Source organism: Streptomyces sp. NPDC056987 (assembly GCF_042673865.1).
Lineage (GTDB): Bacteria > Actinomycetota > Actinomycetes > Streptomycetales > Streptomycetaceae > Streptomyces.
Map to the genome: position 1 here is coordinate 59,597 of NZ_JBHURV010000013.1, position 113,180 is coordinate 172,776.

At 70.9% G+C, this 113,180-nt stretch carries 104 protein-coding genes and 2 pseudogenes (1 of these 106 cut by a window edge); 61 read left to right on the plus strand and 45 right to left on the minus strand.

Annotated features, from left to right (window positions below; genetic code table 11):
- Nucleotides 1-155: 155 nt before the first annotated feature.
- The 3 genes from ACFTZC_RS17315 (at nt 156) to ACFTZC_RS17325 (ending at nt 3,713) form a co-directional block, all read left to right on the plus strand.
- Nucleotides 156-1,661, plus strand: coding sequence for an ABC transporter permease (locus ACFTZC_RS17315; RefSeq protein ID WP_382890454.1), 1,506 nt, complete (start codon nt 156-158; stop codon nt 1,659-1,661).
- Nucleotides 1,662-1,757: 96 nt separating this feature from the next.
- The gene (locus ACFTZC_RS17320; protein ID WP_382890456.1) at nt 1,758-2,441 is read left to right on the plus strand and encodes an ABC transporter ATP-binding protein; all 684 of its coding nucleotides are present in this window, start codon (nt 1,758-1,760) and stop codon (nt 2,439-2,441) included.
- Nucleotides 2,442-2,720: 279 nt separating this feature from the next.
- Nucleotides 2,721-3,713, plus strand: a complete 993-nt coding sequence (locus tag ACFTZC_RS17325) for a GNAT family N-acetyltransferase (RefSeq protein WP_382890458.1) — start codon at nt 2,721-2,723, stop codon at nt 3,711-3,713.
- Between the two features lie 12 nt (nt 3,714-3,725).
- Here the strand turns inward: ACFTZC_RS17325 and ACFTZC_RS17330 are convergent, their stop codons facing one another.
- From ACFTZC_RS17330 to ACFTZC_RS17340, 3 genes are all read right to left on the minus strand, one after another.
- The gene (locus ACFTZC_RS17330) at nt 3,726-5,495 is read right to left on the minus strand and encodes a hypothetical protein (protein ID WP_382890459.1); all 1,770 of its coding nucleotides are present in this window, start codon (nt 5,493-5,495) and stop codon (nt 3,726-3,728) included.
- A 15-nt stretch (nt 5,496-5,510) separates the two neighbouring features.
- Nucleotides 5,511-6,827, minus strand: a complete 1,317-nt coding sequence (locus ACFTZC_RS17335) for a sensor histidine kinase (protein ID WP_382890698.1) — start codon at nt 6,825-6,827, stop codon at nt 5,511-5,513.
- A 71-nt stretch (nt 6,828-6,898) separates the two neighbouring features.
- A complete protein-coding gene (locus tag ACFTZC_RS17340) occupies nt 6,899-7,558 on the minus strand; it encodes a response regulator transcription factor (RefSeq protein ID WP_382890461.1) in 660 nt (219 codons plus the stop codon).
- An 89-nt stretch (nt 7,559-7,647) separates the two neighbouring features.
- Here ACFTZC_RS17340 and ACFTZC_RS17345 point away from each other — a divergent pair, with 89 nt between their 5' ends.
- Genes ACFTZC_RS17345 through ACFTZC_RS17360 form a run of 4 tightly spaced genes read left to right on the plus strand, consistent with a single transcriptional unit; the run spans nt 7,648 to nt 11,219 of the window.
- The gene (locus ACFTZC_RS17345; protein ID WP_382890463.1) at nt 7,648-8,160 is read left to right on the plus strand and encodes a hypothetical protein; all 513 of its coding nucleotides are present in this window, start codon (nt 7,648-7,650) and stop codon (nt 8,158-8,160) included.
- An 8-nt stretch (nt 8,161-8,168) separates the two neighbouring features.
- Nucleotides 8,169-9,218, plus strand: a complete 1,050-nt coding sequence (locus ACFTZC_RS17350) for an efflux RND transporter periplasmic adaptor subunit (RefSeq protein WP_382890700.1) — start codon at nt 8,169-8,171, stop codon at nt 9,216-9,218.
- Nucleotides 9,215-10,000, plus strand: coding sequence for an ABC transporter ATP-binding protein (locus ACFTZC_RS17355; RefSeq protein ID WP_382890465.1), 786 nt, complete (start codon nt 9,215-9,217; stop codon nt 9,998-10,000). Before ACFTZC_RS17350 ends, ACFTZC_RS17355 begins: the two co-directional genes overlap by 4 nt.
- Nucleotides 9,990-11,219, plus strand: a complete 1,230-nt coding sequence (locus ACFTZC_RS17360; RefSeq protein WP_382890468.1) for an ABC transporter permease — start codon at nt 9,990-9,992, stop codon at nt 11,217-11,219. Before ACFTZC_RS17355 ends, ACFTZC_RS17360 begins: the two co-directional genes overlap by 11 nt.
- A gap of 385 nt (nt 11,220-11,604) precedes the next feature.
- Here ACFTZC_RS17360 and abc-f read toward each other — a convergent pair.
- The 4 genes and pseudogenes from abc-f to ACFTZC_RS17380 form a co-directional block, all read right to left on the minus strand.
- Nucleotides 11,605-13,248, minus strand: a pseudogene (gene abc-f, locus ACFTZC_RS17365) (ribosomal protection-like ABC-F family protein); the annotation flags it as partial.
- A gap of 178 nt (nt 13,249-13,426) precedes the next feature.
- Entirely contained in the window at nt 13,427-14,650 is a 1,224-nt protein-coding gene (locus ACFTZC_RS17370) for a ParB/Srx family N-terminal domain-containing protein (RefSeq protein WP_382890469.1), read from the minus strand.
- A gap of 143 nt (nt 14,651-14,793) precedes the next feature.
- Nucleotides 14,794-16,326, minus strand: coding sequence for a hypothetical protein (locus ACFTZC_RS17375; protein ID WP_382890471.1), 1,533 nt, complete (start codon nt 16,324-16,326; stop codon nt 14,794-14,796).
- Nucleotides 16,320-17,132: an ABC transporter ATP-binding protein gene (locus ACFTZC_RS17380; RefSeq protein ID WP_382890473.1), complete on the minus strand. Its 813-nt coding sequence runs from the start codon at nt 17,130-17,132 to the stop codon at nt 16,320-16,322. Before ACFTZC_RS17380 ends, ACFTZC_RS17375 begins: the two co-directional genes overlap by 7 nt.
- A gap of 226 nt (nt 17,133-17,358) precedes the next feature.
- On the opposite strand from ACFTZC_RS17380, the gene ACFTZC_RS17385 reads away from it, so the two are divergent.
- The 4 genes from ACFTZC_RS17385 to ACFTZC_RS17400 all read left to right on the plus strand — a co-directional run bounded on the left by ACFTZC_RS17385 (nt 17,359) and on the right by ACFTZC_RS17400 (nt 23,059).
- Entirely contained in the window at nt 17,359-17,670 is a 312-nt protein-coding gene (locus ACFTZC_RS17385) for a trypco2 family protein (RefSeq protein ID WP_382890475.1), read from the plus strand.
- A 7-nt stretch (nt 17,671-17,677) separates the two neighbouring features.
- Complete coding sequence (locus ACFTZC_RS17390) at nt 17,678-21,949, plus strand: trypsin-like peptidase domain-containing protein (protein WP_382890477.1); 4,272 nt, start codon at nt 17,678-17,680, stop codon at nt 21,947-21,949.
- Nucleotides 21,946-22,440, plus strand: coding sequence for a helix-turn-helix domain-containing protein (locus ACFTZC_RS17395; protein ID WP_382890479.1), 495 nt, complete (start codon nt 21,946-21,948; stop codon nt 22,438-22,440). Before ACFTZC_RS17390 ends, ACFTZC_RS17395 begins: the two co-directional genes overlap by 4 nt.
- Before the next feature lie 76 nt (nt 22,441-22,516).
- Nucleotides 22,517-23,059, plus strand: coding sequence for a helix-turn-helix domain-containing protein (locus tag ACFTZC_RS17400; protein WP_382890480.1), 543 nt, complete (start codon nt 22,517-22,519; stop codon nt 23,057-23,059).
- 18 nt (nt 23,060-23,077) lie between these two features.
- On the opposite strand, the gene ACFTZC_RS17405 is transcribed toward ACFTZC_RS17400, so the two are convergent.
- The 4 genes from ACFTZC_RS17405 to ACFTZC_RS17420 form a co-directional block, all read right to left on the minus strand.
- Nucleotides 23,078-23,683, minus strand: a complete 606-nt coding sequence (locus ACFTZC_RS17405) for a ClpP family protease (protein WP_382890482.1) — start codon at nt 23,681-23,683, stop codon at nt 23,078-23,080.
- Nucleotide 23,684: 1 nt separating this feature from the next.
- Nucleotides 23,685-24,347, minus strand: coding sequence for a ClpP family protease (locus ACFTZC_RS17410; RefSeq protein ID WP_382890483.1), 663 nt, complete (start codon nt 24,345-24,347; stop codon nt 23,685-23,687).
- A 135-nt stretch (nt 24,348-24,482) separates the two neighbouring features.
- On the minus strand, nt 24,483-25,391 hold the full coding sequence (locus ACFTZC_RS17415; protein WP_382890485.1) for a phosphorothioated DNA-binding restriction endonuclease: 909 nt from the start codon (nt 25,389-25,391) through the stop codon (nt 24,483-24,485).
- A gap of 56 nt (nt 25,392-25,447) precedes the next feature.
- Complete coding sequence (locus ACFTZC_RS17420) at nt 25,448-25,780, minus strand: hypothetical protein (protein ID WP_382890487.1); 333 nt, start codon at nt 25,778-25,780, stop codon at nt 25,448-25,450.
- Between the two features lie 147 nt (nt 25,781-25,927).
- On the opposite strand from ACFTZC_RS17420, the gene ACFTZC_RS17425 reads away from it, so the two are divergent.
- Together ACFTZC_RS17425 and ACFTZC_RS17430 are read left to right on the plus strand one after the other, a co-directional pair.
- A complete protein-coding gene (locus ACFTZC_RS17425) occupies nt 25,928-26,812 on the plus strand; it encodes a helix-turn-helix domain-containing protein (RefSeq protein ID WP_382890489.1) in 885 nt (294 codons plus the stop codon).
- Nucleotides 26,813-26,828: 16 nt separating this feature from the next.
- Complete coding sequence (locus tag ACFTZC_RS17430; protein WP_382890491.1) at nt 26,829-27,059, plus strand: DUF397 domain-containing protein; 231 nt, start codon at nt 26,829-26,831, stop codon at nt 27,057-27,059.
- Nucleotides 27,060-27,149: 90 nt separating this feature from the next.
- Here ACFTZC_RS17430 and ACFTZC_RS17435 read toward each other — a convergent pair whose 3' ends face one another.
- From ACFTZC_RS17435 to ACFTZC_RS17460, 6 genes are all read right to left on the minus strand, one after another.
- Complete coding sequence (locus tag ACFTZC_RS17435) at nt 27,150-27,785, minus strand: hypothetical protein (protein ID WP_382890493.1); 636 nt, start codon at nt 27,783-27,785, stop codon at nt 27,150-27,152.
- A gap of 37 nt (nt 27,786-27,822) precedes the next feature.
- Complete coding sequence (locus ACFTZC_RS17440; protein WP_382890495.1) at nt 27,823-29,904, minus strand: hypothetical protein; 2,082 nt, start codon at nt 29,902-29,904, stop codon at nt 27,823-27,825.
- A 90-nt stretch (nt 29,905-29,994) separates the two neighbouring features.
- Nucleotides 29,995-30,429: a hypothetical protein gene (locus tag ACFTZC_RS17445; protein WP_382890497.1), complete on the minus strand. Its 435-nt coding sequence runs from the start codon at nt 30,427-30,429 to the stop codon at nt 29,995-29,997.
- A gap of 287 nt (nt 30,430-30,716) precedes the next feature.
- Nucleotides 30,717-31,028 carry a helix-turn-helix domain-containing protein gene (locus ACFTZC_RS17450; RefSeq protein WP_382890499.1) on the minus strand — a complete coding sequence of 104 codons (312 nt, stop codon included), beginning with the start codon at nt 31,026-31,028 and terminating at the stop codon, nt 30,717-30,719.
- Nucleotides 31,029-31,128: 100 nt separating this feature from the next.
- Nucleotides 31,129-31,794, minus strand: coding sequence for a peptide-methionine (S)-S-oxide reductase MsrA (msrA, locus tag ACFTZC_RS17455; RefSeq protein ID WP_382890501.1), 666 nt, complete (start codon nt 31,792-31,794; stop codon nt 31,129-31,131).
- A gap of 200 nt (nt 31,795-31,994) precedes the next feature.
- On the minus strand, nt 31,995-33,098 hold the full coding sequence (locus ACFTZC_RS17460; protein ID WP_382890503.1) for a hypothetical protein: 1,104 nt from the start codon (nt 33,096-33,098) through the stop codon (nt 31,995-31,997).
- Nucleotides 33,099-33,220: 122 nt separating this feature from the next.
- On the opposite strand from ACFTZC_RS17460, the gene ACFTZC_RS17465 reads away from it, so the two are divergent.
- Nucleotides 33,221-34,381: a cystathionine gamma-synthase gene (locus ACFTZC_RS17465; RefSeq protein WP_382890505.1), complete on the plus strand. Its 1,161-nt coding sequence runs from the start codon at nt 33,221-33,223 to the stop codon at nt 34,379-34,381.
- Between the two features lie 43 nt (nt 34,382-34,424).
- Here ACFTZC_RS17465 and ACFTZC_RS17470 read toward each other — a convergent pair whose 3' ends face one another.
- The 3 genes from ACFTZC_RS17470 to ACFTZC_RS17480 form a co-directional block, all read right to left on the minus strand.
- Nucleotides 34,425-34,676 carry a hypothetical protein gene (locus ACFTZC_RS17470; RefSeq protein WP_365807823.1) on the minus strand — a complete coding sequence of 84 codons (252 nt, stop codon included), beginning with the start codon at nt 34,674-34,676 and terminating at the stop codon, nt 34,425-34,427.
- Nucleotides 34,673-35,185: a sigma factor-like helix-turn-helix DNA-binding protein gene (locus ACFTZC_RS17475; RefSeq protein WP_382890507.1), complete on the minus strand. Its 513-nt coding sequence runs from the start codon at nt 35,183-35,185 to the stop codon at nt 34,673-34,675. The genes ACFTZC_RS17470 and ACFTZC_RS17475 overlap by 4 nt, the downstream gene beginning before the upstream one ends.
- Nucleotides 35,186-35,256: 71 nt before the next feature.
- Nucleotides 35,257-35,889: a MarR family winged helix-turn-helix transcriptional regulator gene (locus ACFTZC_RS17480; RefSeq protein WP_382890509.1), complete on the minus strand. Its 633-nt coding sequence runs from the start codon at nt 35,887-35,889 to the stop codon at nt 35,257-35,259.
- A gap of 188 nt (nt 35,890-36,077) precedes the next feature.
- On the opposite strand from ACFTZC_RS17480, the gene ilvA reads away from it, so the two are divergent.
- Nucleotides 36,078-37,310, plus strand: a complete 1,233-nt coding sequence (ilvA, locus tag ACFTZC_RS17485) for a threonine ammonia-lyase (protein WP_382890511.1) — start codon at nt 36,078-36,080, stop codon at nt 37,308-37,310.
- A 160-nt stretch (nt 37,311-37,470) separates the two neighbouring features.
- On the opposite strand, the gene greA is transcribed toward ilvA, so the two are convergent.
- Both greA and ACFTZC_RS17495 read right to left on the minus strand, forming a co-directional pair.
- Entirely contained in the window at nt 37,471-37,968 is a 498-nt protein-coding gene (gene greA, locus ACFTZC_RS17490) for a transcription elongation factor GreA (protein WP_365807829.1), read from the minus strand.
- Nucleotides 37,969-38,181: 213 nt separating this feature from the next.
- Nucleotides 38,182-38,583, minus strand: a complete 402-nt coding sequence (locus ACFTZC_RS17495; RefSeq protein ID WP_365807831.1) for a DUF4307 domain-containing protein — start codon at nt 38,581-38,583, stop codon at nt 38,182-38,184.
- A gap of 97 nt (nt 38,584-38,680) precedes the next feature.
- Here ACFTZC_RS17495 and mca point away from each other — a divergent pair, with 97 nt between their 5' ends.
- Nucleotides 38,681-39,562 carry a mycothiol conjugate amidase Mca gene (mca, locus tag ACFTZC_RS17500; protein WP_382890513.1) on the plus strand — a complete coding sequence of 294 codons (882 nt, stop codon included), beginning with the start codon at nt 38,681-38,683 and terminating at the stop codon, nt 39,560-39,562.
- 1 nt (nt 39,563) lies between these two features.
- Nucleotides 39,564-39,797, plus strand: coding sequence for a hypothetical protein (locus ACFTZC_RS17505; protein ID WP_382890515.1), 234 nt, complete (start codon nt 39,564-39,566; stop codon nt 39,795-39,797).
- A gap of 281 nt (nt 39,798-40,078) precedes the next feature.
- Here the strand turns inward: ACFTZC_RS17505 and ACFTZC_RS17510 are convergent, their stop codons facing one another.
- Nucleotides 40,079-43,324, minus strand: a complete 3,246-nt coding sequence (locus tag ACFTZC_RS17510) for a tetratricopeptide repeat protein (RefSeq protein ID WP_382890517.1) — start codon at nt 43,322-43,324, stop codon at nt 40,079-40,081.
- 180 nt (nt 43,325-43,504) lie between these two features.
- Here ACFTZC_RS17510 and ACFTZC_RS17515 point away from each other — a divergent pair, with 180 nt between their 5' ends.
- Nucleotides 43,505-43,984: a nitroreductase family deazaflavin-dependent oxidoreductase gene (locus ACFTZC_RS17515; RefSeq protein ID WP_382890519.1), complete on the plus strand. Its 480-nt coding sequence runs from the start codon at nt 43,505-43,507 to the stop codon at nt 43,982-43,984.
- 115 nt (nt 43,985-44,099) lie between these two features.
- Here the strand turns inward: ACFTZC_RS17515 and ACFTZC_RS17520 are convergent, their stop codons facing one another.
- Both ACFTZC_RS17520 and ACFTZC_RS17525 read right to left on the minus strand, forming a co-directional pair.
- On the minus strand, nt 44,100-45,590 hold the full coding sequence (locus tag ACFTZC_RS17520) for an ATP-binding protein (RefSeq protein WP_382890521.1): 1,491 nt from the start codon (nt 45,588-45,590) through the stop codon (nt 44,100-44,102).
- 32 nt (nt 45,591-45,622) lie between these two features.
- The gene (locus ACFTZC_RS17525; protein WP_382890523.1) at nt 45,623-46,570 is read right to left on the minus strand and encodes an NAD(P)-dependent alcohol dehydrogenase; all 948 of its coding nucleotides are present in this window, start codon (nt 46,568-46,570) and stop codon (nt 45,623-45,625) included.
- 193 nt (nt 46,571-46,763) lie between these two features.
- Here ACFTZC_RS17525 and ACFTZC_RS17530 point away from each other — a divergent pair, with 193 nt between their 5' ends.
- Nucleotides 46,764-47,159, plus strand: a complete 396-nt coding sequence (locus ACFTZC_RS17530) for a hypothetical protein (protein ID WP_382890525.1) — start codon at nt 46,764-46,766, stop codon at nt 47,157-47,159.
- 103 nt (nt 47,160-47,262) lie between these two features.
- On the opposite strand, the gene ACFTZC_RS17535 is transcribed toward ACFTZC_RS17530, so the two are convergent.
- Nucleotides 47,263-47,982 (minus strand): hypothetical protein, encoded by a 720-nt coding sequence (locus tag ACFTZC_RS17535; RefSeq protein ID WP_382890527.1) that lies wholly within the window; start codon nt 47,980-47,982, stop codon nt 47,263-47,265.
- Nucleotides 47,983-48,187: 205 nt separating this feature from the next.
- On the opposite strand from ACFTZC_RS17535, the gene ACFTZC_RS17540 reads away from it, so the two are divergent.
- A complete protein-coding gene (locus ACFTZC_RS17540; RefSeq protein ID WP_382890529.1) occupies nt 48,188-48,826 on the plus strand; it encodes a LysE family translocator in 639 nt (212 codons plus the stop codon).
- A gap of 113 nt (nt 48,827-48,939) precedes the next feature.
- Here the strand turns inward: ACFTZC_RS17540 and ACFTZC_RS17545 are convergent, their stop codons facing one another.
- From ACFTZC_RS17545 to ACFTZC_RS17575, 7 genes are all read right to left on the minus strand, one after another.
- Nucleotides 48,940-50,058, minus strand: coding sequence for a hypothetical protein (locus ACFTZC_RS17545; protein ID WP_382890531.1), 1,119 nt, complete (start codon nt 50,056-50,058; stop codon nt 48,940-48,942).
- Between the two features lie 59 nt (nt 50,059-50,117).
- Nucleotides 50,118-50,690, minus strand: coding sequence for a TIGR03086 family metal-binding protein (locus ACFTZC_RS17550; protein ID WP_382890533.1), 573 nt, complete (start codon nt 50,688-50,690; stop codon nt 50,118-50,120).
- A 268-nt stretch (nt 50,691-50,958) separates the two neighbouring features.
- On the minus strand, nt 50,959-51,891 hold the full coding sequence (locus tag ACFTZC_RS17555; protein WP_382890535.1) for a helix-turn-helix transcriptional regulator: 933 nt from the start codon (nt 51,889-51,891) through the stop codon (nt 50,959-50,961).
- A 164-nt stretch (nt 51,892-52,055) separates the two neighbouring features.
- Nucleotides 52,056-52,910: a hypothetical protein gene (locus tag ACFTZC_RS17560; protein WP_382890537.1), complete on the minus strand. Its 855-nt coding sequence runs from the start codon at nt 52,908-52,910 to the stop codon at nt 52,056-52,058.
- A gap of 781 nt (nt 52,911-53,691) precedes the next feature.
- Complete coding sequence (locus tag ACFTZC_RS17565; protein WP_382890539.1) at nt 53,692-54,030, minus strand: hypothetical protein; 339 nt, start codon at nt 54,028-54,030, stop codon at nt 53,692-53,694.
- Nucleotides 54,031-54,134: 104 nt separating this feature from the next.
- The gene (locus ACFTZC_RS17570; RefSeq protein WP_382890541.1) at nt 54,135-54,794 is read right to left on the minus strand and encodes a hydrolase; all 660 of its coding nucleotides are present in this window, start codon (nt 54,792-54,794) and stop codon (nt 54,135-54,137) included.
- A gap of 352 nt (nt 54,795-55,146) precedes the next feature.
- Nucleotides 55,147-56,136 carry a pirin family protein gene (locus tag ACFTZC_RS17575; protein ID WP_382890543.1) on the minus strand — a complete coding sequence of 330 codons (990 nt, stop codon included), beginning with the start codon at nt 56,134-56,136 and terminating at the stop codon, nt 55,147-55,149.
- A 122-nt stretch (nt 56,137-56,258) separates the two neighbouring features.
- Here ACFTZC_RS17575 and ACFTZC_RS17580 point away from each other — a divergent pair, with 122 nt between their 5' ends.
- Entirely contained in the window at nt 56,259-56,747 is a 489-nt protein-coding gene (locus ACFTZC_RS17580; RefSeq protein ID WP_382890545.1) for a carboxymuconolactone decarboxylase family protein, read from the plus strand.
- A gap of 162 nt (nt 56,748-56,909) precedes the next feature.
- On the opposite strand, the gene ACFTZC_RS17585 is transcribed toward ACFTZC_RS17580, so the two are convergent.
- Nucleotides 56,910-57,377 (minus strand): MarR family winged helix-turn-helix transcriptional regulator, encoded by a 468-nt coding sequence (locus ACFTZC_RS17585; protein ID WP_382890547.1) that lies wholly within the window; start codon nt 57,375-57,377, stop codon nt 56,910-56,912.
- Nucleotides 57,378-57,511: 134 nt separating this feature from the next.
- Nucleotides 57,512-57,820 carry a GNAT family N-acetyltransferase gene (locus ACFTZC_RS17590; protein WP_382890549.1) on the minus strand — a complete coding sequence of 103 codons (309 nt, stop codon included), beginning with the start codon at nt 57,818-57,820 and terminating at the stop codon, nt 57,512-57,514.
- A gap of 222 nt (nt 57,821-58,042) precedes the next feature.
- On the opposite strand from ACFTZC_RS17590, the gene ACFTZC_RS17595 reads away from it, so the two are divergent.
- From ACFTZC_RS17595 to ACFTZC_RS17630, 8 genes are all read left to right on the plus strand, one after another.
- Nucleotides 58,043-60,100 carry a thioredoxin domain-containing protein gene (locus tag ACFTZC_RS17595; RefSeq protein WP_382890551.1) on the plus strand — a complete coding sequence of 686 codons (2,058 nt, stop codon included), beginning with the start codon at nt 58,043-58,045 and terminating at the stop codon, nt 60,098-60,100.
- Between the two features lie 178 nt (nt 60,101-60,278).
- Nucleotides 60,279-60,806 carry a GNAT family N-acetyltransferase gene (locus ACFTZC_RS17600; RefSeq protein ID WP_382890553.1) on the plus strand — a complete coding sequence of 176 codons (528 nt, stop codon included), beginning with the start codon at nt 60,279-60,281 and terminating at the stop codon, nt 60,804-60,806.
- A 206-nt stretch (nt 60,807-61,012) separates the two neighbouring features.
- Nucleotides 61,013-61,789, plus strand: a complete 777-nt coding sequence (locus tag ACFTZC_RS17605) for a cupin domain-containing protein (protein WP_382890555.1) — start codon at nt 61,013-61,015, stop codon at nt 61,787-61,789.
- Nucleotides 61,786-62,811 carry a hypothetical protein gene (locus tag ACFTZC_RS17610; protein ID WP_382890556.1) on the plus strand — a complete coding sequence of 342 codons (1,026 nt, stop codon included), beginning with the start codon at nt 61,786-61,788 and terminating at the stop codon, nt 62,809-62,811. The genes ACFTZC_RS17605 and ACFTZC_RS17610 overlap by 4 nt, the downstream gene beginning before the upstream one ends.
- Nucleotides 62,808-63,791, plus strand: a complete 984-nt coding sequence (locus ACFTZC_RS17615) for a hypothetical protein (protein WP_382890558.1) — start codon at nt 62,808-62,810, stop codon at nt 63,789-63,791. Before ACFTZC_RS17610 ends, ACFTZC_RS17615 begins: the two co-directional genes overlap by 4 nt.
- Nucleotides 63,788-64,366 carry a hypothetical protein gene (locus tag ACFTZC_RS17620; RefSeq protein WP_382890560.1) on the plus strand — a complete coding sequence of 193 codons (579 nt, stop codon included), beginning with the start codon at nt 63,788-63,790 and terminating at the stop codon, nt 64,364-64,366. The genes ACFTZC_RS17615 and ACFTZC_RS17620 overlap by 4 nt, the downstream gene beginning before the upstream one ends.
- Nucleotides 64,367-64,437: 71 nt before the next feature.
- Nucleotides 64,438-66,267 (plus strand): asparagine synthetase B family protein, encoded by a 1,830-nt coding sequence (locus ACFTZC_RS17625; RefSeq protein WP_382890562.1) that lies wholly within the window; start codon nt 64,438-64,440, stop codon nt 66,265-66,267.
- A gap of 85 nt (nt 66,268-66,352) precedes the next feature.
- On the plus strand, nt 66,353-67,744 hold the full coding sequence (locus ACFTZC_RS17630; protein ID WP_382890564.1) for an aldehyde dehydrogenase family protein: 1,392 nt from the start codon (nt 66,353-66,355) through the stop codon (nt 67,742-67,744).
- Nucleotides 67,745-67,859: 115 nt separating this feature from the next.
- Here ACFTZC_RS17630 and ACFTZC_RS17635 read toward each other — a convergent pair whose 3' ends face one another.
- On the minus strand, nt 67,860-68,483 hold the full coding sequence (locus ACFTZC_RS17635) for a TetR/AcrR family transcriptional regulator (RefSeq protein ID WP_382890567.1): 624 nt from the start codon (nt 68,481-68,483) through the stop codon (nt 67,860-67,862).
- Nucleotides 68,484-68,593: 110 nt separating this feature from the next.
- Nucleotides 68,594-69,313, minus strand: a complete 720-nt coding sequence (locus tag ACFTZC_RS17640; RefSeq protein WP_382890569.1) for a hemolysin III family protein — start codon at nt 69,311-69,313, stop codon at nt 68,594-68,596.
- Nucleotides 69,314-69,699: 386 nt separating this feature from the next.
- Here ACFTZC_RS17640 and ACFTZC_RS17645 point away from each other — a divergent pair, with 386 nt between their 5' ends.
- The gene (locus tag ACFTZC_RS17645) at nt 69,700-71,562 is read left to right on the plus strand and encodes a phosphoenolpyruvate carboxykinase (GTP) (RefSeq protein WP_382890702.1); all 1,863 of its coding nucleotides are present in this window, start codon (nt 69,700-69,702) and stop codon (nt 71,560-71,562) included.
- A gap of 94 nt (nt 71,563-71,656) precedes the next feature.
- Here the strand turns inward: ACFTZC_RS17645 and ACFTZC_RS17650 are convergent, their stop codons facing one another.
- The 5 genes from ACFTZC_RS17650 to ACFTZC_RS17670 form a co-directional block, all read right to left on the minus strand.
- A complete protein-coding gene (locus ACFTZC_RS17650; RefSeq protein ID WP_382890571.1) occupies nt 71,657-72,118 on the minus strand; it encodes a hypothetical protein in 462 nt (153 codons plus the stop codon).
- Nucleotides 72,119-72,213: 95 nt separating this feature from the next.
- A complete protein-coding gene (locus ACFTZC_RS17655) occupies nt 72,214-73,425 on the minus strand; it encodes a pyridoxal phosphate-dependent aminotransferase (protein WP_382890573.1) in 1,212 nt (403 codons plus the stop codon).
- A 114-nt stretch (nt 73,426-73,539) separates the two neighbouring features.
- Complete coding sequence (locus ACFTZC_RS17660; RefSeq protein ID WP_382890575.1) at nt 73,540-74,514, minus strand: polysaccharide deacetylase family protein; 975 nt, start codon at nt 74,512-74,514, stop codon at nt 73,540-73,542.
- A gap of 213 nt (nt 74,515-74,727) precedes the next feature.
- Entirely contained in the window at nt 74,728-76,365 is a 1,638-nt protein-coding gene (locus ACFTZC_RS17665; protein WP_382890577.1) for an amidohydrolase family protein, read from the minus strand.
- A gap of 52 nt (nt 76,366-76,417) precedes the next feature.
- Nucleotides 76,418-77,710 carry an alanine racemase gene (locus ACFTZC_RS17670; protein ID WP_382890578.1) on the minus strand — a complete coding sequence of 431 codons (1,293 nt, stop codon included), beginning with the start codon at nt 77,708-77,710 and terminating at the stop codon, nt 76,418-76,420.
- A 230-nt stretch (nt 77,711-77,940) separates the two neighbouring features.
- Here ACFTZC_RS17670 and ACFTZC_RS17675 point away from each other — a divergent pair, with 230 nt between their 5' ends.
- The 19 genes from ACFTZC_RS17675 to ACFTZC_RS17765 all read left to right on the plus strand — a co-directional run bounded on the left by ACFTZC_RS17675 (nt 77,941) and on the right by ACFTZC_RS17765 (nt 96,444).
- Nucleotides 77,941-79,107: a sugar kinase gene (locus tag ACFTZC_RS17675; RefSeq protein ID WP_382890581.1), complete on the plus strand. Its 1,167-nt coding sequence runs from the start codon at nt 77,941-77,943 to the stop codon at nt 79,105-79,107.
- Nucleotides 79,104-79,901, plus strand: a complete 798-nt coding sequence (locus tag ACFTZC_RS17680; RefSeq protein WP_382890583.1) for an IclR family transcriptional regulator — start codon at nt 79,104-79,106, stop codon at nt 79,899-79,901. Before ACFTZC_RS17675 ends, ACFTZC_RS17680 begins: the two co-directional genes overlap by 4 nt.
- Nucleotides 79,898-80,344, plus strand: coding sequence for a RidA family protein (locus ACFTZC_RS17685; protein WP_382890584.1), 447 nt, complete (start codon nt 79,898-79,900; stop codon nt 80,342-80,344). Before ACFTZC_RS17680 ends, ACFTZC_RS17685 begins: the two co-directional genes overlap by 4 nt.
- A gap of 115 nt (nt 80,345-80,459) precedes the next feature.
- A complete protein-coding gene (locus ACFTZC_RS17690) occupies nt 80,460-81,935 on the plus strand; it encodes a GntP family permease (RefSeq protein ID WP_382890586.1) in 1,476 nt (491 codons plus the stop codon).
- Between the two features lie 150 nt (nt 81,936-82,085).
- A complete protein-coding gene (locus tag ACFTZC_RS17695; RefSeq protein ID WP_382890588.1) occupies nt 82,086-83,501 on the plus strand; it encodes an Nramp family divalent metal transporter in 1,416 nt (471 codons plus the stop codon).
- Between the two features lie 484 nt (nt 83,502-83,985).
- Complete coding sequence (locus tag ACFTZC_RS17700) at nt 83,986-84,885, plus strand: hypothetical protein (protein ID WP_382890704.1); 900 nt, start codon at nt 83,986-83,988, stop codon at nt 84,883-84,885.
- Between the two features lie 311 nt (nt 84,886-85,196).
- Nucleotides 85,197-85,901: a Flp pilus assembly protein CpaB gene (gene cpaB, locus ACFTZC_RS17705; RefSeq protein WP_382890590.1), complete on the plus strand. Its 705-nt coding sequence runs from the start codon at nt 85,197-85,199 to the stop codon at nt 85,899-85,901.
- Between the two features lie 7 nt (nt 85,902-85,908).
- The gene (locus tag ACFTZC_RS17710; protein WP_382890592.1) at nt 85,909-87,201 is read left to right on the plus strand and encodes a CpaE family protein; all 1,293 of its coding nucleotides are present in this window, start codon (nt 85,909-85,911) and stop codon (nt 87,199-87,201) included.
- Between the two features lie 212 nt (nt 87,202-87,413).
- Nucleotides 87,414-87,746 (plus strand): TadE family protein, encoded by a 333-nt coding sequence (locus ACFTZC_RS17715; RefSeq protein ID WP_382890595.1) that lies wholly within the window; start codon nt 87,414-87,416, stop codon nt 87,744-87,746.
- A gap of 4 nt (nt 87,747-87,750) precedes the next feature.
- Entirely contained in the window at nt 87,751-88,152 is a 402-nt protein-coding gene (locus ACFTZC_RS17720; RefSeq protein ID WP_382890597.1) for a TadE/TadG family type IV pilus assembly protein, read from the plus strand.
- 57 nt (nt 88,153-88,209) lie between these two features.
- Nucleotides 88,210-89,547 (plus strand): CpaF family protein, encoded by a 1,338-nt coding sequence (locus tag ACFTZC_RS17725; protein WP_382890599.1) that lies wholly within the window; start codon nt 88,210-88,212, stop codon nt 89,545-89,547.
- 10 nt (nt 89,548-89,557) lie between these two features.
- Nucleotides 89,558-90,496: a type II secretion system F family protein gene (locus ACFTZC_RS17730; RefSeq protein ID WP_382890601.1), complete on the plus strand. Its 939-nt coding sequence runs from the start codon at nt 89,558-89,560 to the stop codon at nt 90,494-90,496.
- Between the two features lie 14 nt (nt 90,497-90,510).
- Nucleotides 90,511-91,395: a DUF5936 domain-containing protein gene (locus ACFTZC_RS17735; protein ID WP_382890603.1), complete on the plus strand. Its 885-nt coding sequence runs from the start codon at nt 90,511-90,513 to the stop codon at nt 91,393-91,395.
- A gap of 45 nt (nt 91,396-91,440) precedes the next feature.
- On the plus strand, nt 91,441-92,754 hold the full coding sequence (locus tag ACFTZC_RS17740) for a sensor histidine kinase (RefSeq protein WP_382890605.1): 1,314 nt from the start codon (nt 91,441-91,443) through the stop codon (nt 92,752-92,754).
- A gap of 48 nt (nt 92,755-92,802) precedes the next feature.
- Nucleotides 92,803-93,912: a response regulator gene (locus tag ACFTZC_RS17745; protein ID WP_382890607.1), complete on the plus strand. Its 1,110-nt coding sequence runs from the start codon at nt 92,803-92,805 to the stop codon at nt 93,910-93,912.
- Nucleotides 93,913-94,244: 332 nt separating this feature from the next.
- Nucleotides 94,245-94,490, plus strand: coding sequence for a hypothetical protein (locus ACFTZC_RS17750; RefSeq protein WP_382890609.1), 246 nt, complete (start codon nt 94,245-94,247; stop codon nt 94,488-94,490).
- Nucleotides 94,490-95,149 (plus strand): pilus assembly protein TadG-related protein, encoded by a 660-nt coding sequence (locus ACFTZC_RS17755; protein WP_382890611.1) that lies wholly within the window; start codon nt 94,490-94,492, stop codon nt 95,147-95,149. The genes ACFTZC_RS17750 and ACFTZC_RS17755 overlap by 1 nt, the downstream gene beginning before the upstream one ends.
- Nucleotides 95,150-95,230: 81 nt before the next feature.
- Nucleotides 95,231-95,782 (plus strand): hypothetical protein, encoded by a 552-nt coding sequence (locus tag ACFTZC_RS17760; RefSeq protein WP_382890613.1) that lies wholly within the window; start codon nt 95,231-95,233, stop codon nt 95,780-95,782.
- A gap of 8 nt (nt 95,783-95,790) precedes the next feature.
- Nucleotides 95,791-96,444, plus strand: coding sequence for an OmpA family protein (locus ACFTZC_RS17765; RefSeq protein WP_382890615.1), 654 nt, complete (start codon nt 95,791-95,793; stop codon nt 96,442-96,444).
- A 77-nt stretch (nt 96,445-96,521) separates the two neighbouring features.
- On the opposite strand, the gene ACFTZC_RS17770 is transcribed toward ACFTZC_RS17765, so the two are convergent.
- Both ACFTZC_RS17770 and ACFTZC_RS17775 read right to left on the minus strand, forming a co-directional pair.
- Complete coding sequence (locus tag ACFTZC_RS17770) at nt 96,522-96,713, minus strand: hypothetical protein (RefSeq protein ID WP_382890617.1); 192 nt, start codon at nt 96,711-96,713, stop codon at nt 96,522-96,524.
- A 12-nt stretch (nt 96,714-96,725) separates the two neighbouring features.
- Entirely contained in the window at nt 96,726-97,517 is a 792-nt protein-coding gene (locus ACFTZC_RS17775; protein WP_382890706.1) for a helix-turn-helix domain-containing protein, read from the minus strand.
- Nucleotides 97,518-97,929: 412 nt separating this feature from the next.
- Here ACFTZC_RS17775 and ACFTZC_RS17780 point away from each other — a divergent pair, with 412 nt between their 5' ends.
- The 4 genes from ACFTZC_RS17780 to ACFTZC_RS17795 all read left to right on the plus strand — a co-directional run bounded on the left by ACFTZC_RS17780 (nt 97,930) and on the right by ACFTZC_RS17795 (nt 102,513).
- Nucleotides 97,930-98,454 carry an ATP-binding protein gene (locus tag ACFTZC_RS17780; protein WP_382890619.1) on the plus strand — a complete coding sequence of 175 codons (525 nt, stop codon included), beginning with the start codon at nt 97,930-97,932 and terminating at the stop codon, nt 98,452-98,454.
- A gap of 262 nt (nt 98,455-98,716) precedes the next feature.
- Nucleotides 98,717-100,948: an RNase A-like domain-containing protein gene (locus ACFTZC_RS17785; RefSeq protein ID WP_382890621.1), complete on the plus strand. Its 2,232-nt coding sequence runs from the start codon at nt 98,717-98,719 to the stop codon at nt 100,946-100,948.
- A 21-nt stretch (nt 100,949-100,969) separates the two neighbouring features.
- Nucleotides 100,970-101,623: a hypothetical protein gene (locus ACFTZC_RS17790; protein WP_382890622.1), complete on the plus strand. Its 654-nt coding sequence runs from the start codon at nt 100,970-100,972 to the stop codon at nt 101,621-101,623.
- The gene (locus tag ACFTZC_RS17795) at nt 101,620-102,513 is read left to right on the plus strand and encodes a hypothetical protein (RefSeq protein ID WP_382890624.1); all 894 of its coding nucleotides are present in this window, start codon (nt 101,620-101,622) and stop codon (nt 102,511-102,513) included. The genes ACFTZC_RS17790 and ACFTZC_RS17795 overlap by 4 nt, the downstream gene beginning before the upstream one ends.
- A gap of 275 nt (nt 102,514-102,788) precedes the next feature.
- Here the strand turns inward: ACFTZC_RS17795 and ACFTZC_RS17800 are convergent.
- Nucleotides 102,789-105,463, minus strand: a pseudogene (locus tag ACFTZC_RS17800) (SpoIIE family protein phosphatase); the annotation flags it as partial.
- 220 nt (nt 105,464-105,683) lie between these two features.
- Between ACFTZC_RS17800 and ACFTZC_RS17805 the strand changes: the two are divergent.
- From ACFTZC_RS17805 to ACFTZC_RS17840, 8 genes are all read left to right on the plus strand, one after another.
- Nucleotides 105,684-106,271 carry an epoxide hydrolase N-terminal domain-containing protein gene (locus tag ACFTZC_RS17805; RefSeq protein ID WP_382890708.1) on the plus strand — a complete coding sequence of 196 codons (588 nt, stop codon included), beginning with the start codon at nt 105,684-105,686 and terminating at the stop codon, nt 106,269-106,271.
- Nucleotides 106,272-106,544: 273 nt separating this feature from the next.
- Nucleotides 106,545-108,197, plus strand: coding sequence for a polymorphic toxin-type HINT domain-containing protein (locus ACFTZC_RS17810; protein WP_382890626.1), 1,653 nt, complete (start codon nt 106,545-106,547; stop codon nt 108,195-108,197).
- Nucleotides 108,198-108,424: 227 nt separating this feature from the next.
- A complete protein-coding gene (locus ACFTZC_RS17815; protein WP_382890628.1) occupies nt 108,425-109,312 on the plus strand; it encodes a hypothetical protein in 888 nt (295 codons plus the stop codon).
- Nucleotides 109,313-109,651: 339 nt separating this feature from the next.
- Nucleotides 109,652-110,239, plus strand: a complete 588-nt coding sequence (locus ACFTZC_RS17820; protein ID WP_382890630.1) for a hypothetical protein — start codon at nt 109,652-109,654, stop codon at nt 110,237-110,239.
- A 168-nt stretch (nt 110,240-110,407) separates the two neighbouring features.
- Entirely contained in the window at nt 110,408-110,866 is a 459-nt protein-coding gene (locus ACFTZC_RS17825; RefSeq protein WP_382890632.1) for a hypothetical protein, read from the plus strand.
- Nucleotides 110,863-112,410 (plus strand): hypothetical protein, encoded by a 1,548-nt coding sequence (locus ACFTZC_RS17830; RefSeq protein ID WP_382890634.1) that lies wholly within the window; start codon nt 110,863-110,865, stop codon nt 112,408-112,410. The genes ACFTZC_RS17825 and ACFTZC_RS17830 overlap by 4 nt, the downstream gene beginning before the upstream one ends.
- Before the next feature lie 38 nt (nt 112,411-112,448).
- A complete protein-coding gene (locus ACFTZC_RS17835) occupies nt 112,449-113,066 on the plus strand; it encodes a hypothetical protein (RefSeq protein WP_382890636.1) in 618 nt (205 codons plus the stop codon).
- A 68-nt stretch (nt 113,067-113,134) separates the two neighbouring features.
- Nucleotides 113,135-113,180: the start of a DUF3592 domain-containing protein gene (locus ACFTZC_RS17840; RefSeq protein ID WP_382890638.1), read on the plus strand. Its footprint extends 392 nt past the window's final position; 46 of the gene's 438 nt are visible here — the first part of the coding sequence; the start codon lies at nt 113,135-113,137; its stop codon lies beyond the right edge, outside the window.

The following is a 113,180-nucleotide window of genomic DNA, read 5'->3' on the forward strand; positions in this document are numbered from 1 at the left end:
CTGTTGCGTTGTTCACACCCCCCGCGCCCCCCCCCCCCATAATGTGTCCCCGGCGGGGGGGCGCCCCCCGCGGGGGGCCGCCCCCGTCCGCGTTCTCATCCCGCTCTCACCCCGGACTTATCCGGCCATCACCCCGGGCGCCTACCTTCACGCCCATGTTCTTCACCTACCTCCGGCGCGAGCTGCGCCGTCGCAGAAAGGCGGCGCTCGTCGTCGCCTCGGGGCTCGCCCTGGGCATCGCACTCGTGATCGTCGTCAGCTCGGTCTCCGCCGGCATGGGCCAGGCCCAGGACAAGGTCCTGCAATCGTTGTACGGGCTCGGCACGGACATGACGGTCACCAAGGCCGCCACCCCGCCCGGCGAGGGGGACACCAATCGCCGCCGCTTCGAGTTCGACGCGCGGGGCAGCTCGGACTCGGACGAGGACGCCGAGCAGAGCAGCGACCGGGTGATGGTCCAGGGCTTCCAGACCCTGGCCTCCTCGACCGTCACGAAGGTCGGTGAACAGAACGGCGTCGCCACGGCCGTGGGCGGGCTCAGCCTCAACGTCCTCAAGGTGAACGGGGAGTTCCGGCCCGGCGAGTTCACCCCGCAGGAGGGCGGCGCCACGGGCGGCCCCGGCGGCGGGGGCGGCATGGGCGGCGGTTCGGGTGGCTCCGGCGGCGAAGTACGGGGCGGTGGCGCGGCGTTCGACGTCGACTCGTACTCCGTCTACGGTACGGACGTCACCTCGCCCGCGCTCGGTCCGCTCACCTCCTCCAAGATCACCAAGGGGCGTACCTTCACGAGCACCGAGACGGACGCGGCGGTCGCCGTCGCCGACAGCGCGTACGCCACGGAGAAGAGCCTCGCGGTCGGCAAGACCGTCACCATCTCCTCGGTGAAGTTCACGATCATCGGCATCGCGACCGCCGACAGCGGGGACTCCGCCGCCAACCTCTACATCCCGCTGAAGAAGGCCCAGACCCTGGCCGACGCCAAGGACAAGGTGACCACGGTCTACGTCAAGGCCGCCGACTCGCAGCAGATCGACTCCGTCAAGTCCGCCATCCAGAAGAACATCCCGGACACGACGGTCACCACCTCCGCCGATCTCGCGGACACCGTCTCCGGCTCCCTCTCCACCGCCTCCGACCTCGCCACCACCGTCGGCAAGTGGCTCTCCGCCGCCGTCCTGATCGCCGCCTTCCTGGTCGCCGGACTGCTCACCTCCTCGGCCGTCAGCCGCCGGGTGCGGGAGTTCGGCACGCTGAAGGCGCTCGGCTGGAAGAGCGGCCGGGTCACCCGGCAGGTCGTCGGCGAGGCCCTGGTCAACGGGTTGCTCGGCGGGGTGCTCGGCATCGCGCTCGGCCTCGGCGGCGCCTACCTGGTCACCGCGATCAGCCCCACCCTCACCGCGGAGCTTGGCTCCACGGGCTCCACGGGCGGCGCGGGCGGCATGGCAGGCGGCTTCGGCGGCGGACCGATGGGAGCCGGCGGCGGACCGGGCCGGCAGGCGGCCTCCAAGGCGCTCGACATCGCCCTGACCGCGCCCGTCTCCGTCTCCACCATCGGTGTCGCCGTGGCGCTCGCCGTCGCGGGCGGCCTGATCGCGGGCGGCTTCGGCGGCTGGCGCGCCTCGCGGCTGCGCCCGGCGGACGCGCTGCGCCGCGTCGAGTGACGGGGCGCCGAGAGCCTGCCGGCAGTCGGCCCCTCCCGGTCGCCGCCCCCAGCAGTCCGTACAACCTTCCGCCTTCCGTACAGCAGGAGTTGAACCGTGTACCAGCTCAGAGGCGTCACCAAGCGCTACGCGCGCGGCAAGCAGACCGTCGACGCGCTCGCCGGCGTCGATCTGACCATCGAGGACGGCGGCCGGCTCGTCATCCAGGGACCCACCGGCGGCGGCAAGTCCACGCTCCTCCAGATGCTCGGCGGTCTCGACCGGCCCACCGAGGGAAGCGTGGAATTCGACGGGGTGGATCTGGCCGGACTGTCCGAATCCCGACTTACCAAGGTGCGGGCGGAGTCCATCGGGTTCGTCTTCCAGAGCTTCAACCTGATCCCCACCCTCACCGCGCAGGAGAACGTCGAGACGGCCCTCGTACCCCTCGGCCTCAAGGGCGCCGCCCGGCGCGAACAGGCGGCGCGGGCACTGGAGTCCGTCGGGCTCGGGGAACGCCTCGGGCATGTGCCGGGCGAACTCTCCGGAGGTCAGCAGCAGCGTGTCGCCATCGCCCGCGCGCTCGTGAAGCGGCCCAAGGTGCTGCTCGCCGACGAGCCCACCGGGAACCTCGACGAGTCGATGCGCGACGAGATCATGGAGCTGCTGGAGGGCCTCTGGAAGGAGCACGGCCTGACCTTCGTCATGGTCACGCACGACAGCTCGATCGCCCGTCGCGCCCCACGGCTCGCCACGATCCGCAAGGGCCGGGTCACGGTCACCGAGAACGCGGCCGCCTGACGCGACGCTTTCCGCCGCATCTCCGGCGACGCCTTCCGAAGCGACGCTTCCTGAAGTAAAACCGTCTGAGAGAACAGCGGTTGAAGCGCGCGACTATGCCGTGCGCCCATGCCTCAGGTCCGTGCCGTACAGCAGTGCCGACAGTGCCGTACGGGGCACTTGTGACTCCGGGAATCCCTGTGACTCCCGGGGCGCAAGTGCCCTCCTCGACTCGCCCGTCCGCCCGGATGTCCTCCTAACACGGGGGCGTCGCCCCTCTCGCACGCGTAGGTTCGGTCCATGCTGATCACTCTGGGAAGTCCGCCCTCGGATGCCGAGACTGAATCCTGGTACGGAGTCGTCGCCGCGGCGCACGCCCGTGATCTGCCCGCGTCGGTGCCCGAGCGCAGCCGGGTCGAGACCGAGGGGAAGCTGCGCATGCCGCCGGTGGGCGGGCGGAGCCTCCATCTCGCGGCGGTGGCCCCCGACGGGGCGTACGAGGGCGTCGCCTCCCTGGTCCTGTTCACCGAGCGGAACAACCGCCACACGGCCTTCCTCGACACCCTGATCGTCCGCCCCGACGCCCGGCGGCACGGAATCGGCGCCGCGCTCTGGGCGGCCATCCGCGCCGAACTCGTCGCCGGCGGAAGGACCTCCGTCTCCACCGTCCTCGAACTCGGCGGCGCGGGCGAGGCGTTCGTCGACAGCCTCGGCTTCACCAACGTCCTGCCGCTCGGCCGGTACCTCCAGCGGGTCCGCCAGGTCCTGGAGGGCATACCGCTGCCCGCCCACCCCGCGCTCCCCGACGGGCTGCGCTTCACCGACTGGCAGGGCGTCGTCCCCGACCGCCTGGCCGAGGCCTTCACCCGCGCCCATGAGCCGCTGAGCGACCTCCAGCGGGGCCAGCTCGACGAGCGGACCCCCTGCTGGGACACCGACCGGATACGGGCCGCTGCCCGGCTGGTCGAGGAGCGCGGCGGAACGCTCTTCACCTCCGCGGTCCTGGACACGAACGACGCCGACGCGGTCGTCGCGTACACGGAGGTCGCGCTGGCCGCGCCCTCGGACGTCCGGGCGGTCCAGTACGACACCCTGGTCGTCCCGTCCCACCGGGGCCGCGGCCTCGCCCGCGCCGTCAAGCGCCACCATCTGGAACGGCTCCACGAACTCCGCCCCGGCATACGGGAGATCAGCACCACCGTCGCCGACGACAACCGGCCGATGCTGGCCGTCAACGAGGCGCTCGGATACCGCCGTGAGCGTCCGGCCGGGGTGTTCCGGACCAAGCTGTAGCGGTCGTGGCACTCAGTCCCGGCAGCCGGACGCCCCCGCCCCGGGCAGCCGGTACGCCGAGTCCAGCCGGTACTCGCCCGCCGCCGGGGCCGTCAGCCGGATCCAGTCGCCCGCGCGCGACACGCAGGCGCCGGGGGCCCTGAGCCAGGGCGAGTAGGCGATCCGTACCGTCACCGAACCCGCCGCCTCCATCCGGACGACCATCGACGCCGCGTCGCTCCGTACGACCTCGGCCGGCCGCGTCACCAACGGCACCGCGTCCCGTACGCGGTAGACCGTCCAGTGACTGTCCCGCCAGACCGGGGTCAGCCATTGCGGCCCGTCCGCGACCACCGCGGCCTCGGCGGCGGCCGGGCTGTCGGGCTTTCCGTGCGGCAGCACCACCAGGCCGACCGCCCAGCGGTCCAGCCAGGCGCGGTACGCGTCCGGGGCGAGCGTACGGGCGCCGCGTCCGCCGTCGTAGAAGAGGCGCCCGCGCTCGACATCCAGCTGCCGGTTCCAGCCGCGCGCCATGTTGACGTACGGGGCGAGGACATCGGCCTCGCGGTGGTTGCGGGCGGGGACGACCTCGACGCGGGTGCGGTCGGCGCCCAGCCGGTCCAGCGCGGCGACCACGCCCTCGGTGTGCGCCGCCCAGGCGGGCACCGACGTGGACACGACGAGGTCGTCCTCCGTCTTGCTGAGCAACCAGTAGGTGTTGACGCAGACGGTCACCAGGAGGACGAGCGGCAGCACGACGGCCCTTGACGGGCGCGACGGGCGCGCGGGCGCCCTGAGCGTACGGAGCGGGCCGGGCCCGCGGGTCAGCAGCGCCGCCAGCAGGACGGGCGGCCCGGCGAGGCCCACCAGGCGCTCCACGTTCGTGCCGATCGGCGAGGAGACCGAGAAGGTCAGCACGACCCCCGCCGCGTACACGAACGCCCCGTACCGCACCACGCGCCAGCTCCGCGGCGCCGCCAGGCAGAGCGCCGCGCAGGTCACCAGCGGCATCCACAGCTTGCCGGGGCTCATCGGCTGCTCGCCCTCGAAGGGGAAGAGCAGCGTGGTCGCCGCGACGACCAGGAACGGCGGCACGACCAGCCCGGCCCCGCTCACCCACTGCCGGTCCAGCAGATACGCCGCCCCCACGACGACGAGGAAGAGCCCGGCGACGGGGCTGGCCAGGGTGGCGGAAGCGGCGAGCAGCCACGCGGACACCAACCTGGCGGTACGGAGCCGGCCGCTACGGGGCAGGGAGGTACCGGGCAGGGAGGTACGGAGCCCGAGCGTGGCGAGCAGGGCGAACAGCCCGATCGCGGCCCCCAGCGCGAACGTCGTCCGCCCGGAGGCGACATTGCACCAGAGCGCGACCGAGCCGAGCAGCGCCGGCCACACCGCCCGCCGCACCCCCGTACGCACGAGCAGCAGGCCCAGCGCCCAGCTCCCGGCCAGCCCCGCCAGCACCGAGGCCGTCCGGACGCCGAGGACCGCCATCAGGGGAGGGGCCAGCACGCTGTAGTTGGCGGTGTGCGTACCGCCGTACCAGGAGAGGTTGTACGCGGAGCCCGGATGGCGGGCCATGAACCCGGCCCAGGCGAACTGCGCCGCGAGATCGCCCCCGCCGGTCGCGAGGGCGACGACCCACACGGCGTACAGCGGCACGACGGCCCCCGTCGCGACCAGCGGCACCCGCCACCACGGCCGGCGCGGTGGCCGCGCCGCGCGATCCGGCTCCCGTACCGCCTCCGGGGCGCGCGGTCCGGTGGCTCTCTCCCCGCGCTCGGCCGCCGTACTTTCGCTCATCCGCACCGGGTCAGACTAGAGGAGCGCAGGGAACGACACCGTGACCGTCAGACCGCCGCCCTCCCCGTTCGGGGTGGCCGTCGCCGTCGCGTCATGGGCGCGGGCGATCGAGTCGACGATCGACAGGCCCAGACCCGCCCCACCCTCCCCCGGGCTGTGGGTACGGGCCGCCAGCCGGCGGAAGGGTTCGAAGAGCAGCGGGAGCGTGTCGCGGGGGACCACCGGGCCCGTGTTGGAGACCTCGACGGTGCCCGGGCCCGTACGGAGCTCGATCCGGCCGCCGGGGACGTTGTGGCGTACGGCGTTGGCGACCAGATTGTCGACGAGCCGGTCCAGCAGCACCGGGTCGCCCGCGACCGTCAGCGGCTCCGCGTGCACCGCGACGCGCACCCCGCGCTCCGCCGCCTCGTCCGCCCGCCGGTCCGCCACCGTCCGCGCGACCTCGTGCACGGCCACCGGCTCGCGTTCCCTCAGCCCCTGGTCGGACGAGGCCAGCAGCAGCAGCCCGTCGATGATCCGGCCGCCGTCCTGGGCGTTCTCGATCAGCTTGGCGCGGATCCGTGCCACCCGCTCCTGGTCCGGCGTGCCCGCGAGCCCGATCTCGGCGGCGGCCCGCTGCACGGCCACCGGCGTGCGCAGTTCGTGCGCGGCGTTCGCGGCGAACCGCTGCTGCGCCGAGACCAGATGCTCCATGCGTTCCAGCATCCCGTCGAAGGTGTCCGCGAGCCGCTTCAGCTCACCGGGCGGCCCTGCCAGGGCGATCCGTTCATGGAGGTTCTCCCCGGAGAGCCGGCGGGCCGTCTCGGTGATCACGGAGACCGGCCGGAGCACCCGGCCCGCCAGCCACCAGGCGAGTACGACGGACACCACCGCGTACCCGCCGAGAGCGGTCAGCGAGACCACGAGCAGCCGGTTCAGGGTGGCGCTCTCCACCGCCGCGCTCACCGTCCGGGCGACCAGGACCGCGTCGCTCCTGGTCGCACCGTCCTTCCCGGACGGCAGCGGCCCGGTCTTCCCGGGCTCGGAGGGTGCGGCGCGCCCGGAGGCGGAGCCCGACGGCGCGGGGCTCACGGGCGCCCAGTCCGGCGGGAGGCCGGTGTCCTGGGGCACCCGGCTCACGGGCAGGGGAACCTCCGTGCGCTCCGAGACCGCGGGTCCCGCCGACCTCAGCTCCCCCAGTTGTCCGGCCGGTACCGCGTTCGTCACGGCGAGGTCGACCGTCGAGGACAGCCCCTGCTGTACGAGCAGGTACACCAGTCCCGTCAGCATCCCGCCCGCCAGGAGGAGGAGCCCGCCGTACAGGGCCGTCAGCCGCCCCCGTTCGCCGGCCACCTTGGGCCGCAGGCCACGGAGCCCGCCCGTACCCCGCACGCGGCCCGTACCTTTCACACGGCTCGTACCGCTCATGACGCGATCCGGTAGCCCTCGCCGGGCACCGTCTCCACCACCGTCGGTTCCCCCAGCTTGGCGCGCAGCTTGCTCAGCGTCACCCGGACCGCGTTGGTGCGGTAACTGGTGTGTTCCTCCCACACCTGCTCGATCAGGTCGTCGCTGCTGACCACCGCCCCCTCGGCCCGCAGCAGCGCCTCCAGCACGGCGAACTCCTTGCGCGACAACTGGAGGTGCCAGCCGTCGCGGCTGGCCTGGCGGCGGGCGGTGTCCAGGACGATCCCGGCCCGTTCCAGCACGGGCGGCAGGGCGGGCCGGGCGCGCCGGCCCAGGGCCAGGACCCGGGCGAGGAGTTCGTCGTACGCGAACGGCTTGGCCAGATAGTCGTCGGCGCCGAGGCCGAGACCTTCGACCCGGTCCCGTACGTTCCCGGCGGCCGTCAGCATCAGGATCCGGGTCATCAGCCGCTGCCCGACCACCCGGCGGCACACCTCGTCCCCATGCAGCCCGGGCAGGTCCCGGTCGAGGACGAGCACGTCGTACTCCCCGAACTGCAACTTCCGCAGCGCCTCCGCGCCGTCGCCCGCGACATCCACGGCGAGCGCGTCGCGGCGCAGCCCCTCGGCGATCATCTCGGCGAGAAACGCCTCGTCCTCCACCAGCAGTACGCGCATGAGCCCTGTCTATCCGAAGAGATGATTTCGCAGACGTAAACCTATTCGCTGAGAGAAGCGAAACGCACCCCGGCCGCAGGCTCGGGTCCATGACAACGCGACAGCGACAGCGACACCTCAGGATCATGGCGGCCACCGCGGTGGCCGCCTTCTCCCTCCTCACCACCGCCTGCTCCGGGGAGAAGGCGGACGCGGGCGGCAACGGCACGGGGAAGTCGGCGGTGAGCGAGGAGGCCAACAAGGCGGACCAGGCCCTGGAGCACCGCAAGTGCCTGCGTGAGCAGGGTCTGAAGGTGAGCGAGCCCAAGGCGGGCGAGGGCGGCGAGGGGATCGCGATCGGCGGGGAGGGCATCTCCCGGGAGCAGGCGGAGAAGGCGATCAAGGCGTGCGCGGGCGTGGGCGGCGCGGGCGGCCCGAAGGAGCTCACGCAGGCCGAGAAGGACAAGGCGCTCAAGTTCGCGAAGTGCATGCGGGACAACGGCTACGACATGCCCGACCCGAAGTTCGACGGCTCGATGACAGCGGCCCGGCCGATACCGCAGGGAGCGGAGAAGAAGAAGTTCGACGAGGCCAACAAGGCGTGTGCGAGCGTGCGGCCGTGACGAGGCGCATGCTCGCCGTCGCCGCCGCGGTGATCGTCGTGGTCGCGGGCGGCGGCGCCGCCGTCACCGCCGCCCGGACCGGCTCGGAGGAACAGCGGGTCGAGGCCGATCCCCGGCTCCCCCGGGCGACCGACACCGTCACCCGCGGCGACCTGAGCAACACCACGCAGCAGGACGGCACCCTCGGCCACATCGGCGAGCGGAAGATCAACGCGGGCCCGGCGGGAACGCTCACCTGGACCGCGGGCGGCGGCTCGGTCGTCGAGCGGGGCGAGCGGCTCTACGAGGTCGACGGCGCGGCCGTGCGGCTCATGTACGGCGCCGAGCCGATGTACCGGACCCTCAAGGCGGGGGACAAGGGCAAGGACGTCCGCCAGTTCGAGGAGAACCTCGCGGCCCTCGGCTACACCGGCTTCACCGTCGACGACGAGTACAGCACGTACACGGCCGCCGCCGTCGAACGCTGGCAGAAGTCCCTCGGCCTCGAACAGACCGGCACGATCGGCCCGGAACAGATCGCCTTCGCGGGCAGCGCGGTGCGCGTCAAGGAGGCGGGCGCGGCGCCGGGCGACCAGGTGGCGCCCGGCAGACCGGTCCTCACGGTCACCGGCTCGGAACGGGTCGTACGCTTCCGGATCCCCGTCGCCGACGTGGCGCTCGCCAAGGAGGGTGCGCGGGTCTCCGTACAGTTCCCGGACGGTGAGGAAGCGGCCGGGAAGGTGTCCTCGGTGGGGAAGACCGCCAAGGCGGGGGACGACCCGCAGGACAACACCCCCAAGATCGACATCACGGTCTCCTTCGACGACCCGAAGAAGGTGACCGGCCTCGACGAGTCGCCCGTCACCGTGAACCTCACCGGGGAGATCCGGAAGAACGTCCTGTCCGTCCCCGTCAACGCGCTGCTCGCGCTGCCGGGCGGGGGCTTCGGGGTCCAGGCCGTCGAGAACGGCACGGCGCGTGAGATCAAGGTCGAGCTGGGCATCTTCGGCCAGGGACGGGTCGAGGTCAGCGGCGCCGGGGTGCGCGAGGGCATGAAGGTCGGGGTGCCGTCCGCATGAGTACCGCGAGTACGGTCGACGCCGTGAGCGCGGCCGGTACCGCGAGTGCGACCGGTTCCGACGGTGGCGTCGGCACCGCGCGTACCGCCGGTACCGTCGTACGGCTCCGCGGTGTCACCAAGGAGTACGCGGGCGGCGTCCGCGCCCTCGACGGGGTCGATCTCACCATCGGGGAAGGCGAGTTGCTGGGGATCGTCGGACCGTCCGGCTCCGGCAAGTCCACCCTGCTGCACATCGTGGGCACGCTGGACCGGCCCAGCGCCGGGACGGTCGAGATCGCGGGCCATGACGTGGCCTCACTGACCGACCGCCGGCTGTCCGCGCTGCGCTCCCGGCACATCGGGTTCGTCTTCCAGTCGTTCCATCTGGTGCCGGGCGTGGGCGCGTTGGAGAACGTGGCCGAAGGGCTCCTCTACTCCGGTCTGCCCCGGGCGCGGCGGCGTGAGCTGGCCGCGGAGGCGCTCGTACGGGTCGGGCTCGCCGACCGGATGGGCCACCGCCCGCACGAGCTCTCCGGCGGACAGAAGCAGCGCGTCGCCATCGCCCGGGCCGTCGTCGGCAGCCCGGACCTGCTGCTCGCCGACGAGCCGACCGGGGCGCTGGACTCGGCGTCCGGCGAGGCGGTGATGGGGCTGCTGCGCGACCTCCACGCGGAGGGCGCCACGATCGCGGTGATCACGCACGACACGGAGATCGCGGAGTTCCTGCCCCGCCAGGTCAGGATCCGGGACGGACGGGTGGTGTCGGACGTCCGGCGGGAGGCGCGCTCCGATGGCGGGTAAACGTGCACGGCTGAGGGCGGGTAAAGGTACGCGGCTGAGGGCGGCGCGGCTCGGTCCGCGGGACGTCCTCCACGTCGGCTCCGCGGGACTGCGCAGCCGGCCCGTCCGGATCGTGCTCTCCGCGCTCGGCATCGCCATCGGGATCGCCACCATGGTCGCGGTGGTCGGGATCTCCGCCTCCAGCCAGGCCCAACTGCTGCGCCAGCTCGACGCGCTGGGCACGAACCTGCTGGTGGCGGAGGCGGGCGAGAGCCTGTTCAGCGGAGAGGAGGTCAAACTCCCCAAGGACGCGCCCGGCATGGTCGGCCGTATCGAAGGGGTCGAGGAGGTCGGCGCGACCGGCGACCTCCCGGTCACGGTACGGCGCTCGGAGAAGATCCCCGAGGAGGAGACCGGCGGGATCGGCGTCAGAGCGGCGACCGAGGACCTGCTGAAGGTCCTGCGGGGCGGCGTGGCGGCGGGAACATGGCTGAACGACGCCAACGGCCGCTATCCGGCCGTGGTCCTCGGCGACGTGGCGGCCGAGCGGCTCGGCATCAACCGGCCGGGGCAGCAGGTGTGGATCGACGACCGGTACTTCACCGTCCTCGGCATCCTCGACCCGCTGCCGCTCGCACCCGACATCGAGCGCTCCGCGCTGGTCGGCTGGGAGGGGGCGCAGCGGCTGCTGGGCTTCGACGGGCATCCGACGGCGGTGTACGAGCGGTCCACGGACGCGTCCGTACGGTCCGTCCAGAAGCTGCTGGCACCGACGATCGACCCGCAGAACCCGCAGAACGTCTCGGTCGGTGACCCGTCGGCGGCGCTCAAGGCGAAGGCGGCGACGGAGGGGGCGTTCTCCTCGCTGCTGCTGGGGCTCGGCGGGATCGCCCTTCTGGTGGGCGGGGTCGGCGTCGCCAACACCATGATCATCTCGGTCCTGGAACGGCGGCACGAGATCGGTCTGCGGCGGTCGCTGGGCGCGACGCGGGGTCAGATCAGGATCCAGTTCGTCACCGAGTCGCTGATGCTCTCGGGCCTCGGCGGCCTGGCGGGCGTGGCGCTGGGCGGCGCGGCGACGGCCGTCTACGCGTACACGGGCGGGCTGCCGTGGGTGGTCCCGCTGTGGGCGGTGGGCGGCGGCTTCGCGGCGACGCTCCTGATCGGTACGGTGGCGGGCCTGTACCCGGCGGTCCGCGCCTCGCTCCTGTCCCCGACGCTGGCACTTCAGGCGGCGTGACGGGGCGCGTGCGGGGCGCGTGCGGGGGAGCCGACCTGGGGGCCGGCCCCGCGGGTTTCGTCCCGCGGGTTTCGTCCCGCGGGTTTCGTCCCGCGGGTTTCGTCCCGCGGGTTTCGTCCCGCGGGTCTTGCCCCGCGGGTCTCGTCCCACGGGTTTCGTCCCGCGGGGCCGGCCCACGGGTCTCGTCCCACGGGTCTTGCCCCACGGGTCTCGTCCCACGGGGCTCGGCCGCCGCGAGGCCGGCCCCCAGGTCGGCTCCCGCGAGGCTGGGCCTCAGGTCGGCCCCCAGGTCGGCCCTCAGGGGCCCGGCCGCCACGTCGGGGCCCCGCGAGGCCCGGGCTCGGGACCGTGGCGGGAGTTCCGGTTCCCGGTCCGCCTCCGGTACCACCCGCCCGGCGCGCAGTTCCAGCCGCGCGCCCTCGAACGCGCGGCGGAAGCGCCGGTCGTGCGAGACCACCACGACCGCGCCCGGGTAGCCCCGCAGTGCCTTCTCCAACTCCTCGACCAGGCTGAGCGCGATGTGGTTCGTCGGCTCGTCCAGGACGATCAGATCGGCGGGGCGGGCGGCCAGCCTGGCCAGTTCCAGCCTGCGGCGCTGGCCGACCGAGAGCGCGCCCACCGGCACCGCCAGGTCCTCCCGCCGGAAGAGACCGAGGGCGAGGAGTTCGTCCGCGTGCTCCTCCGGCGGCCCCGGGCGGCCCGCCGCGTACGCGTGCAGCAGCGGGCGCCGGGACGGTACGGCGGGCAGCTCCTGCGGGAGGTAGCCGATCCGGGCGGGGCCGCCGGGCGGGCCCGTGACCGTACCGCTGTCCGGGCGCAGATCGCCCGCCAGCAGCCGGAGCAGGGTCGTCTTGCCCGCGCCGTTGGGCCCGGTGACGAGGAGGCGGTCGCCCGCCTTCACGCTCAGGGCCGCCACCCGGAGCCGGTCACCGACGACCACGTCGTCCAGTCCGGCCACCGGGCCCGGGACCGTGGCGCCGTCGGCAGACGTGTCCTCCACCGGCGGCACGGCGCGCAGCGTGGCCGTGAAGCGCAGGGGCTCCGGCGGTGCCGGCACCGGGGCACGGCGCAGCCGCCCCAGCCGCTCGCGCGCCGCCCTGACCTGCCCGGACAGCTTCGCCTCGTGCGAGCGGCGGTGCTTGCCGAACCCCTCGCGCGGGTCCCGGCCCGTGCCCGAGAGCCGCCGGCCGGCCGCCTCGACCAGTTCCTCCGTACGGGCCACCTCGGCCAGCCACTCCAGATGGTCCTGCTCCCGGCGGCGCCGCGCCGCGGCCTTCGCGGTCCGGTAGCCGGCCCAGCCGTCGCCGTACCGGGTCACCGTCCTGGTGTCCCGGTCGACCTCCAGGATCGTCGTCGCGATCCGCTCCAGGAACGCCCGGTCGTGGGTGACGGCGAGGACCGTCCCCCGGTGCGCCCGGAGCTGTTCCTCCAGCCAGGTGGTGGCCTGGAGGTCGAGATGGTTGGTGGGCTCGTCGAGCAGCAGCAGTTCGGGCGCCGAGGCCAGGACGCACGCCAGCGCCAGCCGGGACCGCTCCCCGCCGGAGAGCGAGCCGAGCGGCCGGTCCCGGGTGAGGTGCCCGAGGCCGAGGGCGCCGAGCGCCGCGTCGACCCGGGCACCGGCCCGGTAGCCGTCCCGTTCCTCGTACGCGGTCAACAGATCGCCGTACGCGGCCAGTTGCGCTTCGTCTGCCGTCCCGAGGGACGCCTCGGCCGCCGCGATCCGGCGCTCCAGCTCGCGGAGCCCGGCGAGGGCCGCGTCGACGGCGTCCTGGACGGTGCGCGCCGGGTCGAGATCGAGGGTCTGGGCGAGATGGCCGACGCCGCCGGGGAACACGACGGTGATCTCGCCGCTGTCGGGCCGCTCGGCCCCGGCGAGCAGCCGCAGGAGCGTCGACTTGCCGGAGCCGTTCTCGCCGATGACGCCGGCCTTCTCGCCGGGGCGTACGGTCAGCGAGACCTGGTCGAGAACCGACCGGTCGCCGTACGCCTTGGACATGTCTTTGATCGCCAATTGGGCGCGTTCGCGCATGCTTCTTCCTGGTGTGTCATGCCCGGCCGCTCGCGGCGCCGCTCGGCGGCGGCACGGCTCGGTGAGCGGTGCCGGGCGGGACTGATGTCGGACCTGCTGTGCGGCAGGTCCGGATCACAGGAAGAAGTAGTGCTTGAACATGGCGTCCAGGGTAGCCGGGACGCGTGGCGCGCCCCAGTTATTTGTCGCGGCCGGGCTTCCCGGGCTGCCCCGGCTTGGCGGGCTTGTTCGGCTTGGCCGGGAGGTGGCCGCGGTAGTCCAGCGCGTACGCCAGCTTGCCGGGCTTCGCGTCGGTGATCGGCGCGCTCAGCTTCCCGAACTCACCGCCGGTCGGCTTCTTTCCGTCGTTCCACTCCGCCATCCGCCCCAGCTCGTCGGCGGTGCGGCCGTCGGAGATCACGGTGTCGCCCGGCGTCCCCGACATCGTCTCGGACGCGTCGCGCACCGCGGCGAGGTACGACGCGGGCGAGGCCAGGTCGTACGAGCCGAGGTCGACCCGGTCGCGCAGCCAGGTGCCCCACAGGAACTCCAGGTACTCGGCGGCGTCGGCGGGCGCCTGGTAGCCGATGTCCCGCGTGAAGTAGACGAGGCTGCGGTAGCGGTCGTCATGGAAGCGGGCCAGACCGAGCCGCTGCGGGAGCTGGGCCGTGGTGATCGGGCGGTTGTTCTCGTCGCGCAGCCACACCCACTTCTTGTCCTCCATCGTCCGCCAGAACGCGGAGGTGCTCAGACCGCTCAGGTTGGCGGTGACGCGCAGCCGGATGTGCATCTTCGGGCCGCCGTCGGCCGTCTCCAGGAACGACGTGAGGGTGTGGTGCCCGTCGGTCAGGTACAGCGCGCCGCCGGGGCCGACGACGACCGTCTTCATCGCCGCGCGGGTCTCGTCCGTCTCCTTGCCGACCGCGACGGTGCAGGTGAAGCTCGACGGCTTGGTGAGGGTGGCGCCGGCCGGGACCGTCGCCGCCTCCTCCTGGCCGTTGGTCTCGCACCAGTCGTCGAAGCGCTTGTTGAAGTCGCCGTTCTGCTCGTCCTTGGTGCTGCTGTAGCGGCCGAGCTTGTAGTAGATCTGGTCGAAGCCGACGGAGGGCTGCGTGGGACGGAGCTGGTCCAGCGTCACGTCGAGGAGATCGCCGGTCCGCGCGCACTTCGCCTTCGCCGCCGCGCCGGCGGGCCTGGCGCCGTGCTTGATGTCGCACTTGGAGGCTGCGGTGGGGGAGTTGACGGTCGCGGTGGACGCGGCGGCCGCCGGGGCGCCGCCCGCGACCGCGCTGCCCAGTGCCAGCGCGGCGGCCGTCAGCCCGGCCGCCGTACCGCGCGACTGCTTCCGTGTCTTCCGTCGGGGAGAGGTACGCGGCGCGGGCGTACGGTCTGAGGCGGGTCCGGGTCCGGGTGTGCCGGGCATGCGGTCTCCACAGGTCGGTGGGGCGGGGCAGGGCGGGGGGCGCGCACATCCACTCATTCCTCCCCGTCCCGGCCGGTGGCATCCGCGCGACGGGGGAGTGGCCGCCGGGTGAACGTCATCGGCGCCGGGCCGACATGGTCCGCTCACCGGGCGCCACCACGCGCACCGCCCGTACGACCTGTGCCGTCCGTCAGTACCTTCAACAGGTCACGCTCACCCTCGCGCACCGTGCCGTCGTCGTCGCAGGACAGCGTCGCGTTCCGCAGCGCCACGATCCGCTCGCGCTGTTCACCGGCGGGCAGCGCGCGCAGTTCCCGCCAGGCGGGCCGGGCCAGCGCTTCGGCCTCCGCACGCGCGAAGGCGAGGCCGGGCAGCGGCTTCAACTCCCCGGTGAACCACGCCGCGGCGACCGTGCGCGCCGCCAACTCCCGTACGGCCCCGGTCTCGTCGTACGCCTGCTCCTGCCCCGCCTGCTCCTCCTCGGTGCTCCGGTCCGCGTACAGGTCGAGACAGGGCGCGGTCCCGGCACCGGCCAGCAGGGCGCGCGTGGTCTCCTCCGGCGTGGCCCCGTCGAGGAACCGCGCCTCGAAGTCGACGGGCAGGACCGCCGCGTCACGCCGTACCGGAGCGCCGGGCGGCCACGGCGTGACTGTCTCCCGTACGGACGACGGCGCACCCGGCAGCCGGGACAGCCGCCGCAGCGCCTCCTCACCCGGGGCGCGGAGCCCGGCCAGCCGCGACTCGTGCAGCCGGGTGACGCAGACACGGCCCTCGCACACCGGCTCCGTCACCGACGCGTCGGTGCGGTACGTGTCGTACTCGTCGGCCGGCAGCAGCGGCAGCGCGACCGCCGCGCCCATCGCCATCGGCGCCAGCGCGAGCAGCCGGGCCCGGATCCGGGCACCGCGGCGGGCCCGCCGCCCCGCCCCGGCCAGCAGCAGGAAACCGGTGGCCGCCACACCGAGCAGCCACAGCGCCTGCCCCGCGCTCGCCTGCCAGGCGACGGTGAGGAACCCGCTGCGCGGCCCCGGCAGCGCGGGCGCGAGCAGCATGACCCGCTGCGGCGCCGGATCCAGCAGGACGTAACCGCTGAGGACGACCGAGAGCAGCAGGGCCGCCACACCGAGCACGGGCGGCGTGAGCGTGGACGGTACGGCCCTGCCGATCCCCATGCCGAGCCAGCCACCGGCGACCAGCGCCAGCGCCCCGACCACCGGGATCGGCAGCCAGCCGACGTGCGCGTAGCCGCTGTTGGCGAGGACCTGGACCGCCCCGGAGAGGAAGACCAGCAGGTAAGCGGCGGTCAGGGTGAGCGCGAGGGCCGTCGCCGTACCGGCGGCGCGGTGCCACGGCGGGCGCGGTGTGGCCGCGAGGAGTTCCGGCGTACCGGAGCGCTGGTCCCGCAGCCCCTGCACCGCCCCGGCCACCACCGCCAGGGGCCACAGGAAGACCAGGGACATCCGCTGCCACCAGGCGGCGTTGGTGTAACCCGCGGTCCACTCCTCGTCGCCCTTCACCCACGGGCCGGTGAGGAGATGGAGGAAGGCGAGGGCCGAGACGAGAGCCAGCACACCCGCCAACAGGGCGCCGGAACGCCGGAGTTCGATCCGCAGAATCCGCCCGGACCGCGTACCGGCCCCTGCGGAGGGGGTGGGAGAGGAGGAGGCGGTCACCACACACCGCCCGTTCCCCGCCCCGGGCGGGTCAGGAGCGCCGTGTAACCGCGCTCGATCGGACTGTCGCCCGCGTGCTCCGCGCCGCCCGCGCCCGCGAGTTCGTCCGGGGTGCCGCGGAAGACCAGCCGCCCGTCCGCCATGAGCACCACGTCCGTACAGGCCACGGCGACGTCCTCCACCAGGTGGGTCGAGACGACGACACAGCTCTCCTCGCCGATCCGGACCAGCAGTTCACGGAAGCGCAGCCGCTGCGCCGGGTCGAGCCCGACGGTCGGCTCGTCGAGGAGCAGGACCGCCGGATCGTTGACGATCGCCTGCGCGATGCCCACGCGGCGCACCATCCCGCCGGACAGGCTCTTCATCCGGTGGTCGGCCCGGTCGGCGAGGCCCACGCGTTCGACGGCGCGCTGCACGGCCCCGGGGATGTCCCGGGCGGGAACCTCCTTGAGCCATGCCATGTACTCGACGAACTCACGGACGGTGAAGCGCTTGTAGTACCCGAACTGTTGCGGCAGATAGCCGATCCGGCGCCGCAGCTCGCGCCGCCGGCCCGGGTCGGTGGCGGGCGCGCCGAGCAGTTCGAGGGCGCCGGCGGCGGGGCGCAGTACGGTGGCGAGCGCGCGGATGAGCGTGGTCTTGCCCGCTCCGTTGGGCCCGAGTAGCCCGTGCACGCCGGTGCCCAGCTCCAGATCGAGCCCGTCGACGGCGGTCTTCCGCCCACCGGCACGTACTTCCAACGCCTCTGCTCTGATCTCCCAGGCATAGGCCCTGGGCGCCACTTCCGCGGCGGTCGCGGCACGGGTCATGGACGAACCTCCCCACATCTCCACATTGCTGGTGTCGGTGCCGGTGTTGCCTCTGGTGTCTTCCTGCGTGGTCCCACACCGGCCAGACGCGCGGACAGGGCGCCGGGGATTCCCTTTCCGTGTGCGGTCCGTCACACCGGGGTGAGAACGGGGTGTGCCGAGGGCTTGTAGCATTCCGGCACGACAGCCGCACGGGCGCGGCAGGTGAACGGAGTCGGGGGACGACGTGGTCGAACTGTCCGAGCTGATCCGCGAGCTGCGGCGGGAACTGAACACCGCGATGGCGGACGGCCGGGACGACGCGGTCCGGTTCGAGCTGGGCCCGGTGGAGATCGAGGCGACCGTGGCGGTGGAGCGCGACGCGTCCGCCCACGGCAAGGTCCGCTTCTGGGTCGTCGAGGCGGGCGCCGACGGCTCGTACGCACACGCGCAGACGCAGCGGATCACCCTCACCCTCCAGCCGAAACTGGCCTCACTCGACGGAACGAACGACCGCCCCGTCCTGATCGCGGGCGACGAGGCCGACGGGGAGCGCTGAGAGCGCCGTGGGATGGGCGGGGCGCGACACGGGGACCGGCGGTGGGCTCCGAGCCGACCACGCGGCCGAGATCATGGTCACCGTCCCCAACGGCGTCCGCAGGGGCTCGGGTTACCTGGTCGCGGCGGGCCGGCTGCTGACCGCGGCGCATGTCGTGCGGGGCGGGACGGAGATCCGCGTACGGTTCGACGCCGACCGCCCTGGCGAACGTACGGTCGTGGCCACGGTGGCCTGGTCGGACACCGGCATCGACGTGGCGGTCCTGGCCGTACCCGCACCGGACACCGTCCCTTCCGACGCACCGGCCGAGCCTGTGGGCTTCGCCCGGGTCGGCGAGTCCGACGCCGTGCTGCCGTGCAGCGCGATCGGCTTCCCGCGCTTCAAGCTCCGTACCGACGAGGACGGTTCGCGCTACCGCGACTCCGAGCACATCCACGCGACGTGCGCCGTGCTCTCCAACCGCCGTGAGGGCACGCTGGACCTGGCCACCACCCCGCCCGACTCCCCTGCGGACGAGGCGCATTCACCCTGGGAAGGCATGTCGGGCGCCCCCGTGTTCAGCGGCGGCCGGATCGTGGGCGTCGTGGCGCACCACCATCCCGGCGACGGCGCGGGCCGGCTCGCCGCGCGGCGTGTGGACCGCTGGGCGGAGCAACTGGCCCCGAAGGCGCTCCGGGGGCTGGAGGAGGCGCTGGGCTGCGGCAGTCTCACCCCCGCCGGCCTGCCCGATGTGGTGCCCGCGTCCGGACTGGATCTGATCGAGGAGGCGTTCCGGGCCCAGCTGGAGGACATCGCCCCCGCCGAGTTCCTCGGCCGGGGCCGCGAACTCCGGGACCTGACGGCATTCTGCGGCGGTCCCGAGCCCTACCGGTGGCTCCAGGCACCTCCCTGGGCGGGGAAGACCGCCCTGGCGGCCTGGTTCGCGCTGCATCCGCCGCGCGGGGTGGTGCCGGTGTGGTTCTTCATCACCGCGCGCTTCGCCGGCCAGAGCGACAGCGCCGCGTACGCCGAGGCGGTGACCGACCAGCTCGCCGCGATCGCGGGCCGCGAGCCCGCCGGCCACCGCTCCGCGATCGCCCGCGAGGGGGAGCGGAAGCTGCTGCTGAAGGAGGCGGCGGAGCGGGTCGCGCGGGACGGCGGCACACTGCTGCTCGTCGTGGACGGCCTGGACGAGGACCAGTCCCTCGTCCCCGGCGGCGGCGCGGGCCCGAGCATCGCCTCCCTCCTGCCCCAGCGGCTGCCGCCCAACGTCCGGGCGCTGGTGACCAGCAGACCGGGCCCCGGCGTCCCGCCCGACGTCCCGAGCGGCCATCCGCTCCGGAGCTGCCGGGTCGTCCCGCTGCGTACGGCGGAGGCCGCCCGGCACACCCGGTACGAGGCCACGTACGACCTCTCCCGGGCGCTGTCCGGGGACGATCTGGGCAGAGAACTCGTCGGACTGCTGGCGGCGGCGCGCGGCAGCCTCACCCTCCAGGACCTGTGCGACCTCACCGGCGCCCACCGGATGGCGGTCCGGGAGCGGCTGGGCAGCGCGTTCGGCCGCATTCTGCGGATGCGGGGGCAGAGCGGTGGCAGCGCCGGTCCGTCGGGCAGGTCGTACAACGAGAGCCGCGGCTACCTCTTCGCCCACGACACGCTGCTCGTCACGGCCCTGGAGCAACTGGGCCCGGAGGCGGGACCGTACCGCGAACGCGTGCACACCTGGGCCGGGTGGTACGCGGAGCGTGGCTGGCCGCAGGACACCCCGCCGTACCTCCTCCAGGCGTACGGGCGCATGGTGACCGCCCTCGGCGACCTCACCCGGGCGACGGCCCTGGCCACGGACGTCCGGCGCGGCGACCGCCTGCGCGGCGCGACGGGCAGCGACGCGGCGGGCCTCGCGGAGATCGAGGCGGTACGGGAGGCGGTACTGGCGGCGGGTTCCGACGATCCCGGCAGCTCCGGTGATCTCTCTTCCCTGGCCGCGCTCACGGCAGCGGGCGCCCTGCTGGCCCGCCGCAACCGGACGCTGCCGCCGGGGATCCCGGTGGCGCTGGCACGGCTGGGGCAGACGCGGCGCGCGTTGGGTATGGCGCGCAGTGTGTTCCGGCCGGTGGACCGGGCACGGGCGCTGGCGGGGGTCGCGCGCGTCCTCGCGGAGCGGGGGGACGATCAGGTGGAGGCCGCCGCGACGGAGGTGATGCAAGTGGCGATGTGGCTGGCGATGAATGACAGGAATTGGTCGGCCGTACTCAAAGCGGACGTGACAGCTGCCGCGGTGGCCGTGGCTACGACGGGGCGGACGAGCATGGCGCTCGGTATGGCTGAGTTCATTCACGCGGGAGGGGCCCCGACGTTGGCGGCGTTGCCGCTGGTGGAGGTGGCAATCGCCGAGAGCAGGCGGGACCCCGACCGCGCGTCCGGACTGCTGTGTGAGGCGGAGGATTCAGTACGCGGGAGGGCCGGCGCCGAGGAGATACGGGTGATGGCGGCTGTGGCGAAGGGGTACGCGGTTGTCGATCCGCGCCGTCAGGACCACCTTCACGACCGGATCACACGGGCCGCCGAGGACGCCGACACCCGCGGTCTGGCAGCCGCCGCCAGTGCCCTGCACGACGCCCGTCCGGAAGAGGCGGTCCGGCTCGCACGGCGGGCGGCACGATCTCTGAGGGGGGAGCTGCGCGATCTGGAGCCGTCCGTACGTTCCTTCCAACTTGTCGATGACGTGGTTGTCGCGTTGGCGGACACCGGCGCGGTCGACGAAGCACAGGAACTCCTTGAGTCCGCTGCCACGCTGTTGAAGGATGCCCCGAGGGTGTGGACGGCCATCGCGCTGGGCCGGGCCCGTGAGGGGCGGGCCGCCGAGGCGTGGGCCGCGCTGAAGGCCGGAAAGAGGGACAGTGCGGGGCTGGGCGTGACCTGGACCCTGCCCAAGGTGGCCGCGGTGTTCGCGGCGACGGGCCGTACCGCTGAGCTGGAGGCGGCCGTACTCGCGGATCTGTGCAGGCCCCCGTGGCTGGCCGCCGAGACGCTCTCGGCGCTGGCAGGGTGCGTCGCGGCCGACGATGCGGAGTACGGGGCACGGCTGGTGGCGGAGGCGGAGCGTACGGTGGCCGCGCTCGGCCGTGAGACGCACGACCGGGACAGCGACGAGTCCGTCGCCGTTCTGGCGAGGACGCTGGCGGCCGTCGGCCGGTTCGACGAGGCCGAGTCCCTGACCGGGTGGATCGGTACGGACGCGGTACGTTTCTGGGCGCTCGCGGCGCTGTCGGTGGAACATTCGACGGCCGGGGCGGCGGGCGCGTCGGGTCGCGATGAGGCGCTGCGGCTGGCACAGGCGGCGGCGGACGGAGCGGCGGGTATCAAGGACTGGCTGGACCACGCGCGCGCCATGATCGTGGCTGCCCAGGCGCTGGGGTACGCCGGTGCCGACGACCGTGCTCGCGCCGTGGCCGAGGCCATCCGGGACGGGCGGTCCGGCAGCGTCCATGCGGGAGTTTTCGAGGACGCGGATGCCAGGAACCTGGCGCTCATCGCCGTAGCCGCCACACTGCGGGAGCGCGCACCCACCCGGGTCGTGGACTTCACGGCCGACCTGTGGCAGCGCGCGCTGTCCCGCGATTCCCGGATCTACGGCTGGGTCTTCACAACATTCGCGTGCCTGCTCGTGGCCGCGGGCCACGACGGCACGGGGCGCACGGACCTCCTCGCGGACACCGTGCGCCGCCTCGTCAGCTTCACGGAGGAGGCTCGGGTTCTGCGGGCGCTGCTGGATTCGAGGTCCGATCCGGAGAGCGCCCGGGAGCAGCTGCCGGGTCCGACGGTAGAGGGACTGAGGGGCGCCGTGGCCCTGGCCAACATGGCCCGGGGCGACGACGGAAAGGCCGTCGAAGTGCTGGACAGCGCCCGCGTCCGGACGGGCGCGGACTACGCGTCGCTCGCCTCGTACGTAGCCGGGCTGGGGGGCGACGTGCTGATCCTCCAAGTGTCAGGACCGGCCCACGACTTCAGGCACGCGATCCGCCAACTGTGCGGTCTCGTAGCACCCCGTGAAGACACCGCGGAAAACCGCGCCGGCGCCCTCGCCCTCCTGCGCCAGGCCCTGACACCTGAGGCCTGGCATCACGCCCTGCCCGTCCTCGCCGTACTGGAACCGGATGCCGTGCTCCGCGTACGGGACGTGGTGAGGGCGCACCTCGGAATGCCGCGCCCCGGAGACCCTCACGCCACGCCCATTTCGCCGGGGGCGGAACCCGGCCCCCTGGCGGCCGGGCGCCGGACACCTACGCTGGGGGAGTGACCAGCCACGCGCCGAACCGAGCCCGCGTCGTACCCCTGCGCCCGCGTACGGCGGAGGCGGCCCATGAGTCCGGGCAGCAGCCCGGCAAGCAGTCCGGGCAGCAGCCCAAGGAGCAGCCGAGGGAGCCACTCTGGCGGCATCTCGTCGGGGACGTCCTGCGGCGCGAGCGGCTGGCGCAGGAGCGCACGCTGAAGGACGTGGCCGAGGCGGCCCGTATCTCCATGCCGTACCTCTCCGAGCTGGAGCGTGGCCGCAAGGAGGCGTCCTCCGAGGTCCTGGCCGCTGCCGCCGGGGCCCTCGGACTCGGGCTGGCCGATCTGCTCGCGCTCTCCCACGGCGAACTCGTCCGCCTGGACCGGGCACGGACCCGCCAGGACCGCCGCCCCGCGAAGGCCACCGGCGACGGTACGGTGACGGCGCTGGCCGGGCGGAGCAGGCAGGGCAGGCAGGGGACTTGGTCGCGGCCGGGTGACGTACGCCTGGCGGCCTGACCAACGCGAAGCAAAAGCCGCGTCTACCACCGGTAACGGCGGCCGGGAACATCACCCGCTGCGAGACCATGAAGCCATGTCAACGGCGAACCTGCTCCTTCACCCGGTCCGGATGCGCATCCTGCAGACCCTGCTCGGCACCGGCGACCTGACCACGGCGCAGTTGCGTGTCCAACTGCCCGACATCGCGCCCGCGACGATGTACCGGCACATCGCCACGCTCACCCGGGCAGGCGTGCTGGAGGTGGTGGGCGAGCGGCGGGTGCGCGGCGCCGTGGAGCGCAGCTACCGGGTGCACCGTGAGAACGCCGTCGTCGGCGAGGAGGCGCGCCGGGTGATGACGCCGACGGACCACCGGCAGGCCTTCGCCGCGTTCTCGGGAGCCCTGCTGGCGGACTTCGACCGCTACCTCGCCCGCGACGACGCCGACCCCGCCACCGACGGCGTCGCCTACCGGCAGGGCGCGGTGTGGCTCACCACTGAGGAGTTCGCCGAGCTGATCACCGACATCGAGGCACTGGTCGTCGCGCGCTCCGGCAACGCCCCGCGCGACGGCCGCACCCGTCACCTCCTCAGCCTCGCGGTCGTACCGGACGCCTCCGCGGAGCAGACCGGGTAGCTCCTCCTCCGACCGCGATCAGCGAACGCGCACCCTCCTCCTGCTCAGCACTTCGTCGGCGAGCCCGTACGCCACCGCCTCGTGCGGGGTGAAGACCCGGTCCCGGTCCATGTCCGCGCGCAGGGTCGCCACGTCGTGACGCGTGTGCCGGGACAGGATCTCCTCGACCTCGGAGCGGATCCGTACCATCTCCTTGGCCTGGAGGCTGAGGTCCGAGACCGTCCCCTGGTGACCGCCGCTCGCCGGCTGTCCCAGCAGCACCCGCGCGTGTTCGAGCACATGACGCCGCCCGGGATCGCCGCCCGCCAGCAGTACGGCGGCGGTCGAGGCCGCCTGGCCGACGCAGAAGGTCGAGATCGGGGACCCGATGAACGTCATCGTGTCGTAGATGGCCATGAGTGAAGTGAACGATCCACCGGGGGAGTTGAGATAGAGCGAGATCTCGGTCTCCGGACTGGCGGACTCCAGGTGGAGCAGTTGGGCGATGACGACGTTGGCGACGCCGTCGTCGATCTCGGTGCCGAGGAAGATGATCCGCTCCGAGAGGAGCCGGCTGTAGATGTCGTACGCGCGCTCGCCCTGCGCGGTGCGCTCGACGACGGTCGGGATCGTGTACTGGCCCATGTCAGAGCCCCATCCGTCGCTGCGCGGCGGCCGGCCGTACGTCGGCGAGCGACGAGACGACCCGGTCGACCATGCCGTACTCCCTGGCCTGCTCGGCGGTGAACCACCGGTCGCGGTCGCCGTCGCGGGAGACCGTCTCCACGTCCTGGCCGGTGTGTTCCGCCGTGATCCGCTCGATGGCCCCCTTCATGAATTCGAGGTTCTCGGCCTGGATCGCGATGTCGGCCGTGGTGCCGCCGATGCCCGCCGACGGCTGGTGCATCATGATCCGCGCGTTCGGCAGCGCGGCACGCTTCCCCTTCGCCCCCACCGTGAGCAGGAACTGCCCCATGCTCGCGGCGAATCCGATGGCGAGCGTGGCGACGTCGTTCGGGATGAGCCGCATCGTGTCGTAGATCGCCAGCCCGGCCGTCACGGAGCCGCCGGGGCTGTTGATGTAGAGCCCGATGTCACCGCGCGGATCCTCGGCGGACAGCAGCAGCAACTGCGCGCAGACCCGGTTCGCGGAGACATCGGTGACCTCGGTGCCGAGCACGACGATGCGCTGGGTCAGCAGCCGCGCGGCGAGATGATCGTCGAACGGGGTGGTCGCCGCCGCGGTGCCCTGCTCGGAGGCGTGGGGCGGTCGCAGCGGGAAATCCAGGTCGGTGACGAGTGGAGACATGAGCCCTCCTCAAGATGACGCGGCGCCGGTCGCCGCGCCTTCCTCCCCACCCTTGCCCGGCCACCGCCCTGACGCCGGGTTTCTCTGCCGGCAGCAGATCAGCCAACGGCAGAGCGGCAGTTGACGGCCTCGGGGTCAGGCGGGCTCGGGCGTCCGGGCCTCGCCCCGGAACACCTGCGCCGTATGCCAGTCGACGTGTTCGGTGGCGACGCGGGTGCTGCCGCTCTGCGGGCCCACGAGTTCCTGCCCGCTCAGGTCGAGCACATGGCTCCGCGCGGCGCGGCCACGGCCGACGAACTCCCGGGAGACGGTGATCCGCCGGCCCGGGTCCAGCCCCAGCACTCCCCGGTCGAACAGCTTGTGGTGCAGCGAGCACAGGCACAGCGCGTTGGACAGCTCGTCGGGCCCTTGGAACGCCCACCACCGCACGTGCGCGGCTTCCAGCCCGACCGGCAGCCCGCCGAGAGAACCGTCGAAGCCGCAGAAGGCGCACCGGTATTCGTACGCGACGAGCACCTGTCTGCGCAGCTCGACACCGCGCCGCCGGTCCTCCCGTAGGGCGGGGGCGGCAGCCGATCCGACGGCGGCGTCCAACTCCAGGTCGAGACCGACATCGTTGGCGATGTCCGCGTGGAGCGACGGCGGGAAGTGCGTGTCCAGCAGCAGGTGTACGAGCCGCCCGAGCAGCTCCGGGTCCGCGTCCAGCGCGTCCCGCAACTCCGGCACGAGCCGCCCCGCCGCCCCGCTGTCGCGCAGCGCCCGCACCCCTGTGCCAGGGCTCGGGTCACCGGTGTCGGTCCGTACGGCCCACACCCCGTCGCTGACGAGATGGTGGAACGGGTACGCGGGCGATGTCGGGTTCGTGGGCCCGTAGTTGCGCAGCAGCCCGCTCAGGTCGCGCTCGATGTCGGAGTAGCGCAACGCCCGCTCCGGTCCGTGCCGGAACCGCCCCAGCGCGTACAGCATCAGCAGCGGCTTGTGCGGCGCGCGCACCCCGTTGCTCGTCCACTGCCGCAGACTTCCCACCCGCTCCATCCAGTCCATGACACGCGACTGTAGGCACTGCCGGCTCGCCGGGGCGCACCCGGTCCACCCCGGGGTCAGGCGGCCCCGGGCACCCACACCACCCGCGCAGTGGTGCCGTCGCCCCGGCCGAACCTCCCGACGGCCCGGTCCAGCGAGCGCACACGCATCCGGATGCCGCCGGAAGCGCTCACGATCTCGGCATGCTCCTCGAAGGCCATCCCCCACGCGGCGACCCACGCGTCGGCGTCCTCGGGGCCGGTGCCCGCGGGCTCGTACGTCTGGACGACGGCGAAGAGCCGGGGCGCGGTGACGGCGACCAACTCGTCGGCCAGGGCGATGAAATCGGCGCGGGTGAGGGGCGGGGTGGTGGGGGTGGCAGGGGTGGGTTCTGCTGCTTCGACCGACATGATGTCCTCCTACGGAGCGTGGTTGTCTCGCTTCCTTGCGTGACACTATGATGGTTCAGGTGGTGCAGGAAAACTGGGCCTTCCATTTTTCCCCCGGACGGGTCACCTGTCGGGCGTCCGGAGCGGACGGAGAAGCGGGGAGCGGTCATGACACTGAGTCAGTACGGTGGATCGTCGGTGGTGCGCCGCTGGCAACTCGCCGACACTCTGAAGGGCTTGCGCGACCAGGCGGGACTCACGCAGGACCAGGCGGTCGTCAAGCTCAGGGAGGGCGCGGGCCGCTGGTCCGCCGCGAAGCTCTCCCGTATCGAGACGCGAGTTCACCGCGTCAAGCCGCGCGAGGTGGAACAGCTCTTGGCCGCGTACGGCGTGACGGACACCGAACTGCGCTTCGCCCTGATGCAGTTGACCGCGACCTCGTCCGAGCAGGGCTGGTGGGTCAGCTTCGGCGACGAACTGCCTGGTGCGGTGAAGCCGCTGCTCAGCATCGAGGGCGGCCTGGTGGCCCTCCACGACTTCCAACCGCAGTTGCTCCACGGCCTGTTGCAGACGCCCGATTACTCCCGCGCGGTGATGAACGCGGTGTCGCCCGGGGCGCTCGGCCCGGACGAACTCGAACGCCGGGTCACCGCCCGGATGATTCGCCAGCACGTTCTGGAACGAGAGTCTCCGCCGCGCATGCACTTCATCGTCGACCAGACCGTCCTGGAACGGGTCGTCGGCACCGAGGAGATCATGCGGGCGCAGTTGCGCAAGCTGCTCACCCTCGCGGAACGCCCGCACGTGACCATCCAGGTCCTGCCCCGCGGCGCCGGTGGAACCCCTGGCCTGGAAGGCCCGTTCGCCCTTCTCTCCCTGCCGGACCCCATCCCCGACATCGGCTATACGGAGGGCCCTGCGGGTATGCTCTACATCGAGGATCGCGACCATGTCCGCTGGTGGACACTGAGGTTCGGCATCCTCACGGAACTGGCGCTTTCGTGCGCCGAATCGACGGATGTCATCGCCGAGGCGATGAACTCGTATGCGTGAGACAGGGGCAGAGGCGATGCCAAAGGCGGATCCGCCGGCACAGGCGACCTGGCGCAAGAGCAGTTACTCAGGCGGCAGTAACGGCGGAGGCGGCGACTGCGTCGAAACCGCCACCCTCCCCGACGGCCGCTTCGCGTTCCGCGACAGCAAGCGCCCGGAGGCGGCTGTGGTGACCTTCGGCCACGCGGAGGCGGCGTCCTGGCTCCGCTACGTCAAGGTGACGGAGCCCGGCGGCGCCGCCGGCTGATTCGGCCCGGGTGGGCTACCGGGCGGGGCGGGCAAGGTCAGGGCTGCTGCTCCCCTCCCGGCGAGCGGCCGTTCGAATCGAATCGGATTTCTAGTTTTCGGCTCGGGCTGCGTCTTCGGGGGTGCCGTACGCCTTGGCCACCGGGTCCTCTTTCAGCGGGTTGTTCTCGCAGCCGAGGGCTTCAGTGGCTTTTCGCGTCATCAGGTAGAGGAAATTGAATTGCTGATCCCTTGCTTTCTGGTCGGATTCGCCTTCCCGGTCGAGCGTATTTGACGCTTCTGCGAGAAGGGAAGCCTGGCTCGATTTATTGCGCAATTTTCCGGGCAGATCGCACGGCACGCGAAGGCGCGTGGTGACATCGTTCGCCTCGCCGAGTGCTCCATTGACGTTGTAATAGCTGACCTTGTACGGCAACCTCCTCTCGGTTGAGCCCTCGCGCGCGGTCCACGTGAAATCGATGCCGAACGCCTCACCCCCATCTCGGGAGTCTTTCGGGCGGAACAGGCAGGTCGAAAACGACATGACGCTCTCGGTGGGTTGCATTTTCTGCAACTCTTCTGTCATTTTCTCAAGCAGTTTTGAGTTGGTGTTGCGGATCGTGGTGTTGTATTTATCGGTACCCATGATCTGTTGCAGCAGTGCCCGCGCATCGGACTCTTCCTCGGTACCGCACGGGTGATCAGGGGGCGGTGCGGCTTTTTCGTCTGTGCAGGATGTGGCGGCCAAGGCGAGGACTGCGACGGCGATGGATGCTTTTAGTGCGTTACGGTGTTCTGAGGTGTGTGTCGGCCGCGCCTCGCCCGATGCTGTAGCCCGCGTCCGCTTGATTCTTTGCCGAATCAAATGCTTTATGCTCCTGAATTCCATTCTTTTCTCCCCATTTGTCGAACAATGCATTGGTTCCGTCCATTCCTGTGGCATAGTTTTCGCTGGTCTTCGATTTCGCTTCTTCCTCGGCTGCTTCGGTCACGTCCTTGGTCCAGTCATATGCAAATGAATCAATCAGTGCGCCTCCTGCGGTACTCAGTATCGGAATCTCGCCGATGAGGCCGTTCGCGCCGATGGATGAATAGGTGGCGGTGTCCTCGGCCCACTCTATGCGGTCGTCCATGCTGTCCTTGTGGACATTGGCGCCAATCCCGTTGAGTACACCCATGGCCTTGCCGATTTCATGCCCGCGATCGTCCCAGTCCGCGCTGGAATCATGCTCTGTTGCCGGCTTGAATTCGGGAGCGTCGGAGAGCAGGCCGGCGCCGTAGGCCCGCTCCGTCTCGTACAGGAGGGAGAAGGCGGGCGCGTCGTCCGCTATACCCCGCATCACGCGTACGAGGCTGGCCTGGCCGACGGCTATGTGTGCCTTGTCGCCGGAGCCGTTGATGTTGTCGGCGCCGGCGACGCCGCCGTAGGCGGATTCCTGGCCGTTGAGGATGATGTGGGTGTCGGCGACGTAATCGGTGAGCGCTCGGGCCATGGGCTGGCGGAGGTTTTCCAGGTCCTCGGGGAACTCGGCGCCGCCCTTGTCGTCGTCCAGGAACCTGATCGCGTTGTGCATCACCCGGGCCTGGCCCTCGGTGTGCGGGCCGGGTTCGCCCGGCTTGGCGCCGGGTTCGTTGCCGGTGGCGGCGGCTTCGATGGCGGCGCCCAGGCTCGCGGCCCTGTCGGGGTTTTCGAGTTCCCTGACGGCACCCGGGACCGCGATGTAGTCCTCCGGCCATTCACGGTCCTTGAGCAGATACTCCAGGTGGTCGTTCTTGTTGCCTGCGGCCTCGGGGTCGAGGAAGTACGTTGCCGCGTCCGGATCCTCGCTCATGATCTTCAGAAGGCCGTCCAGCGGGTCCGACACCAGGTTCGGACGGCTCACGTCGTAGGCGTGCGTCCACTCGTTGGGTTCCGCTTTCTCGACCTTGATGATGCCGTCGCCGACATCGTTGAGGAACTGCTTCCCGTATCCCTCACCGTTCGTCATGAGCGTGACCAGCGCCTGATACCCCGCCGTCGGTGCGAGGCCGCCGCCGATGTTGTCGTCGCCCACCTCTTTGAGCCCCTTCATGAAGGGCTTGTAGGCGTAGCTGTCAGGGTCCTTCGTACCGGAGGCCACCGTGGTGGCCAGGCTGGTGTTGATGGACTCGTAGAGCTTCCTGTCGCCCGCGGAGGCGCCGTGTTCGTTGGCCGCCAGGTTCATCTGGTCGGCGAGCCGTACCGTGCCCTCCGCCCCGAGGGCGTTCAGGTACGCCTCGCTGAAGTGCTTGTCCTTGGAGTTCTCCTTCATGACGTCGCGGTACTGCCGGATCTCCTTCTCCGACGCCTCACCCGCGTTGATCTTGTCCGTGAGGCCGAGCGCCTCGACGGCCTGTACGTCGCCCACGGGCTTGGCGTTGAAGCCGAAGAGCGCGGTGCCGTCGGCGCCCGACGCGTTCAGCAGAGCTGTCTTCACGTCCTGGTCGAACTCGGTGACCGCCTTCACCGCGTCCATGATGTTGCTGGTGTACGAGTTCTCCACGTTGGGGAGATCCGGGTCGTGGCGCACGGACTGCGCGGTGCCCGCATCGACCTTGCTGTAGTCGTAACGCGCCATCCCCTGGTCGGAGACCTTCATCCCGGCCTTCACCGCGTCCGCGACGGCCGACTCCACCTTTCCCTTGAGATCGGTGAACGTCGCGTGGGCGTCACGCAGCAGCGACTCCATGCCGAGCGCTTCCTTCTGCGCGGCGTCGAACTGGGCCCGGGTCATGGTGAAGTTCGTCGCGGACACCGACGCGCTCTCGCCCGTCCACCTGTTCCCGGCGCCAACGCTCTGGACCTCGTCCTCGTACACATCCTCAAGCTTCTTGAACTCGCCGGCCATCTTCTTCCAGCCGTCCGCCGCCGCGGTGAGCTCGGAGAGCTTTATGTGCATGACCTCGTAGTAGCTCGGCATCGCTCCCCCTGGATTCCGTTAGATTCCGTCTACTTTTGACCGCAGCGGAGCGAACCCCGACTCGATGGTGACGTCCTGGCCTGCGAAGAGATTCGATGTGTTGCGCAGGGCGGCCTTCTCCCCGCTCAGCCGGCCCATCAGCCGCTTCACCTGGGTGTCCCAGTGCTCATGGGCCTTCTTCAGACCGGACCCGGTGTCCCAGCCCTTGAACTCCGCCACGGCGACCCGCGTGGGCTCGTCGGCCGCGTCCGCGGCCTGCTTGGTCCCCGGTTCGAGCCGGGTCTCGATCGTGTTGGCCGCCTTCTTCTTCGCGGCGGGGGCCGTGGCCAGGTCGGGAGCGCCCGCCCCTGGCGAGGCGGAACCGCCGGCGTCGAGTTGATTGAGCCGCATGTCCGACGACTGGCGCTCGGCCACCGTCTGCTTCTGCTGAGCCCATTCTTCCTCGAACGACATCGCTCCCCCTCCGTTGCGGACCGGCGGATCCGGCGGACCCAACTGAGTCCGGGGCACCGCGTCGCGCGGTGCCCCGGACTCAGGAGCCGATTTTAATCAGCCTTGGGAAAGCGGTCAGCCGTATCCCCGGACCGCACACGTAATGAGCGGGTCATGTACACGGGTTGGCCACGTGGCGTGGGGTCGTGACGGCGACGGGCTCCGTGCCGGGCTCACTCGCCGGTCGGAGCCACTCCGATGGGGCACGGGACGCCCGTGCCGTGGCTGAACTGGTGTTGCCGGTTGACTCAAGCGGCGTGCGGAACGAAAGAGAGGCGCGTCTCTTCCGTGTCGATGGATACGTCGAGCTTCGCGTCCAGCGCTACCGCCAGGGTCCGCATCAGACGCAGCGTGGGAGCCGTCCCTCCGCCCTCGATGCGTTCGATGTCCTCAAGCGACAGCGCCGCCCGTTCCGCGAGCGCGGCCTGATCGATGCCCAGGGCCGTGCGGCGGTCGTAGACGGCCTGCCCCAAAGCGATGGCGGCCCCGGCCTCGATGTACGCCGGGTCAGCTCGATGTTCCTCGGGAATCGTCCACGAGGAGTGGTATCCCGTGCTCAATCTTGCTCCTCGAACATCCGGTGCCCAGGCCGCGGCGAGATAGGCCCAGGTCGCGTGGAAGCCGAGCGGGCAGTAGCCCCCGGCGGCACTTCGCAGGACGTCAGCCTTCGGCCTTCGCCACCCCGATCGGGCAGGAGACGCCCGTGCCGCCCAGGCCGCAGTAGCCCGCCGGGTTCTTGTCCAGGTACTGCTGGTGGTCCGCCTCCGCCGGGTAGAAGGGGCGGCCCTCGGACGGGAGGATCTCCGTGGTGATCGTCTTGTAGCCGCTGCCCGTCAGGACTTGCTGGTACGAGGCGCGGGAGGCCTCCGCCGCCTCCGCCTGGGCGGGGGAGTGGGTGTAGATCGCCGAGCGGTATTGCGTGCCCACATCATTGCCCTGGCGGAAGCCCTGGGTCGGGTTGTGGGACTCCCAGAAGACCTTCAGCAGCTCGCCGTACGAGACGGTCTTCGGGTCGAAGACGACACGGACCGCTTCGGTGTGCCCCGTCAGGCCCGAGCAGACCTCGTCGTACGTCGGGTTCGGGGTGAAGCCGCCCTGGTAGCCGACGAGGGTCGTCCAGACGCCGTCCGTCTGCCAGAACTTGCGCTCGGCGCCCCAGAAACACCCCAGGCCGAAGTCCGCGACCTCAAGGCCCTCGGGGTACGGGCCCTCCAGGGGGTTGCCGAGGACCGTGTGGCGCGCGGGCACCGCGAACGCGGGCTCCGGCCGGCCGCGCAGGGCCTGCTCGGCGGTGGGCAGCTCGGGGGTGCGGCGGGACAGGAACATGGTCGGCTCTCCTCGGCTGTGGGGTCCTGTTCACTCAACGTGCGGGGCGGCTGATCCATTCCGGGCGGACCGCATTCCCGGGCGGACCGCGCACACCGCCGCGGCAGGTGTACGCCTCACTCGCCCCGGCGGGGACGTGTCCCACTTGCCGCAGCAGGGCCCCGCCCTCGCCCACTCCGGCGGGGCACGTCCCGGATCCGTCAGCGCGGGAGCGTCGCCGGGTTGCCCCCGTTCGCCTCGTAGCCCGCCACCGCCAGCGCGCGGTAGACCGTGTATTGCGCCGCCGGGTCCGCCTCGTGCGTCCACGGGAGCGCGCCGACGTGGCCGTCCACCTGCACGAGCTGGTTCATCGCCTCCGACCAGCGCTCGCACCGTACGAGGAAGAAGACCAGCAAGTGCCGCACGTGCGCGAGCATCGGGTCGTCCGGGCGGGCCGCGTGGACCGCGAAGAGCGCGCCCTCCACCGCCTTCGTCACCACCGCGCTCTGGTAGAAGCCGCGCACCAGGTTGACCTCGGGGAGGTGCTCGTACACCGCGAAGAGCGGCAGCGCCGCCAGCAGCGAGCCCCGCGGGGCGCGGGCCGCGGCAGCCGTCGCGAACTCGTCGGCCTCGTCGCGCGAGCCGTGCCACTTCTCGCACGCGTAGTGCAGCGCCGCCAGATGCGCGCCCATGTGCGCCGGGGCCCGGTCGATCACCTTTGCCCAGAGCAGGTCGAACTCCTCACGGGAGTAGCCGAGTCCGCGCGCCACGGCCAGCTCCACGATGTACGGAACCGGGTCGCCCGGCGCCAGCAGCGCCGCCTGGCCGCAGACCGTACGCGCCTCCTCCAGGATGATCCGGAAGTCGTCCGTCCCCGCCGCCGACGACCGCCACGCCTGCTGCACCAGGAACTCCGCGTGCACCGCCGCCCCGCCCGCGTCCTTCGGCGCCTCCGACCGCCACGCCCGCAGCCACGCGCCCCCGACCCCGGGCCGCTGCTGGAGCTCCAGCGACGCCGCCCCCGCGAACGCCTGCACCCGCTGCCAGCGCACCTCGCCCTCCTTGGCCGTCCCGGCGAGGAGCTGCGACGCCGCGTGCCAGTCCTGGGTCCCCTGGACGACATTGAGCACGTCGAGCAGGTCCTGGTCGGGTCCTGGCATCCGGATGTCCAGCTCTTCCTGCCGGACGAACCCGTACGCGGCCGGGTCGGCGGCGTCCGGCGATCCGGGGGCGACCTGGCGGATACCACCGCCACGGCGCCTGACGTACGGGGCGATGACCGCGGCCAGCAGGCCCATCGCGAGCAGGACCCAGAGAATCTCCATGCGTCCATTGTCCCGGACGCCGTCCGTTACGGAATCACCTGTGGATAACCATGCGTCACGCGCGGAGGCCCCGTGCCCCGCGTGGCCACGGGCGCCGGTCCCACGGCGCTACCCTCGGGCCCATGAGCCACGAGCACTCCAGCGACCAGCATCGTTTCGAGACCCTCGCCATCCACTCGGGGAACACCGCCGACCCCCTCACCGGGGCGGTCGTACCCCCGATCTACCAGGTGTCCACGTACAAGCAGGACGGGGTGGGCGGCCTGCGCGGCGGTTACGAGTACAGCCGCAGCGCCAACCCCACCCGCACCGCCCTGGAGGAGAACCTCACGGCCCTGGAGGGCGGCCTGCGCGGGCTCGCCTTCGCGTCCGGGCTCGCCGCCGAGGACTGCCTGCTCCGTACGCTGCTGGTCCCCGGCGACCATGTCGTCATCCCCAATGACGCCTACGGCGGCACCTTCCGGCTCTTCGCGAAGGTCGTCTCCCGCTGGGGCGTGGACTTCTCCGTCGCGGACACCTCCGACCCGGCGGCCGTACAGGCCGCACTGACCCCCCGCACCAAGGTGATCTGGGTCGAGACCCCCTCCAACCCGCTCCTCAACATCACCGACATCGCGGCCCTCGCGGGCATCGCGGCCACGTCCAGGGCGCGGCTCGTCGTCGACAACACCTTCGCCAGCCCGTACCTCCAGCAGCCCCTCGCGCTCGGCGCGGACGTCGTCGTCCACTCGACGACCAAGTACATGGGCGGGCACTCGGACGTCGTCGGCGGCGCGCTGATCACCGAGGACGAGGCGCTGGGCGACGCGCTGGCGTACCACCAGAACGCGATGGGCGCCGTCGCCGGGCCGTTCGACGCCTGGCTCGTGCTGCGCGGCATCAAGACGCTCGCCGTCCGCATGGACCGGCACTGCGAGAACGCCACGCGCGTCGCGGAGATGCTCGCCGCCCACCCGCGCGTCTCCCAGGTCCTCTACCCGGGGCTGCCCGACCACCCCGGCCACGAGATCGCCGCCAAGCAGATGAAGGCGTTCGGCGGGATGGTCTCGTTCCGGGTCGCGGACGGCGAGGAGGCGGCGGTCGAGGTCTGCGACCGCGCGAAGCTCTTCACGCTGGGCGAGTCCCTGGGCGGCGTCGAGTCGCTGATCGAGCACCCGGGCCGGATGACACACGCCTCGGCGGCGGGCTCACCGCTGGAGGTGCCCGCCGACCTGGTCCGGCTGTCCGTGGGGATCGAGTCGGGCGACGACCTGCTGGCCGATCTCCGGCAGGCCCTCGGCTGAGGCTGACCACCGCCCGCACGGTTCCCGGTCGCTCCCCCGGCTCTCACCAGCCTTCCAGCGGCGGTGTCGTCCGCGCGGGCGGCGGTGCCCACGGGTGCACGTCCCACGCCCATACGGTGAAGACGATCACCGCCGCCAGCAGCACCGCCCACACCACCCGGCGCGCGGCCCGGCGCCTGCGCAGCATCCGTTCGCCGCGCCGGGCCGCCCGCGCCACGAGACCGGCGGGGACGGCCGGGCGCGGCAGGTCGAGCAGCCGCCGTATCTCCGCCTCCTTGCGGCTCGTACCGCTCACGGCCCCGCCTCCCCGCGCGGGGCCGTCCGCCGCAGCGCCGACATCGCGCGGGCGCAGAGGGCGCGGGCCCGGTCCTCGGGGAGGCCGAGCAGGGACGCGGTCTGCTCCTCGGTGAGGCCCTCGTACAGCTGGAGTACGAGGACCAGCCGCTCCTGCGTGCCGAGCCCGCGCAGCAGTCCGCCCTCCCCGTCCGCCCGGCGCCCGGTCCACCCCTCGCCCCATCGGCCGGTCCATCGGCCCGGCCACCCGACGCGCCACGCCTCCTGGGCGAAGCGCAGCGCCAGCTCCCGGCGCGTGCGGTCGTACGGGTCCTCGCCGCGCAGCTGGTCCCACTCCGCGTACGTACGGGCCAGCGCGGCCTCCAGCAGGCGCTGCGCGCGCGGGGTCGCGGTGGGCGGTTCGGCGGTCAGCAGCGCGGCCGTGTGCAGCAGGCGGCCGGCCGCGCCCGCCGCGAAGGCCTCGAACTCCCGGGCGCGGCGGCGATCCGTGGCCGCGCGCCGCTCTCGCACGACCTCATATCAGGCCAGCCTGGCCGCGAGGTCAAGAGGGCGTCGGCACCGGGGCCCGGAGTGCGTCAGGATCAGGCGCCGGGACGCCCGCCCTCCGCCGGGTCCGCCGCCTTCGGAGCACTCTCCGTATCCGTATCCGCGCCTGGCTCCGCTTCCACTTCCGTCTCCGCGCCGGGCTGCTCGCCGGACGGCTGCCCCGCCGCCCTTGCCGAGAACGCGCCGTTGAGACGGGTGAGCAGCGTGGTGAAGGAGTTCCGCTCGTCCTCCGTCCAGTCCGCCGTGACCTGAGCCATCAGCGAGCGCCGCGAGGAACGCACCTCGTCGAGTCTGGCCAGCCCGCGCGCCGAGAGCTGGAGCACCACCGCGCGGCCGTCCTCCGGGTGCGAGGTGCGCTTGACCAGACCGGTGTCGACCAGCGGCGCGACCTGCCGGGTCACCGTCGAGGAGTCGATACCCATCCCGGCGGCCAGCGCCTTGACGCCCATCGGGCCTTCCTGGTCGAGCCGGTTGAGGAGCAGATACGCGGCGCGGTCCATCGAGTTGCGGACCTGGCCGACACCGCCGAGCCGGGTCTGTTCGGCCCGCCGGGCGAAGACGGCCACCTGGTGCTGGAGGGCATCGAGGAGGGCGGCGTCGTCCGATGGCTCGACAGGCCGCTCCCGGGAAGCCGACGCAGCGGAAGTCATGTCCTGAATGGGGGGCATGGCTGGGGGCTCTTTCGTGCGGGGGTCGGTTGGTGGGGGAAAGAGTACGCGGCCGGACCCCGCACCGTACCTGCCCTGTGGAAACCGGGTGAAGGAGAAGTGCGCGGGGCGTGCGCGGGCGCCCGCCGGCCACCGGCGGACCGGGGACGGTCCCGGCCCCGCCGCGCGTGAGCTGCGAGACTTGCCGTATGAGCTTCCGCACGTCGCGCCCCTCCCACCACACCCTGATGCTCGACGACGTCCGAGGGGCCCAGAAGATGCTCTCCGGCGTCGCCCGGACCACCGCGATGGAAGGCAGCAGGCACCTCAGCGGCCTGGTCGGCGCACCGGTCCTGTTCAAGTGCGAGAACCTCCAGCGCACCGGCTCCTTCAAGCTGCGCGGCGCGTACGTACGGATCGCCGGGCTCTCCCCCGAGGAGCGCGCCGCGGGCGTCGTCGCCGCCAGCGCCGGGAACCACGCCCAGGGCGTCGCCCTCGCCTCCACACTGCTCGGCGTCCGCTCGACGGTCTTCATGCCGGTCGGCGCGCCCCTGCCCAAGGTGGCGGCCACCCGCGACTACGGCGCGGAGGTACGGCTGCACGGCCAGGTCGTCGACGAGACCCTGGCCGCCGCGCAGGAGTACGCGCGGGACACCGGCGCGGTCTTCATCCACCCCTTCGACCACCCGGACATCATCGCCGGACAGGGCACGGTCGGCCTGGAGATCCTGGAGCAGTGCCCCGAGGTGCGGACCATCGTCGTGGGGATCGGCGGCGGCGGTCTCGCGGCCGGTATCGCCGTCGCGGTGAAGGCGCTGCGCCCCGACGTCCGGCTGATCGGTGTGCAGGCGGCCGGGGCGGCCGCGTACCCGCCCTCGCTGCGCGCGGGGCGGCCGGTGTCGGTGGACCCGCTCCCCACGATGGCCGACGGGATCAAGGTGGGCCGGCCGGGCGACATCCCCTTCCGGATCGTCCAGGAACTGGTGGACGAGGTGCGTACGGTCTCCGAGGACGAGCTCTCCAGCGCCCTGCTGCTCTGCCTGGAGCGGGCGAAGCTCGTCGTCGAACCGGCCGGTGCCAGCCCGGTGGCCGCGCTGCTCGGCGACCCGGCGGCGTTCCGCGGCCCGGTCGTCGCGGTGCTCTCGGGCGGGAACGTGGACCCGGTGCTGATGCAGCGCATCCTGCGCCACGGCATGGCGGCGGCGGGGCGCTATCTGAGCCTGCGGCTGCGGGTCACGGACCGGCCCGGCGCGCTCGCCACGATGCTCGGCGTGCTGTCGGTGGCCGACGCCAATGTCCTGGACGTGAGCCATGTACGGACGGATCCCCGCCTCGGGCTGACGGAGGCGGACGTCGAGGTGCACCTGGAGACGAAGGGGCCCGCGCACTGCGCGGAGGTCGCGGCGGCGCTGCGCGAGGCCGGGTACACGATCCTCGGCTGACCCTGACCCTGACCCTGACCCTGACCCTGACCCTGACGCCGGGGAGGGTGGAAAACGGAACGGGCCGGGCCGCCCCACCGGGTGTCGGGCGGCCCGGCCCGGTCACGCAAGCGCGGATGCGAGCACGAGAGCAAGCGGGGACGCGGGCGCGGGCGTCGGCTCAGGCCTGGTACGGCTTGGCCTCAAGGATCTTCACCTTGGCCTTGTTGCCGTTCGGGAGCTCGTACTCCGCGCTCTCGCCGATCTTCTTCCCGTTCACCCCGCTCCCCAGCGGGGACTGCGGGGAGTACGTCTCGATCTCGGAGCTGGCGTACTCGCGCGAGGCGAGCAGGAAGTCCAGGGTGTCGTCCGGGTCGCCGTCGAAGGCGATCGTCACGACCATGCCGGGAGCGACCACACCACTGGCCGTGGGTGCCTCGCCGACCTTCGCGTTCTCCAGGAGCTGGGTGAGCTGGCGGACCCGCAGCTCCTGCTTGCCCTGCTCCTCCTTGGCCGCGTGGTACCCGCCGTTCTCCCGCAGGTCGCCCTCCTCGCGGGCAGCAGCGATCTTCGTGGAGATCTCCGTGCGCGCGGGACCAGACAGGTACTCCAGCTCGGCCTTGAGCTGGTTGTACGCCTCCTGGGTGAGCCAGGTGACGTTCTCGCTGGTCTGGGTCACTGGTGCTCCTCGTAGGTGCTGGGGATACAAAGCAACGCCCTACCCAGAAGCATGTGCCGTCTCGGGTGGGCGAAACCACGAGCCTAACAATTTCGTGGCGCAAGGGGGAGGACAATTGCCGTCAGAAATACATCGGCGCAGGTCAGCGCGGAACCCACCGCGCCACCCGGCGGGTCACTCCAGGGGGCACTTCGCAGCCGCCGGCGCACCCGCTCAGTCGGACGTGCAGCCCACCAGTTCGGTACTGGTCGCACTCTCCGTCGTACGGATCGTGACCACCTCGTCGATCCGGGTCTCACCCGGCCCGAAGCGCACGTCCTTGCGGCCCACCTCCGCGGCGCTCTCCGCGAGCGAGCGCAGGGTGCAGCTGCCGCTCGCGTCCCGGTCCTTGCGGACCTCCAGATGCGCCTCGACCTCGGTCGCGGAAATCCGCTTGAACTTGATGAGCTCACCGGAGACACTCCGGTCGATCACGTAGTGGTAGCCGTACCAGCCGAGCAGGACGACCAGCAGGCCACCGAGGACCGCGCCCAGGCGGCGCAGCCGCCGGTCCGCGAGCTCGTCCGCGGACCGGCCGTACCGTCCTGCGGGAAGCTCCTCGCGTACCGCCGCCATGATCGTTCCTCTCGGACAGGGACAGCCGGAATTTCCGTCCCCCGATATCCGTCACTATAGAAGCCGACCAAAGCGCCACATCACTGAGGATCGAGTCTTGACTGAGCAGCTGCGGCTGATGGCCGTTCACGCCCACCCCGACGACGAGTCGAGCAAGGGCGCGGCCACCATGGCCAAGTACGTGTCCGAGGGGGTGGACGTGCTGGTCGTGACCTGCACGGGAGGCGAGCGCGGCTCCATCCTCAACCCCAAGCTCCAGGGTGACGCCTACATCGAGGCGAACATCCACGAGGTACGCAAGAAGGAGATGGACGAGGCCAGGGAGATCCTGGGCGTCCAGCAGGAATGGCTCGGGTTCGTCGACTCGGGGCTGCCCGAGGGCGACCCGCTGCCGCCGCTGCCCGAGGGCTGCTTCGGGCTGGAGGACCCGGAGGTCGCGGCGGGCCGGCTGGTCCGGTCGATCCGCGCGTTCCGGCCGCAGGTCGTCACCACGTACGACGAGAACGGCGGGTATCCGCACCCCGACCACATCATGACCCACACCATTTCCATGATCGCGTTCGACGGCGCGGCCGACAAGGAGAAGTTCCCCGAGGAGGACTTCGGCCCGGTCTGGCAGCCCGCGAAGCTCTACTACAACCAGGGCTTCAACCGGCCGCGTACGGTCGCGCTGCACGAGGCGCTGCTCGCCCGCGGTCTGGAGTCCCCGTACGGCGAGTGGCTGGAGCGGTGGAAGGAGATCGACCGGGTGGAGCGGACGCTGACCACGTACGTCCCCTGCGCGGACTTCTTCGAGATCCGCGACAAGGCGCTGATCGCGCACGCCACGCAGATCGACCCGGACGGCGGCTGGTTCCGCATCCCGATGGACGTCCAGCGCGAGGTGTGGCCGACCGAGGAGTACGAGCTGGCGAAGTCGCTCGTCGATACCTCCCTCCCCGAGAGCGACCTCTTCGCGGGCATCCGCGACAATGCCTGATATGTATGCGACCCAGGCAATGACGCAGCTCGTTCCTCTCGCCCAGGAGCTGGACGAGAACAAGGTGACGCCCGGTGTGCTCGGCTTCATCGTGTTCGCGGTGATGGCGGGCTGCGTGTGGCTGCTGATGAAGTCGATGACCCGCCACATGGGCCGGGTCGACTTCGAGGAGGCCCCGGAGCCGCAGCCGAAGACGACCGCCGGGCAGCAGCCGGCGACCCCGGGCGGGAAGTAACCGCACGGACCGTGGCTGTACGGGCCCGTACGGGTCTGTGCAGGTCCGTATGGGCCCGTACGGTCCCGTCGGTACGGGCGGTGCACGCATCCGTACGATCCGTGCGGTCCGTAGGTACGTACGGCGCGGTACGGATCGGCGAGCTCGACGGATCGGCGCGCTGTACGGATCGGCCGTCGCAGCGTGCCGCGCACGTCCGGCCCGCTGCTGAGGTACGGGCGACGCGGCCCGGCGTACGGCCGCCCCCTCCGCCAGGGGAGCGGCCAGGCGCCGGGCGGGTGTCAGGCGGGTGTGACCTCCACCGGTACGCCCATGACCTCGCGGGCGTGCCGGTTCGGCACCATGCCGAGATCCCAGGCCTGCCAGCCGTCCTCCAGCCGGACACCCCGGCCCAGCATCACCGCGAACGCCGCCAGCGAGTCCGCCAGCTTGCCGTCCCGCGCCGGGTGGTCCGCCGCGGCCAGCTCCGCCAGCTCCTGTTCGGCCACCGCCGAGCCCACCTCCGTACCGCCCGCCGAGCCGTACGGCAGCAGCGTGCAGCGCAGGAAGCGTGACCAGTCCGCGCCGCGGTGGTCGCCGTACGAGGTGAAGAGCGCCGTCGCCTCGTCGCACAGCGCGAGCGCCTGGGCCGCGCGGCTGTTCCCCGCGTCGACGATGGCCAGCTCCAGACAGGTCCACCCCTCGCCGTGCGCGACGCCGATCCGCCGGAAGTCCGCGCGGGCGTCGACCAGGAGCTGCCGGGCGAACCCCGAGTTGCGCAGGTTGCCGGTCTGCGCGGCACGCTGGTCGCGGGTGACCCGGCCCGAGTGGTGCCGGGCGCAGGCCAGCCCGTACACGTCCCGCATCCGCGAGAACATCGTGCGGGCCCGCTCCAGCTCCCGTACCGCCTGATCGCGCTCGCCGCTCTCCTCCAGCGCCTGCCCGAGGTAGTACAGCGTCCACGCCTCGCCGCGCGCGTCCTCGTTCTCCCGGTGCCTGGCCAGCGCCTCGCGCAACTGCTCGGCCGCCTGCCCCGGCTCACCCTCCACCAGCCGCGCCCGCGCCAGCTGCGTGGTCGCCCACGCCACGCCGCGGCCGTCCCTGGTCCGCCCGTACAGCTCCAGGCCCGCGCGCAACTCGCCCTCCGCGCGGGCCACATCGCCCATCCGCAGGAACAACTGGCCGAGCTGGAAGTGCGCCCACGCCTCGCCGTGCACCGACTCGCTCTCGCGGTGCAGTGCCAGCGCCGCGGTGAGCATCCCGAACGCCTCCTCCGGGTAGCCGCGGTCCCGCTCCACCGCCGCCAGCGCGTGCAGCGTCCAGCCGCGGTCACCCGCCAGCGACGGGGTCTCCTGGAGCGCCAGCGCCTCGCGCAGCTTCGCCGACGCCTCGGTCAGATTGCCCTGGTGGTGCAGGGTGATGCCGAGCGAGCAGAGCGCGCGGGCCGCGCCCGCCTCGTGCTGCGCCTCCTGGTAGAGGCCCACCACGGAGGTCAGGGTCGTGCGCGCCTTGTCCAGCTCGCCGAGCTGCCGGGCGGCGATGCCCGTACGCCACTGGACCGAACGCACCAGCAGCCCCTGGTCCACCGCCTGCGTCAACTCGTTGATCTCGCCCAGCCGGTAGAGGTCGCCGCGCAGCAGGCAGTAGTCGCAGAGCGCGCCCAGCAGATTGAGCACGGCCTGCTGGTCCACACCCTCCGCGTGGCGCAGCGTGGCCGTGATGAAGCTCGACTCGTCGTCCAGCCAGCGCAGCGCCGCGTCCAGCGACGAGAAGCCGTGCGCGCCCGCCGCGCTCTTGAAGAGGTCCGCACGGGTCGACGTCTTGCCGTCGACCAGCCGGATCACGGAGTCGGCCAGCTCGCCGTAGTTGCGGATCAGCCGCTCCTGCGCGGCCGTACGCTCCTCCGCGGGCTCCTCGTCGCGCAGCCGCGCGTGCACGAAGGTCCGTACGACGTCGTGCAGCCGGTAGCGGCTGCCCCGTACGTGCTCGACCAGGCCCGCCCGCGACAGGGCCACCAGCAGCCGCCCGGCCTCCTGCTCGTCCGTGGCGAGCAGCGCCGCCGCGGCGCCCGCGCCCAGCGAGGCGCGCCCCGCGAGCGCGAGGCGGCGCAGCAGCCGCCGGCCCTGGTCGTTCTGGTCGGTGTACCGCAGCCACAGGGCGCGCTCGACGGGCTCCACCGGGCCGTACGCGTCGAGATCCGCGGCCAGCCGGTGCGCGGTGCGGCCGGCGCCGAGCGAGGAGCCGGCGATGCGCAGCGCGAGCGGCAGCCCGCCGCACAACTCCCGTACACGGTCGGCCGACTGGGCGTCGTACGGCCCGCCCTCGGTCTCACCCCCGCTCCCGGCGGCGGCGCGCAGCAGCTCCTCGGCGCCCGCCCCGTCCAGCGCCTCGACGGGCAACTGGTGCACCCAGGCCGGGACATCGGCCGGCAGCTCGACCGGGCCGCGCGCCGTCACCAGCACCAGGCTGTCCGAGCGCTCCGGCACCAGGGTGCGCACCTGCTCGGGGTCGGACGCGTCGTCCAGGACGACGGTCACCGGCAGGCCGGTGAGGTGCTGGTGGTACAACTCGCCGAGCCTGCGGACCTGCTGCTCGGGCGAGGCGCCCTCGCGGAAGAGCAGCTGCTCGCGCGGCGCGCCGAGCCGGTTGAGCAGGTGCAGCAGCGCGTCGCGCGTCGACAGCGGCGCCTCCAGCGTGCCGCCGCCGCGCAGATCGACCACGCAGGCGCCCCGGAACTGGTCCCTGAGCTGGTGTGCGGCGCGTACGGCCAGCTCCGTGCGGCCGGACCCGGGGGCGCCGTACAGCACGACGACCGTCGGCTTGGTCTCCGTCGACGCGCGCGCGGCGTGCACCCACTGCGCGATCCTCGCCAGTTCGGCGCGGCGCCCGGCGAACGGCCCGGCGGGCTCGGGGAGATGACCGAAGGACTGCTCCAGCACGGTCCGGCGGCGGGCCGCGGCGCTGCGGTCCCCGCCCCGCAACTGCGGTACGACGGAGGTCTTCTTGGCCGTGGTACGGCGCGTCGCGGAGGTCAGGACGCGCTGCTGGTCGAGGAACGGCCGGATGCCCCGTACCTCCAGCGCCGTCAGCCACTGGAGCCGCAACTGCTCGGCCCCGCCCGGCTGGCCCGCCGCGCCGGCTCTGCGGTGCGCGGCCGGCCAGTGCGCGGCGGTCACCTTCGCGACGGTGGTCGCCGCCCCGGCCACGGCGACGACCGCGCCGGCGCCGAGGGCGACCCCCGTGGCCGTCCCGAGCGCGACATCGGCGCCGATCGCGGCCACCGCGGCGACCGACGTGACCAGCGCGGGCGTGCCGATGCTCTGCCGGCTGAACCGCTCGGACAGCGGCACCGCCTGCGCCTGCGCCGCGTCCAGGGCCTGCGTGTAGGCGGCGTACTCCTCGTCCGCGCCGGCGGCCATCGCGTCCAGGGCGCCGCGCCCGCGCGCCAGCAGGGCGTTCCCGTCGGTCCGCCCGCCGGAGCGCCGTACCTCTTCCTCGACGGCGCGTACCAACAGCCGCTCGGCCTCGGCCCGGTGGCTTTCCCGCATGTGCGTCCCCCTCCGAGAGCATGGTGAGTGCACATTGTCCTGCGGACGGGGCGTCATGGCGAGTGGTGCCTGTCGTTCGGCTGTTCGGCGGCCCGGTAGAGGAATGATTCCTTTTGTCCCGTGCGTTCCCATGTACGAGGACTCATTCGACAGCACTCGACAGCATCGGAGAGGGACAGCATGCCTCTGAAAGGCGAGTACGAGCCGAGCACTCAGAAGCTGGTACGGGACCAGGTGGAGCTGTACGAGAGTTCCGGCGGCACCCAGGGCACGACACTGGCGTCCCTGGTCGGCACGGCCGACGAGAAGCGCCGGGACATGCCCGTCGTCATCCTGACCACGCTGGGCGGGAAGAGCGGCAAGATCCGCAAGTCCCCGTTGATGCGGGTGGAGCACGACGGCGCCTATGCCGTGGTCGCCTCCCTGGGCGGCGCCCCGAAGCACCCGGTCTGGTACTACAACGTCGTGGCCGACCCGAGGGTGGAGCTGCAGGACGGCCCGGTGCGCCAGGACATGGTGGCCCGTGAGGTGACGGGCGACGAGAAGGCCCTGTGGTGGGCCCGCGCGGTCGAGGCGTTCCCGGACTACGCGGACTACCAGAAGAAGACGGAGCGCGAGATCCCGCTCTTCGTACTGGAACCGGCGGCAGACGGACACTGACCCCGCCCGACACCCCTCCGGGTCGTACGCGGCGCCGAACCGTACGCCGCGCCTTCCGCGCCACGCGGAGGGCGCGGCGTCGCGGTGGGGGCGGTGTCGCGGTGGGGCGGCACCGTCACACCGGCCATGCCCCGACGACATCCCCCGGTCCCCAGACCAGGTCGACCCCGTCGCCCCCGCCCGTTCCGGTGATCCCGCTCGTGCCGCCGAGGGACGCGACGATCAGCCCGGTGGAGCCCGGGACGAAACCCGGTACCTGGGCGGCGCCCTCGGTCAGGGCGGCCAGGTCGTGGTGGTCGAAGGGGCCGGTCAGCCACTTGACCGAGCCCGCGAAGTACAGCGTCCCGGCCACGGGCGCGCGGTCGGCGCCCACCAGGTCGACCTCGGGGCTGAACTGCCGGTTCCACCAGCCACCCACCGCCTCGGCCTCCGGCCAGGGCAGTTCCCCCGTCGCCGCCGCCAGTTCGAGCGATTCCCGGATCAGAGGTTCGACCGCACGGCCGCGCCAGGCCGTCCACCGGCGCCGCACCATCCGGAACGCCATGTCCGGGCGCCCCCTCAGCGTCAGATTCTGGGCCGTGCGCAACGCTCCGAGGTACAGGCGCAGATTGCTGTCGGCGACGCGATGGAGCGCGGGCTTCCCCGGCTTGGTGGACAGGGGGCTGTCCACGGCGATCACCCGTTTTTCCTCCGAGAGCCGGCGCAGTATCGGGGAGAGCACACCCGAGGGCAGGGCCCCGCTCTGACTCCCCGCGGTCGCGGCGATGTTGGCGTGCGTACGGTCCCCGGCGCCGATCGCCTCCAGCACGCGCCGCGACTGGTCGGGCGCCGGGAACTCGGCCATGAGCGCCGATTCGGGTACACCGAACAGCGGAGAGGAGGGGTCGGCGCACTCCGCCTCGATGAAGTCGAGAGCCGGGGTGGAGTGCGGCCACGCGCGCAGGATGCCGGGAAGACCACCGGAGATCAGATGGGCGTCGATGGCGTCCGCCGCACCGAGCCCGAGGGCCTGTCCGGTCTCGGCCGGGTTGAGCGGGCCGAGGACAAGGCTGTCGGCGCGGCCGTAGAAGGGGCGGTCGTACGCCGTGAACCGCTGCATCATGTGGAGGTCGCTGCCGAGCAGGAGAAGCAGGACGGGGCGCCGCGAGAGCAGCCGGTCCCAGGCGGTCTGGAGAGCTCCGTCGAACACAGGGTCCTGCTCGGCCAGCCACGGCAACTCGTCGAGCACGACGACGGCGGGAGAGTCGGGGAGCGCCACGGAGAGCATCCGGAAGGCGTCCGGCCAATTGGTGGGGGCGCTGTCGGGCAGAAGGCTCTCGTCCTTCGGGAGCCGGGACTCCCGAAGCTCGGCATGGAGGGCGCCGATCGCTTCCAGGGACGAGGCGCCCTTGGTGGCCGTGAAGAACAGATAGGGCACCCGCTCGCGGTCACAGAACTCCTGCACCAGCCGTGACTTGCCGACCTGCCGCCGCCCCCGGATCGCGAGAGCACTCCCGGAGGCGGTCTCGGCCGTACGGTCGAGCCGTTTGCGCAGCAGGGCCAGCTCGGTACTTCGACCGACAAAGCCGGTGACGTTCATCATGGCTCCTGGCTGGGTAGATTCCATCTACGTAGATTCATTCTACCCAGATGCTCGGGTCACGCGATCTGGACGACGTGCTTTCCGCGGACGCCGCCGGCTTCGAGGGCGCGGTGCGCGTCGGCGATGGACGAGAGGGGGTGGACGGTGTCCACGACGGGGCGAATATCGCCGTTCCGGGCGTACCGGTGCAGTTCGGCGAACAGCTCGGGCCAGGGAATGCGGCTGGAGAAACGCACCCGCCGGGAGCCGTGGACGGTGGAGCCGAGGATGTAGGAGACGCTGGTGAGAACGTTCTCGAAGTCGATGGCGATGGCCACCATGCGTCCGCCCGGAGCCAGCAGCCGGCGGTAGGCGGCGTGCTGCGTGCCGACGGTGTCCATGATGACGTCGAAGGCGCCCTGCCCGGACAGGTGGGTCGTCCGGTAGTCGAGGGCTTCGTCCGCGCCCAGGCCGCGGACGAAGTCGAGGTTCTTCGCGCCCGCGAGTGCGGTGACATGCGCGCCGAAGAGCTTGCCGATCTGAACGGCGATGCTGCCGACGCCGCCACTGGCGCCGCGTACCAGGAGGCGTTCGCCGGGTTCGAGGCGGGCCTTGTCGCGCAGGGCTGTGATCGCGGTCGTTCCGCCCACCACCAGGGAGACGGCCTCCGCCGGGCTGAGGCCGGCCGGGGCCGGAGCGAGGCACCGGGGGCGGACGGCCACGTACTCCGCCGCGCTGCCGAATGTCCGCCCCAGGAGCCCCCAGACCCGCTCTCCCTCCCGGATTCCGGTCACCGAGGGGCCGACCTCGGCGACCTCGCCGACGAAGTCGACCCCGGTGCGCTGGGGGAAGCGGCGCCCCGTCACCAGCCGTGCCTTCCCGGCCCGACTGGGCAGTTCGCCGCCGTTGACGCTGACCGCGAGGACGCGGACCAGCACCTCGCCGGGCTTGACCTCCGGCACGGGCACCGTCCCCTCGTACAGCACCTCCGGAGGACCGAACCGGTCGTAGAGGGCTGCGCGCATTTCGTTCACGGTGTCGTCCTGTCTCTGTCTCGGCAGCCGCGAGCGGAAGGGATCTTTCCGCTCGCGCGCCGACTCTAACGCCGTAAACGGGCGACATCTTCCACTTACATTGAAGTGAGAGACACGCCTGCTCGGCCCTCTCGGAAACGAGGCCGTGGCACGATGTGTGGCATGACGACGAACCGAAAGGCCCATGCCGCGTAGACGGCCAGGAGGCATCCGGGCACGCGTTCCCGGCGCCCGGGCAGCAGAAGCAAGGCCCACCATCGACGGCCTGTCCTCGCGTGCGCTGTCCGAGATCTTCCGTCTCGAACACACCCGCAACTATCTGCGGCCAGGAGACGTCGGCGCGGCTCTGCGTCTGTGGAAGGACTACGTGCGCCGTCCCGAGCGCGAGTTGTGGGACGACTACGCATGGGGCAACGTGCACTGGTACTGCTGCGGTGATCCCCTCGAAGCCCGTGCTCTCCTCGACACCGTGATGCAGGCCCTTCCTCCCCGAAGCGCCCGCGAACTCCGGCGGATCGTAGGGCGGTACGACGCCGTCTGGAACCAGCCCTCACCGCCGTACGACCCCGGTGAAGGCTGAAGAACCAGTTTCCTGTGGCGCGCCGCCGCCCGGCACGAGAATCCAGGGACGAACGGGGCGCCGGGGGCCGACCGTGAGGAGCTGGACACCACGGTGGCCGCGGTCAGTTCGGACGACGCCCGTGAGCGCCGCTGACCGTACGGAGGAAGTGGTCGGCGTCCTCCGGGTCGGCCAGCCGTCCGACCTCCAGCCAGGATCCGTCGGCGAAGCGGAACCGGAAGGTGGCGTACCCGCGGGGCTGGCCCGCCTCCCCCTCTACATGAGCCTGGTCGAGGGGGAATTCCGCGACGCTCCGGAAGTCGTCGGCCTTGGCCGGGGAGAGCCGGCGGCGCGGGGACGCCGCGATGCACACCCGGTCCCGGGCCAGCATGACCAGGCGCTTGGGGTTGGGAGAGTGCCCGTACCAGCGCAGCAGCAGTTGGCCCGCGGTCAGGTTCCAGTCGCCGTCGAAGACGCCGTCGGCCGGGTCCTGGCCGCGGTCGGCGTCGCTGCCACTGCCACCGCCACCGCCACCGCTGCCGTCAGGCGGAGTCGGCCGGCCGGAACCGCCCCGCGGTGGGCGGTTCCGGACCTGCGCGGACCCGCGGCCGATCCGGTCGCCCAGTTTGTCGATCAGCATCATCGGGACGACGACGAAGAAGAACACCACGCCCCCGACGTACAGCAGCCAGTGGTGGCCCGGCTTCAGCCGTCCTTTGCCCGCGGCGCGGTGCACGTCTCGGGGCGGGGTGGGGATGCCCTTGTGGATCTCACACCACACCAGGGCCATGGGCTCCTCACCCAGGACCTTCCGCGCCCGCCGGTGCACCGCCCGTTTCGCCATGCCGGCGATCCTAGTTCTCCCCGCTGGGTGCCGCAGACGCCGGGCGGCGCACCGGCCCGCGGTGTGGCGGCGGCCGGTTCAGGGTGCCGGTGTCTTCCGCGCCGAGGAGCAGCAGGGGACGTCAGCCGGGGACCGGTGGTGCGGTGTCGCCGAAGGCCGGATTCGGGGTGGAGGTGCTCACCCGGCCGCGCCTATGATCCGGCTCATGGTGTCCACCGACCGGCTTCTCGCCTTCGCGGCCATGTCGTTCCTGCTCATCGTGGTCCCCGGCCCGAGTGTCCTCTTCGTGGTGGGGCGGGCCCTGGCGCAGGGGCGCCGTGCCGCGCTGACCACGGTGCTGGGGAACACACTGGGCGCCTATGTGCTCGTCGTGGCCGTGGCGCTCGGGGTCGGCGCCGTCGTGGAGCGCTCCGTCGTCGTCTTCACGGCGCTGAAGCTGGTGGGCGCCGCTTATCTGGTGTACCTGGGCGTGAAGGCGATCCGGCAACGCGGCGCGCTCCAGGCCTCGTTCACGGGCGAGGGTCCCGGGCACGGCAGTCTCCGTACGCTGTGGGACGGGTTCGTGGTCGGTGTGGCCAACCCCAAGACCATCGTGTTCTTCGCCGCCGTGCTGCCGCAGTTCGTCGACCCCGGCCGGGGGCATGTCGCCCTGCAGATGCTGCTGCTCGGTCTCGTCTTCAACGTCGTCGCGATCGTCTCCGACAGCACGTGGGGGCTGATCGCCGCCACCGCGCGGGGCTGGTTCGTCAGCTCGCCGCGCCGGCTCGCCATGGTCGGCGGCGCCGGCGGTGTCGCGATGATCGGCCTCGGTGTCAGCGTCGCGGTGACGGGACGTAAGGACTGAGGCTCCGTACCCGCATACAACTGACGTTCCGTACCGCACACAGCGGAGTGCGATAGCCCACCCGCGGCAAGGGGGGCTACCGCACGATGCCGACTCGGGGAACGGCTACCGGCTCAGCCGGTCTTGACAGGGGTCAGGGTGAACCCGTCGTTGGGCTTGCTCGCGAGGAGGTCGGCCAGTCCGCCGCTGAGGGCGTACGTGTTCCCGTCCGGGCCCGCGGTCACGTCGCTGGTGACGGGGTCCTGGACGGTGTCGGTGACCTCGACCGTGGCTTCCTTCCAGTTGTTGCTGGGCTTCACGTGCTGGATCTGGGCGGGCTTACCGTTCAGCAGACCGCTGCTGACCGCCGTGATCGAGCCGTCCTCCAGGAGCCGCATGCCGGCGGTGGGGGCCGACAGCGGCGTCCCGGACAGCTTCACCAGCTCCGCGTCCTCGGGCTGCTGGACGGGCACCCGTACGAGGGAGCCGTCGGCCATGGCGATGATCAGCTGGTCACCGGCCACCCACTCCACCGCGGACATGCCCACACCGTTCAGGAAGTCAGGGATGTCCAGCTTGCCCTGGAGCAGGTCGCTCCGCAGGAAGACCGAGGCGCGGCCCTCGGTGTCGATGCGGAACACCGTGGGGGTCAGCTCGTCGACGGCGTAGATGGTGCCGTCGGGCGCCACCGTCACGTCGGAGATCAGGTGCTTCTTGCCGTCGAGGGCGATCGCCGTCAGATCGACGCACCAGTCCTGCTTCCCGGTGGCCAGGTCGTAGCTGCCCACACCGGCGATGCCGAAGGGCTTCTCCTTGGAACGGTCGGCGGTGCCGTAGTCCACATTGCTGACCAGGACGCGGCCCCGCTCGCGGTCGACGCGGACGGCCTGCGCCGACACCAGCTGCGGGTCGTCGATGAAGGTGCGCACCTTGCCGTCCGTGTCGACGGCGAACACCTTGCCCTGCTTCAGCGAACCGGCGAAGAACGTCTTCGACTGCGCGTCGTAGTCCAGGGAGTGCGGGAACACGTTCGCGCCGTCGGCCTTGATGGGGCTGGGCGTCTTCTGCTGCTTGCTCTGCCCGGTCCCGGCGCTCTGCCCAGTCCCGGCCTGCTCGGAGGCGGAGCTGGAGCCGGCCACGGTCTCGGAGCCGGATCCGCCGGACATGTTGCTCGCGGCCAGCGCCGTCCCGGTGGCCGCCACGACGACCAGTGCCGCACTCGCGATGGCGATCTTCAGCTTCGTCTTCTTCATCGTCCTTGTTTCCTCGGGAGAGTTGGGGTCGGCGGGTACTACGGTGAGATGTCGGGGGGTCACCCGGTGATGTCGCGCCCGAGCAGGGCGGCCAGCCGGTCGAGCGCGGTGGCGTCCTCCGGGGCGGTCCGGGACGGTGCGAACGGAGCGCCCGGCCCGGACGGCAGCTGTGCCAGGAGGCCGCGGGCGAACTCGGTCTCCCGCTCGACCGTGGCCTCGTCGAACAGAGCCTTCTGGCCGATGGCCCGGGCCAGGTCCCAGCCGTGCACCAGGTGCTCGATGGTCTGCAGGTGCAGCGCCACCGCGCCGGGCACGTCACCGACCGGTGCCTGCACGGTGCGCTCCAGCGCCCCCGGAGCCTCGAAGGCGGCGACCAGGGTGGCGGCCGACGTACGGAACGTCCGCCGGAGCTCTTCCGGAGCGGTGTCGGCGTCGAGCGACGGCAGGGGCGCCTCCGCCCCCATCACGTCGGCGAACGTCTGCTGTCCCGCGACCAGATGGTCGACCAGCTGCCGGACGGTCCAGTCGGTGCAGGGCGTGGGCGCGCTCCACCGCTGCTCCTCCACGTGCTCGACCAGGTAGGCGACGGTGTCGACGACCTCGGTGAAAGCCGTGACGGGTGTAGTGGACATGCGGAACCTCCGGGAGGGGTGAAAGAGGAAGGCGGGTACGCGCCCGTGGCGTGCGAGCACCGGACGGGCGATCGCCGCTGGGCGGGGACACAGGGGAGGAGAGAGGGGCGGCGGCGTCATCGGCGGCGGGAAGGCGCGCGGGACGAGGCCTCCGCGTCACTCCCTGGCCGGCTTCGAAGCGGGGAGTGACGGGTGTTGTTCAGGGGTGACGCTTCGGACGAACGGACGAACGGGCGGACTGTGGATGTGCGGTGGCCTGGCGGCCGGATCAGGAGTGCAGGGGAGGCACGATGTGTACGGGAGTGCCGGTCGCGGGGTGGGCGGTTGCCGGCCTGTCCGTGGTGGGCTGGAGGGTCTGGTTGAGCAACCGCAGGGCCGCCTGGGAGGCGGAACCCGGCGCCGCCGTCGTCACCACCACCCGGATCCCCTGCTCCCGGGGCACCGCGAGCGAGTGCTGGAGCACGTCCAGCTCTCCGACCATCGGATGGCGCATGCGGTACGCGACCATGCCCCAGGCGCGTACCCGGTGCTCGGCCCACAGCGTGGCGAACTGCGGGCTGCGCATGGTCAACTCGCCGATGAGGGAGGCCAGATGCGGGTCGTCCGGGTATTCCCCGACCGCCTGCCGCAGCTTGCCCACCACGTCCCGCGCCTTGCTGTGCCAGTCCACGTACAGGTCCTGCGTGTGGGCGTCCAGGAATATCAGCCGGGCACTGTTGGGCCGCGTGGCCGCCCGGTCCGGGCTGTCCCCGGCCAGGTGCCCGGCGAACAGCGCGTGCCCGGCGCGGTTCCACGTCAGGATGTCCGAGCGCCGGCCGAGGACGACCACGGGTGAGTCCCCCAGGGCGTCCACCAGTTGGCGCACCGCCGGGGTGACCCGCTCGGCGGGGAGCCGGCGGCGGCTCTTGCGGGCGTCACCGGACAGGGTGTGCAGGTGGCGCCGCTCCGCGTCGTCCAGGCGCAGAGCCGTGGCCAGTGCGTCGAGGACCTGCGGCGAGGCGTTGAGCGACAGTCCCTGTTCCAGCCGGATGTAGTAGGCCACGCTGACCCCGGCCAGCTGGGCCAGCTCCTCCCGCCGCAGCCCCGGCACCCGCCGCCGGTCGCCGTAGTCCGGCAGTCCCACGTCGGCCGGCTTCAGCTGCGCCCGGCGAGTGGTGAGGAACTCGCCGAGGAGGGACCTGCCGTGCGTTGTCTCGTCCATGCGGTCGAGTATGGCCAGCCCCGCCACATCCAGCCTGCCCCTGCGAGTAGCAGACACGGAGCCGCTGCTGCGGCCGGCGGAGAGGTGCCGGGCGGTCCCGTGCGGGGCCGCCCGGCAGGCTACGGGCGTGATGCGGTGTCAGGCCCGCTGTTGGAGGGAGCGCTTCACCCGATCGGGACGTACTGGCCGTTGCGGATGACGCAGGGGCGACCGCCGACCTGGTACACGGGCTCCGACGCCGGCGCGCCGCCTCCGTACGAGCTGCCGCCGTACGAGGGGCCGGGGCGGGGCGCGGGCGGCGGGCCTCCGTACGAGCTGCCGCCGTACGAGGGGCCGCCTCCGTACGAGGGGCCGGGCGGCGGGCCAGGGTAGGGCCCGGGCGGCGGGCCGCCGCCGTACGAGGGGCCGCCTCCGTACGAGGGGCCGGGCGGCGGGCCGGGGTAGGGCGCGTGCGACGGACGCGAGTGCCGTGGCGCGGGTGGCGGGCCTCCGTACGAGCTGCCGCCGTACGAGGGGCCGGGCGGCGGGCCAGGGTAGGGCGCGTGCGACGGGCCGCCTCCGTACGAGGGGCCGGGCGGCGGGCCGGGGTAGGGCGCGTGCGACGGACGCGAGTGCCGTGGCGCGGCGTCCACGATCATCGGCGAGCCCCCCCGGCCATCGTCGGAGGAGTCCGACATTTCGAGCAGGGTATCGCGTGCCCCCTTGGACAGCTTGTGCTTGCCGGACTGTGCCTTGGAGTAGGCCTGCGCACCGTAGGCGTCCCCGTCGTATTTCACGGATCCGGCCATGGGGAAGTCGTTTATGAAGTCATCGGGGCCGGACTTACCGCTTTGCTGGCGCCTCAGCGCTTGACGCATCGGCTTGTTGGAACCCGGGTGACGCTCATGCTCCGAACCCGCGGCGCCGTAGAGCGTGGAGCTGGCACGGAGCTCGTTGGGGCCCATGCGGTCGATCATGTCCTGGTCCGGCGGCACGTTACTCAGGACGTCCACGGCGACCCCGAGACCGTCGTTGGTCATATGGGACATAAAGCCTGGGGGCTTGCCAGGGCGTTTTTCGTGGTACCTGTCGCTGAATCTGCTGCTGCCGGGGTGCTGCGTTTTGTTCGTCACGGACATCCGACCCTTGTCGTTCGCGTAGCCCTTCTTGAGGGTGTGTCCGCCGTACGGATCGTCATTCGGACCGAGGGGCCGTTCCCCGTCGTCATATTCAGCGTCGCGTCTCAAGGCTCGCTCGTGAGCCCTCTTTTCCCTTGCGAGCGCCTCCCAGTACTTCTCCTCCTCCGTCATGCGTGAGTAGTCCCGGTCCCGGCCGCGCTGCACCTGAAGGGGCGCGCGCTGCACCTGAGGCGCCCGCTGTACGGGCGCGGCACCGGACAGGAATGCCGACGTCGCGGCGTTGCCCGCTTGAGTCTGCATGGCCGAGAGGGAGAGGAAGGTGTCGGCAGCGGCCCCGGCCGTGCTCTGGGACGGACGTGCCAACGGCGCTCGGGCGCCATTGGCTTCGCGATCTCTGTATGCGTACAAGGGCTCGGCTCCTCGGGTCTTTGGGCGGTCCCCCCCCCGGCATTACTGCCACCTTCCAGGTGTAGTGGGGCGAAGCCTGGGACGCCACAGACGCGAGGGCAGTGTGCGGCTCCCCAACGGGCATCCGTTCAGCGCCTCTTGGGGCAGCGTCGCCTCTTCGACCTCGACCACGCCCCTGACCGGTGATGCCTCGCCGGGGTGGGTGGCGGGGCTTCGAGCGCTCACCGCGCCTTCGTCGTGCCCGGCCCGGCGGGTGTCGCGGGTGTCGCGGGTGTCACGGTGCGTGCCCGGTGCGTGTGTCGCCGGTCGAGGAGCAGGTGCTGGGTGAGGTGGGCGGATGGCTGGGGTCGTTGACGTCGGGGGATCTGCCGGCACGCTGCCGTGACGGAGAATATGCCCCCTGGTCTCCCCGGCGGCCCGGCCGACGCTGCCGGTCGCCTCGACGGCCGGGCGTGAAGTCCTCGGTCGGCAGTGGGCAGGTGGCCTCGTGGACGGCCTCGATCCCGTGCTTCCCGGCGTCGGTCCTGGCGCCGGGAACAGGATTGCGGACGGACTCGACCGGGCGGCCGAGCAGTCCCCCGCGAGCGTTGATGTCCTCGGCTCCGGATCTCATGGGCGAGACGGGCCGAAGGCTGTTGTCCGCGAGGGGACCGGTCGGCGACAGCCGGTCAGTGACAGGCGGTACCCGATACGGATCGGGGCCCGCGCGTCGTCAGGTCAGACGTTGGTTTCACCGCGTCCTGTGGCGAGCAACTGCGTCTCCCAGCTGAAGGCGACGCCGGTCGCGCCCCCGTGCTCCAGCAGAACGTCGGTGAGGCCCGGGAGGGTCTTCTCGCGGGCGTAGTCGCGCTGCCACTCACTCATTACGGCCAGCCAAGTGACCGGTGACACGCCCGCCTGGATCATGCGCCGCACAGCCATGTCGTGGGTTTCCTGCGAGGCGCCGCCCGAAGCGTCGGTGACGACGTAGACCTCGAAGCCCTCACCCGCCGCCTGTATCGCCGGCATCGCGACACAGACCTCCGTCCAGAGACCGGCGATGATCAGCTTCTTGCGGCCGGTCGCCTTGACGGCGTCGACGACGACCTGGTCCTCCCAGGTGTTGATGATGGTGCGGTTGATCGGCTTCTGCTCCGGGAACACGTCCTGCAGTCCCTTGATGAGGTAGCCGCCGCGCTCCTCCAGGACGGTCGTCAGGATGGTCGGTACATCGAACACCTTGGCGGCCTTGGCGAGGCCGACGGAGTTGTTCACGATCATCGTGGGCTCGTGGCTGTGCAGGTTGGCGAACTGGAACGGCTGGTGGTCGATCAGGACGAGGACGCTCTCCTCGGGCGTCAGCAGCGCCTGGAGTCCGGACTTCGCTTCCTTGCTCATGGGATCTCTTTCCTGGTGCCTGTGTCTGTGTCTGTGTCTGCGTGCTCGGACGGGTCATCGTCGATACGGCCGTACACCACTCCTCGGGCCGAGCCGGCCGGCCATCACGCCGAGTGCTCCACGAACCGGTGCGGACCTCGTACGGAGAGACGGCCCCCTGCATCAGGAGCAACCGGCTCGGCCAAGTAGATGACGCGTCACCTATATTAGCGCTGGAGGTTGACACGTCAAGTAAACGTATTCAGGCGGGAGTTGGCGGCCCGAACCTGGGGGAGCGAAGCTGGTGGTCGGCCGCGTACGCCGTTGTGTGTCCGGCCACCGCGGTGTGTCGGGCGCGATCACACGCTGCAGGTCAGCGCGTCGGTGGGTTCCGGCGCGGTGTGAGGACGGCGTTCGGCAGGGCCGGTGCGGGAAGGCGGCCGCCGGGAAAGTCCTCGATGACGCCGAAGCGGTCGGAGGAGGCCTCCCAGTCCTCGCGGGCTTTCACGATGTCTTCGTGGCTGCGGCCGATGAAGTTCCACCACATGACGATCTCCTCCCCGAAGGGAGGTCCTCCGAGGAGGATGGTCCGCGCCGGGGTGTCGGTCTCGTTCACCATTGTCAGGGTGTCCGCGCCGCGCGGGACGTAGCCGAGTTCGGCAGGCCGCAGCACGGTGTCGATCAGGCGGATGTCCCCGCTGTCCACGAGGAGGCCGTGCTCGAACGCCGCGTCCACGGCGAGCGTGAGTGTTGCGTGCGCTTCGATGACGATCTCGGCGCCGAGCAGCGGCGTGAAGGTCCGGACCGGGGAGGTCCGGCCGGCGAGCGAGCCCAGAAAGACCCTGATCCCGGCCCCGTCGACCCGAGTGGGTTCGGGCGCGTAATGCTGGAAGTCCCGGGCGGTGTCGCGGTGTTCCTCGGGCAGCGCGACCCACAACTGGACGCCGTGGATGACGGTGGTGTTCGGGGTGGAGACCTCCGAGTGGGCGATGCCGTGTCCGCCGGTCATGAGGTTCATCTCGCCGGGCCTGACCAGGGTGTGGGTGCCGAGGGTGTCGCGATGCTCGACCTCGCCGCTGAACAGCCAGCTCACCGTCTGCAGTCCGGTGTGCGGATGCGGGGGCATGTTCATGCCGCCCAACGCGGCGACGTGGTGCGGCCCGTAGTGATCGGCGAAGCACCAGGCGCCGATGAGTGTGCGCCCCCGCTGGGGCAGCGTCCGCCGCACGCGCATCGCGCGCGGACCACCCAGGGGGACTTCGCGGGCCGACAGGACATCGACCCGCGGCGCACCGGCCGGCCGGTCGCCTTCGGCGCGTGCACCGCACCGCAGCGCCACGGCATCGGTTTCCACATTGCTCACCGAGAGCACCTCCCACGCAATCTAGTTGTCGTGTCAACTATGATGGCATGGAGGCAGGTCGACGGCCACAGCACTCGTACGAACGTGTGTCACCCCGAGCATGGCCCGAAGGAGGCCCCGACATGAGCAACCGCACCCACGGTTCCCCACCCCGCAGGATCTTCATCGACAAGCAGAGTCCCAAGGCCTTCCACGCCCTCGTGCAGGTCTCGGAGGCGGTCCGGGCGACAGCCTCCGAGGCGGGGCTCGACCGCACCACCGTGGAGCTGATCAACCTCCGCGTGTCACAACTCAACGGCTGCGCCTACTGCCTCGACGTGCACACCGGAGCGGCCCTGCGGGCCGGTGAGTCACCGCGGAGACTCGGAGTCCTGAACGCGTGGCGGGACACCGGCCTGTTCACCTCCTCGGAGCGCGCCGCCCTGGCGCTGGCCGAGGCCACGACCGATCCGGTGAACGCCGCGGCCCAGGCGTCCGCCTACGAGGCCGCCCGGCAGGTTCTCTCCGAGGACCAGATCTCGGCCGCGATCTGGGTGGCGGTCACCATCAACGCGTTCAATCGCGTGTCGATCATGAGCAAGCACCCGGTACTGCCGCTTCACAACACGTAGAGGCGGTCGGCCCGCCATGCCCACACCCATGCCCATGCCCACGCCCCTGGCCTACGGCGTGGCCGGTGCGGTGGAGGCGTGGTTGACCGGTTACGCAAATCAGCGGCCACCGCGGCGACGCTCACGCCGGCCGCACGAGGCACCCCGAGCCGCCCGTTCCGGTCAGGACGGTTTCTCGTCCAGCTTCTCCACCACGCGCTCGGAGATCCGGGCCAGCAACCGCAGTTCCGCCGGTGTGACGTTGTCGAGGAAGAGCTCGCGCACCGCCTCCACATGGCGCGGGGCGGCGGCTTCGACCATCGCCCGCCCCTCGTCCGTGATCACCACGAACGCGCCACGGCCGTCCTCGGGGCACTCCTCCCGCACCACCAGCCCGCGCTTCATCATCCGGGCGATGTGATGGGACATCCGGCTCTTCTCCCACTCCAGCGCCCTGGCGATGTCCAGAAACCGCCGCCGCCCGTCCGGTACGTCCGTCAGCTCGACCAGTACGGCGTAGTCCGCGCGCGACACGTTGGACTCCGTCTGCAACAAGCGGGACAGCCGGCCCATGAGCCGCTCGTGCATGCGGACGAAGCTCCGCCACGCAAGCTGCTCCTCCGGGGTCAGCCAACGCACTGTCTCTTCCATGGAGCAAGTTTAAGCGTGGTTGACACTTCACTGAAGAGCCGTTCCTCATGCGAGCCAGGTCACGGCGAGCGGAACGGCGGTTCCTCCGGGCGCCGGCGACACGGATCTCATGGCGAGGAGCGCGCTTCGGCTGTTCAGTCGCTGACCCTGCTGCGGGACTGGTACAGGAGATCCTGATACTCGGGATGCCGGGCGATCCAGCCCGCGAAGAACGGGCAGGTGGCGAGAACCCGCAGGTTCGCGGCCCGTGCCTCGTCAAGGGCTGTGCGAGCCAGCGCGGACCCCACTCCTCTGCCCTCGTACTCCGGCTCGACCTCGGTGTGCGTGAATGCGATGAGCTCCGTCGTACGGATGTATGCGGCGACGCCCGCGGCCTTGGACTCTCCGTCGACGCGGGCCTCGTAACGCTTTGCGTCGGGCACGTCGCGTACTTCGACCGCCATGTGACCTTCTCCTGGGTGCGATCCCGCCCGACTCGGCGGGAGTTTCCGTCAGCTGGGACATCACCCTAGTCCCCTTCGGTTGACATATCAACTTAATTCCCTGCGGGTGGGTTCGGGACGGCACCCGGGGCCGACTCGGCACGACACTTCGGCCGTTACGAGCCGGGCCACGCGAAGCTGGGCTGCTGGGCCTGTGGGTCCGGATCATGCAACGATGGCGGTATGAACCGACTTGCCGAGGAGCAGTCGCCCTATCTGCTCCAGCACGCCGCCAATCCGGTCGACTGGTGGCCCTGGGGGGACGAGGCGTTCGCGGAGGCGAGACGGCGGAACGTGCCGGTGCTGCTGTCGGTGGGGTACTCCTCGTGCCACTGGTGCCATGTGATGGCGGGCGAGAGCTTCGAGGACGTCACCACCGCCAAGTACATGAACGCCCACTTCGTCAACATCAAGGTGGACCGCGAGGAGCGGCCCGATGTCGACGCCGTCTACATGGAGGCCGTGCAGGCCGCCACCGGGCAGGGCGGGTGGCCCATGACCGTGTTCCTCGACGCCGACGGGGCGCCCTTCTACTTCGGTACGTACTTCCCGCCCGCGCCCCGGGGCGGCATGGCCTCCTTCCCGCAGGTGCTGGAGGGCGTCAGCGCCGCCTGGACCGGGCGGCGCGCGGAGGTCGCCGAGGTGGCGGCGCGGATCGTCGGGGAGCTGGCCGGGCGGTCGCTCGCGCAGAGCGGCGACGGGCCGCCCGGGGAGCCGGAGCTGGCCCAGGCGCTGCTGGGGCTGACCCGGGAGTACGACGCGCGACGGGGCGGGTTCGGCGGGGCGCCGAAGTTCCCGCCGTCGATGGTGGTGGAGTTCCTGCTGCGGCACCACGCCAGGACCGGCTCCGAGGGCGCGCTCCAGATGGCCACGGACACCTGCGAGGCGATGGCCCGCGGCGGGATCTACGACCAGCTCGGGGGCGGGTTCGCGCGCTACTCCGTCGACGGCGAGTGGGCCGTCCCGCACTTCGAGAAGATGCTGTACGACAACGCCCTTCTGTGCCGCGCGTACGCGCATGTCTGGCGGGCCACCGGCTCCGGTCTGGCCCGCCGGGTGGCGGTGGAGACCGCCGACTTCATGGTCCGTGAACTGCGCACCGCCGAGGGCGGGTTCGCCTCGGCGCTGGACGCCGACAGCGCGGACGGCAACGGTGGCGGACGGCATGTGGAGGGTGCCTTCTACGTCTGGACGCCCGACCAGCTGCGGGAGGTCCTGGGGGAGTCCGACGCGGAGTTCGCCGCGCAGTACTACGGGGTGACGCCGGAAGGCACCTTCGAGGAGGGCGCATCCGTGCTGCAACTGCCCCTCGGCGAGGGTGTGGTGGACGCCGGACGCGTCGAGTCCGTACGGGCGCGGCTCTTCGCCGCCCGCGAGGAGCTGCGGGAGCGGCCCGGCCGCGACGACAAGATCGTGGCCGCCTGGAACGGGCTGGCCATCGCCGCGCTGGCCGAGACCGGCGCGTACTTCGACCGCCCCGATCTGGTCGAGCGGGCCACGGAGGCCGCCGATCTGCTCGTCCGCGTCCACCTGGACGGAGCGGCGCGGCTGACCCGTACCTCGAAGAACGGCCGGGCCGGCGCGAACGCCGGGGTGCTGGAGGACTACGGCGATGTGGCGGAGGGGTTCCTCGCGCTCGCCGGGGTCACGGGTGAGGGCGTATGGCTGGAGTTCGCCGGATTCCTGCTGGACAGCGTTCTCGACCGGTTCACGGCGGAAGGCGGCGCGCTGTACGACACGGCCGACGACGCCGAACAGCTCGTCCGCCGGCCGCAGGACCCGACGGACAACGCCACGCCCTCCGGCTGGACGGCCGCCGCCGGGGCGCTGCTCTCGTACGCCGCGCACACCGGCTCCGAGCGTCACCGGAGCGCGGCCGAGGGGGCGTTGGGCGTGGTGAAGGCGCTCGGGCCGCGGGTGCCCCGCTTCATCGGCTGGGGGCTCGCGGTCGCCGAGGCGGCGCTCGACGGGCCGCGGGAGATCGCGGTCGTCGGCACGGGGAAGGAGGCCGCAGCCCTGCACCGGGCCGCGCTGCTGGCCACCGCGCCCGGAGCCGTCGTCGCGGCCGGTGAGCCTGGGGAAGCGTCCGGAGGCGAGTCCGGAGGCGAGGAGTTCCCGTTGCTGGCGGGGCGTCCGCTCGTCGACGGGCAGGCCACCGCCTATGTCTGCCGGCGCTTCGTCTGCTCCGCGCCGACGACCGAACTCCCCAGGCTCAAGGCCGAGTTGGGTGTCCTCGAATAACGGCACGCGCGCCCGACCGGCCCGCTACCCGGCTTATCGGCTTGGGTGGCGGGCCGGCGTCGTGTTACCTCTGATTACCTCTGACGGGTTCACACGAACGTCAACCGTTCGTACGAACAGGTCGTACGAACAGGTCGTACGGAACCGGCAGCACGGACAACGAAGGGCTGGACCGCGCATGGTGCTCGGAGAGCTGGTCAAACTGCGGGCGATGGAGCCGGCGGAGGCCGAACAACTGTGGCACTGGAACCACGACCCCGAGGTCATGCGCTGGATGAGCGACGGCTACGCCCAGTCGCTGGCCCAGGTCAGGAAGGGCATCGAGGAGCGCCCGCGCAACGCGTACGGCGACGTGCTGTACGGCGTCGAGACCCTCGCCGACGCCACGCTCATCGGGCTGGTCCGGCTGCGCGACACCGAGCCGGAGACCGGCTGCGCGGCGCTCGACATCTACCTCGGTGAGAAGCAGTACTGGGGGCGCGGCTACGCCACCGACGCGATGCGGACGATCTGCCGCTACGGCTTCGACAAGATGCGGCTGCACAAGATCACGCTGAAGGTCGTCACGGAGAACCACGCGGCCCACCACGTCTACCGGAAGATCGGCTTCGTCGAGGAGGGCCGGCTCCGCCAGGTCTTCCGGCGGGACGGTCAGTGGTACGACATGTTCACGATGGGCCTGCTGGAGGGCGAACTCCTCGCCTGACGAGACCTGGTGGACCCCGACGGAAGCCCGACGGAAGCCCGACGGAAGCCTGACGAAACCCGACGAAGGACGTCAGGGCGGGCCGCGCGACCTCTGAGATCCCTGGACTTCATCGCGATGTCAGACCTCCGCCCTATCATCAGTTCCGAGTGTTCCCGATCACAGCTCTACGCTGCGATCATGGTCGGAGACGCGAGGGGGCGTTGATGTTCGACGGGGATTTCGGGGCCGGTTCCGGTCCTTCCGGGGTGCGGGGGATGGGGCGGCTCGCGCGGGGACTGCCGTACGGCGTGGAGGTGTTCCACCTCAGGCCCGACGGCCGGGTGCTCTTCGCGGACCGGGAAGGGGCCCGGGAGCTGGGGCCGAGCGAGGAGTTCCTCCGGTTCATCGACGACGGGCAGTTCGCGCACTACCTCGTCGGGGACGCGCGGACCTCCCCGGAGCGGCCGTCGAACGCGACGTACAAGCTCGGGGTCGTCGGGCCGCGCAGCGCGTTCACCCCGCACGCCCACGGCGGCGAGCACATCGTGCTCAGCCTGGGGCACGCCTCCTGCGGTGTGTACGACCCGGTGCGGCGCCGGGTCACCGAAGTCCGGCTGTTCCCGGGGGCGATGATCCGGATCCCCGAGATGATGCCGCACTCCTTCGCCAACCGGGGCGCGCGTCCGCTCAACATCCTCGCCGCCAACACCGGTTTCGGCATCGACCACGAGGACTACGCGATCACGGCGGACGAGGCCGAGCGGCGCGCCGTCGGGGAGGGCACGGAGGGATCGGCGGGAGTGGCCGGATCGGCGGGATCGGCGGGCGGCCGCGGGCTCTCCACCGCGGGCCGGGTCTCTACCGACTACGCGATCCTCGCCGCCGCGCTGCGCGACATCGAGCGCGTTCAGCGCGTCGGCGGCGTCGGCACCGTCAGCGCGCGCGAGCGGCTGGCCGCCGGGCTGCGCCGGGCCGCGGCCGTGCTGGAGGGGCCCCGATGATCTGCCCGCACTGTGCCAGGAACCTGCTCCAGCGGGAGCGGACGGGCCGTACGTGCTCCAAGTGCAACCGGCAGTTCGCGCTGGACCCCAAGACCAACTCGCTGGGGCTGAGCGACGTACGGGTCCGGCGCGTCGCCGCGAAGCTCACCGACGACGGCCGGACCCCGATCACCGTCAACCAACTCTGGTACGCGCTGAGCCGCAGGAAGGCGAAGGACAGCGGGCGGGGCGCCGCCATCGGATGCCTGGTCATCGGGCTGCCGGTCAGCCTCGTCCTGCTGATCGTCGCCCTGTCCGTCGACGGAGCCGGCCCGCTCGCCGTCTTCGGCTCGCTGTTCCTCATCGTCACCCTCACCCAGTTCCGCTCCGCCACGAAGAGCCGCACACGCCTGATGGAGGCCTACCCGCTCTCCCAGTTCCGCGGCTCGACGATGAGCCTGTGGCTGTCGGTCCACGGCGCGCTCCCGACCGGTGTCGTGGACGAGAGACAGTTCCGGCACCCGGCGCCGCCCGCGCGGCCCCGGGCCGTGCTGCTCTGCGGTGACGCGAGCATCGCCGCCTTCCTCGCGGCCAACGAACTGCCCCGGAGGTACGGCATAGCCCTCGCCACCCGCGCCGATCAGGTGGCGCCCGGTTCCGCGCCGGTGATCGTCCTGCACGACGCCGACGCGACGGGCTGCCAGCTCGCCGCGCGCACCCGCGCCGCGCTGCCCGGCCGCCGGGTCGTCGACGCCGGGCTGCCGCCGCGCGCCGTCATGAGCGCGCCGGGCGCCCTGCCCGTACGGGGACCCAGGCCGCCGGCCGACGCGCTGGGCCGGCTGCGCGAGAGCCGTACGCTCACCGACGCCGAGCTGCAGTGGCTGGCCAAGGGGTGGACCAGCCCCCTCGGCGCCGTACCGCCCGGCAAGCTGCTCGCCGCCGTCACCCGCGTGATCGAACGCTCCACGGGAGCGAAGGACGCCGACCGGACGAAGGCCGAGGCCGTCGGATTCCTCACCTGGCCCGGCGAGGCCGCCTCATGACCGCTGACGGGCTCCTCGACCGGGCCGTGGACGCCGTGCTCGACCGCGCCGTGCTCGCCGCCGTCGGCCGCGCGGGCGCGCCGGGGCGGATCCGCTTCACGGAGCGGCAGCTCTACTACGAGACGTGCCGCGTGCTGCGTCCCGTGCGCGCCGTTCCGCGCCGGGTTCCGCTCACACCGGCCCCGCCCGTACGGTACGAGCGGTTCGCGGAGGCGCTGCGGAGACAGCAGGGGCGCGGGACGCTCCCCGGGCTGCTGTCACCGGTGCCCGCCGGAGCGCGGCGGAGCGCGCCGCCGTCCGCCGAGCCGGATCTCCACGACTACGGGCTGCCCCGGCTGCTCGTCTGCGAGAGCCGGTCCGTGGCGCGCATGCTGCTCGCCAACGATGTGCATCTGGAGGCCGCCTGCCCGGTGTTCGCCGCCGACGACCTGCCGCTCGACCCCCGGCTGACGGCCGGGCTCGGCCGGGTCGAGGACGCGACCGTGCATGTCCTGCACGACGCGAGCGTGGCGGGCATCGCCCTCACCGCACGGGTGCGCGCCGCGCTGCGGGACACGGCCCCCGGCGTACGGGTCGCCTCGATGGGGCTGGTGCCCCGGCACGCGATGGCGCTGCATCTGACCTCCCGGCACGAAGCCGGTCCCGGATCCGGTCCCGCACCCGGTCCCGCACCCGGTGCGGCCGGTCAGGCAACGGGTCCCGCCTCCGGTCCGGGCGACATGGCGGACCGGGGCGGGCGGCTCCGTTCCGTCCTGCCGGCCGCCCTCGAAGCGCGCGAGCTGGAGTGGCTCGCGGGCGGACGCTCCGCCGAGGTGGAGTCCGTCCCGCCGGCCCGGCTGCTGCGCACCGTCCTGCGGCTGGTGCGCGGCCCGCGGACCGCCGGGCCCTCCGTGTGGACCGGCCTGCGCGAGCTGCGGACGACAGGCTTCATGACCTGGCCGGCGGGACCGGCCCGGCGACACGAGGACACGAGACGATGATCCGGCCACGCGAAACCCCGTACCGGGACGAACTCCTCGCCGACGGGAGCGTCCACCGCACCTACGAGTCCGGCCGCGAGGAGTGGCGGCGCAGGGACGGCGACGGCCGGGTGCGGTGGCACGACAACGAGGGCGCCGCCGGCACCGACGAACTGCTGGGCGAGCGGATCATCAAGCGCCGGTACGCCGACGGCACCGTGACGTACGGCCGGGACATCGGCTACGGCCGTACGGTCTGGGGCCAGGGCGAGTCGGTGATGGTCAACCGGAGCTCGTTCGGCGGCCGCATGGGCCTCGTCCTGGGCGGCGTCGGCCTGGCGGCGCTCACCGTCACCGCCGCGCAGTTCCCGCCCGTCAGCCTCACCCCCGAAGAGGAGGAGGCGCTGCGGCAACAGCAGCAGGCGGCGGCCCAGAGCTCCTCCGGCGCCGAAGCGGGCGGCAGCGGGGGAGACGGGGACGGCGGGGACGGTGGCGACGGAAGCGGTTCCGGTGACTCCGTCGACGGGGACGACTGGAACGCCGGGGACGGCTGGGGCTCCGACGACGGCGGCTGGAGCGACGACGACTTCGGGTGACCGCCGCCCCCCGTGAACGACCGACCGACGACCGGCCGGCAAGAGAGAAGCGAGACGAGAGGAGGGGGACCGTGACGCGTTTCTGTGCCTGCCTGGCGACGACCCCCGAACGGGCGCGGTCACACCTCGCCTCGATGGGCGCGGCCGTACGGTACGACGCCGGAGCGGCCGGCCCGGGCCCCGGCGCCGCGCTGATCCTCGACGAACCGGGGCACGCCACCGGGCCGTTCACCGCCTGCGGCCGTACCGCCGTGGGGGAGGTCACACTGCACAACCGGCCCGAGCTGCTGGCCGCGCTCGCCCGCTCCGGCGCGCACGCCCGGCCCGACTGCCCGGACGGGGAGCTGCTGCTGCGCTGCTGGGCGCGGTTCGGGGCGGCCGGGATCCGGCTCGCGGAAGGCATGTTCGCGCTCGCCGTGCACGACGAGGGTGACCTCGTCCTGATCCGCGACCACGTCGGCGCCCGCACGCTCTTCTACGCCCGCGCCGACGACGCCTGGGCCGCCTCCACCTCCCTGCGTGCCCTGCGCCGCTGGCCCGCGCTCGGCACGGGGCTCGAACTGGCCGCCGTACGCTCCTTCCTGACCTTCGCCTACCTCCCCGGCGAGGAGACGCTGCTGCGCGGCGTACGGGAAGTCCTCCCCGGCCGCTGCCTGCGGCTCGCCGACGACGGGTCGGTGACGGAGGAGCACTACTGGGAGCCCGAGGAGCGGATCGGGCAGGGCCTGCGCGAGTGGTACGAGGGCGGCGACGCGCCTCCGGAGGAGTACGCCCTGAAACTGCGCGGCCTGCTGGAGGAGGCGACGGCCCGCCGGCTGCCGGACGCCGAGGCGGTGGCGGTCCTGCTCTCCGGCGGCGTCGACAGCTCACTCGTCACCGCCCTCGCCGCCAAGCTGCACAGCCACCCCGTACACACGTACTCGATCAGCTTCGGCGACGAACTCCCCAACGAGCTGGGCTACTCCGGCCTGGTCGCCACCCACTGCCACACCCGCCACCGGGTGCTCAGCGTCTCCGGCGACGCCGTCGCCGCCCGTCTCGCGGAGGCCGCCGCGCTGCTCGACAGCCCCGTCGGCGATCCGCTGACCGTGCCCAACCTGATGCTCGCCGAGGCCGTCGCGGGCGACGGACTGCGCGTCGTGCTCAACGGGGAGGGCGGCGACCCGGTGTTCGGCGGCCCGAAGAACCTGCCCATGCTGGTGTACGAGATGCACCGCGGCGACGGCACGGGCGGATTCCCCGATGACGGCGCGGACGCGGCGGACGCGGCGGACACGCGCGAGAACGCGTACCTCCGCTCGTACCGCAAGTGCTTCACCGACCTGCCCGACCTGCTCACCGCCGACGCGCTGGAGGCACTGGAGACGCTGCCGCGCCCGGAGCGGTTCATCACCCCGTATCTGCGCCCGGAGGCCAGGGACGGCCGGATGGACCACCTCCTCAACCAGCTCCTCCACTGCAACCTGCGGACCAAGGGCGCCCATCACATCCTCACCAAGGTCGAACGGCTCACCGCCTCCCAGGCGATCCAGGGCCGCTCCCCGCTCTTCGACCGCCGCGTGATCGACCAGGCGTTCGCCACCCCGCCCCGCTGGAAGCTCAACGGCGCCGTCGAGAAGTGGGTGCTCAAGGAGGCCGTACGGGACCTGCTGCCCGGCACGGTCGTGGACCGGCCCAAGAGCGGCATGCGCGTACCGGTGCAGCAGTGGCTCCGCGGCCCGCTGCGCGAACTTGCGGGCGATCTGCTGCTCGGCAGGGAGGCACGGGCCAGGGGGCTCTTCCGGCAGTCCACGGTACGGGCGTGGATGAAGGGGGAGGGCGCGCTGCTGCCCCGGCAGGGCGGCAAGCTGTGGCTCGTGCTCACGCTGGAGCTGTGGCTGCGCGCGTACGACGTGAGGTGACCCCCGACGGAGACACCGCGAAGAGGGCAACATCGCGAAGACAGCGACACCGTGAAGACGCAGACACTTTGAGGACGGAGACACTGTGAAGACCGACGCCGATCCCCGCACGGTGCCGTTGACGGACCCCCGGACCGGCCGGATCCGGGGCAGTTCGACCGTCGGCCGCGCGCCGCAGGTCGCCGAGGCCGTCGCGGCGGCCCGCCGGGCCCTCGCGGGCTGGCGGGCGCTGACCCCGAGGGAGCGTTCCCGGCGGCTCGACCGCCTCGCCGGACTGATCGAGGAGCACGCGGCCGCGTACATCGCCGCGGAGCAGTCCGGTACGGGCAAGCCCGCGCACGAGGCCGCCGGCGAGGTGGAGAACGCGGCGGACCTCTTCCGCTTCTACGCCTGGGCGGCCCGCACCCGGTCCGCACCGGCGGCGGGCGGTTTCGTCGCGGGCCACGAGAGCTGGGTCCGCTGGGAACCGCTCGGCGTCGTCGGCGTCGTCGTTCCCTGGAACTACCCGCTGATGATGGCCACATGGCGGTGCGCGCCCGCCCTCGCCGCCGGGAACACGGTGGTGACGAAGCCGGCCGAGACGACCCCCGACTCGCTGCTCCTCCTCGCCGAGCACGCGCGGGAGGCGCTGGGCGAGGCCGTCGCCCAGACCCTCCCCGGCGACCGCGGGACGGGGCGGCTGCTGGTGGAGTCCGCCGGGGTCGACGCGATCGCCTTCACCGGGAGCGCGGCGGCGGGCGCCGATGTGACGGCGCGCGCCGGGACGAAGCGGATCAGCCTGGAACTCGGCGGCAACAGCCCGGTCCTCGTCCTGCCCGACGCCCCCGAGGACACCTGGACGGAGCTGGCACGGGCCACCACGTACAACGCGGGGCAGAGCTGCGCCGTACCCGCACGGGTGATCACCCTGCGCGAGAACCACGAATCGGCGCTCTCCCAGCTCACGGCGGCGATGCGGGAGCGCGCGGCGGGCCGGGACTTCGGGCCGCTCAACAACGCCGACCAGGCGGCGCGTTACGACCGGATCGTCGGCGCCTCGGCCGCGAAGGCGACGGCGGAGGGGGAGCTGGCGCTCGGCGCGGACGAACAGGGCGGCTTCTGGCGCCCGGCCCGCGTCCTCGCCGAGCTGCCCGACGACGACCCGGCCGTGCTGGACGAGGTGTTCGGACCGCTGCTGACGGTGCAGGCGGCCGACGGCGTCGAGGAGGCCCTGGCCCTGGCTAACGGGGTGCCGCAGGCGCTGGCCGCGAGCGTCTGGACCCGGGACCTGGAGACGGGCCTCGCCCTCGCCGGACGGCTGGACGCGGGCGAGGCCTGGCTCAACTGCCATCTCGTCCAGACGGCGGAGCTCCCGCACGGCGGCCGGGGCACCTCCGGGCACGGTACGGACCTGAGCACGCTGGCCCTGCACGAGTACCAGCGGCCGAAGACGATCACGGCCCGGATCCGGCCGCCGGGGGCCGTCAAGCCGGACTGACCTCGTTCGGGTGAAGGGGAGGTCAGCCAGGCTCTTCGCCACGGCGCGCGGCGGCGGAGGCGCGGGCCGCCTCCGCCGGAGGCTCAGCGGCGCGGGCCGCCTCCGCCGGGAAGGCTCAGAGGCGCAGGCCGCCCGCGAGGCCGTCGAGGGCCCGGTGGACCAGCGCCACCAGGTCGTCCCGGCAGCCGTGCTCCCCCCAGTGGAGGGTGACCTCGCGCAGCGCGCCGAGCACGGTGGCGATGAGGATCCGCAGGTCGAGGTCGTCGGGGTCCCGGCCGGTGCGCTCGGCGAGGACGTCGGCGAGGAGCCTCGACGTCGCCGACATGGTCTCGCTCATCCGGGCCCGGACGGCGGGCACCTCGACCAGCAGCCGCGTCCGCTCGACCAGTTCCGCGGACTCGTGGGCCAGGGACTTGGCCAGTGCCTCCGCCAGTACGGCGCGGAGCGACTCCAGCGGGGACTCGTCGGCCGGCCGGGCCCGCAGGGACGTCGCGATCACCGGGTCGTACGCGTCGGCGAGGACGATGTCCTCCTTGGTGGGGAAGTAGCGGAACACGGTGGAGGGCGAGACCTCGGACGCCTCCGCGATCTGCTCGACGGTCGTCGCCTCGTACCCCTGCTCGGTGATCAGCCGGTAGGTGGTCCGGCGGATCGTGACACGCGTTCTGAGCTTCTTCCGCTCACGGAGGGGGAGCCGGGAGAGCTGTTCTTCGAGGGGGGTGGGGGAGGTGGCGGCCATGGTGCTCATTGTCGTGCATCAGCCGTCACCCGGACCCCGGCCGGAGCCTTGATGGGAGACGGCAGAAGAACGGCGTCCGCGGACCATGTCCGGGGACGCCGTGACGGAGTTCAGGAGTGCTGCGAGGCGACCAGGGAGATGCCCACGAAGTGCACGACGAACGCGGCCAGGGTGAAGGAGTGGAAGACCTCGTGGAATCCGAACCACCGGGGTGACGGGTTCGGCCGCTTCAGCCCGTAGATCACACCGCCCGCGCTGTACAGCAGCCCGCCGACGATGACGAGGACGAGGACCGCGATCCCGCCCGTCCGCAGGAAGTCCGGCAGGAAGAAGACGGCCGCCCACCCCATCGCGATGTAGCACGGGGTGTAGAGCCAGCGCGGGGCCCCGACCCAGAAGACCCGGAAGGCGATGCCCGCCGCGGCGGCCGCCCAGACCGCCCACAGCAGGGTCCGGCCCGTCGAGTCCGGCAGCAGCAGCATCGTCAGCGGGGTGTACGTGCCCGCGATGATCAGGAAGATATTGGCGTGGTCGAGCCGGCGCAGCACGGCCTCGCCGCGCGGTCCCCACTCGCCGCGGTGGTACACCGCGCTGACGCCGAAGAGCAGACAGGCCGTCAGGACGTAGATGGCGCAGGCGATCCGGGCCCGGGTGGAGCCGCTCAGGGCGATCAGGGCCACGCCTGCGACCAGCACGGCCGGGAACATCCCCGCGTGCAGCCAGCCGCGCAGTTTCGGCTTGACCGGATTCAGCGACGACAGGATCTCGGCCGGCCCCCCTTCGTTCTTCAGCGGGGGGTGCGCGGGCGGATCGGACGCGGCAGGAGTCATGGACTCATGCTACCTACGCCTCCGTAAGTTACGGCCCGGTACGAGGCTCTCTCCGCTGTGAATTGCGACGCGGCCGCCTCAAGGCGCCCCGAGCCGTCCCACCCTCCCCCTCGCACACGCATGTACGTGAAGTTGCCGTTCAGGTGGCATCCGCGCGCCCTCCATGTGTCCCCCCGGTGCTCCCGGAGTGGCGATGCTCACGTGGGCGGCCCTCTGGACAGATGGGCGGATGGGTCGGATGATCAAATGAGTGCGGTCGGCACCGGATGAGCGGCTACGAAGCATCCGGGTCGGAGCCCCCAAGGGGCAAACATCATCAAACCCCTCAACAAGGAGCGATCGTGGCGCGCGACAACGCGGCTCCCAGCACCTCCGGCACCACAGGCATCACAGGCACGACGGGCGACACCAGCACGACGGGCAGCGCCGGCACCCCCGGAACGGTCCCGACCGGTCACCAGGAACTGATCTCCTGGGTGGACGAGATCGCCGCCCTCACCCAGCCGGACAGTGTGGTCTGGTGCGACGGGTCCGAGAGCGAGTACGAGCGCCTGTGCGGGGAGCTCGTCGCCAAGGGCACGTTCCGGAAACTCGACCCGGCCAAGCGGCCCAACTCGTACTACGCCGCCTCGGACCCCTCCGACGTGGCGCGCGTCGAGGACCGGACCTTCATCTGCTCCGAGAAGGAGGAGGACGCGGGCCCGACCAACCACTGGAAGGACCCCGCCGAGATGCGGGCCGTCTTCACCGGCGAGAACGGCGTCTTCCGCGGCTCGATGCGCGGCCGGACGATGTACGTCGTCCCGTTCTGCATGGGCCCCCTCGGCTCGCCGCTCTCCGCGATCGGCGTCGAGATCACCGACTCCGCCTACGTCGCGGCCTCCATGCGCACCATGACCCGCATGGGACAGCCGGTCCTCGACGAACTGGGCTCCGACGGCTTCTTCGTCAAGGCCGTCCACACCCTCGGCGCCCCGCTCGCCGAGGGCGAGGCCGACGTGCCGTGGCCCTGCAACTCCACCAAGTACATCTCGCACTTCCCGGAGTCCCGCGAGATCTGGTCGTACGGCTCGGGCTACGGCGGCAACGCCCTGCTCGGCAAGAAGTGCTACGCCCTGCGCATCGCGTCCGTCATGGCGCGCGACGAGGGCTGGCTCGCCGAGCACATGCTGATCCTCAAGCTGACCCCGCCCCAGGGGGAGGCCAAGTACGTCGCGGCGGCGTTCCCCTCCGCCTGCGGCAAGACCAACCTCGCCATGCTGGAGCCCACCATCTCCGGCTGGACCGTCGAGACCATCGGCGACGACATCGCGTGGATGCGGTTCGGTGAGGACGGCCAGCTGTACGCGATCAACCCCGAGGCGGGCTTCTTCGGCGTCGCGCCCGGCACCGGCGAGCACACCAACGCCAACGCCATGAAGACCATGTGGGGCAACTCGGTCTTCACCAACGTCGCGCTCACCGACGACGGCGACGTCTGGTGGGAGGGCATGACCGAGGAGCCGCCCGCGCACCTCACCGACTGGAAGGGCAACGACTGGACCCCGGAGTCCGGCACGCCCGCCGCCCACCCCAACGCCCGCTTCACCGTCCCCGCCGGACAGTGCCCCATCATCGCGCCCGAGTGGGAGGACCCCAAGGGGGTCCCGATCTCGGCCATCCTCTTCGGCGGCCGCCGCGCCTCCGCCGTGCCGCTGGTCACCGAGTCCTTCGACTGGCAGCACGGCGTCTTCCTCGGAGCCAACGTCGCCTCCGAGAAGACGGCGGCCGCCGAAGGCAAGGTCGGTGAACTGCGCCGCGACCCGTTCGCCATGCTGCCGTTCTGCGGCTACAACATGGGCGACTACATGGGCCACTGGGTCAAGGTGGGCCAGGACGCCGTACGCGAGAACGGCGGGTCGAAGCTGCCGAAGATCTACTACGTCAACTGGTTCCGCAAGGACGACAAGGGCTCGTTCGTCTGGCCCGGCTTCGGCGAGAACAGCCGCGTCCTGAAGTGGATCGTGCAGCGCCTGGACGGTACGGCGGACGGCGTCGAGACCCCGATCGGCGTGCTGCCGACCAAGGAGTCCCTCGACACCGACGGCCTCGCGCTCTCGGAGGCGGAGCTGGACTTCCTGCTCTCGGTCGACAAGGACGTCTGGCGCGAGGAGGCGGCCCTGGTCCCCGCACACCTCAACACCTTCGGTGACCATGCGCCGAAGGAACTGTGGGACGAGTACCACGCGCTGGTCGAGCGCCTGGGCTGACCCTCTGGACGGGGCGTTCCGACGCCCCTCGCGGACGCCTGACCGGAGGGTGGCACCCGGTCCGCGCGCCTCCGCGGTCCGCGGGCCGGGGCCGTCAGTGGGCGCCGACGAGGCGCTGATCCGGGCTCTTGCGGCCCGGACGGTTTCGGTCAGGGAGGTGGTTCTGGTCCGGGCCGCTCCGGTCGGGGAGTGGTTCGGCCAGGGCCGCCGTGTGCGCGTCCATGCGTTCCGCGGCGAGGATCGCCGCGGCCGTGTCGGCACGTGACGCCGCGACGACGAGGGCGCGGCCCGCGAGCGCGAGCGCCCGGCGGTGCAGCGCGCCCGGGTCGGCGCCGCTCAGCCCGGCGTGCCGGGCCGGCGGGGCGCCGCGCAGTCGGCCGATCTGCCCGGCGATGGCCTCCGCGGCTTCGTCGAGCCCCAGCTCGTCGGTGACCGCGAGGAGCGCGGAGAGGTGGCCGGAGAGCTGGATCTTCAGCTCGTCCTCGCGGCTGCGGTGCGGAAAGTCGGCGTCGTCGGACGTCGCGTGGACCGACTTCGTACGGATGGGCTCGTACATGGGACGGCCTCCTTGCGTGGTCAGGAGACCATCCTACCTTGGATTCAGTCTAAAGTTGAGTGCGATCCGGTACTGGCGGGCTCACGCTGCGTGGCTCAGTGCTGCGCGTAACCGTCCAGGAACGACCCGATCCGCGTGACCGCGTCCGTCAGGTCCTGGGCCGCCGGCAGCGTGACGATCCGGAAGTGGTCCGGCTCCGGCCAGTTGAACCCCGTACCGTGCACGACCATGATCTTCTCGGCCCGCAGCAGGTCGAGCACCATCTGCCGGTCATCCTTGATCTTGAAGACCTTCGGGTCGAGCCGGGGGAAGAGATACAGCGCGCCCTTGGGCTTCACGCAGGTCACGCCGGGGATCTGCGTCAGCAGGTCGTACGCCGCGTTCCGCTGCTCCAGGATCCGGCCGCCCGGCAGGACCAGGTCGTCGATCGACTGCCGGCCGTTCAGCGCGGTGGCCACCGCGTGCTGCGAGGGCATGTTGGCGCACAGCCGCATGTTGGCCAGGATCGTCAGCCCCTCGATGTACGACGAGGCGTGCGCCTTGGGGCCGCAGACCGCCAGCCAGCCGGAGCGGAACCCGGCCACCCGGTAGTTCTTCGACAGCCCGTTGAACGTGAGCGTCAGCAGATCGGGCGCGACGGCCGCCGTCGGGGTGTGCGTGGCGCCGTCGTAGAGGATCCGGTCGTAGATCTCGTCGGAGCAGACGACCAGATTGTGGCGGCGGGCGATCTCCGTGAGCGAGCCGAGCATCGCGTCGTCGTACACGGCGCCCGTCGGATTGTTCGGGTTGATGATCACGATCGCCTTCGTCCGATCGGTGATCTTCCGTTCGATGTCCCCGAGGTCGGGCATCCAATCGGCCTGCTCGTCGCAGCGGTAGTGGACGGCGGTCCCGCCCGCGAGCGAGACCGACGCGGTCCACAGCGGGTAGTCGGGGGCCGGTACGAGCACCTCGTCACCGTCGTCGAGCAGCGCCTGCATCGACATCTGGATCAGCTCGGAGACGCCGTTGCCGAGGTAGATGTCCTCGACGCCCAGCTCGATGCCCTTGGTCTGGTAGTGCTGCATGACCGCGCGGCGGGCGGACAGCAGCCCCTTCGCGTCGCCGTAGCCGTGCGCCCCGCCCAGGTTCCTGAGCATGTCCTCCAGGATCTCGGGCGGGCACTCGAAGCCGAAGGCGGCGGGGTTGCCGGTGTTGAGCTTGAGGATGCGGTGGCCCGCCGCCTCCAGCCGCATCGCCTCGTCGAGGACCGGCCCCCGGATCTCGTAACAGACGTTGGCGAGCTTCGTCGACTGGATGACCTGCATGTCCGCCACCTTACGGCCGCGTAACGGAGCCCGCGTGGTGTTCTTCCCCACGTTGCTCCGCTGGGGCGTATGCCTCGTACGTGCGTACGGGACAGGGGTGTGTGTGCGGTGCGCTCACCGCTCCGGGAAGCCGAAGGCGTAACCCTGTCCGCGCAGCCACGGCAGCAGCCGCTTCATCGCGTGCGCCGTCTGCGAGCGGTTACCCCCGCCGTCGTGGAAGAGCAGCGTGGGGCCGTTGCCCAGTTCGCCCTGCACCGTGCGCAGGATCGCTCCGGCGCCGGGGTGTTCGAAGTCCTTCGAGTCCACGTTCCAGCCCAGCGGCCGCATGCCCGCGCTCGCCGCGATCTGCCGGCTGTACGGGGTGAAGGCGCCCCCGGGGGCCCGGTAGTACAGCGGCGGCACCCCGCCGGACGCTCGCTCGATCTGCCGGGCGGCCGTGAGGATCTGCTCCTTCTGGTACGCGCGTGACCTGTGGTCCATTCCGGTGTCGTGCGTCACGGAGTGATCGCACAGCCGGTGTCCCTCGGCCACCACCCGGCGGACCAGATCGGGGTGCGCGGCGGCCTGCGGGCCGATCATGCAGAAGGTCGCCCGCGCCTCGTTCTGCCGGAGGATCGCGAGGATCCGCGGTGTCCAGACAGGGTCGGGACCGTCGTCGATGGTGAGGCTGACGGCCTTGCCGCCGCCCTCCACGGCATGGGCGATGTCCATGCTGACCCGGGGCGGCGGCAGCTTCGGGTCCGGCTTCGAGGTCTGCGTGGGAGGTACGGGCTGCGCGGGCGGCGCGGGCTGCGCGGGCACGCGCTCCTCGCGCCGGTCCCGCGCGCTGTCGCGTCCGCCGTCGCGTCGGTCCAACCCGTCGCGTCCGTCGGGGTCCCGTCCGCCGTTGCGTCCGTCGTCGGGCGGGGACGGTACGGGTGAGGCGACCTGGGGGCGCGGCACCGCGGCCGTCGCGGCGCTGTCGTCGGCCGTCTGCTCGCCGCACCCCGTGAGCAGCGCGGCCCCGGCCAGCGCGAGCGCCACCGTCAGCAGCCGCGCGCCCGCCGACCGGGCGCCCCTGCCCCTGCGGGCCGTACCCGTGCGCCCCATGGTTCCCACCGCTTTCGCCTCTGCTCACCCGGTCACCGTGTCCGGGAGTCCGGGAGGAGAGACGAGTGAAAGGCCGGTGAGGATCCGTTTCCGGATGCCCGGTCACAAGTTTGTGTGAAGCGGCTCGCCCGCCCGTTCCCACCAGGCGCGTCCGTACGTACGCGCCGCACCGGACGCGTCCGTACCGCCGTACCGGCCGGGTCACCGGCCCACTCACCGGCCGCGCCGGAGCGACCTCCCTGCCAGGACATCCGTACGGCGTCCGTCCTCGATCACGAACCGGCCGTCGATCAGGACGTACGGGATCCCCACCGGCAGGGTGCGCGGCTCCTCGAAGGTCGATCCCGCCGCCACCGTGTCCGGGTCGAAGAGCACCAGATCGGCGCGGTGGCCCTCCTTGACCAGCCCCCGGTCCCGCAGCCCCAGCCGGGCCGCCGGGCGCGCGGTGAGATGGGCCACGCACTCCTCCAGCGAGAGGATGCCCAGGTCACGCGCGTACCGGCCGAGATAGTTCGGGAACGTGCCGTACGCGCGCGGATGCGGCTTGGCACCCTGGAGGATGCCGTCGCTGCCGCCCGTGTGGACCCGGTGGCGCATGATCGCGCGGACGTTCTCCTCGTGCCCGACGTGCTGGAGGATCGTCGGGCCGAGCCGGTCCTCGATCAGCAGCCGGCGCGCCGTGGTCCACGGCGCCTCGCCCGCCCGGGCCGCCGACTCCGCGACCGTCCTGCCGACGTGGTGGGCGAGCGCCGCGTCCGTGACCCCGGAGATCTCGATGGTGTCCCAGTCGATGGGCACACCGTGGCAGCCGTCCGCGCCGACCTCCTCCATCACGTACCGGATCCGCTCGGCGCTCTCCTCGTCCCGCAGCCGCTCCAGGATCGCGCCGGGCCCGCCCTCGCTCGCCCAACTGGGCAGCATCGCCACGAGAGTGGTGCATCCCGGCGTGTACGGATACGTGTCCAGCGAGATGTCCGCGCCGTCGTCCAGCGCCCGGTCGAGCAAGCTGAGCAGTTCGGGCGCCTTCCCCTTGTTCACCCCGAAGTTCATGGTGGCGTGGGCGAGATGGAGCGCGCAGCCGGCCCGCCGGGTGAGCGCCACCATCTCCTCGTACGCGCGCAGCGCCCCGGCCCCGTACGAACGGTGGTGCGGGCAGTAGTAGCCGCCGTACCGCGCCACCACCCGGCACAGCTCGGTCAGTTCGGCGTCGTCCGCGTACATCCCGGGTGTGTACGTCAGTCCGGACGACATCCCGAAGGCGCCCTGCTCCAGCGACTCGGCCACCAGCCGCCGCATCGCGGCGAGTTCGTCCGCCGTCGCGGGGCGGTCGTCCCAGCCGACCACGTGGGCGCGGACCGTGCCCTGCGGGACGAGATAAGCGGCGTTGACAGCGATGCCGTCGCCGTCGAAGCCCCGGCCCTCGAAGGCGTGGTCGAGCCGGTCGAGGTACTCGCCGACGGTGCGCCAGTCGAGGTCGAGGTCGGAGCCGTCGCCGTTCCAGCCGGTGATCGCCTGCCGGACCCCGGCGAGGGTGGCGTCGTCCACGGGCGCGTACGACAGGCCGTCCTGGCCGATGACTTCGAGGGTCACGCCCTGCGCGGCCTTGGCGGAGTGGTCGGGGTCGCGCAGCAGCGCGAGATCGCTGTGCGCGTGCATGTCGATGAAGCCGGGCGAGAGCGCGAGCCCGGCGGCGTCCAGCACCCGCGCCCCGGTCGGGCGCGGCGTCCGGGGTCCGCCGTCGGACGCGCGCCGGATGCCGGTGATACGGCCCGCGTCGACGGTGACGTCCGCGCGGTACGAAGCGCCGCCCGTGCCGTCGATGACGCGCGCGTCGCGAATGACGAGATCCATGCCACCCTCCCTGTCAGTACCCGGTGCGTACGTACGAGTGCCCCTCCCGGCACTAGAAGTAGGTGCGGACGAAGTCCGTGACCGTGCCGTCCGCCTCCACCAGCGGGATGAGCTGCCACTTGTCGAACGACGTGCACGGATGCGACAGCCCCATCCCGACCCAGTCCCCGACCTCCAGCACCGCCTCGGGCGCGGTGGCGAGCCAGCCGTGCTGGTCGGACAGGCCCGTGACCGTGATCCCGGTCGCCGGGCGGATCTCGCCGGTGCGGCCGTCCCGTACGACCTGTGCCTCCGGCAGGTCCAGGTCGTACGCCGCGTCCCGCTTGCCCGCGTTGACGAACGCCTGCGCGGCGGACGGGCGGGAGACGACCTGCGCCCAGAGCCGGAACGCGGGCCGCAGGGCGCCCTCCCCGGTGACCCGGTTGAAGGGGGTGAGCCGGCGGTAGTGGCCGTCGTCGTGCGAGATGTACGCGCCGGAGCGCAGCAGCTTGCACACGGGGCGGGTGAGCGCCGGGATGTCCGCGAAGACGTCCGCCACCGCGTCGAACCAGGCGCTGCCGCCCGCGCTGATCACGATCTCCTCCGCGGCGGCGAAGCGGCCCGCCCCGTCGAATTCGGCCGCCAGCGCCACGAGCCGGCGGAGCCAGTCGCGTACGGTGCCGTCGTCGGCGCCGGGGACCTCGCCCTCGTAACCGGCGACCCCCGTCAGCCGCAGGGTCGGGGCGCCGGCCACCGCGTCCGCCACCGCGGCGCACTCCGCCTCCGTACGGGCTCCGGTCCTGGCACCCTCGCCGGCGCCCAGCTCCACCACGACCTCCACCGGGCGGCGCGCGCCGGCGGCCCGCAGCGCCTCGTCCATCAGCTCGACGCCGCGCACGGAGTCCACGTAACAGACGAAACGGAAGCCGGGGTCCCGGTCCAGCTCGGCGGCGAGCCAGCGCAGCGCGGCGGCGTCGACCAGCTCGTTGGCGAGGAAGATCCGCCGGATGCCGAAGGCGCGGTAGACCCGGGCCTGGTGGGGGACGGCGGCGGTGATGCCCCAGGCGCCCCGGTCGAGCTGGCGCGCGAAGAGCTGGGGGGCCATCGACGTCTTGCCGTGCGGGGCGAAGGCGAGGCCGTGGCGCTCGGCGTACGTCTCCAGGAGGGCGAGATTGTGCTCGACCGACTCGGCGGACAGCGCGAGGACGGGGGTGGTGAAGCCGCCGGTGAAGAGGGAGCGGCGCTCGGCGGCGAGCGCGCCGACGGTCAGCCCGTCGGCGTCCGGCGGGAGGCCCTTGAAGCGGTGGTCGACGTACTCGGAGCCGGTGTCGTACGAGGCGTCCGCGTCGTACCCGTCGGTGGCCATGGGCAGTGCCTCCCGTATCGTCGTTGCGCCATGTGCAACGTCCATTGCGTATGTCGCTCAGGGTTGTCTAACATCCGGACGGACAACGGGTCAACGGGACAACGGGTCAATGCTGCCCCGATCGACGCCATCAACCCCTCGCGTAACCCCTTACGACCCAGGCACCACCCGCCACGCATCAAGAGCGACACCTCACGACCGATGCATCACGAACCACGAGGAGCCCCAGCGTGACCGGAACCGTAGCCGCGGACCGCGCCGTCCACCCGAGCGTGGACGCCGTCTGCCTCGGCGAGTCCATGGTCACCTTCCTGCCCACGGGCCCCGGCCGGCTCGCGGACGTGCCGTCGTACGACCGGACGATCGGCGGCGCCGAGTCCAACGTCGCCTGCGCGCTCGCGGGCGCGGGACACAGCGTGAAGTGGATCAGCAGGGTCGGCGCCGACGGCTTCGGCGACCACCTGGTCGAGGCGATCGGCGCGTACGGCGTGGACACCTCGGGCGTCCGCCGGGACCCGGACCGGCCCACCGGCATCTACTTCCGTACGGCCACGGACCGCGCCACCGACACCCACGAGGTCGCCTACTACCGGGCCGGCTCCGCCGCCTCCGCCATGGCGCCGGGCACCCTGGCGCCCGAGGACCTGTGGGCGGGACGCGTGCTGCACCTGTCGGGCATCACCCCCGCGCTCTCGGACAGCTGCCTCGCCCTCACGCGCGAACTCACCCGCCGCGTACCCGGCCGCCCCCTCCTCTCCTTCGACGTCAACCACCGTCCCGGTCTGTGGCGCGACGCGGACGGCGCCCGGGTCCTGCTCGACCTGGCGCGCGGCGCCGACCTCGTCCTCGTCGGGGAGGACGAGGCGGCCGAGGCCTGGGACCTGCACGGCGCGGACGCGATCCGGGCGGCGCTGCCCGAGCCGGAGACGCTGGTGGTCAAGCGCGGCAGCGAGGGCGCGACGGCGTACACCCGCACCGTCTCCTCCGGCACCGGAGGCGCGGACAGGGGCGCCGGAGGCGCGTCGCACAGGAGTGCCGGAGGCGCTTCGCACAGGAGTGCCGGGGACACCGGGAGCGCCGGGGAGGCCCGAGACGCCGGGGACACCGTCGTCTCCGTCCCCGCCCTGCGCGTCGATGTCGTGGCACCCGTCGGCGCCGGTGACGCCTTCGCCGCCGGTTTCCTCTCCGCGACCCTGCGCGGCCTGCCCGTTGAAGCCCGGCTGCGCCACGGCCACCTCATGGCCGCCGCCGCCCTCACCGTCGCCGGTGACCTCGCCACGCCGCCGTCCCGGGCCCACGCCGACCGGCTCGCCGCACTGGACGCGGACGCCTGGGGCACACTGCGTCTCGGGCCGGGCTGGACGGGCGCGGACGAGCCGGAGGTACGTACCCCATGAGCCAGACCGTCGACCGTGCGCTGAGCATCCTGCCGCTGCTCGCCCAGGGCCCCGCCGACCTCGGACAGGTCGCGGAGCGGCTCGGCGTCCACAAGTCCACCGCGCTGCGGCTGCTCCGTACGCTCCACGAGCACGGCCTCGTCTACCGCCAGCAGGACCAGCGTTACCGCCTCGGCGCCCGGCTCTTCGCGCTCGCCCAGGAAGCCGTCGAGAACCTGGACCTGCGCGAGATCGCCCACCCGCATCTCGTCGCGCTCAACGAACAGTGCGGCCACACCGTCCATCTCGCCGTGCGCGAGGAGGGCGACGTCCTCTACATCGACAAGGTCGAGAGCCGCTACCCGGTCCGGATGTACTCGCGGATCGGCAGACCGGTCGCGATCACCGTCGCCGCCGTCGCCAAGCTGCTCCTCGCCGACCTCCCCGAAGCCGAGCGCCGCGCCGTCGCGGAACGCCTCGACTACCCCGCATACACGCCCCGTTCGACGACCGACGCGGCCGCCTTCCTCAAGGAACTGGCGACCGTACGCGAACAGGGGTGGGCCACCGATCTCGGCGGCCACGAGGAGTCCATCAACTGCGTCGGCGCCCCGATCAGGGGCGCGGACGGCCGCGTCGTCGCCGCGATGTCGGTCTCCGCGCCGAACGTCGTCGTCGGCGCCGACGAATTCCTCACCCTGCTCCCGCTGGTGCGCCGTACCGCCGACGCGATCGGCCGGGAGTACTCCGGCACCGCTCCCCACCCCCACCCCCACCCCCATCCCGACCCCGACCCCGACAAGGAAGCCCGATGACCGACAAGACCAGCACGACCGACACGACCGGCAAGCTTGAGAAGACCGCCCTGACGCCCGCCACGCACACCACCCCGCCGGCCCGTTTCTCGCACGGCGTCCGCAAGGGCAACATCCTCCAGGTCGCGGGCCAGGTCGGCTTCCTGCCGGCCGTCGAGGGGCAGCCGCCCACGCCCGCGGGGCCGACCCTGCGCGAGCAGACGCTCCAGACCCTCGACAACGTGAAGTCGATCCTGGAGGAGGGCGGCGCGAGCTGGGACGACGCGATGATGGTGCGCGTCTACCTCACCGACGTCGACCACTTCGCCGAGATGAACGAGATCTACAACACCTACTTCGCCGCGCAGGGGCTGACGCAGCCGCCCGCCGCCCGGACGACGGTCTACGTGGGGCTGCCCGCGGGCCTCCTCGTCGAGATCGACGTGCTCGCCGTCCTCGGCTGACCCTCACCCGCGCCCCCACCCGCGCACCTCCCCCCCCCACGTCCCCTCACCCGTACAGCACAGCCGCACCGCGATCCTCCATGTCCTTCCCCGACCAGAGGTCCCGAGGTAACTCATGCTGCTCGCCGCTGACACACCCGCCCCCGCCACCCCACCCCACACGGGTGGCCTGCTGCTCCTCATAGGCGGAACCCCCGGTCTGCTGACCGTCGCCGCCCTCGGTATCGCCCTGCTCCTCGTCCTGATCATCAAGGTCAGGCTCCAGCCCTTCGTGGCGCTGCTCGGCGTCTCCATAGCCGTCGGCCTCGCCGCCGGTCTCTCCGTCACCGAACTCTTCGGTACGGTCCAGAAGTCCGCCGCCGTCTCGATGATCGAGTCGGGGATGGGCGGCATCCTCGGCCATGTCGCGATCATCATCGGACTCGGCACGATGCTCGGCGCCATCCTCGAAGTCTCCGGCGGCGCCGAGGTGTTGAGCACCCGGCTGCTCCGGCTCTTCGGCGAGAAGCGCGCCCCGCTCGCCATGGGCGTCACCGGGGTCGTCTTCGGTATCCCGGTCTTCTTCGACGTCGGTATCTTCGTCCTGGCGCCGCTCGTGTACGCCGCCGCCAAGCGCTCCGGCAAGTCGGTCATCCTGTACGCGATGCCGCTGCTCGCGGGGCTCTCCATGACTCACGCGTTTCTGCCGCCGCACCCGGGACCCGTGGCCGCCGCCGGGCTCTTCAAGGTCGACCTGGGCTGGGTCATCCTGATGGGCACCGTGGTCGGCATCCCGGCCGTCCTCGCCGCGTGGGCCTACGCCGCGTGGATCGGCAACCGCCTCTTCGTCGACGTACCGCAGGACATGGTGGAGGCGGCGGAGGAGGCGAAGGAGGCCGTCGCCGCCGAGCAGCGCGCGTCGGGTGTCACGCCGCGGGAGACGCCCGTCGCGCTCGGCACGGTCCTCGCCATCATCGGCACCCCGCTGATCCTCATCCTGCTCGCGACCTTCTCCTCCATCGCCTTCGATCCCTCGACGCTCCGGTCGGTCATCGAGTTCTTCGGCCACCCCTTCGTGGCGCTGACCATCGCGCTGCTCCTCGCGTACTACCTGCTGGGCATCCGGCGGGGCTGGTCGCGGGGCTCCCTGGAGACGGTCTCCACCGCCTCCCTCAAGCCCGTGGGCAACATCCTGCTGGTGGTCGGCGCGGGCGGGGTCTTCGGCGCGGTCCTCAAGGGCAGTGGGATCGCGGACGCGCTCGCCGACACCTTCAACGACGTCGGGCTGCCTGTCATCGTGCTGGCCTGGCTGATCTCGGTCGTCCTGCGTGTCGCCCAGGGCTCCGCGACGGTCGCGATCGTCACCACGGCGGGCATCGTCGTCCCGCTGGTCGAGAACCAGGGGCTCTCGCAGGCGCATCTCGCCCTGATCATCATGGCGATCTCGGCGGGCTCGATCTTCGCGTCGCACGTCAACGACGGGGGATTCTGGATCGTCGCCAAGTACTTCGGCATATCGGAGCGGGACACCATCAAGTCCTGGACGGTGCTGGAGACGGTGCTGTCGGTGGCGGGGTTCGTGGTGGCGGCGCTACTGAGTCTGGTGATCTAGAGCCTGTCCCTGGTGATCCAGCCGTGTCCAGGGCTCCGTCGGGGGCGGGCGCCCACCGAACCCTCACCGCAGGCCCTCTTGCGCGATGATCGACACCCCGCTTTGGTGACTTGGGTCACGTAACGAGGCGAGCGGGAGGCGATGACACGTATGGCAGGAACCACGGAGGCCGGCACGGGTGGCGCCGGCACACACGATGCCGGCGCCACCGATTCCCGGCCCCGCAAGTCGAGTTGGACGTACATCGGCCCCGGGATCGTGGTCGCCGCGACCGGTGTCGGCGCGGGTGACCTGGTCGCCACGCTCATCGCGGGCAGCAAGTTCGGCTACACCCTGATGTGGGCGGCGGTCATCGGGTGCGTCGTCAAGATCTCCCTCGCCGAGGCCGCCGGCCGCTGGCATCTCGCCACCGGGCGCACCCTCTTCGACGGCTGGCGCAGCCTCGGCCGGTGGACCACCGTGTACTTCGCGGTGTACGTCGTGGTCTGGGGCTTCGTCTACGGCGCGACCGCCATGTCCTCCAGCGCGCTGCCCATCGTCGCGCTCTTCCCGGACGGTCCCGGGCTCAAGACCTGGGCGGTCGTCACCGGCCTGATCGGCCTGGTCTTCGTCTGGTTCAACCAGTACGCCGTCTTCGAGAAGGTCATGACGGTGCTGATCGGCATCATGTTCGTGGTCGTCATGTACGTCGCGATCCGCGTCGCGCCCGACATCGGCGCCGCCTTCGCCGGGCTCGCCCCGGTCCTGCCGGACGGCTCGCTGCTCTACACGCTCGGGCTGATCGGCGGGGTGGGCGGCACGATCACCATGGCGGCGTACGGGTACTGGGTCAACGCGAAGGGGTGGACCAACTCCTCCTGGATGAAGGTGATGCGGCTCGACAACCGGGTCGCGTACGTCACGACCGGGCTCTTCGTCGTCGCGATGCTGGTCGTCGGCGCCGAGTTGCTGCACTCCTCCCACATCGCGCTCACCTCGGGGGACCGGGGGCTGATCGACCTCGGCACGATCCTGGAGGAGCGCTTCGGTCCGGCCACCGCCAAGCTCTTCCTGATCGGCTTCTTCGCCACGTCGTTCTCGTCGCTCATCGGGGTGTGGCACGGCGTCAGTCTGATGTTCGCGGACTTCGTGGAGCGCGTCCGCGCCGACGGGGGGAGGAAGAGCGGAGACGAGCCCCCGGTGTCCGGAACGACGGCCGGGGCGTTGTCCGGAACGACGGCCGGAACGACGTCCGTGGCGACGTCCGGGGCGTCCGGAACGACGGCCGAGGTGGTCGCGTCCGGCGAGCGGGAGCGCTCGGTGCCGTTCCGCGCGTATCTGCTCTGGCTGACCTTCCCCCCGATCTCGCTGCTCTTCCTCGACGAGCCGTTCGGCCTGGTCGTGGTCTACGGCGTGCTGGGCGCCTTCTTCATGCCGTTCCTCGCGCTCACCCTGATCTGGCTGCTCAATTCCTCCCGTACGCCCACGGAATGGCGGAACGGGATCCTGAGCAATGTGATGCTGGCTGCGGCGGGGCTGCTGTTCATCGTGCTGTGCGTGCAGCAGGTGCGGGACATTCCCTGGTAAACGCGGGAGGGGCGGCCGTGCCCGCCTCGCCGCCCGGTCGGGCCCGAGTGGCGCCCGTGTGGTGCCCGTGGTGAAGATCGCGACGGAAGCTCTTGCCGAGCCCCTGTTCGCCGTGCGTAAAGTTGGTTCAGGCCAATGGAGTTGTGCCGGTGGGCGGGGGCGGCGGCCGGGCATTTGTGCGGTGAAACTTGTATGACGGTGAACTTTTGGCAAAGTGAATTGTTTCGTTTTCACATTCAAGTGGAGGCGGTGACGGGTGTGCCGCGTGCGGAATCCCCGCCGCACCGCCGCTCGATATCTGCGTCATCTGCGTAATCTGCGTGATCTTCATTCCGATTTGTCCAACTCGACTACCTATGGGCCTTTATGGCCTTCCGTTCAGTGAAAAGCTTGGTAGTCGCGGATTGAGCTGGATAAAGTGCCGATGCGGGTGTATTCAGCAGTGAGCGACCCGCGGTTCCCGGCGGGCTCCGCCGGTGACCGGATGGAAACGGGGAATCAGTACGTGTCGACCGCAATCGCCGTCACCAGCGCCGACCTGGTGCTGCCGGCACAGGATCAGCAGACGCCCACAGCCGCGGCCTTCAAGCCGCCCGAGGCGCAGTCGTTCGAGGACGCGCTCACCGACATGCAGATGCTGGTCGAGCAGTACGGATATGTCGTCGCCCTCTATCCGTCCACGATCCCGGCCGCGTACGAACGGCGGCTGCTCGCCGTGCGGTCCGTCCTGGAGACGGACCGCGTCGCGCTGCTCCGCTCCGAGCTGCCGCCGCTCGGGCTGGCCGTACTCGTACGGCAGCTGCGCCAGTTGTCCATCTGCGATTTCAGCCCCGGTGTGGTCGCCTCGGCCGCCCGGCTGCTCTCCCACTACATCCACGCGGGGGCGGTGCTCGGCTCCGTCGCCAAGCTGGACCGCGTCCCCGTCAGCCTCAAGGCGCATGCCAGGTCGTGGGTGCCGGGTTCGCAGTTCGGTGTGGTTGCCAGCCCGCAGCCGCAGCTCGTCAAGATCGGCTCCGGCGAATTGACCGGTCCCGACTTCGCGACGCAACTCCTGTTCGCCCGGGGGCAGTCGCAGTCCGACTGGGTCGCCTCCACGCTCGCCCCCGCCTGGCAGGTCGCGGGGGTGTCGGAGGCCGAACTGCCCGCGGATTCCGCGCGGTGGTGGGGCACCGGCAAGCTCGTCGAATTCGCGGCACACCTTCCGGACATCTCGGTAACGTACCAATTGGTGGCATCCGTCCGGCGCGAACGGTGTCATTGGTGCGGAATGGAGTTGATAGGGGACCGGTGCGGCTTCTGTTCCTCACCGCTGCACACTTCGGAGAACCAATCTCAGCCAACTGGTGTCCTGAACGATGGGGCTCCTGTGGGTAAGGAGCCGTAGTCGCGGGAGCCGTGGGGTGCTACGGAGTGGCAACGGAGCTGCTACGGAGCCCTACAGACACCTGACACACAACGGCGGACACTGCTAGGCAGTACGGGGGTGGTCCACCGCCGTACAACTGACAAACGCTCCACGCCCGCCGTCCGTTCCCTCCGCTCCATCCGTTCCCTCCGTACCCACCGGATCACCGCTCGCTCGCCCGCTCGCCGCCCCTCCGACCACACCTCAACCGCCGCTCTGCCGCTCGCCACTCCGCCTCTCCGCTCCCCTGTCCGTCCGCACCAACGTCCCCGATCGAGGTTGTACGGTCCATGAACTCCCGCCAGCGCCGTGGCGTCATACTTCTGCTCCTTTCCGTTCTTTGCGCCTTCGCCGCGTTCGTCGGTGTTCTTTCGGTGATCAGCGACGTGAATTCGAAGGTCGGCCCCGAAGTGACCGCCTACCGGATCAAGTCGGACGTGGCCCCTTACGAGGCCCTGCGGAATGATCAGTTCGAGAAGATCACCATGCCGAAGCGCTGGCTCTCCGACAATGCGGTCACCAACCTCTCCGAGGTCGGCGGCAAGGTCGCCATCACCCAGCTGCGCAAAGGCTCGCTCCTCCAGAACGACATGATCGTCAAGCGTCCCGCGCTCCAGCCCGGGGAGCAGGAGATCGCCATCATGATCGATGCCGCCACGGGCGTGGCGGGCAAGATCACCCCGGGGGCGTCGGTCAACGTCTTCGCCACGTTCGCCGCCGAGAACCAGGGCGCGGCGGCCCAGTCGAAGATCATCGTCTCCAACGCGAAGGTGCTGGACGTCGGCAAGCTGACCGCGCTGGAGCCGAGCAGGGACTCGAAGAACCAGACCACCGAGGCCGTCCCGATCACCTTCGCCCTCAAGACGCTCGACGCCCAGCGCATCGCGTACGCGGAGTCCTTCGCGCAGCACGTCCGCCTCGCGCTCGTCGCTCCCGGCAGCGACACCACACTCCGTCCCGGCGAACGCACGTACGAGCTCGGCAAGGACAAGTGAGGTACTCATGTCCACGAGGATCATCCCGGCCGTCGGGGACGCCGACGCGGCCAGATCCATTACCACCCTGCTCAGCCAGCTCCCCGACGTGGAGCCGGCGCCGCCCGTGTCGGACTCGACGCAACTGATCGACCTGCTCGCCCGGCTCGCCGGGGAGTCGCTCGACGAGCTGCCCGAAGTGGTCCTCGTACACGAGCGGATCGGCCCGGTCCCCGCGCTGGAGCTGATCCGCGAGGTGGCGCTCCGCTTCCCGGCGGTCGGGGTCGTCCTCGTCACGGCCGACGCCAGCCCCGGGCTGTTCGCGGCGGCCATGGACTCGGGCGCCCGGGGCCTGGTCGCGATGCCGCTCAGCTACGAGGAACTGGCCAACCGCCTCCAGGCCGCCGCCCAGTGGTCGGTCGGCGTTCGCCGCCACCTCGGCCACGGCGGCGACGTCTTCACGGGCCCCGGCGGTACGGTCGTCACGGTCACCGGGGCCAAGGGCGGGGTGGGTACGACGCTCGTCTCGATCCAGCTCGCCCTGGCCGCCCAGGCGTCCGGCAGGACGGTGGCACTGGTCGACATGGACCTCCAGGCCGGCGATGTCGCCTCGTACCTCGACGTCCAGTTCCGCCGGTCGATAGTCGACCTGGCCGCCATCACGGACATCTCGCCCCGCGTCCTGTCCGACGCCGTCTTCAGCCACGGCAGCGGCCTGGCCCTGCTCCTCGCCCCGGGCGAGGGCGAACGCGGCGAAGAGGTCACCGACCGCGCGGTCCGCCAGATCGTCAGCGCGCTCCGCTCGCGGTACGAGGTGGTCGTCATCGACTGCGGCACCCAGATGACGGGCGCCAACGCCGCCGCCGTGGAAATGGCCGACAGCGCCATCCTGGTCACCACGCCGGACGTGATCGCGGTACGGGGCGCGAAGCGCATCGTACGACTGTGGGACCGGCTCCAGATCCGCAAGGCGGAGGAGACCACGACGGTCGTCAACCGCTACAGCCGCGCCACGGAGATCCAGCCGCCCCTGATCCAGAAGATCACCGGCACGCGACTGGCGGCCTCGGCCGTTCCCGCCAACTTCAAGGAACTCCAGAGCGTGGTGGACGCGGGCCGGCTGCACGAATTGGAGAGCAAGAGCGTCGTCAAACAGGCACTCTGGGGACTGGCCGGAGAACTGGGCCTGGTGAAGGTCCCCGAGGCCGCCGAAAAGAACGCCAAGTTCCGCAACGACCGGGGCGCGATCGGCACCCGCCGCCGCAGAGGCGGCGGGGGGCGGTCGGGCTCGGGCTCCGGCTCCAATGAGGGGAATGGCTGACCATGTGCGCTTCGGGGGAACGAACTGGCCGGCAGAGTCGGACGCAGACGCGCGGCCCGGACGGGCCCGCACGGCGCGTCCGGGCCCGGCTCCGGTCCCGCGCCTGGATCCTGTCGCGGGGCCGCGACCGGGAACGGCTCAACTCCCGGTCCCGGACCCGCTTCCGGCACCGTGCCGACGACCGTGACCGGGGACAGACCGCGATCGAGTTCGTGGGCGTCACGCCCCTGATCATTCTGCTCTTCGTCGCGCTCTGGCAGTGCGCGCTGCTCGGCTTCACCTACATCCTCGCGGGAAACGCGGCGGACGTGGGCGCGCGCGTGGGCACCACGGCCACGCAGGGCGTGCAGGACGAGGAGTGTGCGCGCGCGGCCAAGGAGGATCTGCCGAGCGGCTGGTCCGGAAATGCCGGGTTCGACTGCCACGGCGAGGAACCCGGCCTCTACCGTGCCACGGTCACCCTGAAGGTTCCGGTACTGGTACCGGGTCTCCTGAGCTGGGATTTCTCGGTCGAGGGCAATGCCGCGTCGGTCAAGGAGAGCTGAAGCCATGACAGAGCGCAAGGACACCCCCACCCGCCGCCGTCGTCGGCACGATGAGCTCGGGCAGGTCGCCATCGAGTATCTGGGCTTCATACCGCTGCTGCTGCTCGTCGGGCTCTTCGCGATCCAGCTCGGGATAGCCGCGTACACCGCGAACCAGGCAGGCACGGCGGCCCGTGTGGCGGCGCGAACGGCAAGCCAGGACGAGCTGGACAACGAGCTGGATCCTGTGGTTGCGGGACGCAGGGCCATCAGTGACTGGCTGTCCGGCCCGGACAAGGCGAGTTTCACCCCGAGCTCCGGCGCCGATGAGGTCACCTACACGGTCAGAATCAGGGTCCCGTCCGTGGTTCCGGGCATCGACGACTGGGGAGAGGCGACGCGCCGCTCCACCATGCCTCTCGACTGAGCACCACCGGCCCGGCTGGCATCCCAGCAGGCCAGCATCACCGAGGAGTTACGCACCATGAGCCTGCGGGCACGGATCACCTCCCCCGAGGAGAACAGCGCGACGGGGGAGGACAGTCACCTCGTCGTCACCTACCGCGCCAAGCTGCTGGAAGAGATCGACCTCGCCGAGATGTCCGCCCTGGCGGCCGCCGAACGGCGCACCCGGCTGGAGCGCGTCCTTGGACACATCATCAGCCGCGAGGGTCCGGTCCTCTCCACCGTGGAGCGCGCGCAGCTCATCCGCCGGGTCGTCGACGAGGCCCTGGGCCTCGGCATCCTGGAGCCTCTGCTGGAGGACGCCTCGATCACGGAAATCATGGTGAACGGGCCCGACCAGATCTTCGTCGAGCGCGGCGGCCGGGTGGAGCAGCTCCCGATGCGCTTCGGCTCGCACGACCAGCTCATGCAGACCATCGAGCGCATCGTCTCCACCGTCAACCGGCGTGTCGACGAGTCCAACCCGATGGTCGACGCCCGACTGCCGTCCGGTGAGCGTGTCAACGTCATCATCCCGCCGCTCTCCCTCACCGGCGCCACGCTCACCATCCGCCGGTTCCCGCGCGCCTTCACGCTGACCGAGATGCTCAACTTCGGCTCGCTGGACGAACAGATGGTGCTCCTGCTGTCCGGGCTCGTCCAGGCGAAGTTCAACATCATCGTCTCCGGTGCCACCGGCACCGGCAAGACGACCCTGCTCAACGCGCTCTCCGGGCTGATCCCCAACGGCGAGCGCATCATCACCATCGAGGACTCCGCCGAACTCCAGCTCCAGCAGGCCCATGTGATCCGGCTGGAGTCCCGCCCTGCCAACGTGGAGGGCAAGGGACACATCAGCATCCGCGACCTCGTCCGCAACTCGCTGCGTATGCGCCCCGACCGCATCGTCGTCGGTGAGGTCCGAGGCGGAGAGTCGCTCGACATGCTCCAGGCGATGTCGACCGGTCACGACGGATCCCTCGCCACGGTGCACGCGAACAACGCCGAGGACGCGCTGATGCGTCTGCAGACCCTGGCGTCGATGTCCGAGATCAAGATCCCCTTCGAGGCGCTGCACGATCAGATCAACAGCGCCGTCGATGTGATCGTCCAGCTCACCCGGCACGCCGACGGCTCCCGCCGGATCACGGAGATCGCGGTACTCGACTCGCACGGCAGGGACGCGTACCGCATCGTCAGCGCCGTCCGCTTCAACGCCCGTCCCATGGACGCCGACGGACGGATTCGGGGCAGCTTCCAGTACTTTCCGCTTCCGCGACGCGTGGCCGAGCGTCTCTACATGGCCAACCAGCCCATTCCGCAGGCTTTCGGAGTCGCCGCGTCCGAAGAACAGCTCCTCACCCGAGAGGCCAAGTAGGTAGCCCGTCATGAACAATCTCGTTCTCCCCACGATCGGCGTCACCCTGCTGTGCTGCCTGTTCGGCGTCATGGGTGTGCACGCGTATGCGGCGGGGAAGTCCCAACGCCAGGCACTCGTCGACCGGCTCTCGTCCACCGGCCAGATACCGGTCGTGGGTCGGCGCCGCAAATTCATCGGGCTGGATCGCAGGCTCCGCAAGACGAAGTTCGGCAAGAGGCTCGAACTCAAACTGGTGTCGACCGGTCTCGACATCACCCCGGGTGAGTACTTCGTCTACATGCTTGCCGCGGTGGTCGCCCTCTGGCTGATCGCCTCGTCCATCCTTGCCTCGTTCTTCGGCCCGCTGGCCGGACTCATGGCACTGTGGGGTGCCAACACCTTCCTCAACTGGCAGCGCGCCAAGCGGACCGAGCGCTTCATCAACCAGCTTCCCGAGCTGTCCCGCATCCTCGCCAATGCCACTCAGGCCGGCCTGGCGCTCCGTACGTCGATCGCCATGGCCGCCGACGAGCTGGAGGCACCGGCGGGCGAGGAGCTGAGCTGGGTCGCGCGCCGGCTGGCCGTCGGAGAGTCACTCGACACCGCGCTGGGAGAGCTGGCCGAGCGGCTGCCCTCTCGCGAACTGGTCGTCCTGGTGACCACGCTCGTGCTCTCCAACCGGGCCGGCGGTACGGTCGTCAGCTCGCTGCGCAACCTCACGGAGACGCTGGAGGAGCGCAAGGAGACCCGTCGTGAGGTCAAGACACAGCTCTCCCAGGTGACGGTGACCGCGTACGCCGTCCCGGGCTTCGGCTTCGCCGCGCTGCTCATGCTGAACGCCGTCATGCCGGGTGCGCTCGACCGTATGACCGGCGCGCTCATTGGACAGGTAGCCGTTATCGCGTCGCTGGTGCTTTACGCCATCGGATTCGTAGTGATCCGCCGCTTGTCCCGTATCGACGTCTGAGGGGAGAGGGAGACATGGAACTGCTGCTCGCGCTCGTGATCGGGCTCGGTGTGTACGGTGCCCTCCACGGCATCCGTATGTACCGGGCCGATGCCAAACTCCCCGGCGACCTCGCCATCGCGCTGGAGGTCGGCTCCACCCGTACCAGCGCCGTCGGCTCCGGCATCGACCGGCTCGGCATGCGCTGGGCCCCCGCCGTGCTGCGGATGATGGGACCCAAGCAGGTCAACAAGAAGCGCCGCGAGATCGACCTCGCGGGAAATCCGGGCGGTCTCACCATCGACCGGTACGCCGCCCGGCGCGCCGTCTACGGCGCACTGGGCTTCGCCGGCGCCTTCTCGATGATCATCCGTGGTCAGGTCTTTCTTGCGGCTTTGATGATCCTCTTCGGCCTCTTCTGGATCGAGGTGGGCATCTGGTCCGCCATCCGGGTCCGCAGGGATCACATCGAACGCACCCTGCCCGACTTCCTCGACGTCCTCGCCGTTGTCGTCAGCGCCGGCCTCGGATTCCGGCAGGCGCTCGACCGGGTGTCCGAGAAGTATGCGGGCCCTTGGTCCGACGAACTGCGCATCACCTTGCGCCAGATGGACATGGGGGTCAGCCGCCGCCAGGCGTTCGAGGAATTGCGTAAGCGCAACGACTCCGAGCAGGTCGCGATGTTCGTCACCGCGCTCCAGCAGGGCGAGGAACTGGGCGCGCCGATTGTTGACACGTTGATCGCCATCGCCAACGACATGCGTCGTACGGATGCCCAGAACGCGCGGCGCAAGGCGGCCAGGGCCGTCCCCAAGGCGACCTTCGCGGTCACGTCGTTCCTGCTGCCCGGCACGCTGCTGCTGCTGACCGTCGGCTTCGTGTACGGGGCGAACGTGGACCTCAGCTTCCTGGGCGGCTGACATGACACACCACACGGGGGAACCAGGAAAGGAGGTGTCAGGCGCATGGCAGTCCAACTGACCTGGTTGAGTAGCAGATTGACCGAAGAACTGCGGATTGCTCCGGCCGAACCGGAGGTGACACCGGCACTCTCCCTCCAGCTCAACGCGCTCCAGGCGATGTGCCGTCAGGTCTTCGGATTCCGGCTGGCGATGATCGCCATGGCCACTCCGTTCGCTCTGGCCGGCACCGCGCCCGGTGTACCGACGGTCCTGGTCAGCGGGGCCGTCCTGGTCACGTTCATGGGCTCGTACGTTCTGTTCCGCGACTGGGAACGGTTCGGTCCGTTGCTGCTCAAGCACCCCTGGCTGCTGGGGGCGGACAGCGTTTTCGGCGCCCTGCTGCTGATCACCGCCACCCCTGATTCGACCTTGGGTTACGTCACCGTCTGTACCCCGCTGCTGGCGGGACTCGTCTACGGCTGGCGGGGCGCGACGCTCTTCACATCTCTCCAGATCCTGATCCTCGCGATGGTCTACCTGAACAGCGAGAAACGGGCGTCGATCGTCGCCACGGCACTCCTCCTCCTCGGCTTCTGCGTCATCGCGGGCGCGGTCGGGGTCACCCTGCGCGGCCTGCTGCTCCGCTTCGGCAGCGCCAGTCAGGCGCTGACCGAGACCCGGGCTCGGCTCGCCGTGAGCGAGGCGATCGAGCAGGAACGGGCGCGGCTCGCCCGGGAGATGCACGACTCCGTGGCCAAGACACTGCACGGACTGGCGATGGCGGCCGAGGGGCTCGCGGGCTCCGCCGGCCGGATGGACGCGCAGACCGTACGGCAGCAGGCGGAGCTGGTCGCGCGCTCGGCCCGGCGCGCGGCGAGCGAGTCACGGGAACTGCTCTCGGACCTGCGCCGCGAATCGGGGCTCGACGGGGGCGTGGCCGTCATGGACGAACTCGCTGCTCGGACCGCTGACTTCGGTCGTCGTAGCGGCTTGGAGGTGTCGTTCCGGCAGTTCGGAGACCAGACCATACCCACCATGCCGCACGTGGTGGCCAGGCAGTTGCTCACGATCGCCTCCGAGGCGATGGAGAACGCGCACCGTCATGCCGGGCCGGAGACGGTGGACGTGTCCGCCGGCACCGTGGGAGACCAGTTCCGTATCAGCGTCTACGACAACGGCCGGGGACTTCCGCCCGGCACCACCCTCGACGGTCTCCGGCGGGCCGGCCACTTCGGCCTCGTCGGGATGGTCGAACGGGCCGCCGCGATCGGGGCCCGCATCCGGATCGGCAGGGGCAAGGCGGCGGTCGGCACGGAAGTACGTGTCGATCTGCCGCTGGTGGCGCTCCGCTCGGCGCCACCCCCTGAACAGAACTGACCTCGTCACCCTCCGCTCCCGACTGCTCCCCAGAGAGGAGACCGCACGATGCCGGACGACCCTTCCCACACTTCAGGGCAGCAGCACACGCCACGTCATGCGTCCCAGTACACGTCGGCGCACGACGGGGCTCCTCACTCCCCACTGCCCTCCATACCCCTCCCCGCCGCTCCGCCCGCCGTCGAGACGACAGCGCTGCCGGACTTTCCGGGACCCACCGCCGCCGCACCGTTGCGGGTGGTCGTCGCCGACGACAACCCGGTCGTACGCGCCGGGCTCACGGTGCTGCTCTCCGGCCGGGACGACATCCAGGTCGTCGGCGAGGCCGCGGACGGCCGCCAGGCTTACGAGGTGGCCCGGCGGACCAGCCCCGACGTCGTTCTGCTCGACGTACGGATGCCAGGCGTTGACGGCATCTCGGCCCTGCCCCACCTCGTACGGATATCCCCGGTCATGATGCTGACGTACAGCCGGGAGAGCGAGATCGTCCACGAGGCGCTGCGGCTGGGCGCCGGCGGCTACCTGGTCCACGGGGAGTTCACTGCGGACCAACTCGTCTCGGCCGTACGAGACATCAAACAGGGGCGTGCCCACTTCACCCCCACCGCGGCCAACGCCCTGCTGGACCACATGCGCAGCGGCCCGGCCCCGGCCCTGGGCCGGTCGCTTCCGGAGGGCCTGGGCACGGTGTACACGACGGGCGTCCCCTATGGCGGCGATCCGCGGCCTCCGGTCCGCCCTTCACGCCATGATGCGAATGCACATGCAAACGTTTCTGGCATCCCTTCGCCGCGAGGTGACAGAATCGGTCAAAATGCTGACGATTTGGCGGCGGGTGTGCCCCGAACTCCCCGAGGTATTTCGCAAATGCAATCGGATGTGGCACAGTCTAGGAGTGGAGAGCGGAGTGTCCCCGCAGGCCGCAATCGGGAAGCCTTCGGGCTGAGTTCGAGGGAGGTGGAGATCATGGAACTGATCGCGTCCGGCATGAGCAATCAGCAGATCGCCGCCACCTGCTTCATCAGCGAGAAGACGGTCAAGAACCACATCAACCGGATCTTCGCCAAGCTGCACTGCGGCAGTAGGAGCGAGGCGATCGCGAAGTGGCTCGGTATGTCAGGCGGGGGAGCAGGAAGGGGCGCGGTCGGCCATGGCTGAACGGGCGGGTGCGCGGGGTGAGAGGGTCGGACGGAGCGGGGTGAGCGGCGCGGAGGTGCCGGGCCGCCCGTGCACGGGCATGCGCCGGGTGGGTGCGGCTACGGACCTGGACGCAGACCTGGGTCTGCGGACCCAGCCGACGTGCCGGAGGGCCCAAGCTTCGCTTTGGGCCCTGGATTGGGCCCTGGGGCCCTCTGGCGCACCCGGTGATTCGGCGTACGTTTCTCATGTCGCCAACGGAACCGGCCAGGAGGAAGCCGGTAACGGGAGTGACGCGGAAGAGACTTACTCGTCGGCCGGCAGGCGGTCGGCCGAACCTGGAGGGGAACCCCATGTCGAACAACATGCTGCTGAAGGCCGCCGTCGACACCAAGGTCCGCGTGAACGGCTGGGCGAACACGGCAGTCTCGAAGATCCAGAAGCGCCACGCGTCCGGGGACCGCGGCCAGACGGCCTTCGAGTACCTGGGCATCATCCTGGTGGTCGTCGCGATCATCGGTGGAATCGTGGCCTCGGGTATCGGCGGGGAGATTCAGGGCCGGATCGAGGAGCTGGTGGACGAGATCGAGGCCGGTTGATGACGGCTCGCCTTCGCGGCGATAGAGGGCAGGCCTTCCCCATCTACATTGTGATGGTGGCGGGCCTGCTCTTTCTCGCGTTCGCTTTCTTTACGGTTGGCAAGGCGTCCGCAGTACGCAATGGTGCCCAAGGTGCGGCTGATGCCGCTGCACTCGCGGCGGCTCAGGACGCCAGGGACGGGATGGGGACGGACTTCCTCACGGCACTGCTGACTCCCGACGGGTTGAGGGACTTCCTCGACGATGGTGTCAGGTTCGGTCTGGCTCACCCGTGCTATGTGGCAGGGGTTTTCGCCGAGAAAAACCGCGCTGAGGTGACGCCCATCGGCGGCGGCTCCGCCTGTTCTCCGGGTCCCGAGGGAGATGGAATCACGGTCGAGGTCAAGTCCCTCGACCCCGTGGGGAAGTCTGTCATTCCCGGCACCGAGGAGAAGTACGCCACGGCCAGTGCCACGGCCGTCATCGAGTTTCGGTGCCTCTTGCCTGAGGAAGAGCCCGAGGGCGATGGGTCCGACGAGGGCGGGGAGGATGAGGGCGACGAGCCCGTCCCGGTCGCCTTCGACTGTGACGGAGGGGACCAGATCGAGGTCGACCCTACCGATCTGGACCGTTGGGACACCATCAGTAAGACCCTCTTCGCCGTGCACTTGGCCGACTGACAGCGAACGACGAGCAAAGGAACAGCAGACATGAGCATTCGGCACACCACGATGGGCCGCAGGGGAGTAGCGGTGGCTGCGATGGCAGCCGCCCTGGCCCTGACTGTGGCTGGTTGCGGCGGCGGCGAGGATGACGGCAAGAAGACCGAGTCCGGTTCTTCCTCACAGCCGGCGGGTGAGAAGAACACGGAGGGGCAGGACACCGCGGCGGCCGAGCAGCCGGACCCGAATGTGAAGCTGGCCCAGTTGAAGGGCACCGGGGGCGTTCTGCTCACGGTCAATGAAGTGAAGCGGGAGTCGGGCGGCTTCGTCACCGTCAGTGGCCAGATAAAGAACGAGAGCTCTCAGAAATTCACCGATCGTTTCCCCTGGAAAGGGAACGAGACCGAGGTGTCCAGGGCGAGCGGCAACTCCGTCGCCGGGGCGACACTGGTCGATCAGGCAGGCAAGAAGCGGTACTACGTGCTGCGGGACACGGACGGGCAGTGCCTGTGCACCACGGGAATCAACCCGATCGAGGCCGGTGAGTCCATCCCCGTGTTCTGGCAGTTCCCCGCGCCGCCGGCGGAGACAACGGAGATCGACTTCAATCTGCCGACGTTCCCCGTGGCCAAGCTGAAGATCTCCGGGTGAGCGCGGACATGACTCAGATCCGTAGCCGTTTCGCACCCCCGCACTTGGCTTTGACGACCATAGCGGCAGCCGTCCTGATGACCGGGGCAAACCTTGTCACCGCGACCGGCGCCTACGCTGACGAGGGACCGAGCGTCCCGCCGGGCACCGAGCCCACAGCCGTGGCCCCGGTCAAGGTCGACGCCAATTCATCAGGCCTCAAACTGTCCAGCGGCGCGACACTCGCCGACCCCAAGGTTCTCGACATCAAGCAGGTTGTCGAGGACATGGGGGGCGAAGAGCGGCGTGAGGACACCAACGAAACCGTGAAGTTCGCCCTCCAGGCCGAGGTTCTCTTCGGCAAGGACAGCGCGGAACTCAGCAGCAAGGCGAACGGCCGTATCGCCGCGATCGCCGACGAGATCAAGAAGCAGAACGCAACGAAGATCCGTGTCTTCGGCTTCACGGACAACCTCGGCTCCTACGAACACGGCAAGGTGCTCTCCAAGCAGCGCGCGGACGCGGTCCAGAAGGTCCTCAGCGAGGAGCTGAGCAACTCCGCCATCACGTACGAGGTTCGGGGATACAGCGAGGACTATCCGATCGCGGACAACAGCACAGAAGAGGGCCGTAAGAAGAACCGCCGTGTGGAAGTCTCCTTCCCGCGCGGCAACGATTCGTAGGCCCTCATCCCTCACCACGTGAACACTGAGCGGGCGGATCTGCAACGAACACGCAGATCCGCCGCTTTGCGTGCCCCTCAGAGCAGATGGTCGACCTTGCCGGCCTTGATCTCGCGAATCAGGTTGCGCAGAGCGTCACGGCCGTCGGTGAGGTACCGGTCCTCTTCGCCGTGGACGGAGATGTATCCATTGCCATCTTCGTCGGTGCCGAGTCGGAAGCAGTTGGCACCTTCTCCACAGAAGGGCTCCTCCCAGTCGATGATTGTCACAGCTGGTAACTCCTAAAGATCGTCGGCGATGGCACGGATGAAGTCGCATGACGCGCGAGGTGAGAGCGCGGCATCCCGCATGGCATCCAACTGGGCTCGGTACTTCTGGAGTTGTATGGCCGAGTCGATGAACTCAGGCCCATGGGTGCTGTCGAGTTCGACCACATCCAGTTGCGGGACGCGATCGCCGGCGTAGACGACGGACTGGCCCGCGCCCGGGAAGCCTCCCGCCTTGAACGGAATGGCGCGTACGGTGACATGCTCGCGCTCGGATGCCTCCAGCAGATAATCCAACTGGCGCTTGGCGGCTTTGGGGCCGCCGAATTGCATCCGCAGACCCGCCTCGTGGAGGATCAGGTCAAGCACGGGAGGGTCCGGCTTGTCGAGCACTCGGTGGCGGTCGAGTCGCAGCGCGACCCGCACGTCAATGTCGGCTTCAGGTAGTCGCGGAAAGACGTGCGCGAACACGGCGCGCGCATGTTCCTCGGTCTGCACGATGCCCGGCAGGTGGACGGAGAGCGCAATACGCAGTTGGCTCGCGTGCCACTCCATCTCGGCGATGTCCAGGAAACCGGCCGGCAGCCAGCCGCGATACGCTTCCCACCAGCCCTTCTCGCGCTCGGCAGCCATCGCGGCAAGTGCGTCCACCAGAGAGTGGTCCGCACAGCCGTAATTGCCGGCCAGGGTCCGCACGCGGTCGCTGCTGATGCCGGACCGGCCGGACTCCATGTTCGGCACGTTGGTTCGAGGCACGCCGAGCAGTCCGGCGGCGAACGCCGTGGTCATCCCCGCCGCCACGCGCATCTTGCGCAATTCGGTACCGAGTCGCCGTTGGCGCTCGGTGGGTGTGCTCCTTGGTGGCACGCGTCCCTCCTGCTACCGCCTGAATACCCTCAGTTTGCCCGGCGTGCAGGCTGACGGTCCACCTGCGGCCATGATGGCACCGTGAGGAATGAGTAGTACACGTACTTCGAAATGCCCTACAGTGAGTAACGCACTGCTCACGCAGGTGAGTTGGAAGTGCATCACGCGATCCTGCCCGCATGCTCCTGCCCTGGGAGGGGCCGGCCCGCGTCAGGGAGACAGGCCACTGCTCATCCGTACGGCAACACCGAAGCAACCGTAGTGAGCCACCCGTGCGCCCCGAGGCGAAGAGATGTGAGACGTGACGCCATCGGGCGAGTTACCGAACTCGTCCCATTCCAAGGAGACACACATGCCCCTCACGCGCAGCGCACGCTGCCCCCTTGCCCCTCCCGCGCTCTCCGCCGCGGGACTCGACGTCCGGCGTAGTGGCTCGCCCGTCCGTCCGGAGGGCCTCGCCTACAGCTTCACCCTCCCGGGGCAGCCGCGCTGCGCCGCGGTCGTACGGGCGACGGTCCGGTCGGCGCTGACTGTTCATGGGCTTGCTCCGTACGCCGATCCGGCCGAGCTCGTCACGACCGAACTCATTGGTACGGCGACCAAGCTGACGCCGGGCCAGGATCTCTATCTCTCCCTCCGTTACCGCGCGGGAGCCCTCCGGATCGTCCTCTGGGATCAGCACCCTCGCCACCATGACCCGGGCACGGTCGCCATCTGTGAGGGGCGGCGGCGTCGTTCCCTCTGGCTGCTCGCCGCCGTTGTCGACGACTGGGGCGGCGACTGGGGAGTCGCCGAGGCGCGGCTCCCGCAGCGGGGTGTCAGGTCCTGGGTGACACTGCGGCGGACGGGGGTCGGTTCGGCTGGCTCGCTTCGCTGAACTGGACGTTGTGTCGGTTGGGTGGCCGGGCGGCCCATGTGGGGGCTCGAGCGTGATATTTGGGTCTCGATCGAGGGTTGCGTTGCCTAAGCAACGTACCGCGGCGCTCTCCCGGTGCCCTGCGGGTCTACAGAATCCTCCAAAACTGTGGTCCTGTGTGGCCGGATGCGATTGGGCCCCTGGGCCCATGCTTCGCGATCGCGAATGTGCTTGAATCTGGTGGTCGAGCCGTCACGCGTCGCTGAGGAGTGAGTGCCCAGTCATGTCAGGCATAGGGGGAGCCACCGTCCCGCCCACACCGCCAGGGCTGTTCGCGCACGGCTCGGGGCGGCAGCCGCTGCCGCAGCAGCTTCGGGTCGCGCTGATCCTTGTGCGTGTGCTGTTCGGCCTGACGGTGCTGGGCGGGGCCGGGGCGCTGATGACGGCCGCGGCCGTCGACGCGGTGGATGGCCAACTTCTGGGCCTGCTGGCGTACGCGGCCGCGCCGGGGGTCGTCGGGCTGGTGCTGAGCCGGTGGGCGTGGACGGGCGGGGCATGGGTCCGGTGGGGTTTGCTGGCGGTCCAGGGCTGGTTGCTCGTCGGGGCGTTGGGGACGCTCGCTGACGGGGGCGGGCGTGGCCTGACCCAACTGGTCCTGCCCCTCGCCGTCATCGTGTTGCTGTGTCACCGACCGTCACGCGCATGGTTCCTGCTCGCGCCGTTCGACCGGGCCGAGCACCGTCCGTTCCGGCTCGCCCGCATGATCAAGTGGCGTACGGACGGGGGCCAGACGGCGGCGGAGTACCTGGGACTGGTCGTGGTCGTCGTCGCGGTCGTCGGTGGCCTCGTCGCCACAGGTGTGGGCGGCCCGATCGCCGGCGGCCTGCGCGCCGCGGTCTGCGAACTCAGCGGAAGCGCCTGCCCAGCCGCGGGGCCGAACGACGGAGGTGGCAGGGCAGGGGGCGACGGGGGCGGCGGCACGACTGCCGAGGCCGGCGAGGGGCTGGGCTCCGGCGAATCGGGTGGTGCCGGTGACCCTGGTGGTGATGGCTCGTCCGACGGCGAGGTGCGTGCCGCCGAGGAGAAGCGCGGTGACGCCGAGGATGGCAAGAAGAACGGCGGAGACGACGCCAAGGAGGACGAGAGCTGCAGCGGCTGGGCGATCGTCTCCTGCGGGGTCAAGCAGGTAGGAGGTTTCTTCAAGGGGGCCGCTGCCGACGGCTTCTGGGGCGACGTCACCGGGACCTTCGACACAGTCATGCATCCGCTCGACGCCCTGGACGGCATCAAGGAGTACGGCAAGAGCCTCGGTGACCGGTGGAGCGATGACTCCAAGGGCGCCGGCGACAAGTGGGACAAGGGCAACTATCTCGGCGCCGTTTGGGACTGGGGCAAGGCGTCGGGCAAGACGGTTGTGAACGTCGCGGACGATGTGTTCGTCGGCGACGAGGTCCGCGACATGTGGGACAAGGGCGAGTACGGCCGGGCCGTGGGTACGGTCGGCTGGAACGTCGGCTCGCTGTTCATCCCCGGTTACGGCGAAGCCAAGCTGATCGGCAGAATCGGCAAGCTGGGCAAGGATGCCAAGAAGGCTGCGGACAAGGCTTCTGACGGCAAGCGCAAACCAGACGCCGAGGATTCGAAGAAGCCGGAGGGTAATCCAGCCAAGTGCGTCACGCACAGCTTCCTGCCGAGCACACTCGTCCTGCTGGCGGACGGGCGCCGTGTGCCTATCAAGGCCGTGCGTGTAGGTGAGTTGGTGACAGCCACTGATCCGGTCACAGGACTGACCACTGCCCGCCGTGTGGTGGACACCATCACCACGCACGACGACAAGCGATTCACCCGGCTCACGGTTCTCACTCCCTCCGGAACCGCGGTCATCACGGCCACCGACACGCACCCCTTCTGGCTCACCGGCCAAGAGCGCTGGGTGGAGGCCGGGGATATCCGGCCGGGCGCGGCTCTGCTGACGCCGACGGGTGGATCGCTCGTGGTCACCGGTGTCGACCGCTACGCCCGGACGCAGACGACACAAGACTTGACCGTCGACGACATCCATACCTATTACGTTGGGGTCGGCAACGAGAACGTGCTCGTCCATAACTGTGGCGGGGACCTGGACGAAGCGGACCGGCGTTTCCCCGGCCAGGCGCACACATTGGATGAGCACGTAGACGTCAGTCCGCAGCGTATGCGGGAACTGGCTGAGAAGAAGGGCATCAACAGTAAGTGGGTCGACAGGCAGACGGCTCAGCAGGCGGTTGACTATGCCCTGGCGAAAAACAAGGATTACATCGCCAAGAGGCTCGCAGGACTTCGTGATGGTGAACAGTTGACTCTGCCTGTCCAGACATTCGGTGCCAGAAACCCTCTCGGCAGGTACCTGAAGAGTGATGGAACCTCTGGTGACACCGGAAATCGCTATACGGTGATCCTTAAAAAGGCTAAGAAGGATCCATCGGGTCGGAAGGTGCAAGGTGGCTACTATGTCTATACCGCTTATCCGGTCTAGGGTGGCTTGAATGGAGTTGCAGTGGAATTCGACTTTGGCCTGACTGTGTTGGGCGGCCGTTTCCATATGGATTGGCGGCACGATGGTGCTGACCCAAGTGATCTGGTGATGAGGTGGATCCAACGCGCTGCGGCTGACGGTGACGATGGTGAGGAAGAGCTGAGGCTGCTCCACCGGGACGTACGGTTGTTGCTCGACTCGCCACTCCCTTCCGAACTCATCGAGGCGCTGTGGCGGACGGTGGCCCTGTTCTATCCAGTCGATGCTGCGGCCCTGAGAGGGCGGGCGTGGCTCACCGAGATCGATCGAATGCTGGTGCCCTTCGTACCGACTGTGCCGTCCGGAACGTGCGAGTTCGGAATGTCTGCGGAGCGCGTGCGGGAGCCGGCGGGCACCGACGTCTCTGATGGCGTCATCCGACTGGCTGAAGAGATCGAACCGGTTTACGAGTTCCCGCTGGAGCCGGTGCCGGCCGATCTGGTGCGTGACGCGGTGTCCCGTTGCGCGAGGGAGGCGGGTGGCCCGCTCGCCTATCGATTCCTTCTGCATGCGTATTCCGCATACGGGGCACCCGTCTCGGCTTCAGCTCATACGGAATTCCGGCGAATCGCGGAATTGTGCGGCTATGGAGAATTCATTCTGATGCCGATCGAATACCTTGTGGAAAACCAGTGATCCACAATTTTCTTGTCGCTGACATGTTCCTTCCCTCTTCTCTCGGTGATGTTCTGGCCGAAGTCTTGAGCGTGGACCCGCTTGCGGTGGACACGGCAGATGTGGACGGATGCCTGGAGGGGCGGGACTGGGAGGCGCTTGTGCTGGGTGACTACGCCGTGGTTCAGGGAGACTTGGCTGCACTGCTGGAGATCCAGCTAGCGGAACAGTTCCGTTGGCCTCCTGATACGGCGGAGTTGGCAGGCGTACTCTCGCAGCGACTGAATACGGTTCTCCTGTGGCACGCGGAAGAGGCAATTCCCTCCGCCTACTGGATTGTTACACCCGACGGCGTGGTAACTCGGGCACGGGTTGAACAGTCGGAGGGTCCCGATCTCGATTACACGGTCGCGGTGGTCGAGGAATCTGTGCCTCGGTTTCCGTCGGCTCGGGTTCATTTGCTGCCAGAAATCTTCAGAGAGGAGAGGATCGCCACTCCGGCGACGGATGCATTCGTCGCTGCCGTCGATCCTGAGCGAGTCGCACCGGCGGAGCACCCGGCGAACAGGGCCAGAGAATGGTTGCTCTTGTGGGAGAGGCTCGTCCGCCGGATGGCGGGGGACTGGGCGCCGACGGGGCGCTATCCGCTGGAGTCGTACGTGCAGGACCTGGGGACGCGTGACCACCTCGACGTACGGCTGACGACCGCACCGGCAGAGCTGCGGGAGCCCCTTGCCCGGGCGGTCGAGGAACTCGATGCGGTGTTCCTCGCACATACGGTGGGAGACCGCGGGGAGTTGCTGGGGCGGTCGGCCATGTCGGGTTCGGCAGTCGCTGATGGCGGCTGGTGGTGGCATCGCCGTCCGGTCAGGCTGCCTTGGGTACGACCCGGCGAGACAGGCCGGCCGTGAGCCCGGCGGCCGGCGTGGTCGTCGGGTAGGCAGCCCGTTTTCGGAGATCGCGCTCACCGTGAGGCGGGCGAATGGGGCTCCCCGGGTTCCCTCGGCTCCCCGGGCTCACGGGGATGTGCGGAGCCGACAGGTCCTGCGGGCTCCGTAGGCTCAGCGGGCTCAGCGGGCCCGGTGGGCTCAGTGGGGCCAACAGGGCCAGCGGGGCCAGCAGGGCCAGCCGGGCCGGCAGGGCCAGCGGGGCCAGCAAGGGCAGCCGGGTCAGTGGGCTCCGCGGGTGGCAGGATCTGTTCGGCCCAGATTGTCTTTCCGCGTGACGTGTAGCGGGTGCCCCAGCGTTCGGTGAGCTGGGCCACGAGGAAGAGGCCGCGTCCGCCTTCGTCCCCGGCGGTGGAGCGGCGCAGGTGGGGGCGGTGCTGCTGCCGTCGGAGACTTCGCAGATGAGCGCGCGGTCACGCACCAGGCGCAGGTGGATGGGGGCGACCGCGTGGCGGATGGCGTTGGTGACGAGTTCGCTGACGATGAGTTCCGTCGTGAAGGCGACCTCGTCCATCCCCCAGGAGGAGAGCTTGCTCGTGACGTCGGCGCGGGTATCCGCGACGGCGGCGGGATCGGTGGGTACGTCCCAGGCCACGAAGTGCTCGGCGTCCAGGACGCGGGTGCGGGCGACGAGCAGGGCGACGTCGTCGCTCACATCAGCCGCGTCGGCGGGCAGCAGCGCGTCGAGTACCGCGTCGCACGTCTGCTCCGGGGACCGGTCGGGGTGGGCCAGTGCCTGCCGCAGCCGTTCCAGCCCGGTGCCGATGTCCTGACTGCGGCTCTCGACGAGGCCGTCGGTGTAGAGGACGATCTCGCTGTTCTCGGCGATGTCGATGTCGACGGTCTCGAAGGGGAAGCCGCCCAGGCCGAGCGGCGGTCCGCCCGGCACGTCGGGGAAGGCGACGGTGCCGTCGGGGCGGACGATCGCGGGCCCCGGGTGGCCGGCGCGGGCCAGGGTGCAGCGGCGGGAGACCGGGTCGTAGATCGCGTACAGGCAGGTGGCGCCGATGACCCCCGCCCCGCCGGTCGACGCCGCGCCCCTCTCCCGGCCGCGGTTGCTCTCCTCCTGGTCCAGGCGGGCGACGAGTTCGTCGAGGTGGGTGAGGAGCTCGTCGGGTGCCAGGTCGAGCGCCGAGAAGTTGAAGACGGCGGTGCGCAGGAGGCCCATGGTGGCGGCGGCGTGCAGCCCGTGGCCGACGACATCCCCGACGACGAGGGCGACGCGGGCACCGGACAGGGGGATGACGTCGAACCAGTCGCCCCCCACCCCCGACCGCGCCGGGACGTACCGGTACGCGGCCTCGACCGCGTTCTGCCGGGGCAGGTCCCCCGGGAGCAGGCTGCGCTGCAGGGATACGGCCATGGTGTGCTCCCGGGCGTAGCGCCGGGCGTTGTCGATGCAGACCGCGGCGCGCCCCACCAGTTCCTCGGCGGTCGACACGTCCTCCTCGTCGAAGGTGGGGAGCCGTTCGCCGCGGTAGAAGCTCGTCACGCCCAGGACCGCGCCCCCGGCGCGCAGCGGAACCGTGATCAGCGAGCGCATCCCGTGCGACCGGAGCCACTCGGCGTGCAGGGGGTCCTGGTCCTTCCCCACGAACGCCCCCGCCAGATCCGTTTCGAGCGCCGACCTCCCGCTCGCCAGGCACCGGGCCTGCGGAGAGTACGGGTGGAAGCTGACGAGTTGGCCGGACCGGAAGAAGGCGCGCTGTCCCTGCGCCCCGGCCGCGGCCGCCCGGCGAAGTGTGTCCCTCTCCCGCGCCGGGTCCGCCCCCTGCAGTACGGAGTCGAACAGGTCCACGGTGGCGAAGTCGGCGAACCGCGGAAGGGCGGCCTGAGCGAGTTCTTCGGCCGTCCGGGTCAGGTCGAGCGTCCTGCCGATGCTGACGCTGGCGTCGTAGAGGAGCGTGAGCGTCTCGCGGGCCTCGGTGGCCTGGCCGACCAGGGCCCGCAGTTCGGTGGTGTCCCGGAGCGTGGCGACGCTGCCCAGCGCGCGCCCGTCCGAGCTCGTGGGCTGCTGGTTGACGGCGAGGAAGCGGCCGGCTGCCTGGTGGACCTCGTCGGTGGCGACGCGCCCTTCGGCCAGGAGCCGGGTGAGGGGTTCGTCGAGCCCGAGATCGGTGATGTCGCGCAGGGGCACGTCGGGGGCCAGGCTGAGCAGGCGGCGCGCCTCGTCGTTCACCAGCAGCAGCCGGCCGTCGTCGGCGACGATGAGGACGCCTTCGCGGACGGCGTGCAGAACGGCGTCGTGGTGCTCGTACATCCGGGTGATCTCGGCCGGATCGAGCCCGCGGGTCTGGCGCCGCAGCCGTCTGCTCACCGCGGCCACGCCCACGGTCGCCAGGGCGAGCACCCCCGCGCCGCCGCCGATGAGCGCCGGCAGCTGCCGGTTGACCGTGCCCGAGGTGTCCGCGATCGTCACCCCCGCGTTGACGAGGGCCACCACGGAGCCCTTCTTGTCGAACACGGGGACCACCGCGCGGATCGACGGGGACGACAGCGTGTGAGCCGGGACCCGGTCCGTGAACGCCCGTCCCGCCGTGGCCGGATAGAGCGGGCCCGTGATGCGCTTGCCGATCTCCGCAGGGTTGGGGTGGGTGTAGCGGATTCCCTTCGTGTCCGTCACGACGATGTAGTCGACACCGGTCCGGCGCCGGGTCACCTCGGTGATCGGCTGGAGCGTCGCGCTCGGGTCGGGTGATTCCAGCGCGGCGAGCACTCCGGGCGCGTGCGCGAAGGTCTCGGCGACGGCGAGCGCGCGGACCCGTGCCACGTCCTCGCTGTTGTTGCCCGCCTGCACGACCAGCGCCGACACGGCTCCGGCGCCCAGGAGCAGAACCATCACCACGAGCAGAGCGAACATCTGACCGGCCACCGTGCGTGGGATCATTCGGCGAATGGCCCCGGCTGGGAACATTCGGCGAACGGCCCCGGCCGGGGTCATCGAAGGCCGCCGCCGAAAACATGCTGATTCAGCTGATTCATGCGCTTATTTTGCGCCAGATCGCGCGGACCGGCACTAGGGTCTGTCGTTTGGATCAGGCTGGATCAGGGAGCGCCCGCCGCGGCAGCGGCTGATGTCACTGCGGGCACGCGAGCCCAGCATGATCCAGACGACAGGCCCTGGCATGCCTGCCATGCCGGAGGCCCCGCTCCGCCCCGAGCCGTTCACCCCGCGGACCAGCCCCGCGGCGCTGGAGGATCTCCGCGCGCGGCTGCGCGCCACGCGCTGGCCGGATGCGCCCGAGGATGCCGGGTGGTCGCTCGGGACCGATCCGGCCTACCTCCGCGAGCTCGTCGCGTACTGGGCGGACGAGTTCGACTGGCCGGCGCGGGAGGCGGCGCTCGCCCGGCTGCCGCGGTTCCGCGTCCCGCTCGGCGGGCTCGGGATCCACTTCGTGCACGCCCGGGCCGCCGCGCCGGCCGGGCCCGTACTGCCGTTGGTCCTCAGCCACGGCTGGCCCGACTCGTTCTGGCGCTACTCGAAGGTCGCCGCGATCCCGCCCGCGCAGCACGCCCGCCGGGTCGAAGTGCCCTCCGGTTTCTCGCGCTTCCCCGGTGACCTCGTCCGCCCGCCACGGGCATGGATGGAACGTACGGCGAACACCGTCCGCGTGACCGACCCCGCCCGCGGCGGGCACTTCGCGCCGTTCGAGGAACCCGAGCTCTACGCGGAGGAACTCCGCGCGTTCTTCCGCCCCTACCGCACGGCGGCCGCGGGCTGAGGGGCCCCGCACGGGCACGGGTCACGCACGGGTCACGCACGGTCCCGCACGGCCCCTCATGGGCCCGCGAGTTGGGTCCCAGGGCCCACGACGTAAAGCGGCCATTTCTCTAGTCTCGGGAGTATGCCTCTTCTCTCGCGGAATCGGGCCCGGAGCACCAGAAACCGTCCCGTCTTACGACACCCCATCACCCAGGCACGGTTGTTAGGGCTCAGGAAATCTGCACAGTCCGGGCAGACGGGGCTGGAGTACCTGGGGCTGGTTCTGGTCGTCGTGGCGATCGTCGGGGCCCTGGTGGCCACCGGTATCGGCACCGAGCTGACCCAGAAGATCGCCGCGCAGGTGAGCTGCATCGGTGGCGGCGACTGCGGTGGTTCCGGCGATGACGGCGGCAACGGTGACGACGGGAACATCGAGGCCGATGGTCCGAAGGGCACCGGCGGGCAGGGCGAGCCCGAGCCTTCCCCGACCGAGAAGACCCAGGCGGAGAAGGACTACGACGCCGCCGTCAAGGAGTTGGAGGACGCCGAAGGTGAGTACGAGAAGGAGAAGAAGCGGGCCGTAGAGGCGGCCAAGAAGCTCGGCGCGATCCTCGCGGACGAGCTGGGCATCACGGATGCCGTCAAGTGCTTCACCGAGGGCGATCCCAGTTCCTGCTCAGAAACGGCCATCAATGTGGTGATGGCGCTGCTCGGTTCACTCCCCGCCAAGGTTCTCAAGAAGTACGGCTGGCCCACGGAGTGGAAGAAGGGCAAGAAGGTCGTCGAGAGCATCGTCAAGCACGGCGGGGACGTCGTCGGCGGTGCGAAGGGCATGTGGAAGGCCAAGAAGAAGGCCGACCAGCTCAGAAAGAAGGTCGACGACCTCAAGCAGAAGCTCCCCAAGCGGGAGAAGAAGCCCGAGGACCCCGACGCCGGCGGCAAGCCCAAGGAGCCCGCCTGCCCCGCCAAGCACAGTTTCCTGCCCGGCACCCCGGTCCTGCTCGCGGACGGTACACGTCGCGCCATCGAGGACGTCAGATCCGGCGACCGGGTGCTGGCCACCGATCCGGTACGAGGGCTGACGGCGTCCCGCGCGGTCACGGACACGATCACGACCGAGGACGACAAGGACTTCACCCGGCTCACCGTCCGCCTCGCCGACGGCGCGGGGGTGTCCGGCACCGCGACCCTGACGGCCACGGACACGCACCCGTTCTGGCTGGTCGACAAGAACCGTTGGGCGGACGCCGGTGAGATCGGGGCAGGCGATGAACTGCGCCTTCCTGACGGGGCGACCGTCGCGGTCGCGGACGTCAGCCGTTATGAGCGGCGGCAGCGCACCCACGACCTGACGGTCGAGTCCACCCACACCTATTACGTGGGTGTCGGCAGCCGGAACGTTCTCGTACACAACAATGACTGCGGTCCGAAGAAAAAGCGCACCCAGAAAGAGCTCAAGGCCCTCGCCGAGGACATGGCGGACGATGCCAGGAGCTACCAGGACGAGTACCTCCGGGAGGTGCGCGCCGAGGCCAAGGCCAAGGGCAAGTCACCGGAGGAAATCGAGACGGCGGTCGAGTGGGCCGAGAAGAAGAACACGAGCGCGGTCATCCGCGCACGGTTCCCCGTACCCGGTCAGCCGGGCAAATGGGTCGAGCGGAACGTGGTGGCCCGGAGCGGGCCCGGACTCTCGCCCGCACAGCTCACCCAGGCCAAGAAGCGCGGCGACCTGGCGGTTCGGGTCAACCAGGACGGGGCGACCCACGCGGAGCAGAACGCCCTGCTCCAGATCAACAAGCTGGGCGGTGAACCCATCGCGGGCGGTGCGTCGAGGAACGTGTGCAGGAACACCTGTCCGCCCCTGATCAGAGGTTCGCAGGGTGTTGTCAGCGGCGAGGTGACAGGCAAGGGAGGAAGCAAAGTGCGTACCTTCTGGTGGCCGTAGAGTCGCTGTGTGCGGGGGCGCCGGGCATCCGGCGCCCCGGCGGGAACAGCCGCGTTCCCGGTGAATGCGGCCCGGACACATGGATCCGGCGGATGGATCCGGCGGATGGATCCGGCGGAAGGATCCGGCACGTGGATCCGGCACACGGATCCGGACACAGGTACGTGGCTACGTTGTGGGAGTGAAGCGGTGTGAAGATCCTGGAAAGTGTGCGCGGTATGGCCTTCATGGGGTCTTTCGATCAGGCCAGGGCGTTCGCGGCCGCCTGCGCCGAGCGCACCTGTGGTGTTCTCTTCTGGTCGACTTCGCAGTCGGGCCGTGAGGCGGACCTGGAGGTCTTCCGGCAGGCGCTGGATCTGCTGTGGGGGACGGGACCGGTCGATCCGGCGACGGTGGCGGAGATCCACCGGAAGATGACGGGGTATCCGGAGTTCGGGGAACGCCGTGAGAACACGGAGGTCGTGACCCTTTCCCGGATTGCGGCCAGGTCACTGCTCGCCGGCGTCGCGATGCTCATCGACGAGAGCCCGGAAGGTGTTGTCGAGCCCTCCTCCTTCGCCCAGGAGTTCGCCCTTGCCCTCGGCCGGAGCGGGGACGCGGATCTGCCGGCCGGAGAGGACGAGGCGCAGGACCGGGACGTGGCGACCATCCTCTCCTGGGACGAGGTGTCGCCCGAGCGGCTGCGATCGCTGCGCGCCGCCGCGGCTGAACACGGGCGTTCCTATCTTGCCGCCGCCGTCTCCGCGTACGGCGGCGGGAGCGACAGCGCCGACCCCGTGGAGCTCCGGGTCACGGCGACCCTCGACCGCGGTGATGTCTCCGAGGCGAATGCGAGAGCACGGTTCGGGACGGTGGGGAGGATCGTCTCCGGTGACGAAACGGGGCGCTATGTGCGGGCCGACCTGATGACGGATCTCGACGGGACGTCCGGCGACACGTCCGACGAGACGCCTGAGGAGAGGGGAGAGGCCGGCGGCGGTGTCTCGATCCTCGTCGCGGACGATCCCGGCATGGAGATCAACTGCATCGCCGAGTGGGTGGAGGACTGGGCCGGCGTGGAGGCATCCTTCCGGCGTCAGGGCTGGCGGGTCGAGTGGGACGAGCGTCTTCGCTGAGATGGGATGAGCGACTTCAACGGCAGAAATACCTGTGGATCCACCCCACTCGGCCGCATTCAACGGATCGTATTCAACGGATCGCGTTCAACGGGTTGCGTTCAACGGAGGGAATTGGTGTATCGCATGCGGAGTCGTCCGGTCGGTTCGAGGCGAGGTGCGGCCCTGCTGGCCGCTGTCGTTCTGAGCGCCGTTACGGGGTGCGGTGGCACCTCGTCCGATACGGCGGACAGCGCGGGTGAGCCCAGCGGATCGAAGACGGCTCCCCCCGCTCGGACCAGTGGCGAACCGGCCAAGGAAGCGTCGTCGAGCCCGAGCGGGGAACGGGGTTCCGCCGGGGTGACCGGAAAGACGCTGTCCAAGGGAGAGCTGGAGCGCGCGGTGCTGGCCGAGGGAGACGTGGCCGGCTTCGCCGTCACCCCCATGGCGGGTGCGCCGCCCGCCGGTGAGACAGCGGACCAGGACGAGTGCCGTCCGCTCACCGCGCTCATGAACGGTGCTCCGGAGCCTGTCGCCGACGCCGCCGTCTACCGCCAGATCGTGGGCGGGAAGGACGAGCAGGTGGTCGTCACCGAATTCCTCACCGCCCACAAGGGAGAGTCCGCGGGGCAGGTGCTGTCCCGTCTCGACGCGGCAGTCGTCGCCTGCGCGGACGGTTTCACGGCCGACGGCGGCGAGGACGGCCCGTCGAACTACTCCGGAGTGAAGCGACTGGCCGCTCCGCGGGCCGGGGACCAGGCGCTGGCCTACCAGCTCACCGGGGACTACGAGGGCGAGGACGTACCGCTGGTGTTCCAGGTGGTACGTACGGGAACGACCGTGGCCACCTACTACACCGCGAACCTCGTGAACGCGAAGACCCCCGAGATCCCCGCCGAGATCAGCGCGGCTCAGGCGGCCAAGCTCCGGCCGGGCGGCGCCAGGTAGTTCAGGCAGTCGGGCACAGTTCGGGCAGCCCCGGGCACGGTTCGGGCAGCTCCGGGCACGGGCGTGCCCCTTTGGGTCCGGCTCTGGGCCCACGGGCCCACGACCTGTCCCTGCCCTCCCCCTACGGTGGACCGGTCAGATCCGGCCAATACACAGGGGGCAGCGCGGATGCGTGGGACAGGAGGGCCGCCGTACCGGGGGACCGGTTACGGGTATACGGCGCCGGAGAGCGGTGGGCTGCTCGCGATGGCCGCTGCCTGGGCGGCGGGGTTCGTGGTGCTTGCCGTCACCTCGTACCTCCAAGTCACCTACGTCTACGAAACGCTGGGGTCGACCGAGCGGCTTGAATCGTTCGGCGGCCGGCTGCTGGTGATCCATCTGCCGAACGCCGTCTGCGTGGCGCTCGGCGCCTGGGCCTCCTCGCGCGCGCATCGCGAACCCTTCCGGGACCTGCCCGTACGGCACGCCTTCGCCGTCTTCACGGTCCCCGTCCTCGCGCAGGTCCTCAACATCGCCATCAGGTGGGAGCGGGTCTCCCTCGAAGGCGTGCTGATGTCCTGCGCCGTCGTCGTGGCCGGTGCGGTCACCGGATATGCCGTGGACCGCATACGCGAGGGGGAGCGATGAGCAGGGGACGTACGGGGGGCACCCGGCGCCGGTTCAGATCGGACGGCGGCGCCACCGCCATGGAGTACCTGGGCGCGATCATCGTCGTCGTCGCCCTCGTGCTCGGCGTCAGCGCGGCCGGCATCGGAGGGTCCATCGGCGACCGCATCCGCTGCGCCATCCCCGCCCTCGGCGGAGGCGGTGGCGGTGCCTGTGCCTCCGGCGGCGACGGTACGGACGACAAGCCGCTCGCCGACAAGGACTTCGAGCCCCCGCTCTGCACGATATCCACCATCTCGGACACCGCGGGCGGCAAGGCGAAGCTCGGCTGGTTCGAGTGGGGCCAGGACTACGGCTTCCAGGACAAGACGATGCAGGCCAACTACGACGTGAACGAGGACGGGAAGGTCGACGACAAGGACCAGCTCATCTACACCACGTTCACCGACTCCGCGAGCGCGGGCGTCACCGGGGGCTTCGGCGGCAAGATGGGCAAGCTCGGCACGGGCTCGGTCGACCTCGGCGCCGGGGTGAAGGTCAGCAACGGCGACACCTGGGTCTTCAAGAGCCGCGAGGAGGCCGAGTCCTTCCGCGAGGACCTGGAGAAGCTGAAGATGTACGAGATCCGCCGCACCTCCCCGGGCGGCGCCGAGGCCAGTGTCGGCGACAGCATCCTCTACCTCTTCGGCAAGGGCGCCCTCAAGGACGAGGAGAACATCCGCAACCGCGTCGAGGACAGGCTCAAGGACCGCCACATCAGCCAGGCTTCGATCGGCGTGTACGGCAAGGCGGGCGGCGAGCTGTCGCTCAACGCCGACGCCGAGGGCACCCTCAGCGGCAAGCTGGGCGCCGATGTGAAGATCAGCGGCGACGCCCTCGTCACCAAGGACGACTTCCGCGGCACCAAGTCGTTCACGTACTCCGTGAAGGCGGACGGCACCATCGGCGCGGGCGTGGACGCCGGCGGCGCCAAGAAGGGCAAGCACCTCACCGGCGAGCGCTCGGCCACCGTCACCGTCACCCGGGACCAGAAGACCGGCGAACTGCTCCGCATCGACTTCACCCAGACCACCGAGACCTTCAGCGGTCAGACCGGCGGGGTCGGCGGCGACAACGGCAAGGACGGCAAGGACAAGCGCGGCGGAAAGGGAAAGAACACCGACAACTCGGGCGGCAGTGACATCGGCGTCGTCACCAACACCATCGCCTTCGAGAAGGGCGAGAAGGGCAACGCCGACCGCGCCGTCGGCCAGGCGTGGCTGGACGGCGGCGGCGACAACACCGCGGCCTTCGAATACCTGCTGGACACCAACGCGCCGACCACCCGGCCCGGCGCCGACGACCCCTTCGGACAGCTCCTGTTCGACAAGGGCAAGTCGAGCAGGACATCGTACGATGGCATGTCCGATGCCCAGGAGTACGGATTCGAGCTGAATCTGGGGATCTCGATCGGTGCCTCCATCTCGATGGAGAACAAGTCCGAGACCCTCAAGGACGCCGAATTCCTCGGCGCGCCGAGGGACGGGAAGCGCGATTACGTGCCGTACAGCTACTGCGCCAAGTGACCACCCCCGCCGGTCCGGTACCAGTGAGGAACTCAGGGATGATCTCCACACCGAAGCCCCAGCCCCAGCCCAGGTCGAAGCCGAGAAGCGCGTACGGGGTGCGCGCGGCCGTGGCCGCCGGCCTGGCCGCCGCGCTCCTGACCGCCTGCGGCGCCGGCGGCGAGGACGCGGCGACGACCCCGGAGGGCTGGTCCACCCTGACGACCGACCGGCTCACCGTCGCGCACCCGGGGGAGTTCAAGCAGGTCGCCGCCGCGGACCTGGCGGAGGGGGACGCGGCGGGAGCCGTCCGTACGAAGGGCGGATCCCCGGCGGGCTCGATCTACGTCGAGTTCGACTACGGGCAGGGCATCAACGACGCCGACATGGCCGGCACGGCCGCCGAGGCCCGCGTACAGCTCGGCGCGACCCCCGTCGACACCACGGACGTCGAGGTCGCCGGGCCCGACGGCACGGCCGAGGCGCGCCGCGTCGACTGGACCTCCACCTCGACCGGCGAGGAGGGGCAGCCCCCCAAGGGCACCCCGCTGGCGGGGGTGATGGTGGCGGGCCTGGACGCCAAGGACCGGCCGTACCTCATCACCGTCAACGCCGAGAAGGGGCTGTTGTCCGACAAGGACGTCAAGGACATCATCGCCAGCGTTTCCCTGAAGTAGGGCCGAGGGACGGACGGGAACACGGGGCGGAACGGAATGGATCGGATCGGATCGGAACGGAGTCAGGCGTGGGGATCGAAGCGCTCTTCCTGCTCGTGGGGGTGGCGGCCCTGG

Coding starts and splice junctions, on each gene's coding strand:
- ACFTZC_RS17835 (WP_382890636.1), top strand. CDS start 112,449: ATGATCTCCACACCGAAGCCCCAGCCCCAGCCCAGGTCGAAGCCGAGA.
- ACFTZC_RS17555 (WP_382890535.1), bottom strand. CDS start 51,891: ATGGACGAGACAACGCACGGCAGGTCCCTCCTCGGCGAGTTCCTCACC.
- ACFTZC_RS17730 (WP_382890601.1), top strand. CDS start 89,558: ATGAACAATCTCGTTCTCCCCACGATCGGCGTCACCCTGCTGTGCTGC.
- ACFTZC_RS17765 (WP_382890615.1), top strand. CDS start 95,791: ATGACTCAGATCCGTAGCCGTTTCGCACCCCCGCACTTGGCTTTGACG.
- ACFTZC_RS17665 (WP_382890577.1), bottom strand. CDS start 76,365: ATGGATCTCGTCATTCGCGACGCGCGCGTCATCGACGGCACGGGCGGC.
- ACFTZC_RS17405 (WP_382890482.1), bottom strand. CDS start 23,683: ATGGGCCAGTACACGATCCCGACCGTCGTCGAGCGCACCGCGCAGGGC.
- ACFTZC_RS17600 (WP_382890553.1), top strand. CDS start 60,279: ATGGTGCTCGGAGAGCTGGTCAAACTGCGGGCGATGGAGCCGGCGGAG.
- ACFTZC_RS17345 (WP_382890463.1), top strand. CDS start 7,648: ATGACAACGCGACAGCGACAGCGACACCTCAGGATCATGGCGGCCACC.
- ACFTZC_RS17560 (WP_382890537.1), bottom strand. CDS start 52,910: ATGACCAACGACGGTCTCGGGGTCGCCGTGGACGTCCTGAGTAACGTG.
- ACFTZC_RS17660 (WP_382890575.1), bottom strand. CDS start 74,514: ATGGGGCGCACGGGTACGGCCCGCAGGGGCAGGGGCGCCCGGTCGGCG.
- ACFTZC_RS17350 (WP_382890700.1), top strand. CDS start 8,169: ATGCTCGCCGTCGCCGCCGCGGTGATCGTCGTGGTCGCGGGCGGCGGC.
- ACFTZC_RS17680 (WP_382890583.1), top strand. CDS start 79,104: ATGAGCCAGACCGTCGACCGTGCGCTGAGCATCCTGCCGCTGCTCGCC.
- ACFTZC_RS17420 (WP_382890487.1), bottom strand. CDS start 25,780: ATGTCGGTCGAAGCAGCAGAACCCACCCCTGCCACCCCCACCACCCCG.
- ACFTZC_RS17515 (WP_382890519.1), top strand. CDS start 43,505: ATGCCTCTGAAAGGCGAGTACGAGCCGAGCACTCAGAAGCTGGTACGG.
- ACFTZC_RS17805 (WP_382890708.1), top strand. CDS start 105,684: ATGCCGGAGGCCCCGCTCCGCCCCGAGCCGTTCACCCCGCGGACCAGC.
- ACFTZC_RS17610 (WP_382890556.1), top strand. CDS start 61,786: ATGATCTGCCCGCACTGTGCCAGGAACCTGCTCCAGCGGGAGCGGACG.
- ACFTZC_RS17460 (WP_382890503.1), bottom strand. CDS start 33,098: ATGGAGATTCTCTGGGTCCTGCTCGCGATGGGCCTGCTGGCCGCGGTC.
- ACFTZC_RS17445 (WP_382890497.1), bottom strand. CDS start 30,429: ATGTCGTTCGAGGAAGAATGGGCTCAGCAGAAGCAGACGGTGGCCGAG.
- ACFTZC_RS17710 (WP_382890592.1), top strand. CDS start 85,909: ATGTCCACGAGGATCATCCCGGCCGTCGGGGACGCCGACGCGGCCAGA.
- ACFTZC_RS17495 (WP_365807831.1), bottom strand. CDS start 38,583: ATGGCGGCGGTACGCGAGGAGCTTCCCGCAGGACGGTACGGCCGGTCC.
- ACFTZC_RS17565 (WP_382890539.1), bottom strand. CDS start 54,030: ATGAGATCCGGAGCCGAGGACATCAACGCTCGCGGGGGACTGCTCGGC.
- ACFTZC_RS17590 (WP_382890549.1), bottom strand. CDS start 57,820: ATGGCGGTCGAAGTACGCGACGTGCCCGACGCAAAGCGTTACGAGGCC.
- ACFTZC_RS17540 (WP_382890529.1), top strand. CDS start 48,188: ATGGTGTCCACCGACCGGCTTCTCGCCTTCGCGGCCATGTCGTTCCTG.
- ACFTZC_RS17690 (WP_382890586.1), top strand. CDS start 80,460: ATGCTGCTCGCCGCTGACACACCCGCCCCCGCCACCCCACCCCACACG.
- ACFTZC_RS17580 (WP_382890545.1), top strand. CDS start 56,259: ATGAGCAACCGCACCCACGGTTCCCCACCCCGCAGGATCTTCATCGAC.
- ACFTZC_RS17360 (WP_382890468.1), top strand. CDS start 9,990: ATGGCGGGTAAACGTGCACGGCTGAGGGCGGGTAAAGGTACGCGGCTG.
- cpaB (WP_382890590.1), top strand. CDS start 85,197: ATGAACTCCCGCCAGCGCCGTGGCGTCATACTTCTGCTCCTTTCCGTT.
- ACFTZC_RS17620 (WP_382890560.1), top strand. CDS start 63,788: ATGATCCGGCCACGCGAAACCCCGTACCGGGACGAACTCCTCGCCGAC.
- ACFTZC_RS17725 (WP_382890599.1), top strand. CDS start 88,210: ATGAGCCTGCGGGCACGGATCACCTCCCCCGAGGAGAACAGCGCGACG.
- ACFTZC_RS17695 (WP_382890588.1), top strand. CDS start 82,086: ATGGCAGGAACCACGGAGGCCGGCACGGGTGGCGCCGGCACACACGAT.
- ACFTZC_RS17640 (WP_382890569.1), bottom strand. CDS start 69,313: ATGACTCCTGCCGCGTCCGATCCGCCCGCGCACCCCCCGCTGAAGAAC.
- ACFTZC_RS17520 (WP_382890521.1), bottom strand. CDS start 45,590: ATGGAATCTACCCAGCCAGGAGCCATGATGAACGTCACCGGCTTTGTC.
- ilvA (WP_382890511.1), top strand. CDS start 36,078: ATGAGCTTCCGCACGTCGCGCCCCTCCCACCACACCCTGATGCTCGAC.
- ACFTZC_RS17655 (WP_382890573.1), bottom strand. CDS start 73,425: ATGCAGGTCATCCAGTCGACGAAGCTCGCCAACGTCTGTTACGAGATC.
- ACFTZC_RS17825 (WP_382890632.1), top strand. CDS start 110,408: ATGCGTGGGACAGGAGGGCCGCCGTACCGGGGGACCGGTTACGGGTAT.
- ACFTZC_RS17530 (WP_382890525.1), top strand. CDS start 46,764: ATGCCGCGTAGACGGCCAGGAGGCATCCGGGCACGCGTTCCCGGCGCC.
- ACFTZC_RS17585 (WP_382890547.1), bottom strand. CDS start 57,377: ATGGAAGAGACAGTGCGTTGGCTGACCCCGGAGGAGCAGCTTGCGTGG.
- ACFTZC_RS17670 (WP_382890578.1), bottom strand. CDS start 77,710: ATGGCCACCGACGGGTACGACGCGGACGCCTCGTACGACACCGGCTCC.
- ACFTZC_RS17370 (WP_382890469.1), bottom strand. CDS start 14,650: ATGCCCGGCACACCCGGACCCGGACCCGCCTCAGACCGTACGCCCGCG.
- ACFTZC_RS17425 (WP_382890489.1), top strand. CDS start 25,928: ATGACACTGAGTCAGTACGGTGGATCGTCGGTGGTGCGCCGCTGGCAA.
- ACFTZC_RS17735 (WP_382890603.1), top strand. CDS start 90,511: ATGGAACTGCTGCTCGCGCTCGTGATCGGGCTCGGTGTGTACGGTGCC.
- ACFTZC_RS17550 (WP_382890533.1), bottom strand. CDS start 50,690: ATGTCCACTACACCCGTCACGGCTTTCACCGAGGTCGTCGACACCGTC.
- ACFTZC_RS17650 (WP_382890571.1), bottom strand. CDS start 72,118: ATGTACGAGCCCATCCGTACGAAGTCGGTCCACGCGACGTCCGACGAC.
- ACFTZC_RS17325 (WP_382890458.1), top strand. CDS start 2,721: ATGCTGATCACTCTGGGAAGTCCGCCCTCGGATGCCGAGACTGAATCC.
- ACFTZC_RS17480 (WP_382890509.1), bottom strand. CDS start 35,889: ATGCCCCCCATTCAGGACATGACTTCCGCTGCGTCGGCTTCCCGGGAG.
- ACFTZC_RS17755 (WP_382890611.1), top strand. CDS start 94,490: ATGACGGCTCGCCTTCGCGGCGATAGAGGGCAGGCCTTCCCCATCTAC.
- ACFTZC_RS17340 (WP_382890461.1), bottom strand. CDS start 7,558: ATGCGCGTACTGCTGGTGGAGGACGAGGCGTTTCTCGCCGAGATGATC.
- ACFTZC_RS17380 (WP_382890473.1), bottom strand. CDS start 17,132: ATGACCCGTGCCGCGACCGCCGCGGAAGTGGCGCCCAGGGCCTATGCC.
- ACFTZC_RS17510 (WP_382890517.1), bottom strand. CDS start 43,324: ATGCGGGAAAGCCACCGGGCCGAGGCCGAGCGGCTGTTGGTACGCGCC.
- ACFTZC_RS17720 (WP_382890597.1), top strand. CDS start 87,751: ATGACAGAGCGCAAGGACACCCCCACCCGCCGCCGTCGTCGGCACGAT.
- ACFTZC_RS17400 (WP_382890480.1), top strand. CDS start 22,517: ATGTCAACGGCGAACCTGCTCCTTCACCCGGTCCGGATGCGCATCCTG.
- ACFTZC_RS17595 (WP_382890551.1), top strand. CDS start 58,043: ATGAACCGACTTGCCGAGGAGCAGTCGCCCTATCTGCTCCAGCACGCC.
- ACFTZC_RS17355 (WP_382890465.1), top strand. CDS start 9,215: ATGAGTACCGCGAGTACGGTCGACGCCGTGAGCGCGGCCGGTACCGCG.
- ACFTZC_RS17570 (WP_382890541.1), bottom strand. CDS start 54,794: ATGAGCAAGGAAGCGAAGTCCGGACTCCAGGCGCTGCTGACGCCCGAG.
- ACFTZC_RS17745 (WP_382890607.1), top strand. CDS start 92,803: ATGCCGGACGACCCTTCCCACACTTCAGGGCAGCAGCACACGCCACGT.
- ACFTZC_RS17430 (WP_382890491.1), top strand. CDS start 26,829: ATGCCAAAGGCGGATCCGCCGGCACAGGCGACCTGGCGCAAGAGCAGT.
- ACFTZC_RS17815 (WP_382890628.1), top strand. CDS start 108,425: ATGGGGTCTTTCGATCAGGCCAGGGCGTTCGCGGCCGCCTGCGCCGAG.
- ACFTZC_RS17760 (WP_382890613.1), top strand. CDS start 95,231: ATGGCAGCCGCCCTGGCCCTGACTGTGGCTGGTTGCGGCGGCGGCGAG.
- ACFTZC_RS17440 (WP_382890495.1), bottom strand. CDS start 29,904: ATGGCCGGCGAGTTCAAGAAGCTTGAGGATGTGTACGAGGACGAGGTC.
- msrA (WP_382890501.1), bottom strand. CDS start 31,794: ATGTTCCTGTCCCGCCGCACCCCCGAGCTGCCCACCGCCGAGCAGGCC.
- ACFTZC_RS17750 (WP_382890609.1), top strand. CDS start 94,245: ATGTCGAACAACATGCTGCTGAAGGCCGCCGTCGACACCAAGGTCCGC.
- ACFTZC_RS17785 (WP_382890621.1), top strand. CDS start 98,717: ATGTCAGGCATAGGGGGAGCCACCGTCCCGCCCACACCGCCAGGGCTG.
- ACFTZC_RS17525 (WP_382890523.1), bottom strand. CDS start 46,570: ATGCGCGCAGCCCTCTACGACCGGTTCGGTCCTCCGGAGGTGCTGTAC.
- ACFTZC_RS17330 (WP_382890459.1), bottom strand. CDS start 5,495: ATGAGCGAAAGTACGGCGGCCGAGCGCGGGGAGAGAGCCACCGGACCG.
- ACFTZC_RS17605 (WP_382890555.1), top strand. CDS start 61,013: ATGTTCGACGGGGATTTCGGGGCCGGTTCCGGTCCTTCCGGGGTGCGG.
- ACFTZC_RS17635 (WP_382890567.1), bottom strand. CDS start 68,483: ATGGCCGCCACCTCCCCCACCCCCCTCGAAGAACAGCTCTCCCGGCTC.
- ACFTZC_RS17780 (WP_382890619.1), top strand. CDS start 97,930: ATGCCCCTCACGCGCAGCGCACGCTGCCCCCTTGCCCCTCCCGCGCTC.
- ACFTZC_RS17775 (WP_382890706.1), bottom strand. CDS start 97,517: ATGCGCGTGGCGGCGGGGATGACCACGGCGTTCGCCGCCGGACTGCTC.
- ACFTZC_RS17315 (WP_382890454.1), top strand. CDS start 156: ATGTTCTTCACCTACCTCCGGCGCGAGCTGCGCCGTCGCAGAAAGGCG.
- ACFTZC_RS17615 (WP_382890558.1), top strand. CDS start 62,808: ATGACCGCTGACGGGCTCCTCGACCGGGCCGTGGACGCCGTGCTCGAC.
- ACFTZC_RS17740 (WP_382890605.1), top strand. CDS start 91,441: ATGGCAGTCCAACTGACCTGGTTGAGTAGCAGATTGACCGAAGAACTG.
- ACFTZC_RS17410 (WP_382890483.1), bottom strand. CDS start 24,347: ATGTCTCCACTCGTCACCGACCTGGATTTCCCGCTGCGACCGCCCCAC.
- ACFTZC_RS17415 (WP_382890485.1), bottom strand. CDS start 25,391: ATGGACTGGATGGAGCGGGTGGGAAGTCTGCGGCAGTGGACGAGCAAC.
- ACFTZC_RS17535 (WP_382890527.1), bottom strand. CDS start 47,982: ATGGCGAAACGGGCGGTGCACCGGCGGGCGCGGAAGGTCCTGGGTGAG.
- ACFTZC_RS17465 (WP_382890505.1), top strand. CDS start 33,221: ATGAGCCACGAGCACTCCAGCGACCAGCATCGTTTCGAGACCCTCGCC.
- ACFTZC_RS17830 (WP_382890634.1), top strand. CDS start 110,863: ATGAGCAGGGGACGTACGGGGGGCACCCGGCGCCGGTTCAGATCGGAC.
- ACFTZC_RS17700 (WP_382890704.1), top strand. CDS start 83,986: ATGGAAACGGGGAATCAGTACGTGTCGACCGCAATCGCCGTCACCAGC.
- ACFTZC_RS17685 (WP_382890584.1), top strand. CDS start 79,898: ATGACCGACAAGACCAGCACGACCGACACGACCGGCAAGCTTGAGAAG.
- ACFTZC_RS17545 (WP_382890531.1), bottom strand. CDS start 50,058: ATGAAGAAGACGAAGCTGAAGATCGCCATCGCGAGTGCGGCACTGGTC.
- ACFTZC_RS17505 (WP_382890515.1), top strand. CDS start 39,564: ATGTATGCGACCCAGGCAATGACGCAGCTCGTTCCTCTCGCCCAGGAG.